The organism is Streptomyces sp. NPDC090994 (assembly GCF_044768905.1).
Classification (GTDB): Bacteria; Actinomycetota; Actinomycetes; order Streptomycetales; family Streptomycetaceae; genus Streptomyces.
Map to the genome: position 1 here is coordinate 1 of NZ_JBIVWS010000010.1, position 115,343 is coordinate 115,343.

Below are 115,343 nucleotides of genomic sequence, written 5' to 3' on the forward strand. Positions count from 1 at the left end.
ATCAGCAACCGGCAGGCGTGCGGACAGCGGTGTCGTCCCTCCCCGTCCCACCAGCGGCGCAGGGTGGCCACGGCGAAGGCGGCGGTGTCACCGTCAGCACCAGCCGTCGCTGCCGCTCGCCGCCGACGAGGAGGGGGATGTCGATGACCGACGCCCAGGAGTTGATACCCGCAGCCAGACCGGTGATCGGCGAGGAGGAGATCGACGCCGCCGTGCGCGTGCTGCGCGGCGGCCGGGTCGTCCAGGGTCCCGAAGTGGCGGCGTTCGAGGAGGAGTTCGGCGAGCTGGTCGACGGCCGGCACTGCGTCGCCGTCAACTCCGGTACCTCCGCGCTGCACCTGTCCCTGCTCGGCATGGGCATCGGCCCCGGCGACGAGGTCGTCGTGCCCTCGTTCTCCTTCGCGGCCTCCGCCAACGCCGTACGGCTGGTGGGGGCCGACGTGGTCTTCGCCGACATCGAGGCCGACAGCTTCTGCCTGGACCCGGCGGCCGTCGAGGCGGCCGTGACACCGCGCACCGCGGCCGTCATGCCGGTGCACCTGTACGGTCACCCCGCCGCGATGGACCGGATCACGGCGCTCGCCGAGCGGCACTCGCTCGCCGTCGTGGAGGACGCCTGCCAGGCGCACGCGGCGGCCCTGCACGGCACCCCGGTCGGCGCCTTCGGCACCGCCGGAACGTTCAGCTTCTACCCGACCAAGAACATGCACAGCCTCGAAGGCGGCATGGTCACCACCGCGGACGCCCAACTCGCCCGCGCCCTGCGGCTGTTGCGCAACCAGGGCATGGAGCAGCGCTACGCCAACGAGATCGTCGGCGCCAACCTGCGCATGACCGACGTGGCCGCGGCGATCGGCCGGGTCCAGCGCCGCAAGCTGGCCGGCTGGACCGAGCGGCGCATCGCCAACGCCGCGTACCTCACCGAGCACGTCAGCGCGCCGGAGGTGGTCGCGCCGACGACCGCCGAGGGCGCCCGGCACGTGTACCACCAGTACACCGTGCGGGTGCGGGGCGACCGGGACGCCGCCATGGCCCGGCTGACCGAGGCGGGGATCGGCAACGCCGTCTACTACCCGACGCCGATCCACCGGCTGAGGCCGTACTGGGAGCCGGACCAGAAGGCCGGGCGTCACTGGGACCTGCCGGAGACCGAGCGGGCCGCCGCCGAGGTCGTGTCGCTGCCGGTCCACCCCGGCCTGTCGCAGGCGGACCTGGACCGGATCGTGACCGCGGTGAACGGCCTGGGGGAGTGACCGTGAGCACCTCCCGGACCCTGCGCGCCGGTCTCGTCGGCCTCGGCTCCATGGGCCGGCACCACGCCCGCGTCCTGTCCGGTCTGGAGGGCGTCGACCTCGTCGCCGTCGTCGACCCGATGGGCGACAAGTACGGGGCCGCACCGGGCACCCCGGTCGTGGACACCGTCGAGGAACTGATCGGCCTGGGCGTCGACTACGCCGTGGTGGCCTGCCCGACGGGCCTGCACGAGGAGGTCGGCCTCCAGCTCGCCGAGGCCGGCGTGTGCGCGCTGGTCGAGAAGCCGGTCGCCGACACCGTCGAGGGCGCCCGCCGCCTCGTCGAGGCGTTCGAGTCACGCGGCCTGGTGGCCGGCGTCGGTCACATCGAGCGCTGCAACCCGGCCCTGCGGTCCCTGCGCAGCCGCCTGGAGGCCGGCGAACTCGGCGACGTCTACCAGGTCGTCACCCGCCGTCAGGGCCCCTTCCCGCACCGCATCGCGGACGTCGGCGTGGTCAAGGACCTCGCCACCCACGACATCGACCTCACCGGCTGGGTGACGGGACGCGAGTACGTCTCCATTGCCGCGCACACCGTCTCCAAGAGCGGCCGGCCGCACGAGGACATGGTCTCCGCGGTGGGCCGCCTCGACGACGGCACGATGGTCAACCACCTGGTCAACTGGCTGAGTCCGCTCAAGGAACGGTTCACCTCGGTCACCGGCGAGCGCGGCTGCTTCATCGCCGACACCCTCACCGCCGACCTCACCTTCCACTCCAACTCCGCGGTGGCGACCGAGTGGGAGGCCCTCCAGGCCTTCCGCGGCGTCTCCGAGGGGGACATGATCCGCTACGCCATCCAGAAGCGCGAGCCGCTCCTGGTCGAGCACGAACTGTTCCGGGACGCCGTCCTGGGCCTGCCCGCCGACATCTGCACCCTGCGCCAGGGCATGCGGACCGTCGAGGTCGCGGCGGCGGTGCTCGAGTCGGCGCTGGACAACCGCGCCGTTTCGCTTCAGTCGGAGGACCTGGCCACCCATGGCAGCTGACAACCACGCCGAGGCGGGCCCGCCCGCCCGCGGCCGGATCGTGATGCTCGTCGACAACGGGGTCAACGGCGACTCCCGTGTCCAGAAGGAGGCCCGCTCGGCCGCCGAGGCCGGCTGGGACGTCGTCCTGCTCGGCCGGGCCAAGGGCAAGAAGGAGCAGACCTGGCAGATCGGCGGCGCCCAGGTGAGGCTGCTGCCCGTGCCCGGCCCGCTGCAGCGCCGGCGGCACGAGTTCCGCCGCGCGGTGCTGCGCTCCCCGCTGGCCTACCGGCCCGGCCCGCTCGCCTCGTACCGGAAGCAGAAGGTGAGGGCCTGGCGCACCGATCTCAACGTGCGGCTGATCCTCGCCCGGCGGGAGGGCTCGGCCCTCGGCCGGCTGCGGCTGCTGGTGCCCCGGCTCGCCGCCCGGCTGCTGTCCTCCTGGGTGGAGCTGCGGGCCGGCCGGACCAAGGCGCTGGAGCGGCGGCGCAAGCGCATGGACGCGGCGCTGGACCGCTTCACCACCGCGTTCTGGCACCGGACCATGGGCCACCGCAGCTGGCGCCGGCTCGACCCGCACCTGTGGGACTTCGAGCTGGCGTACGGCAAGGTCGTCGACGAGCTGGCCCCCGACCTGATCCACGCCAACGACTTCCGGATGCTCGGCGTCGGCGCCCGTGCCACGCTGCGCGCCCGGGCCGCCGGCCGGGACGTCAAACTGGTCTGGGACGCCCACGAGTTCCTGCCGGGCATCAAACCCTGGGACTCGCACCCGCGCTGGCACCTCGCCCAGTGCGCCCACGAGCTGGAGTACTCCCGGCACGCGGACGCCGTGACGACCGTCTCGGACACCCTCGCCGGGATGCTCCAGGAGCGGCACAAGCTGGCCGAGCGCCCCGCCGTCGTGCTCAACGCGCCCGACGCCGAGATCTCCCCGGAACAGGCCGCCGAGCCCGTACCGGACCTCAGGGAGCTGTGCGGCATCGGGCACGACGTGCCGCTCACCGTGTACAGCGGTGCCGCCGCCCCGCAGCGCGGCCTGGACATCATGGTCGAGTCGCTGCCCCTGCTGCCGGACGCGCACACCGCGTTCGTGGTGCTCAACCCCAACTCCGAGTACATGCGCACCCTGCGGGCCCGCGCCGAGGAACTCGGGGCCGGCGACCGGCTGCACATCGTGCCGTACGTGCCGCACTACCAGGTGGTGCCGTTCCTGTCCGCGGCCGACGTCGGGGTCATCCCGATCCACCACTGGCCGAACCACGAGATCGCGCTGATCACCAAGTTCTTCGAGTACTCCCACGCCCGGCTGCCGCTGGTGGTCAGCGACGTGAAGACGATGGGCTCGATGGTCGAGCGGACCGGCCAGGGCGAGGTGTTCCGGGCCGAGGACCTGGAGGACTACGTACGCGCGGTGAAGTCGGTGCTCGGCGACACCGAGCGCTACCGGAGCGTGTACGAGACCTCCGGGCTCCTCGACGAGTGGACCTGGGAAGCACAGGCCGAACGGCTGGACTCCGTCTACAGCGCCCTGCTGCCCGGCAGCGGAGCCCGCCCGGCCGACCGACGCACCGCGGTGGAGGCCCCCGCATGAGCAGCACCCCCGACGTCAGTGTCGTCGTCGCCGTCTACAACACCATGCCGTACCTGACCGAGTGCCTGAACTCCCTGGTGGGGCAGAGCATCGGCCTGGACCGGCTGGAGATCGTCGCGGTGGACGACGGCTCCACCGACGACAGCGGCGCGGAACTCGACCGCTTCGCCGTGCGTTACCCCGGCACCGTCAAGGTGATCCACCAGGAGAACTCCGGTGGTCCGGCCGCCCCCAGCAACCGCGCGCTGGACGTCGCCACCGGCCGGTACGTCTACTTCGTCGGCTCCGACGACCACCTCGGCCAGGAGGCCCTGGAACGCATGGTGGCCTGCGCCGACGAGCACGGCTCGGACGTCGTCGTCGGCAAGATGGTCGGCACCAACGGCCGCTACGTCCACCAGGCGCTCTACAAGAAGAACGACCCGGACGTCACCCTCACCGACTCCGCCCTGCCGTGGACGCTGGCCAACACCAAGCTGTTCCGGCGCGAACTGGTCGAACAGCACAAGCTGCGCTTCCCCGAGCACCTGCCGGTCGGCAGCGACCAGCCGTTCACCATCGAGGCGTGCGTCCGCGCGAAGAAGATCTCCGTGGTCGCCGACTACACCTGCTACTACGCGGTCAAGCGCGGCGACGCGGGCAACATCACCTACCGCGCCGACCACCTGTCCCGGCTGCGCTGCACCGCCGAGATCATGGACGTGACGGCGAAACTGATCGCGCCCGGCCCGGAACGCGACGCCGTGCTGCGCCGGCACTTCACCTGGGAGCTGTCCAAGCTCATCCAGGACGACTTCCCCGCCCTCGACCGCGAGGTGCGGCGGGAGATCTGCGCGGGCATCGCCCGCCTCGCCGACGACTACCTCACCGACTCCCTCCGCGACGCCCTGGGCGTCAAGCGCCGGGCGAGGATCAGCCTGGCCCGGGCGGGCGCCGTCGACGAGCTGTGCGAGGCGATCACCTGGGAGAAGGAGCACGGCGCGCCCCCGTTCGTGCTGGAGGGCGGCCGGGCCTTCGCCCGCTACCCGGGTTTCCGGGACCCCCGGATCGGCCTGGCCGACCGCTGCTTCGAGGTCCTGAAGGAGACGGTCGTGGGCCGGCTCGTGCAGGGCACCGACCTGCTGGCCTCCGGCTGGGAGCAGGACGACGAGGAGATCGCGTACACGGCGTCCGTGCGGGTGCCCCTCCTCGGGGACGTCGGCACGGCGGCGCTGCGCCTGGTCAACGGCGCCATGCCCGAGACGGCGGACAAGACCGGCGGCCGGAAGCTGCCGGCCAAGCACTCCCCGCCGCCCCCGGTGGGCACCGTCACCGCCGAACCGCTGCCCGACGGCACGGTGCTGCACGCCCGGGTCCCGCTGGAGCGGCGCCCCGTCAAGCTGGGCGTCCGGGTCTACCTGGACGTCGCGGGATCGACGTACGAGATACCCGTGCGCGGCACGGGCAAGCCGATGCCGCTGACCCGCCGCTGGAGCGGCGACGACGTGGAGCCGTACCGGGTGGCGGCCCTGGTGAACGACAAGGGACGGGTGGTGGTCGCCACGGCGCCCCTCTTCCCGCCGAAGAAGACCCTGGGCTCCCGGCTCAGGGGCACCCTCGACCGCCGTTCCAAGAGGGACCCGAGGAACAAGAGGAAGAAGTAGCGACCGCCCATGAACATCTGTGTAGTAGCGCTCGGCAAGATCGGGCTTCCGCTGGCCGTGCAGTTCGCCGCCAAGGGCCACCGGGTCATCGGCGCGGACGTCGACAAGAAGGTCGTCGAGCTGGTCAACGCCGGCACCGAGCCGTTCCCCGGTGAGCACGACCTGGACGTCAAGCTGAAGGCGGCGGTCGAGGGCGGTCTGCTGAGCGCCACGACGGACACGGCGGCCGCGGTCGCCGCGTCCGAGGCCGTGGTCGTGGTGGTCCCGCTGTTCGTGGACGCCGAGGGCGTGCCGGACTTCGGCTGGATGGACGCCGCGACCAAGGCGATCGCCGAGGGTCTGAAGCCCGGCACGCTGGTCTCCTACGAGACCACCCTCCCGGTCGGCACCACCCGCACCCGCTGGGCGCCGATGCTGGCCGAGGGGTCGGGCCTGACCCCGGGGGAGGACTTCCACCTGGTGTTCTCGCCCGAGCGGGTCCTCACCGGCCGGGTCTTCGCGGACCTGCGCCGCTACCCCAAGCTGGTCGGCGGCGTCGACGAGGCGTCCACGGCCCGCGGCGTGGCCTTCTACGAGGCCGTCCTCGACTTCGACGTCCGGGACGACCTGGCGCGGCCCAACGGCGTCTGGGACCTGGGCACGGCCGAGGCGTCGGAGCTGGCCAAGCTCGCCGAGACGACGTACCGGGACGTGAACATCGGCCTGGCCAACCAGTTCGCCCGCTTCGCCGACGCCAACGGCATCGACGTCAAGAAGGTCATCGAGGCCTGCAACTCGCAGCCCTACAGCCACATCCACCAGCCGGGCATCGCCGTCGGCGGCCACTGCATCCCGGTCTACCCGCGGATGTACCTGTGGAACGACCCGTCCGCCACCGTCGTGCGCTCCGCCCGCGAGGCCAACGCCGCGATGCCCGAGTACGCCGTCGACCTGCTGGCCGCCGCGTACGGCGACCTGACCGGGGTGAACGTGCTGGTGCTGGGCGCGGCCTACCGCGGCGGCGTGAAGGAGACGGCCTTCTCGGGCGTCTTCCCGACCGTCGAGGCGCTGCGCGCCCGCGGGGCCGTCCCGTACGTCTCGGACCCCCTGTACACGGCCGGGGAGCTGTCCGCCCTGGGCCTGACCCCGCACGCCGGTGAGAAGGTCACCGCCGCGATCCTCCAGGCCGATCACGCCGAGTACCGCGAGCTGACCCCCGCCGACCTGCCGGACGTCACGGTCCTGGTCGACGGGCGCCGCACCACGGACCCGGAGGCCTGGCAGGGCGTCCGCCGGGTCGTCATCGGCGGCTGACGGGCCGCAGGAGCCGCGAAAGAAAGGGGGCCTCCCGGCGCCGGGAGGCCCCCTTCGGGCGTGCGCGCCGCGTCAGACCGACGCCGCGGGCTCGGGCCGGGCGGGTCCCGTCCCGGGCGTACGCGGCCCCGCCCGGCGCAGCACGCGTTCCAGCGGATGCTCCACCCAGTGGTAGGCGAGGCCCGCCAGGGCGAGGCTCACCGCCAGGACCAGCGCCCAGAAGGCGGCCGTGGCCGTCTGGGTGCGGGGGTGGCCGACGGCGACGAGCAGCACCCGCAGCACGATCTCGTGGATCAGGTACCAGGCGAACGACCAGTTGCCGAGCCGGATCATCCACGGCCCGGCGAGACCGGTGGTCCGCCGCCGCACGTCGCTGTACGCCGCCGCCGCGACCAGCGCCGCGAAGAGCGGCGCGGACAGCAGCTGGGAGGCGCTGTAGGCGCTGTACCAGGCGGAGTCCGGGACGGCGCGCGACCACGGGACCAGCGCGACCTGCCAGGCCAGCACCAGGGCGACGGCGGCCGGCAGGCCGACCGGGGGCCGCCAGCCCCGCTTGACGGCCAGGCCCGCCGCGACCCCGAGCACGAACTGCAGCATCCGCACCGGCGGGAAGTAGTCCAGGAACCAGCGGCGGACGAGCAGATCGGAGATCAGCGCCCCGCCCAGCCACAGGGCCGCGGACGCGGCGCACACGACGACCGCCGTCCACAGGCGGCGTCGTGCGGTCCGCAGGAACGGCACGACCAGCAGCAGCGGGAAGAGGGCGTAGAAGAACGCCTCGTCGCTGAGGGACCAGGCGGCGGGATTGCCGCCCATCATGAACTGCTTGTCGGGTATCCAGGCGTTGACGACCAGCAGGGCGGCCACGACGCCCTTGCGGGACACCTCGGTGCCGATCGCGAGATAGGCGGCGACGGAGGCGGCCACCGACACGGCGAGCATCGGCCAGATCCGCGCGAAGCGGCGCCACAGGAACACCTTGGCCGGCACGCGCTTGCCGTCGTAACTCCAGGCCAGCACGAACCCCGACAGGACGAAGAAGAAGGTCACGCCGCTGCGGCCGTACCAGACCAGGTCGCTCACCCCCGGCAGGCGCCCGGACTGGCGGGACAGGTGGTAGAGAACGACGACCAGAGCCGCCCAGAAGCGCAGCCCGGTCAGCGACGGCAGGCGGTCACGGCCGGGCGCGGCGGCCGGACGGCGGGATGTGTCCACGATGCGGGACTCCGATGCCGGGATCTTCTGCCGTGTCTCAGCGGTCCTGTTCCTGTTCCTGTTCCCGTTCCCGTTCCCCTTCCCTTTCCTGGAGGGTCCCGTCCTTCTCCTCGTACAGCGCCCCGCTGCGCGGGCACTCCCACACCCCCGGCTCCCCCTCCCGTTCGGCCAGCCGCACGCCGGCCCGGCCCACCCAGCCGATCCGCCGGGCCGGCACGCCCGCCACCAGGGCGAAGTCGGGAACGTCCTTCGTCACCACCGCGCCCGCGGCGACCATCGCCCAGCGGCCGATGGCGACCGGGGCCACACACACCGAGCGGGCACCGACCGACGCCCCGTCGGCGATCGTCACGCCGACGGCCTCCCAGTCGCCGCCGCGCTTCTGCCTGCCCTCCGGGTCCACCGAGCGCGGGTTGTGGTCATTGGTGAGGACCACGGCCGGGCCGATGAAGACGCCGTCGCCCAGCTCGGCCGGCTCGTAGACGAGCGCGTAGTTCTGCAGCTTGCAGTTGTCGCCCATGCGCACGCCCGAGCCGACGTACGCCCCCCGGCCGATCACACAGCCCTCGCCCAGCCGAGCGCCCTCCCGGATCTGCGCGAGCTCCCAGACGCTGCTGCCGTCGCCGACCTCGGCGCTCTCGTCGACCTGGGCGGTGGGCTGGATCCTCAGACTCACTGCGTTCGTCCCCTCTTGCCTTCACGGCTCCCCGTACGACACCTTCGTGTGTGTGTACGGGGCGTGAGCATACGGGCAAGCTGATCGACCGGACTCGGTTTGACCGGCGGATGCGGCCCCCGTAACCTTGACCGTCGGCGTGTCCACAGACCCGCCACATCCCCGTAAACCTCATCCTCCCGGGCGCCCGGCGTCCAGGGAGAGGCCGTCCGCTGGTCGGGCGGCTGGCCTGCGGGGGTGCCGTTCTCCGAGCGAAAGAGAGATCCGCGTGTACGCCATCGTGCGCAGCGGTGGCCGTCAGCACAAGGTTGCTGTCGGTGACATCGTCGAGGTTGACAAGATTTCCACCGCCAAGGTTGGCGACACGGTCGAGCTCTCGACCCTGCTCGTTGTCGACGGCGACGCTGTGACCAGCGACCCGTGGGTGCTGGCCGGCATCAAGGTCCAGGCCGAGGTCGTGGACCACCACAAGGGGCAGAAGATCGACATTCTGCGCTACAAGAACAAGACCGGCTACCGCCGTCGTCAGGGCCACCGCCAGCAGTACACGGCGATCAAGGTCACTGAGATCCCCGCGGCTGCGAAGTAAGGGACTGAGGAGAGATGGCACACAAGAAGGGCGCATCGTCCACCCGGAACGGTCGCGACTCCAACGCCCAGCGGCTCGGCGTGAAGCGCTTCGGCGGTCAGGTCGTCAACGCGGGTGAGATCATCGTCCGCCAGCGCGGCACCCACTTCCACCCGGGCGCCGGTGTCGGCCGCGGTGGCGACGACACGCTGTTCGCGCTGCAGGCCGGTTCGGTGCAGTTCGGCACCGCGCGTGGCCGCAAGGTCGTGAACATCGTCCCGGTCGCCTGACCGGAGACTTGCGCGAGGCGGACCTCACTTCCCTCCGGGGAAGCGGGTCCGCCTTTCGCGTGTTGGATCAGGAAACACCCGTACGTAACTGGAGGCACATCCCATGACCACCTTCGTGGACCGCGTCGAGCTGCATGTCGCCGCGGGTAACGGAGGCCACGGCTGTGCCTCCGTGCACCGGGAGAAGTTCAAGCCGCTCGGCGGCCCGGACGGCGGCAACGGCGGCCGGGGCGGCGACGTGATCCTCACCGTCGACCAGTCCGTGACCACCCTGCTCGACTACCACCACTCCCCGCACCGCAAGGCCACCAACGGCAAGCCCGGCGAGGGCGGCAACCGCTCCGGCAAGGACGGCCAGGACCTGGTGCTGCCGGTCCCGGACGGCACGGTGGTGCTGGACAAGGCGGGCAACGTCCTCGCCGACCTGGTCGGGCACGGCACCTCCTTCGTCGCCGCGCAGGGCGGCCGCGGCGGGCTCGGCAACGCCGCGCTGGCCTCCGCCCGCCGCAAGGCGCCCGGCTTCGCGCTGCTCGGTGAGCCCGGTGACCTCCAGGACGTCGTACTGGAGCTGAAGACCGTCGCGGACGTGGCGCTGGTCGGCTACCCGAGCGCGGGCAAGTCCTCGCTGATCTCGGTGCTGAGCGCGGCCAAGCCGAAGATCGCGGACTATCCGTTCACCACGCTGGTGCCGAACCTCGGTGTCGTCACCGCCGGGTCGACCGTCTACACGATCGCGGACGTGCCGGGGCTCATCCCGGGCGCCAGCCAGGGCCGCGGGCTCGGCCTGGAGTTCCTGCGGCACGTGGAGCGGTGCAGCGTGCTGGTGCACGTGCTGGACACGGCCACCCTGGAGTCCGACCGCGACCCGCTCTCCGACCTCGACATCATCGAGGAGGAGCTGCGGCAGTACGGCGGGCTCGGGGACCGGCCGCGGGTCGTCGTCCTCAACAAGATCGACGTCCCGGACGGCAAGGACCTCGCCGAGATGGTGCGGCCCGAGCTGGAGGAGCGCGGTTACCGCGTCTTCGAGGTGTCGGCCGTGGCCCACCTCGGGCTGCGCGAGCTGTCGTTCGCGCTCGCCGAGCTGGTGGCCGGGGCGCGTGCCGCCCGGCCCAAGGAGGAGGCGACGCGGATCGTCATCCGGCCCAAGGCCGTGGACGACACCGGCTTCACGGTGACCCGCGAGGAGGACGGGCTGTTCCGGGTGCGGGGCGAGAAGCCCGAGCGCTGGGTGCGGCAGACCGACTTCAACAACGACGAGGCCGTCGGCTACCTCGCCGACCGGCTGGGCCGGCTCGGTGTCGAGGAACAGCTGCTGAAGGCCGGGGCCCGGTCGGGCGACGGCGTCGCCATCGGCCCCGAGGACAACGCCGTCGTCTTCGACTGGGAGCCGTCGATGATGGCCGGGGCGGAGATGCTCGGCCGGCGCGGCGAGGACCACCGCTTCGAGGCGCCCCGGCCCGCGGCCCAGCGCCGCCGGGACCGGCAGGCCGAGCGGGACGAGGCGGACGAGGAGTTCGAGGGCTTCGACCCGTTCTAGAGGCGGACGCGAGGGGCGTGGTGAACGCGGCGGACGTGGTGAACCGCGGGTGAATTCGCGTCCCCCTCCAGGACAACCACCTCGCCGCCCGGTGAGTCGTACCGGGCAGCGTGGGACGGATCCCTGATCCGTCCCGCGGCCGACTGCCGTACGACTCACCGGAGATGACGTGTCCAGACGCCTCGATGCAGCACAGTCCGGCCGGGCCCTGACGATCGCCGTCGCGCTCGTAGCCGCGACCTCGGCCATGTCACCGCTCGCCCAGGCCCGGCCCGCCGGGGCGGTGGAGCTGCGGCAGGACTTCAACGGTGACGGGTACGAGGACCTGGCCGTCGGCGCCCCGTTCGGCGCCGTGAACGGCGCCGCCAGGGCCGGCTACGTCGCCGTCCTGTACGGATCGGCGTCGGGGACGTCGATCTCGACGAAGAAGGTCTACTCGCAGGCCACCGCCGGCATACCCGGATCCCCCGAGAAGGGCGACGAGTTCGGGTACGCCCTGGACACCGCCGACCTCGACGGCGACGGATACACCGATCTGCTGGTGCTGACGGCGGAGGAGCAGTGGACCTCCGGCGGCAGGGAGCGGCTGGCCAGCCGGACCGTGCTGTGGGGCGGCGCCGGGGGCCTCACCTCGGCGACCACCCTGCCGGCCGCCGGTGACGGCACCTACCAGGACGGTCCGTTCGCCACCGGTGACTTCGACGGTGACGGCCAGGACGACCTGATCCGTGAGGGAGTTCTGGAGACCGGCCCCTTCGGACGGGACGGCAGCCCCGCCGCCACCCGGCAGACCGCGCTCACCTCCGGCCCCGTCAACGAGATCGTGACCGACCTCGCCGCCGGTGACGCCGACGGCGACGGCCGCACCGATCTCGTCGCGCGCGTCACGGTGTACGAAGAGGGCGAGGAAGAGGGCAGCTACCAGGAACTGCGCTACCTGCGCGGGGGCGCCGACCCCCTCACGTCGGCCACCGTCCTCACCAACGGGGACGGCGACCCCGCCAACGCGACCGGCGTCACGCTCACCCTCGGCGACGTCGACGGCGACGGCCGGGCCGACCTCCTCCTGGGCTACCGGGACATCAGGATCTCCTACGGCACCGCGAACGGCCCGGACACCGCCCACATCCAGGTCATCGACCAGGACACCCCCGGCGTGCCCGGCACCCAGGAGCCCGAGGACATGTTCGGCAGCCACCTCACCGTGGGCGACGTGAACGGCGACGGCTACGGCGACATCCTGTCGGGCAACGCCTCCGAGGGCGTCGGCACCGTCCAGCCGTCCGGCTCCGTCGCCGTGATCCCCGGCGGACCGGACGGACCCACGGGCGCCGGCGGCCAGGTCTTCCACCAGGACACCGCGGGCGTGCCCGGCGCGGCCGAGAGGAGTGACGCCTTCGGCTCCGCCCTCGACCTGGTCGACGGCAACGGCGACGGCCGCGCGGAGCCGGTCGTGGGGGCGTACGGGGAGAACAGCGGGGCCGGCGCGGTGTGGGTCTTCCCGGCCACCGCCTCCGGCGCCACCGCCACCGGCTCCTTCGTCTTCGGCCCCGGCAGCCTCGGCATGCCGACGGACAAGGGCTGGCTCGGTCACGACTTCCCGAGCTGAGACGCCGTGCGGCCAGGCGTCCGGGCGGCCGGTCACGGCCGGGGCGCCGGGCCGCCGGTGACGGGCCGGGCCGCGGCGGGAGCGTGACGCCCCGTCGCGACCGGCTCCGTTCACCGTGAGGTTCCCGTGTCGCAACGGGGCCCCTGCCGTCCACGTATTTGTCATGCACGCGAACGACTTGGTTCAGCGGCCGGACCACCCCGGAGCGTGAGCTTCCTGGGTGTCCACGAGGCCTGCGACACCAGGGAGTTCACCCATGACCGGATCACCCTCCACCGACCGTCGCCGCTTCCTGGCCGGCGGCGCCGCCCTGCTCGGCGCCGCGGCCACCCACCAGCTGTGGCAGCCCGCCACCGCCCAGGCGGCCGAGACGCCGCTGTCCGGGGACGTGTTCAGCCTCGGCGTCGCCTCCGGCGACCCGCTCCCGGACGGCGTCGTGCTGTGGACCCGCCTCGCCCCCGACCCGCTGGCCGGCGGCGGCATGCCGGCCCGGAACGTGTCGGTGCAGTGGCAGGTGTCCTCGGACGCGAAGTTCCGCGAGGTGGTCCGCAGCGGCTTCACCGTGGCCCGGCCCGCCTTCGGACACAGCGTCCACGTGGACGTCCGCGGCCTGCGGCCGGGACGTACGTACTGGTTCCGCTTCCGGGCCGGCGGACAGCTCTCGCCCACCGGCCGCACCCGCACCGCCCCGGCAGCGGACTCCACCGGCGCCGGCGGCCTGCGCGTCGCCCTGGCCTCCTGCCAGAACTGGCAGCACGGCTGGTTCACCCCGTACGCCGACATGCTCGAACAGGACCCGGACGTCGTGCTGTTCGTCGGGGACTACATCTACGAGTCCTCGCCGTCCGCGACCGCCGTGCGCACGCACGAGGGCACCGGCGAGCCCTACTCCCTCACCCAGTACCGCAACCGCTACGCCCAGTACCGCAGCGACCCCGACCTCGCGGCGATGCACGCGAACGCCCCCTTCGTCGTCACCTTCGACGACCACGAGGTCGACAACGACTACGCCGGCCAGGTCCCGCAGGACCCCGCCAAGCAGACGCCCGACGACTTCGTGGACCGCATCACCGCCGCCTACCAGGCGTACTACGAGCACATGCCGGTCCGCGCCACCGCCGTCCCGAACGGCCCGCACATCCGGATGTACCGGCGCCTGGAGTTCGGCCGGCTGGCCCGGCTGAACGTGCTGGACACCCGGCAGTTCCGCAGCGACCAGGCCACCAGCCAGGCCGGCGCCCAGGACCCGGAGCTGACGATGCTCGGCGCCGCGCAGAAGAGGTGGCTGCTGAAGGGGCTGCACGGCTCACCCGCCCGCTGGAACCTGATCGCCTCCCAGATCATGATGGCCGAGACCGACCTCAAGGTCGGCGAGGGCAAGCTCTGGTACTACGACGCCTGGGACGGCTACCAGGTGGAACGCAACGCCCTGCTGAAGGAGTTCCGGAAGGTGAGCAACCCGGTCGTGCTCACCGGCGACCGCCACCTCACCATGGTGAGCGACCTGAGGACCGACTACGCCGACCCCGAGTCGCAGGTCGTCGGCGCCGAGTTCGTCGGCACCTCCATCTCCAGCAACGGCGACCAGGACCAGGCCGCCTTCCACGCCCAGTTCGACCCGCTCAAGGCCGACAACCCGCACTGGAAGCTGATCGACGCCCACCGCGGCTACCACCTCTTCGACATCCGCCCGGACGGCATCGACGCCCGGGTGCGGACGGTGGACACGGTGCTCAAGCCCACCGCGACGGCCTCCACCCTGGCCCGCCTGCGGGTCGAGGCGGGCGACCCGGGGGTCTCCCTGGTGTGACCGCGCGGTGTGAGCCGCGCCACCGTCGGCCGCACTTCTCGGCACTTCTCAGCCAACCCTCAGGAAGACCTCTTACCGTCTTCTGACCATGGAGACGGACTGTACGAGAGATGACGTCCCGGCCAACAGCGGGGTGTCCCCGTTCCCCGCCGGGACCCGATTGCTGCACATAGGCCCGCACAAGACCGGGACCACCTCGATCCAGGGCGCGCTGTTCGCCGCCAAGGACGCCATGGCGGCGCACGGCGTGGACTTCCCGGCCGACAGCCGGCATCCGATGTCGGCCGCCCTGGCGGTCTGCGCCCGCCCCGGGATGCTGGGCAACAGCAGACCCACCGAGCGGCACTGGGAGACGCTGGTCTCCCAGGTCGCCTCCACCGGCCGGCGGACCTCGGTGGTCAGCAGCGAGTTCTTCGCCGACGCGCCCGACGACGAGACCGTCGAGCGGATCGTCCGGGAACTGGGCGGCGACCGGGTGCACGTCATGGTCACCCTGCGCCCGCTGGCCAAGATCATGCCCTCGCAGTGGCAGCAGTACGTGCAGAACGGCCTGCGCATGGGCTACGAGAGCTGGCTGGAGCACATGCTCCGGAAGCCGCCGTACGAGAAGCCCAACCCCAGCTTCTGGCGCCGGCACCGGCACGACCGGCTCGTCGAGCGGTGGGTCCGGGCGGTCGGCCCCGAGCGGCTCACCGTCGTCGTGGTCGACGACCGCGACCGCGGCGGCCTGATGCGCACCTTCGAGTCGCTGCTCGGCCTGCCCGACGGCCTGCTCCAGCCCGTCCCGGACACGGCGAACCGGTCGCTGACCCTCGCCGAGACCGAAATGCTGCGCAAACTCAATGTGGAATTCCGCGGCAACGAACTCCCCGAGGAGCTGTATTCCTCGCTCATCCGCTACGGCGCCGTGATGCATATGAAGAACACGTGCGCCCCGGGCCCGGACGACGTGAAGATACACACGCCGCGGTGGGCCGCCGAGGCCGCCGCGGAGATCGGCGCCGAGATGGCGGACCGGATCGCCGCCATGGGCGTACGCGTGCTGGGCGACCCGGCGCTGCTGTCCGCCGTGCCCAGGCTCCCCGACGCGGCCGGGACCAAGCCGCGCATCGACCCGGAAGTGGCCGCTCAGGCGCTGTACGGGGCGCTCGCCGCGGCCGCCGCGGCACCCGTGCGCAACACCGCTCCGGTCAAGTCGCGTACGGTGCACCAGACCTCCTCCAAGGATCTCGTCAAGGTGCTCGGCCACCGCGCCCTGAAGAAGCTGCGTCGGCACTGAGGAAATCACGCAGTGCGACGCCGGGCTCCTGTGGAGTTACTCACAGCGATTCCACAGGAGTTCGCGCCGCCGCCGTGAACGCTTCGCCCGTCACCAGGAGCGCCAGGTGAATGACAGGTTGCGCGCACATATGCGGCAGAGGTCGCTCACCTTGCACTGCGGTAACCACAAGTGGGACCATTTCGAAGTTCCCTGTCGCCCCAAGGTAGGTCACCTGTGTCCCAGCACATAGCCAAGCCCCGTACCACCGCAGTGATCCTGGCCGGTGGCACCGGTCAGCGGGTGGGTCTGTCGATCCCCAAGCAGCTGCTGAAGATCGCCGGCAAGGCAGTCATCGAGCACACCCTGACCACCTTCGAGAACGCCGACTCCGTCGACGACATCATCGTGCTGATGGCGCCCGGCTACGTGCCCGACATCGAGAAGATCGTCGCCAAGGCCGGCTTCACCAAGGTGAAGAAGGTCATCGAGGGCGGCTCGACCCGGAACGAGACCACCGAGCGCGCCATCGCCGCCCTCGGCGAGGGGCTGGGCGAAGGGGAGGACCTCAACGTCCTCTTCCACGACGCGGTGCGCCCCCTGCTGTCGCAGCGGGTCATCGACGACTGCGTGACCGCGCTGGAGCGCTACGACGCCGTCGACGTGGCCATCCCGTCCGCGGACACCATCATCGTGACCCGCACCCACGGCTCGGACGGCGAGTTCATCACCGACGTCCCGGACCGCTCCCGGCTGCGCCGCGGCCAGACGCCCCAGGCGTTCAAGCTGTCCACGATCAAGCGGGCCTACGAGGTCGCGGCCGGCGACCCGAACTTCCAGGCCACCGACGACTGCTCGGTCGTGCTCAAGTACCTGCCCGACGTGCCGATCCACGTCGTGGCGGGCGACGAGTACAACATGAAGGTCACCCAGCCCGTCGACGTCTTCATCGCCGACAAGCTCTTCCAGCTCGCCTCCAGCGCCGCCCCCGAGCAGGTCGGCGAGGACGCCTACCGCGAACTGCTCACCGGCAAGACGATGGTCGTCTTCGGCGGCTCCTACGGCATCGGCAAGGACATCGCGGAACTCGCCGAGTCCTACGGCGCCACGGTCTACGCGCTCGGCCGCTCCACCACCGGCACCCACGTGGAGAACCCGGAGGAGGTCGACGACGCCCTGTCCAAGGCGTACGCCGAGACCGGCCGGATCGACTACGTCGTCAACACCGCCGGCGTGCTGCGCATAGGCAAGCTCGCCGAGACCGACAACGCCACCATCGAGGAGGCGCTGAAGGTCAACTACCTGGCCCCGGTGCAGATCGCCCGGTCCTCGTACAAGTACCTGGCCGAGACCAAGGGCCAGCTGCTGCTGTACACCTCCAGCAGCTACACGCGCGGCCGTGCCGAGTACAGCCTGTACTCCTCCACCAAGGCCGCGATGGTCAACCTCACCCAGGCGCTCTCCGACGAGTGGGCCGGCGACGGTGTCCGCGTCAACTGCGTCAACCCCGAGCGGACCGCGACGCCGATGCGCACCAAGGCGTTCGGCCAGGAGCCCGCGGGCAGCCTGCTCTCCTCCGACGCGGTGGCCCGTGCCTCGCTCGACGTGCTGCTCTCCGAGCTGACCGGCCACGTCATCGACGTACGCCAGCAGGACCCGACCGCGGGCGCGGCCAAGGCGTCCGGCTTCGAGCAGGCGCTGGCCGCGGTGCTGGACCGTCAGGACGGCGTGTAATAATCGTCGGCAAATAGACTTCTGCAATTCAGGCCTCTGCCACCGTCCGTCAATGTCGTGATTGCCATTGACGAGGCGAAGGCAGGGGCCTGAATCAGTACCTTCACCGATCGCTCACAATCCGCAGCAGAGCAGAGCAGGTTCTCCGTGATATCCACCGCTATTCGCGTCGCCCGGGTGGGCAGCGCGGCCGAGCTGGCCGCGGCGGTCCTCATGATGCTGGGCTACCCCGGCCTCATGGTGGCCGCGCTCGTCCCGAGCGTTCCCGCCTTCGCGGCCGCGGCCGCCGTGACGTACCTGGCGGACCACTTCCTGCACCGCAGGAACAGCTACCTGATCAACCGGCTCAGCAAGGTCCGGGCCGGCCTGTCGATCCGCTTCCTGATCCGGCAGCTGCTGCTGGTCCTCCTGCTGGCCCGGCTGTCCCTCGCGGACAACCTGATCTACTACGGCGCGATCGCCTGCTTCATCGCCTTCTTCGGCCTCCAGGCCCCGCACGGCGCCCTGGTCACCCTGATCCGCAACCGCCGCCGGCTGCCGGTCGCCACCCGCAACGTCGACCTGGTCTCGCGCGTCCGCATCCCCGACGCCCCGCCCCGCGGCCTGCTGCACCGCTCCGCCGAGAAGATCCTCCACCTCGACCTGTTCGCCGTCGTCGGCATACTGGCCGCCGCGCAGCTGGACGACTCCGCGGCCGGGTTCGCCGGCATCGGCCTCACGCTGCTCCTGGGCGTCCTGTACGTCCTGGCCCTGCTGCGCTACGTCCGCGGCCGGCGGGTCCCGCCGAACGCCGAGACGGTGCTGGCCGCGGTCGACGACTGGCTGGGCGAGTACCGGCCGGAGACGGTGCTGTACTTCTCCGGCTCCAAGGACTCCGCGTACCAGGTCAACATGTGGCTGGAGACCATGGAGCAGCTGGAGACCCGGCCGCTGGTCATCCTGCGCGAGCGGGTCATCCTGCAGAACCTGGCGCCCACCACCGTCCCGGTGATCTGCGTGCCCGGCGGCGTGCACCTGATGAACATGGACCTGTCCACGGTCCGCGTCGCGCTCTACGCCGCCAACGTCGGCAAGAACATCCACCTGCTGCGCGTCCCGACCATGAAGCACGTCTTCATCGGCCACGGCGACAGCGACAAGCTGGCCAGCGTCAACCCGTTCAGCAAGGTCTACGACGAGGTGTGGACCGCCGGGCGCGCGGGCCGCGACCGCTACGCCATCGCCGACGTCGGCGTCCGCGACGAGGACATCGTCGAGGTCGGCCGCCCCCAGCTCGCCCCGATCCGCACCTGGCAGGGCGTCCCCGAGGGCCGCATGCCGACCGTGCTGTACGCGCCCACCTGGGAGGGCTGGGACGGCAACCCCGGCAACACCTCGCTCGTGCTGGCCGGCGAGAACATCGTGCGGCGGCTGGTGACCGCCGACCCGCCGGTCCGCGTCCTGTACAAGCCGCACCCGTTCACCGGCACCGTCAGCAAGGAGGCCGGCGCCGCCCACCGGCGGATCACCGCCCTGGTGGAGCAGGCCGCGGCCGAGCGCGCCGCCGACGCCCGCTTCGCCGCCGACGCCTCCGCGCAGGCGAAGGCCAAGGCGGAACTCGCCCGCATCGAGGCCCGGCTCGCCGCGCTGTCCGGCGGCTCCGACAAGGGCGACGAGGCCGAGGCCAGCCGCGACGGCGTGGTCGACGTCCGCAGGCACGAGGAGATCGCCCGGCTGCGCGCCGAGTGGAACGACGCCTACTGGGCGGCCGTCCCGGCCTGGGAGCACCGGGTCGTCACGGGCGCCGAGCCGCGCCTGTACGACTGCTTCAACGTCTCCGACGCGATGGTCTCCGACATCTCCAGCGTGGTCTCCGACTTCATCGCCAGCGGCAAGCCGTACGCGGTCACCGACTCGGGGGAGCTGGGCGAGGAGGAGTTCAAGCGGCAGAACACGGCGGTGCGCGCCGCGGTGATCCTCGACAACACCGCCGCCGGGCTCACCGGACTGCTGGCCGCGGTCCGCGACCCGGCCCGGGACACGCTGGCCGAGGACCGCAAGGACCTCAAGCGCTATCTGCTCGGTCCCGACGAACCGACCTCCATCGAGCAGTTCAACGACGCCGTCGCGGACCTCGCGGTGAAGGCCGAGGCGCGCAACGTCGGCCAGGAGTCCCGGATCGTGGCCGGCGGCCCCGACGTGGAACTGGCGGACGCGCTGCCCGCGCAGCGCGCGAGCGGCGCCGGCGAGGCGGACGGCGCGGGCGCCGCCTGACCGCCCACACCCCGCGCACCGAACGGCTCGGCCCTTGCGGGCCGGGCCGTTTTCGCTGCGGAAACCGTGACGTCGATCACAGGTTCGAGGGGGTGGGGCAACCCCTTGCCGCGGTCACCCGTCTAACAGATAGCCAAAGAGGTAATACAGGGAAAATTTTCCCTGGCCTGGACCTGGCTGACTAGGGAGCAGAAGTGACCGATACGCAACCTGATGTCACCGTGATCATCGGGGCGTACGAAGCGATGCCGTATCTGGTCGAGTGCCTGGCCTCCGTCGAGGCACAGACCATCGACCCGACGCGCATCGAGGTCATCGCCGTGGACGACGGCTCCACCGACGGCACCGGAGACTGCCTGGAGCAGTTCGCCGCCCGCGCCCCCATGCCGGTCACGGTGATCCGGCAGGAGAACTCCGGCGGCCCCAGCGGCCCGCGCAACGTGGGCCTGGACAAGGCCACCGGACGCTACGTGTTCTTCCTCGACGCCGACGACCGGCTCGGCCCCGAGGCGCTGGAGCGGATGGTCGCGATGGCCGACCGGGCCGGCACCGACGTGGTCGTCGGCCGCATCGAGGGGATCAACCGCAAGGCCCCCAGGTCGGTGTGGCGCACGTCGCTGGAGCGCACGGACGTCTTCTCCTCCAACATCAAGTACACGCTCACCGCCCAGAAGCTGTTCCGCCGCGCGCTGCTGGAACGTCACGGCATGCGCTTCGACGAGTCCCTGTACAGCGGCGAGGACGCGCTGTTCACGATGGAGGCGTACCTGCGGGCCGACGGCGTCTCCGTGCTCGCCGACTACACCTGCTACTACCTGGTGGGCCGCGACGACGGCAAGCACGTGACGAAGACCTCCACCTACCCCGGGCGCTTCGGCCACGCGCGCGCCCTGATGGAGCTGATCGCCGAGCTGGTGCCCGCCGGCGACCGGCGCGACCAGCTCATGGTCCGTCCCTTCGGCGTCACGGTGCTGGCCCAGTTCGGCCCGCGCTGGCTGAAGGACAGCGAGGAGGTCCGGCGGCACAAGCTCGACCTGGCGAATCCCCTGCTGGACGCCTACTGGACCCCGGGCGTCGCCGATCTGCTGAAGGTCAACGAGCGGCTGCGCATGCACCTGGTGGCGACCCGGCAGACCGGACTCCTGGACGACGTCCTGGAATTCATCCGGGCCAAGAAGCAGGCGGCCGCCCTCCTGGAGAAGGGCGGCCGCCGGCTGTACCTCGTCTACCCGCACTTCCGGGACCGGAAGGCGGGCATACCCGACGAGATCTACCGCGCCCGGGGCCGCGAGGCGCGTCCTTTCCTGGGCTATGTGGAGCAGGCGCCGGTCTCCCTGCTGCGCCGTGCCGTCCGCCGCGCCCTGCCGTACTCCCGCCTCAGTGGCAGGGGCCGGACGGCGGCGTGACGGACACCCCGGCTCGCCGGCAGCGGCGGACGCTCACCCGCGGCCTCACCGGTGGCGTCCGGCCCGCGGTGGTGTGAGGGACGCCGACCCGGCCGTCCGCTCCTGCCGCTGACCGGGCAGTTCCGTGGTGCGGCGCCCGGCCGTCCGGGCCCGGTGGTCGCGGGCCGACGCGCACAGTGCCCGCACGGCCGCGGCGAACCGCTCCTGCGCGGGCGGCTCGGCCGGGCCGAGCAGCCGCAGCGCCAGCGCGGCCCGGGCCTCGGCGAACGTGTCCCTCTCCGGGCACCGCACCGCCTCCAGCAGCGCCGGCACCCCGGCGGCGTCCGGCGTCAGCACGGTCGCCGCCGCCACCGTCGGGAACGCCACCCGGAACGCCTCCTCCGCCAGCCCGCTGGTGTTGGCCACCGCGTACGGCTTCCCGCTGGCCAGGAAGTCACTGATCACACTCGACACATCGCTGATCAGCAGGTCGGCCCGGTCGAAGCAGGAGTACAGCGCGGGCCGCGCCTCGGTGATGACCAGGTGCCGTCCCTCCGGCACCGACGCCCAGTACGCCTCGTTCCACCCCGCCGCCGCCCGGGCCACCGCCGCGGCCCGCCCCGGCTCCGGCGCCGACTGCGCCAGCATCCGCTCCACCTGGTCCGCCCCGGCCCGCGGCGCGGACATGGTCAGCCGCTCCAACTCGGCCGCGTACCGTACGAGTTCGTTCCCGCCCGTCGGCCGCTGCGCCGGCCGCTCCTGGTTCGCCGCCCGGATCAGCTCCCGGATGCGCAGATCGGCGGCGCGGGCCCGCGGGTCCACCGTCCCGGTCAGCGGATGCGGCTTGTACAGCAGCCGTACGCCCGGGTCGGCGAGCAGCGCCCGGACCAGGTTCTCCCCGGCCGCGATCACCGAGGTGTTGCCGGGGTTGCCGTCCCAGCCCTCCCAGGTCGGCGCGTACAGCACAGTCGTGTACGGGCCGGCCGGCGGCCCCGCGTACGGGCGTACCGCGTCCAGTTGCGGGCGGCCGATCTCGACGACGTCCTTGTCCTCGACGCCGACCTCGGCCAGCGCGTACCGCTCGCGCGCCGCGGGGCCGGCCACCCACACCTCGTCGTACGCCTTGGCGTAGGGGTTGCAGGAGGACAGCTTGTCGCTCTCGCCGTGGTTGACGAAGGCGTGCTTGATGGTGGGGATGCGCAGCACCTGGGAGGTCTTGCCGGAGTTCGAGGGGTGGATGAGCACCTGGAGCGTGGAGTGCTCCAGCCGCATCAGCGTGGACACCTTCGGCAGGCACACCACCGGCAGGTCGGTCGCCGCGAGCTTCTGCACCATGAACCGCTCCCGCAGCACGACCACCGGCCGTTCACCGAGCCGGGCCAGCGGCTCCAGCCACATGTTCGCCTGGTACGCCGAGGAGGCGCCGCCGGAGAAGTACAGCCCGACCGTCGGCTCGTACTCCGCCAGCCACGCGTCGAACCACTCCAGCACCTCCTGCTCACCGGCGGGCCGGCGGCCCGGCAGCAGCCGCAGCAGCAGGGCGCCGAGCCCGGCGGCCGAGAGCACCAGGGACACGGCCAGGCCGACCGCCCCGTACAGCGGCGCGTCGGTGGCCACGGTGGCCAGCAGCCCGCCGGTCGCGGGCAGTCCGAGGACCAGCAGCCGGTGGCCGGGACGGCGCAGCAGCACCGGCGGCGCCGGGGTCAGCCGCAGCGCCGAGGCGTCGATGTTCCGGGTCACCACCGGCAGCGTGCGGCTGCGGCGGACCAGTACGGAGACCGCCTGGATCGCGCAGTGCAGCGCGTAACAGGCGAGCAGACCGGCGACGAGCGGGGCGTACACCGTCTCGCGGTGCTGTTCGCCGAGCCGCAGCAGGCCCACCACGAGCAGCAGGTCGCGCAGGACGTGCCGCACGGTGACGTCCGCGTGCGACTTGGTCAGCAGCGACAGCACGCCGCGCTGCCACCGGTACACCGCGCCCTCGGCGGCCAGCGAGGCGGCGGTGGCCGCCAGCAGCAGCGGCACGTTCGGCAGCAGCGCGCCGACGGCCTGCGCGGTGAAGGCCGTCGCCAAGGCGGCGAGTACGAGCAGCTTGGCGGTGATCCGGCGGTGGCGGGGCCGCGCCATCTGCCACCGGCGGGACGAGGGTTCGGGCACTGCGGTCACTCCAGGGTCGTCGCGAAGCGGACTCCCGGGTTAACGCGCGCCTACCTTCCGACGACACGCGCGTGTCCTGGAACCCGCTGTGCGACAACCGTGCTATGAGCTTCCGCCGGACCTCAGCGTCCCGGACGCAGCGCCCGTCCCACCACGCGCCGGGCGCGGCGGTAGACCGTCGTCCGTGACTGCGAAGGCTGGCCGGACTGGCCCGGCTGCTTGGTCGCGGCCTTCACCTTCGCCAGCTCCCGCTTCATCTTGGCGTTCTCGGCGGTCAGTTCACCGACCCGGCCGAAGAGGTAGCCCAGCCGCGCGGCGGTCGAGGCGGGGTCGTCACCGAGCCACGGGCGGATGCCCGCTGGGAAGGTCAGCGACCGCATCCGCTCGTCGAAGGCCGCGCCCTGGTCGCCGTGGGTGAAGGTGTTCTCCAGGCCGTTCTTGTCCAGGAAGCCGGTGAACCGGTCGAACCGCTCCCCGTGGTTGCGGGTCAGCGGGCCGAAGTCGGCCTCCTCGTACAGCCGGGCCGGGTCGAGGTCCTCGGGGAGCTGGTCGATCCGCTGGTGCGGTATCTCGAAGTAGCGGCACAGCTCCAGGGTCCGCGAGTCGCCGGTGAGCACGGTCGCGGGCGTCCCGGCCAGCAGGGCCGCGATGTTGCCGTGGATGCGGGAGCCGAAGGAGTAGTCGTACTCGCTCAGGTCGCTGATCCAGGTCACCGGGTCGATGTAGACCCGGGCCTTGTCCTCCCCGTACATCGGGTGGTCGGGGTGGGTGGGCATCTCGGTGACCTGGCCGTTGGGGTCCGACAGGTCCCGCCAGTGCAACTGCTTGGCGTCGCTGAGGTTCTGGCCGATGTAGCACAGGTTCGGGTAGCGCGCGTGGGTCTGCCGGATCACCCGGTCCAGGCCCTGCTTGCGCACCGCGTCGTGCGAGCCGTTGATCGCGATCCGGGAGTCGCGCGTCAGCTCGTCCACCCGCTTGCGTACGACGAGTTCCTTGCCGTGCATGAACATCGAGGGGCAGCCGATGACTTCGACGTCCTTGAAGCCCATGTCCCTCAGGTACTTCTCGGTGAACTCGCCCCGCACGCCGATGGAGGCGCTGCGGTCGAGCACCGCCGAGACGAACGCGCGCACCGACTGCTCCATCGGCTTCAGCCGCGCCGCGTTGTACCCGAGGCCGGTCTGGGCACCGACGCCGACCACGACGACCGGGATGCGGAGCTTGCTGATCAGCCGGGTGAGCCGGTCCAGCATGGGTTGGAAGGAGGGCCGGAAGGCGTTCGCGAGTGGAACGACGAAGGCGTCGAACTCCTCGTTGATCCGCCCCGCCGCGTTCACATCGGTCTTGATCCCGTTGGAGACGACCTCGGTGTGCGGAGTCGTGAGGATCTTGTGGGTGGCGTCGCTGAAGATCAGGTTGCCGGCATTGGTGGCGATGAGGTCGTGCTGAAGCGCTTGCTCCACGGACACGACATCAAAGGGGCTCTTCCCGGAACGGAGAAGGAGGCGCTTGGCGCGGCGGGCTGAAGAGTCTGAGGGTGACACGGAGTTCACGATATGTTTATGAGCCCTTTGATTTCTACATGAAGACAAGACAACCTTTTTATCATATGCGTTGCGTGAGTAATCGGTCACGAGATCGACTCGCGCCCGGCGACGCCCGGCCGCGACCGCCGTCCGCAAGGTGAAACGGTGCGCGGCGCCCGGCCCGGTTCACGTAGATTGCCCGGCGAGGCCGGACGCGAGGGAATGAGCACAGGTGACAGGGGCAAGGCAGGCCGTGGGCGAGGCCCGCAGGATCGTCGTCAAGGTCGGCTCCTCGTCCCTGACGACGGCGGCCGGCGGACTGGACGCCGACCGGGTCGACGCGCTGGTCGACGTACTCGCCAAGGTGCGCGGCGCGGCGGGGGAGCGGGAGATCGTGCTGGTCTCCTCCGGCGCCATCGCCGCCGGCCTCGCGCCGCTGGGCCTGAGCCGGCGCCCCAAGGACCTGGCCCGCCAGCAGGCCGCCGCCAGCGTCGGCCAGGGCCTGCTGGTCGCCCGCTACACCGCCTCCTTCGCCCGCTACGGCGTCCGCGTCGGACAGGTCCTGCTCACCTCGTACGACATGAGCCGCCGCTCCCACCACCGCAACGCCTCGCGGACCCTGGACAAGCTGCTCGCGATGGGCGCCTTCCCGGTCGTCAACGAGAACGACACCGTCGCCACCGACGAGATCCGCTTCGGCGACAACGACCGGCTCGCCGCCCTCGTCGCCCACCTCGTCCGCGCCGACCTGCTCGTCCTCCTCTCCGACGTCGACGGCGTCTACGACGGCGACCCGAGCCGCCCCGGCACCTCCCGCATCGCCGAGGTCCGCGGCCCCGCCGACCTCGCCGGCATCGAGATCGGCAGCGCGGGCAAGGCCGGGGTCGGCACCGGCGGCATGGTCACCAAGGTCGAGGCGGCCCGGATCGCCGCCGCCGCCGGCATCCCCGTGGTGCTCACCAGCGCGGTCCACGCCGCCGACGCCCTCACCGGCCAGGACACCGGCACCTACTTCCACCCCACCGGCAAGCGCTCCACCAACCGCCTGCTCTGGCTCCAGCACGCCTCCGCGCCGCAGGGCGCGCTCACCCTCGACGACGGGGCGGTGCGCGCCGTGGTCGAGGGCCGCAAGTCGCTGCTGCCCGCCGGGATCGCCGCCGTCGAGGGCGAGTTCGGCGCGGGCGACCCCGTCGAGCTGCGGGACGGCACGGGGCGCGCGATCGCCCGCGGCCTGGTCTCCTTCGACGCCAAGGAGATCCCCCGGCTGATCGGCCGCTCCACCCGGGAGCTGGCCCGCGACCTCGGACCCGCGTACGAACGTGAGGTCGTACACAGGGACGATCTGGTGATCCTGCACCCGTAATGGGTCGAAACGTCCCCGCACCGGTGGTGGACGTTCCGCGAAACCGCCTCCGTGAGCGCGCGGGGCCTGCTCCACTTTGTCGCAGGGACAACCGTCCGGGCCGACCGCGCCGGGACGACGCGCGAGCGAGAAGGAGGCCGTCGTGAGACGAGTGCGCCCGGGGGCGGCCGCGTCCCGCGGCGGTGCCGGCACCCGCGCGCCCGGCGAGGAACGTGCCCTGACCAGCGTCGCGGCCGGTGACCGCTTCCCGGACCAGGGGCCCGAGGAGGTCCCGCGCCTGTGGCACGTCACCCTCAGCGTCTCCGGTGAGCGCACCCCCCTCGCCGAGGTCCGCCGCGCCCTCGAACAGCTCGCCCACGACCACCCCTTCCTGCTGACCAGCCGCTACGCCGGCGACCACGCCGAGATCCGGTACTGGGAGGAGGCCCGCGACCTGCACGACGCCGCCGCCGTCGCCCTGCGCCTGTGGGGCGAGCACCGGCAGACCGCGGGCCTGCCGCCCTGGGAGATCGTCGGCCTGGAGGTCATCGACCGCGTCACCTACCACCAGCGCATCGCCGCGGGCTACGGCCCCGCCCCGGCGACGCCGGTCGGGGTGCACCCCTTCTGAACCCTTCTGGGCCGAACCGTCCACCTGCCGGAGACCCGTCTCGGGGTGTGGGACACGCACGGGACGACGTCGCCCGGCGCACTACCCTTCCCCCATGACCACGCTCTCGCCGTACGACTCGATGTCCCCGGTCACCCAGGCCGCCTACCGGGCCAAGGCCGCCGCCGCCGACCTCGCGCCGCTGCCGCGGGCCGTCAAGGACGACGCCCTGCTCGCCGTCGCCGACGCGCTGGAGGTCCGTACGAGCGAGATCGTCGAGGCCAACGCCCAGGACGTGGCCAAGGCCCGCGAGGCCGGGACCGCCGAGGCGATCATCGACCGGCTGACCCTCACCCCGGAGCGGGTGCGGGCCATCGCCTCCGACGTACGGGACGTCGCCGCGCTGCCCGACCCCGTCGGCGAGGTGGTCCGCGGCAACACCCTCCCCAACGGCATCGACCTGCGCCAGGTCCGCGTCCCGCTCGGCGTGGTCGGCATCATCTACGAGGGCCGGCCCAACGTCACCGTCGACGCCGCCGCCCTCTGCCTCAAGTCCGGCAACGCGGTCCTGCTGCGCGGCTCGTCGTCCGCCTACCGGTCGAACACCGCCCTGGTCCGGGTGATCCGCGACGCGGTCGGCGGCGCCGGGCTGCCCGCCGACGCCGTCCAGCTCGTCCCCGGCGAGAACCGCGACAGCGTCCGCGAGCTGATGCGCGCCCGCGGCCTGGTCGACGTCCTCATCCCGCGCGGCGGCGCCTCCCTGATCAACACGGTCGTCCAGGAGTCCACCGTCCCCGTCATCGAGACCGGCACCGGCAACTGCCACGTCTACGTCGACGCGCAGGCCGACCTCGACACGGCCGTCGACATCCTGATCAACTCCAAGGCCCAGCGGGTCGGCGTCTGCAACGCCGCCGAGACCCTCCTGGTCCACCAGGACATCGCCGCCGACTTCCTGCCCCGCGCCCTCGACGCCCTCGCCGACGCCGGCGTCACCGTGCACGCCGACGAACGGGTGATGGCGTACGCCAAGGACTCCCGCGCCACCGTCGTCGAGGCCACCCCGGAGGACTGGGAGACCGAGTACCTCTCCTACGACATCGCCGCCGCCGTCGTCGACTCCCTCGACCGCGCCGTCGAGCACATCCGGCTGTGGACCTCCGGCCACACCGAGGCGATCGTCACCACCTCGCAGCAGGCGGCCCGCCGCTTCACCCAGCTGGTCGACTCCACGACGGTCGCCGTGAACGCCTCCACCCGCTTCACCGACGGCGGCCAGTTCGGCTTCGGCGCCGAGATCGGCATCTCCACCCAGAAGCTGCACGCCCGCGGCCCGATGGGCCTGCCGGAGCTGACCAGCACCAAGTACATCGTCACCGGCGACGGACACGTACGGCGCTGAACCGGCCCCCGGCGCGCGGCCGGGCACACGCCCCCGCGCCGCGCCCCGCGCCCGCCGCACCCCGTCTCACCCACCGGATGAATTTCCATACCGTCTGCCCAAAATGACCCCCCAGGTCTACTCTGGATGCGTGCCGGAGGACGTGGGGGGCACGCCGTTCCCTGACGGCTGGGAGCCCGACGACGACCACGACCGCGGGGTGTCGGACGAAGAGTTCGCCTCCGTGGTCTTCGACGAGGACTTCGTACGGGCGGCCACGGTCCACGAGCCGACCGCCGTCGAACGGCTGCTGGCCGCCGCCGAGGCCAGAGCGGAGGCCTCCGAGGCCGAGGCCGCCCGCCGCGCCCGCACCAGGGGCGAGCGCTACGACGACGGGTACGGCGACCTGGGCCCCGACCCGGCCGACCCCGACTACGACGACCCGGACGACGACGCCGACCCCCTCGACCGCCCCTACGGCGCCCCCGCGAGCTACGGCAAGCAGGTCCGCTGGCACCGCCCGGTCGCCTGGATGCTCGCCCTCGTGATGGGCATCGGCATGGTGGCGCTGGCCTTCAGCGCCGTCTACCGGGGCGCGTCCTCGGACGGCGACCGCGACCAGGTGCCGCCGCCCGCCTCCACCGGCCCCGAGCAGGGCGGCTCCGCCACCCCCTCGGCCTCCGCCGACTACTCCCAGCCGGCCGTCCCGGTGATCCCGCGCAGCCCCTGAGCGACGCCCGCGAACCCGCTGCGAAACGGCCCGAACTTGTCGTGTACCTGGGCGTTTATCCGGGGGCCCGGCGACCTACTCTGAAGATATGGGAGGGCCTTCAGACCCGCCTGACGGGACACCCGAGGGCGCCCCCGGAGGCGGCGACGACGAGTACCGGTCCGTCGTCTTCGACGAATCGTTCGTCCGGGCTGCCCACCTCCAGGAGTTCTCCGCCCAGGAGCGCATCGCCGACCACGCGCCCGCCGTGCGCCGCCGCCCGCCGCTGCGCCGCGGGGGACTGTCCCGGCAGGCCCTGATCCTGGTCGTGCTGATCGCCGTGGCCTTCGGCACCGCCGTGTACATGGGCGTGCGCCACCCCTACCAGAGCCCCGCGGCGCGGCAGGCCGCCGAGCAGGTGCGGATGACCGTCGTCCCGCTCGCCCCGCGCGGCGAGGTGCCCGGCGCCGCCGACGCCGAGCGGCTGTACGCGCGCAGCCCCGCCGCGCAGTTCCGGTCCGGCGCCGCGGGCGTCACGCTGCCGCCCTACCGCAGCACCGCCCACTTCGCCGACGAGCAGGTCAGGAACGCCCTGCTCACCGCCAAGGAGTACGTGGTGCGCTCGTCGCTCGACCGGGAGGTGCTGGTCGGCGGGGAGACCCGCTCGGTGCGGGTGCTGCTCGACCCCGACCAGACCGGCCAGTTCGACGAGAGCTTCGCCGAGCCCGCCGCCGACGGCCGGCACGCGGCCACCGGATGGCTGGTCCGCTTCGACCCGGCCCGCGTCGAGCTGGCCGGCTCCGAGATCCGCGTCCAGGGCTCCCTGCGGGCCCTGGAGAGCGACTCCTCCACCCTGGAGGTCGTCGCCGCCCACACCGTCGTCTATCCGCTGCGGCCCACCGGCGACGCCCGCGCCGAGGTGTCGCTGTTCACCGTCCGCCGCGAGCTGCACTTCCGCTTCGACCGGGACGACCTGCGGCTGCACCAGGCCCGGCTCACCCTCGCCTCGCTCCAGGCGGGCCCGCTGTCCTGCGCCGAGGACGCGGCCGGGTACCTGCGCCCGCTGCTCGCCGGGCAGAGCGCCAAGCAGGGCGGCCCGGCCGGCACCGACCCGTACGCCACGGGCGAGGCCACGGCCCTGTGCGGCACCCTGGCCGAGAGCGCCCAGCCGAAGGTGTGACCGGCCCCCGGTCAGTCGCGGTTCCCGGGACCGTCCGGCCCGCCGTCCGAGGCGTCCCCAGGGCTTCCGGAGCGCCCGGGGCCCCCGGAGCGCCCGGGGCCCTCGGAGCCCTCCGAGCCGTCCCGCCCGCCCTTCGGCCCCGGCTGCGAGGCGCCGAACCCGCCGAAGCCCCGCCGCACCCGCCCGCCGAGGTCCCCGGCCCCGCCGGCGAGGTCGTTGACCAGCTTCATCAGCGGGTCCTTGGACGTGCGCACATGCGTGGCGTAGCTGGAGGCCGACTCCCGCCAGGAGTCGCGCACCGAGGTGTCCTTGTCCTCGTCGCGCCGCGGGTAGTGGCCGTCCATGATCCGCTGGTAGTCGCGGGAGGCCGCCCACTTCTTCAGCTCGGCGGCCCGCACGGTGGTGAAGGGGTGGGAGCGCGGCAGCACGTTCATGATCTTCAGTACGGAGTCGCGCAGGTCGCCGCCGGCCTCGTACTCGTCGGCCTGCTCCAGGAACGCGTCCACGTTCATCTCGTGCAGGTGGTTGCCGCCCGCGATCTTCATCAGGCCGCGCATGGACGCCGTCAGGTCCTGGCCGACCAGCAGCCCCGCGCGGTCGGCGGACAGCTCCGACTTGCGGAACCACTCGCGCAGCGCGGTCACGATCGCCATGATCGCCAGGTTGCCCAGCGGGATCCAGGCGACCCGGACGGCCAGCGAGGTCAGGAAGAGCAGGACGGTCCGGTAGACCGAGTGCCCGGACAGCGCGTGCCCGACCTCGTGCCCGACGACCGCCCGCATCTCCTCCTCGTCGAGCAGCTCGACCAGCCCCGTGGTGACCACGATGATCGGCTCGTCCAGGCCGATGCACATCGCGTTCGGGTTCGGGTCCTGGTTGACGTACATCGGGGGGACCTTCTCCAGGTCCAGGATGTAGCAGGCGTCCCGCAGCATGTCGTTGAGGTGGGCGAACTGCCGGTCCGAGACGCGCACCGAGTCGGAGAGGAACAGCAGCCTCAGGCTCCGCTCCGGCAGCAGCCCGCTGAGCGCCTTGAACACCGTGTCGAAGCCGCTCAGCTTGCGCAGCGCCACCAGGGCGCTGCGGTCGGCCGGGTGCTCGTACGCGCGCGAGGAGATCCCCGGGAAGCGCCTGCGTGACCTGCTGGGCACCTGCTCGTGCCCGTTGCTCTGATGGCCGTCGGCCATGTCTTCCCCCAGGTGCGTCCTAGTGGCCCTTTGCGAACCCTTGTGCGGTCCTTTGTGCCCCCGAAGCAGAGCCCAGCCTAGGCGGAGTTACCGTGGACGGGCAGTACAGCTAAGGAGTCCGTGTCATGGAGCATGTCCCCCACCCCGCCCGGCTCGCCGGGGCCGCGAACGCCGCCGAGCAGCCCGGAACGGGGCACCTGCTCCAGATCGTGCTGATCGTGATGGTGCTGGGCTGTGTGCTCACCGCGTGGTTCCTGTTGCGGGGCTACAGCTCGAAGGACGACTGAGGCGGCCGTAAGGTTCCCCGGGCGGCCCGGACCCGTCCCGTCGGCTCCCCGGCGGCTGCCGGCGGTTCCCGAGGGCTTCCCAACGGCGGAGTCGGCGTGATCGCGTGCGGGGGGCCCGCATACGATGAGCCCACGTCTTTATCCCGCCCACACGCGATAGGTCCTGCCGAAGATGAGCTTCCACAGCACCGCTGCCCAGTTGGTCACCCTTGCCGCCGAGGGCGAGGAGCACGGCGGCAACCACGAGAGCCTCAGCCCCTACGTCACCGGCATCGGCGCGTTCGTCATCCTGATGCTGCTGCTGTGGATCACCACCCGCTTCAACCGGGACCGCTGAGCGCGTCCTCCGCGTCCTCCAGGGGAACAGGCGGCCGAGACGTTCAGCCGGGGCCGGTAGGGTCTGCACGCATGGGAGAGCAGGACATGCCTACCGGCCCGGTGAACGGCCCGGCAAGCGGCACACGGCACCGCCCGGGCCCCGGCACCGCCCCGTCACGACCGGGCAAGCGCCGGCTCGGCGTCATGGGCGGCACCTTCGACCCGATCCACCACGGGCACCTCGTCGCGGCCAGTGAGGTCGCCACACAGTTCCACCTCGACGAGGTGGTGTTCGTGCCCACCGGGCAGCCCTGGCAGAAGAGCCACCGCGCGGTCTCCGCGGCCGAGGACCGGTATCTGATGACGGTCATCGCCACCGTCGAGAACCCGCAGTTCTCGGTGAGCCGCATCGACATCGACCGCGGCGGCCCCACCTACACCGTGGACACCCTGCGCGACCTGCGCTCGCTCAACCCGGACACGGACCTGTTCTTCATCACCGGCGCCGACGCCCTCGCCCAGATCCTCACCTGGCGCGACAGCGAGGAACTCTTCTCCCTGGCACACTTCATCGGCGTCACCCGCCCCGGCCACCACCTGACGGACGCGGGACTGCCCGAGGGGGGCGTCTCCCTCATCGAGGTCCCCGCCCTCGCCATCTCCTCCACGGACTGCCGGGCGAGAGTCGCCAAGGGCGACCCCGTCTGGTACCTGGTGCCCGACGGCGTCGTGCGTTACATCGACAAGCGTCAGCTGTACCGCGGCGAGTGAGCCGAGAGGGGCACCGGTGAACGACCGATACGACGCGGGACACGGCGGCGGCCAGGAGGGCCCGTACGAGATCGTCGGCTACGACGAGTACGGCCGGCCGGTCTACCGCCAGGCCCCGGCACAGCAGCAGACGTACGACCCGTACGCGCAGCCGGGCCAGCAGACGCAGTACGCACAGCAGGAGTACGGCTACGACCCGTACGGCACCGGCGGACAGCAGCCCTCCGCCCCGTACGACCCCTACGCGAACTACGACACCGGCGGGCAGGCGCCCGTTCCCCCGCAGGGCGCCTACGACACCGCCCAGCAGGCGCCCGTCCCCCCGCAGAGCCCGCAGAGCCCGCAGAGTCCCTACGACCCCTACGCCACCGCCGCCGGCGGCGGGCAGCCGCAGGCCCCGGTCGCCGAGCAGCCGGCCCGCATCCCGCAGCAGGCGGGCCCGCGCGAGGAGCCGGAGGGGGCCGGGGCGGCGGGCCCGGCGGAACTCGGGGATGAGTCCGGGACGGCGGGGCCGGAGTACCACACCGAGCAGTTCGCCTTCGTCGAGGAGCCGGACGGCGACTCCGAGGACGTCATCGACTGGATGAAGTTCACGGAGAACCGCACCGAGCGCCGCGAGGAGGCCCGGCGCCGGGCACGCACGCGTGCCATCGCCCTGGTGGTCGTCCTCGCCCTCGTCGCCGTCGGCGGTATCGGCTACCTCTGGTACGCCGGAAAGCTCCCCGGCATGTCCTCGTCGGACTCCACGGCCGGCGGCACGACGGCGGCGGGCGCCCAGAAGCGCGACGTGATCGCCGTCCACCTGCACGACACCGACGGCGGCTCCACCTCGACGGCACTGCTGGTGAACAACACCACCACCCAGCAGGCCACCACCGTGCTGCTGCCCAACTCGCTGGCGCTGACCGGCGACGACGGCAGCGTCACCACGCTGGCCAAGTCGGTCGACGACGACGGACCCGACACCACCCAGGAGGCGCTCGACTCCGTGCTCGGCACCGCCATCGAGGGCACCTGGCGCCTGGACACGCCCTACCTGCAGAACCTCGTCGACCTGGTCGGCACCATCGAGGTCGACACGGACGCGGACGTGCCCGACCCGGACGCCGACGGCGACAAGGACGCCGCCGTCCTCGTCCACAAGGGCGAGAAGCAGACCCTCAGCGGCAAGATGGCCGTGGCGTACGCCACCTACCAGGCCTCCGGAGAGGCGCAGGTCGCCCAGCTGGAGCGGTTCGGGCAGGTCCTGCACGGGGTGCTGCGCAAGCTGTCCTCCGACGCGCAGGCGGCGACGACCACCGTCCAGACGCTGGGCATGATCCTCGACCCGCCGCTGACCGACAAGGATCTCGGCTCCTTCCTCGCCGCCCTCGCCGACCTCACCAAGGGCGGCGACCACAAGACGGCCCTGCTGCCCGTCCAGGACGACGGCACGCTCAGCACCGAGGACAGCTCGGGCGTCGTCAAGGACGTCCTCGGCGGCACCGCCAAGAGCCCCGACGAGGACGCCGCGGTCAGCGTCTCCGTGCAGAACGCCAGCGGGGACAAGAACAACACCGCCAAGGTCCGGATCACCCTGGTCAACGGCGGCTTCACCTTCGTGGAGGGCGGCACCGCCGCCGCCGCGCAGGCCACCTCCGAGGTGCTCTACGCGGACGCCGCCGACAAGGAGAACGCCACCGAGGTCGCCAAGACGCTCGGCCTGCCGACCAGCACGGTCGCCAAGGGCGACGTCTCCGCCAACGCGCGCGTGTCGGTGGTCCTCGGTCAGGACTACGAGCCCGCGTCGTGACCGGACGGTGACCGCATGGGCAGAGGTCGGCGGTCGTGAGACCCTTGGTGTCAAACGACCGTCGACCGAAAGCCTGGTAGTGACCGCGACCGACCGCTCCCTGGAGCTCATCAACACCGCCGCTCAGGCGGCCGCCGACAAGCTCGCCCACGACGTCATCGCCTACGACGTCAGCGACGTGCTGTCGATCACGGACGCCTTCCTGCTGGCCTCCGCACCCAACGACCGACAGGTCAAGTCGATCGTCGACGAGATCGAGGAACGGCTCAGCAAGGAGCTCGGCGCCAAGCCGGTGCGCCGCGAGGGCGACCGCGAGGCCCGCTGGGTCCTGCTCGACTACGTCGACATCGTCGTCCACGTCCAGCACAGCGAGGAGCGCGTCTTCTACGCCCTGGAGCGGCTCTGGAAGGACTGCCCCGAGCTGGAGCTGCCCGCCGACGCCAAGGCGACCCGAGGCAAGGGCGAGGAGCACGCCCGGACGCAGGCCGCCGAGTCCCCGGCCCCGGACGGGGACGGGTGGTGAGCGCCACCGGTGAGGTGACGGACCGGGGGGCCGGCCGGGGCCGCCGCGTCATCCTGTGGCGCCACGGCCAGACCTCGTGGAACGTGGAGCGCCGCTTCCAGGGCACCACCGACGTCGAGCTGACCGGGACCGGCGTCGCCCAGGCCCGCCGGGCCGCCCGGCTGCTGGCCGGTCTGCGGCCCGACGCGATCGTGGCCTCCGACCTGAAGCGGGCCGCCGACACGGCAGCCGAGCTGGCCGCGCTGACCGGCCTGGAGGTCGCCCACGACGAGGGCCTGCGGGAGACCTACGCGGGCGTCTGGCAGGGGCTGACGCACAACGAGATCATCGCCCGGTACGGCGAGGAGTACGCGGCGTGGAAGCGCGGCGAGCCGGTCCGCCGCGGCGGCGGCGAACTGGAGACCGAGGTCGCCGACCGCGCCGCCCCCGTGGTGCTGCGGTACGTGGACAAGCTGCCGCAGGACGGCACCCTCGTCGTGGTCAGCCACGGCGGCACCATCCGCACCACCATCGGCCGTCTCCTCGGCCTGGACGCGCACAGCTGGGAGGCCCTGGGCGGCCTGACCAACTGCTGCTGGTCCGTCCTCGGCGAGGGCGTCCGTGGCTGGCGGCTGCTCGAGCACAACGCCGGCAGTCTGCCGGAGCCGGTGCTCGGCGACGACGACTGAGCCGTGTGCGGGACCCGGATTTCACTTTCCGGCAGGTCGCAGGCTAAAGTTCTTCTTGTTCGCCCCGCCGAGCGGGAAGAACACAGGCCCGGGGCTATAGCTCAGTTGGTAGAGCGCCTGCATGGCATGCAGGAGGTCAGGAGTTCAATTCTCCTTAGCTCCACAGAAGGACCAGAAGGTCCAGAAGCAACACGGTGAATCCCGTCCCCTCGAGGGGCGGGATTTTTCGTTGCCTCACTTGAGCACCAGGGGCCCGCCGGACGTATGGCTCCATGGAGATCCGCGCCGGTCACCGTGTCCGTACTGGTACTGAGGCGTCGCTGACCGTGTCGGTCCGGGCGTGGCAGAATCAAACGGCCGGAAGGGGGCGCGGCCCGACGGGAGGGAGTACCGATGCCTGCGAGCATCCTCGGGGACAACGGCGGCGTCCCGTACGTGTGCACGGCCTGCGGCGACAGCTGGAGCTGATCGATGGGGGCACACAGGCGGAAGTGCGACTGGTGCGGCAGCGGCACTCCGATCGTCCGCGACATGGAACCGGTCAACCCCGAGTACCAGTACTGGTGCGAGGAGTGCGCGCGGGCGCTGATCATAAAAGGCGACCCCATCGAGACGTACCGGGAACTCGAGGGCGAGCCGATCTACGGCCGCCTTCTGGAGGAGCACTGCACGCTCAAGCGGTTCTACTCCTTCGTGGCCGCCTGACGGCCGACCACCCAGTGGGCAAAGTGGTCAAATCGGGCAGACCGGAAACGATTTGGTGTTGGACCCGGTCGACCGTGTAATGTTGGCGTCGCCGCCGGGGAAACCGGGCGGAGCGAAGCGGTAAAACGCGGGGCTATAGCTCAGTTGGTAGAGCGCCTGCATGGCATGCAGGAGGTCAGGAGTTCAATTCTCCTTAGCTCCACAGGGAAACCCCCCGGATCATCGATCCGGGGGGTTTTGTTCTGCTCAGCGGCCGAGCGCGCGCCGGCCGCGTCCCGGGGCGAGCACCGGCAGATTGGCCCGGGCGGGCGCCTGGGCGCGGGTGTCCTCCTCGATGCGCAGGGCGAGCGCCGGGCAGCGGCGCACCGCGCGCAGCGCCTTGGCCTCCGCGTAGCGCGGCACCTGCGCCTGCGCCACGGTCGGGAAACCGTCGGCGCCGAGCTGGAAGACCTCCGGGAGGATGTCCGCGCAGAGCCCGTGACCGCGGCACAGCGTCCAGTCGACGTAGATCTTCTGGCGGCTGGGGCCGTTCTCCGCGGCTGCGCCGCCGCCCGGCACGCCCGTCGGGGCCCTGCCCCCCTCGAAGAGCGGCAGCACGCCCTGCACGGGCCGTCCGCAGCCGTTGCCCAGGACATGGGCGGCCAGGTCGTCCGTGAACGCCTTGACGGTCGACTCCAGGAACATCGCCGAGCCGTCCGGGTGTGAACACGCGCCGCGCCGCTTGACGTTCTTCGCGACCTGCTTGAGCGCCTCCAGGGCGGCGGGACCGCCGCCGTTCAGGATGTCCTCCAGGCCGCGCGCGGCGGCCGGCAGACCGAGGTAGCAGGGGCCGCACTGGCCCGCGCTCTCCTCCGCCAGCCACTGCGCCACCCTCAGCGACTCGCCCAGCGGGCACGTCTCCTGACCGATCGGCAGGATGGCGCCCGCGCCCAGCGAACCGCCCACCGCGTCCAGCGAGTCGCGGGAGACGATCGCCTCGTCGACGGTGGCCGAGTCGATCCACTTGCCGTGGTAGCCGCCGGTCAGCACGCCCTGGGGCACCGGCGGGGCACCGGCCAGCTGGAGGACGTAGCGCAGCGGTACGCCCGTGGGGACCTCGATGACCATGGGGCGGGCGACCGCGCCGGAGACGGTCAGCATGACGGTGCCCGGCTCGTCGTACAGGCCGGTGTTGCCGTAGCGCTCGGGGCCGATGCGGGCGGCGATGGCGAGCTGGGCGAAGGTCTCGGCGTTCGACAGCAGCGTCGGCGCGCCGCCCACGCCGCTCCTGGAGGCGCTGACCTTGCGGCCGGGCGGGATCGCCGGGCCGCCGTCGATGGAGCGGATCAGCGAGGCGGCGGCGCCCGTGACCATCCGTACGGGATTGCGCTGCACGCGCGCGCGGAGCGCCGAACGGCGGCCGTTGCTCAGGCCGCGTTCGGCGAGCGCGGCCTCCATGGAGCGCTGGGTGGACTCCCGGGTGACCCCGACGACGAGGGTGCGCGCGCCCATCGCCTCGGCGCACAGCAGCGCGCCGTCCAGGATCAGGTGCGGCGCGCGGTTGATGAGGACGGTGTCCTTGCGGCAGGCCGGTTCGTCCTCGCTGCCGTTGACGACGACGACCGGGCGGACGCCGCGCTTGATCGCCGCTTCGGCGACCGAGCGCAGCTTCTTGTGGAAGGGGAAGCCCGCGCCGCCGCGGCCCCTGAGATTGATCGCCTCGGCGAGTTTGGCGAGCTGTTCGCCGCCAAGGGGTTCGAGCGGGCCGTGCACCTTGAGGTGCATCGGGAGATCCAGCCGCTCGACAAGGTCGAAGCCCGACGTGAGCTGGGGAAGGCCGACGACGCGGACCTCGGGGACGTCGGGCAGGGCCTCGTTCACTTCATGCCTCCGGAAGGCGTGTTCCAGGGTTCACCCGGCCCCGGCGCGTCGAAGTCGTAGGACGTGCCGGGGGCCGGTTCGGGGGCGGGACCGCTCGTACAGGTGTCGTCCGGGTAGTACGCGCCGGGGACGGTGTTCTGCTCACCGGTGTCGTACACATCACTCGGCCGGTAGCCGTAGCCGTCCGGATTGCCATAGGCCGGGATGGTGTGTCCGGTGTCGGTGAGGGGGTCGTACGCCGACGGCGGGGCCTCGCCGACCGGCGGCGGGGACGGGACCGGCCAGCCGCCGGGGGGCATCGCGGAGCCGGGTGCCGTGGTGGGTGCCGTGGTGGGTGTCGTGCCGGGTGCCGGGGCGGGGCGGATGTCCGGCGGCAGGTCCATGGGGGCGGTCCGGTCGGGGGCGGCGGGCTGCTGCCAGGGGCGCTGCGGGGCGGAGACGGCGCGGTAGGCGGCGGCGAACCCGTTCGCGGGCTCCCTGGGCGCGGCGGTCGCGGGCTCGTACGGCGGCGGGGCGGTCGCGGGCTCGTACCGCGGCGGGGCGGCGGCGGTGCGCTGCCGGGGGACCCCCGCGGTCTCGTAGCCCGGCAGTGCGGAGCCCTGCGAGGTGGCGCCGGGCGCCGTGCGGGCGCCGTCCCGGACCGGCTCCTCGCGGTCCGGCCGGCCCGCCTGGTCGAGGAGGGCGGCCACGCGGTCGGCGATCCGGCGCTTGACGGGCCCCGGCGCCGCGCGCAGCGCCAGGGCCGCCATCACGCCGGCCACCGACAGGCCGTACAGGACCAGGAAGACCGGCTTGGCCGCGCGGCCCGCGTAGAGGCCGTGCAGCAGGGCCGCGCACCAGGCCGGGTAGGCCAGCATGTGCATGGCCCGCCAGCGGGCCGCGACGGGGGCAGGGGAGGCGAAGCGGTTGCGCAGGGCGCCGGTGACGCCGACGAAGACCATGAGCAGGCCGGCCAGGGTGCCGAGGCCGATGAGGAAGGCCCGGCCGCCGAACTGCTCGTCGTCCGTGAGGAGCAGGCCGAACGGGATCACCGCGGCGACCCAGGTGGTGTGCGCCAGCGCCAGCTTGACCCCGACGTGCACCAGCAGGAAGACGATCGAGGCGACGGCGGTGGTGCGGTGCACCGCCTGGGCGAGGATGCGCTGGCGGGCCACGAGCAGGATCCGGTCCTGGGCGACCAGTCCCCAGATCACCGAGCAGCTGAGGCAGACCAGCGCCAGGACGCCGGCGCCGAAATCGAGGAACTCCGCGAACGAGTCGTCCGCCGTGGCGGCGAGGGATGGGTTCATGGGGGCACTCCGAGCGGTTCGGGGAAGCGGTCCCGGTGCCGCACTCTAGGTGGCGCCATACCCGTGGGTACGAGGTTTGAGTTATTGCGCTGTTATCAAATGACTATGCGGTCGTTGTGATGCCCTTTAGTGGCTGTTACGCGAAGTAAACCTTGACCGCGGTTCAGGCGACGGAACCCCGTCGCGGCCCGCTCGGCGGCTGCGGTACCCTGACCCCATGCGTGCCGTACGCCTTCTGCTTAGCGGGCCGCGCTGATCAGTACCGACCGCCGGTGCTCCGGACGGTCGGCATCGGCGCGGCGTCCCCTCCTGTGCGAGGGGATTTTTCATTTCTGTCATGAGTGAGAGTCGCAGCCGCAGGCGAAGACGATCGATGGAGCTTTGAGGATCATGAGCGAGACGAACCCCGCCACCGCCGCCGAGGCGGTGGCGCCGCACCGCTACACGGCCGCCCTGGCGGCCGAGATCGAGGCACGCTGGCAGGACTTCTGGGACGCCGAGGACACCTACGCGGCGCCGAACCCGACCGGTGACCTGGCGGGCGACCCGGAGACGGTCGCCCGGCCCAAGAAGTTCATCATGGACATGTTCCCGTACCCGTCCGGTGCGGGCCTGCACGTCGGCCACCCCCTGGGGTACATCGCCACCGACGTCTTCGCCCGCTTCCAGCGGATGACCGGCCACAACGTCCTGCACACCCTGGGCTTCGACGCCTTCGGCCTGCCCGCCGAGCAGTACGCCGTGCAGACCGGCACGCACCCGCGCGTGTCCACCGAAGCCAACATGGAGAACATGAAGGCCCAGCTGCGCCGGCTGGGCCTGGGCCACGACAAGCGCCGGTCGTTCGCCACGATCGACCCGGAGTACTACAAGTGGACCCAGTGGATCTTCCTGCAGATCTTCAACTCCTGGTACGACGAGGAGGCGAGGAAGGCCCGGCCGATCGCCGAGCTGGTCGCCGCCTTCGAGTCCGGCGCGCGTGAGGTCCCCGGGGGACGGGCCTGGAGCGAGCTGACCGCCGCCGAGCGCGCCGACGTCCTGGGCGAGTACCGGCTGGCCTACGCCTCCGACGCGCCGGTCAACTGGTGCCCCGGGCTGGGCACCGTGCTGGCCAACGAGGAGGTCACCGCCGACGGCCGCTCCGAGCGCGGCAACTTCCCCGTCTTCAAGGCCAAGCTGCGCCAGTGGAACATGCGGATCACCGCCTACGCGGACCGGCTGCTGGAGGACCTGGACGAGTTGGACTGGCCCGAGGCCATCAAGCTGCAGCAGCGCAACTGGATCGGCCGCTCCGAGGGCGCCCGCGTCGACTTCCCCATCGACGGCGAGCACATCACCGTCTTCACCACCCGCCAGGACACCCTGTTCGGCGCCACCTACATGGTGCTGGCCCCCGAACACCCCCTGGTGGAGAAGTTCACGCCCGCCGCCTGGCCCGAGGGCACGCGCCAGGTGTGGACCGGCGGTCACGCCACCCCCGCCGAGGCCGTCGCCGCCTACCGCGCGCAGGCCGCCGCCAAGTCCGACGTCGAGCGCCAGGCCGAGGCCAAGGACAAGACCGGTGTCTTCACCGGCGCGTACGCCACCAACCCGGTCAACGGCGAGAAGGTCCCCGTCTTCATCGCCGACTACGTCCTGATGGGCTACGGCACCGGCGCCATCATGGCCGTACCGGCGCACGACAGCCGCGACTTCGCCTTCGCGCGCGCCTTCGAGCTGCCGATGCGGTGTGTCGTCGAGCCGTCCGACGGCCGCTCCACCGACCCCGCGACCTGGGACGACGCCTTCGCCTCGTACGACGCGAAGATCGTCAACTCGTCCGGTGCGGACATCTCGCTGGACGGCCTGGGCGTGGTGGAGGCCAAGGCCCGCATCACCGAGTGGCTGACCGAGCGCGGCATCGGCGAGGGCACCGTCAACTTCCGCCTGCGCGACTGGCTGTTCAGCCGCCAGCGCTACTGGGGCGAGCCCTTCCCGATCGTCTACGACGAGGACGGCATCGCCCACCCGCTGCCCGAGTCGATGCTGCCGCTGGAGCTGCCCGAGGTCGAGGACTACTCGCCGCGCACCTTCGACCCGGACGACGCCGACACCCAGCCCGAGACGCCGCTGTCCCGCAACGAGGACTGGGTCAATGTCACCCTGGACCTGGGCGACGGACGCGGACCGCGGAAGTACCGGCGCGAGACCAACACCATGCCCAACTGGGCCGGCTCCTGCTGGTACGAGCTGCGCTACCTGGACCCGCACAACTCCGAGAAGCTGGTCGACCCCGAGATCGAGCAGTACTGGATGGGCCCGCGCGAGGGCCAGCCGCACGGCGGCGTCGACCTGTACGTCGGCGGCGCCGAGCACGCCGTGCTGCACCTGCTGTACGCGCGCTTCTGGTCCAAGGTGCTGTTCGACCTGGGGCACATCTCCTCGGCCGAGCCGTTCCACAAGCTGTTCAACCAGGGCATGATCCAGGCGTACGTCTACCGGGACGCGCGCGGGATCGCCGTACCGGCCGCCGAGGTGGAGGAGCGCGACGGCGCGTACTTCTACCAGGGCGAGAAGGTCTCGCGACTGCTGGGCAAGATGGGCAAGTCGCTGAAGAACGCGGTCACTCCGGACGAGATCTGCGCGGAGTACGGCGCGGACACGCTGCGCCTGTACGAGATGGCCATGGGCCCGCTGGACGTCTCCCGGCCGTGGGACACCCGCGCGGTGGTCGGCCAGTTCCGGCTGCTGCAGCGGCTGTGGCGCAACGTCGTCGACGAGACGACCGGTGAGGTGACGGTGGTGGACACCGACCCCGCCGACGCCGACGCCGGGATCGACGTGGAGACGCTGCGGGCGCTGCACAAGGCGATCGACGGGGTGCGCGGCGACCTGGAGGGCATGCGGTTCAACACCGCCATCGCCAAGGTCACCGAGCTGAACAACCACCTGACCAAGGTGGGCGGCCCCCTCGCGCGGCCGGTCGCCGAGGCGCTGGTGCTGCTGGTCGCGCCGCTGGCCCCGCACGTCGCCGAGGAACTGTGGCGCAGGCTGGGCCACACCGACTCCGTCGTCCACCAGGACTTCCCGGTCGCCGACCCGGCCTACGTGGTGGACGAGACCGTCACCTGCGTGGTCCAGATCAAGGGCAAGGTCAAGGCGCGGCTGGAGGTCGCCCCGGACATCTCCGAGGCGGACCTGGAGAAGGTGGCGCTGGCCGACGAGAAGGTCGTGGCCGCGCTGGCCGGTGCTGGGATCCGCAAGGTCATCGTGCGGGCGCCGAAGCTGGTCAACATCGTGCCGGCGTGAGTTCGGCATGGGTTCGGTGTGAGTTCGGCACGGGTTCGGCACGGGTTCGGTGTGAGCGCGGCATGAGTCCGGCGTGAGCGCGGCATGAGCTCGGTATGGGTTCGGCATGAGCTTGGTGTGACCGGCTGAGGGGCTCAGGGCGGTCCCCTACGGGCAGGTTCGGGGTTTTTCTGGAACTCCGGGCCTGCCCGTTGCGTTTACGGTGGAAGAGAGTGGCGCGGTGGGCGCCGCGAGTGCCCGCGGGGCGGGCCGGAGGAGGAGCACCGTGGAAGCAGTGATCGCAGTCGTCGCCCTGCTCTTCGTGCTCATGATCGCCCTTGGCGCCTATGCCACGGTGAAGGCCGTCGGCGCCGCCAAGCGGGGCGTGGACCGCGGCATCACCCAGGCCCGCCGCACGGTGGAGGAGCACACGCTGCGCGCCAAGTCCCTGGTCCAGCCGGGCTCGGCCGGTGAGGTCGCGCGGCTGCGGCTGTCGCTGCGCACGTCCATGCGGGCCACGCAGGACGCGCTGGAGGCGGGTGCGGCCGAGGACGAGTCCCTCAAGGAGTCCCTGGGCCTGTTCGCCCGGCTCAGTGCGCACGGACACGAACTCGACGCCGAGCTGCGGCGACTGGAGACCGAGCCGGACCGCGCCACCCTCGCGGAGCGCCTGCCCGGGCTGCGCGAGCGCACCGAGCGCATCACCCAGGCGGCCGACTCCCTGCGCTGGGCTGCCCGCGACAGGGCCCGCCGCTTCGCGGACGATGACCTGGACTCGCTGAGCGCGCAGATCGACGTGGAGGCGGGCGCCCTGCGGCACTGGACCAGGACGGAGCCCGCCTCCCCGCCGCCCCCGTGGCCCGAGGCCCCGGCCGCCGCCGACACGCGCGCCGCCGACGTGAGCGCCGGGCCGGGGCGGCCGGCTCCCGCCGGGGAACCGGCGCGACCGGCGATCGACCCGGCCGGGACGCGCCCGACGTACCCCTGGCAGAAGAAGGCCCGGCCGGAGAGCACGACCTGACGGCACGACCTGACGGCACGACGTGACGGCACGACGTGACGGACGACGTACAGGCCGGCCCGGCAGCCTGGCCGGGCGGCGCGGCTTGTTCTGTGCCGGTGCCGGTGCCGGTGCCGGTGCCGGTGCCGGTGCCGGTGACCGGGGCCGGACTGCCGTATGGGCGCTACGGCAGGTAACCTCCAGCTCATGTCCCGCCATGTCGCGATCGTCACCGATTCAACGGCCTACCTGCCGCCCCGGACGATGGAGCGCCACGGCATCACCGCGGTGCCCCTGACCGTGGTCCTGGGCGACCGGGCGCTGGAGGAGGGCACCGAGATCTCGACCCGCTCGCTGGCCCAGGCGTTGCAGAAGCGACGACCGGTCACGACCTCCCGACCCAGCCCGGAGACGTTCGCCGAGACCTACCGGAAGGCCGCCGGCTCAGGCGCCACCGGCATCGTCTCCCTGCACCTCTCCGCCGAGCTGTCGGGCACCTACGACGCGGCGGTGGTCGCGGCACGCGAGGCGCCCGTCCCGGTACGGGTCGTGGACACCGGCATGATCGCGATGGCGCTGGGTTTCTGCGCGGTCGCCGCGGCCGAGGCGGCCCAGAACGGCGGCACGGTGGACGAGGCCGTCACGGCGGCGGAGAAGCGAGCGGCGGGCACGTCCGCCTACTTCTACGTCGACACCCTCGACTATCTGCGCCGCGGCGGCCGGATCGGGGCCGCGCAGGCCCTGTTCGGGTCCGCGCTGGCGGTGAAACCGCTGCTGCGGCTCGACGGCGGCCGGATCGAGCCGCTGGAGAAGGTGCGCACGGCATCCAAGGCCATCGCCCGCCTGGAGGAGATCGCCGCCGACCGGGCGGGCGGCGCCGAGGTCGACATCGCCGTCCATCATCTCGCCGCCCACGACCGGGCAGCGGCCCTGGCGGACCGGCTGCGGACCAGGGTGCCGCGCCTGGCCGACCTGCACGTCAGTGAGGTGGGCGCGGTGATCGGGGCGCACACGGGACCCGGATTGCTGGGGGTCGTCGTCTCGTCCCGGTGAAGCCCGTCACCCGTGCGGGTGGCGGAGATATCCACAAGCGGGCGTCGGTCCCCAGAAACCGACCATGATCATCGCGAGTGTGCCGGGTCGTCCGATCCTCGGCGCATGGCACTTCGATCACGTTCTCGCGCAACGGCACCCACCAGCGGCCCGGGCCGCCGCCCCGCCTCCGACGGCCGGTTCCGCCACCGACGCCTGCCGCAGGCGCACGGCCGGGTACGGCATCCGGGCCGGGCACGGCACCACGGACGCCGGGGTTCGGCTTCTGCTTCTGCTTCTGCTTCGGCGGAGGTACTTCGTGGGCGGGCGGAGGCGCTGTTCGGCGAACGGCCGGGACGGGCCGGCTTCGAAGAAGGAGGCGCTCAGCGGCGGGAGCCGGGGAAGGCACTGCCCGGGCGGCGGGCCGGGGGACCGGACGCCGACGCCCCGCGGGCGGAGACCTGTGCGGACACCGGGGAGGCCGGGGCCGCCCGTGACGTCGGGTCCCGTTGGGGGCGGGCCCGGCTGGCGCTGCGGGAGCGGATGCCGCTGTGGCTCCAGACCAGGTGCGGGCTGGAACGGCGCGGTGTGCTGGCGCTGACCGTGGTGCTCGTCGCCGCGGCGGGTCTGGCGGTGCAGCACTTCTGGACCGGCCGGACCCAGTCCGTGTCCGCACCCGACCTGGTACGGGCGGCGGGGACGCCGTACGGCGGGCGGAGCGAGGCCGTGGGCGAGGACGGGGGCGAGGCCGTGGGCGAGGGCGGGGGCGAGGCTGAGGGCACGGGCACGCAGGGCGGGACGGGCCCGGTGACGGCCGGCGCTCCGGGGGCCACTCCGGGCGCCGAGATCGTGGTGGACGTCAGCGGCAAGGTCCGCGAACCCGGCGTCCACCGGCTGCCGCCGGGTTCGCGGGTGGCGGACGCCCTGCGCGCGGCCGGTGGCGTACGCCCCGGCACCGACACCGGCGGGCTCAACCGCGCGAGGTTCCTGGTGGACGGCGAACAGGTCATCGTCGGCCCGCCCCCGGAGGGCACCGGCGCGGGAGCCGGCCCCGTCGGCGTGCCCGTTGGCGGTACCGCCGGGGCTCCCGGGGCGGGGCCCGCCGCCCCCGTCTCCCTCAACACGGCCACCGTCGACCAACTCGACACCCTGCCGGGCGTCGGCCCCGTGCTCGCCGGGCACATCGTCGAGTACCGCACCCGGCACGGCGGTTTCCGCTCCGTCGACGAACTGCGCGAGGTCAACGGCATCGGTGAGCGTCGCTTCGCCGACCTGCGCGACCTCGTACGGCCATGACGCGACGCACCGATCCGGCCCGCGCGCCGGACGACCGGCACGGCGCACACCCGTCGGCCGGGCCTGGTCCGGCGCCCGCCGCGGCGACCCGGGCGGCCGTCCACGCCGCCTCCGGGAAGCGGCTCGGCGCCGCCCGTCCCCGGCAGGAGGGGCCGGTGGACCTGCGCCTGGTGCCGCCCGCCCTCGGCGCCTGGGCCGCGGCGGCCCTGTACCTGGACAGGTCCGCCGGGTGGACCGTCTGCGCGGTGGTCGGCTGCGCCGTCACCGCCGGGCTCCTGCTGGCGTGCCGGGGTGGACGCTGGACGCGAACTCAGGGGGAACACCGGGGAGCACGCCCGAGACGAAGCCAGGGTGAACGCTGGGGCCGGCACCGGCCCGCCGTCGCCGCCCTGCTGCTCTGTGTCGCCGCGTCCGCCGCCTCGGCCGGACTGCACGGCGCCGACCTGCGCCGGGGCCCGGTACCGGAACTGGCCCGGCGGTACGCCACCGTGACCGCCGAGGTGGAACTGACCTCCGGCCCGCGTCTCACCCGCCCCCGCGTCCAGGGCAACCACGAGGCACCGCCCGCCGTGCTGGTCGACGCCGACGTACGCCGCGTCGAGCAGACGGACGGTACGGCGGTGACGACCCGGACACCGGTACGGATGATCGTCGACCTGGACGCGGGGACGCCGGAACGGAACCCGGGACGTCCGGTCGCGGGGGCGCCGGAACGGAACTCGGGGGGCCCGGTCGCGGGGGCGCCGGAACGTGGCCCCCGCGACGGCGCGGCCCCGGGCACGGCCGCCGACCGGGCCCGTGCCTCGCCCTGGCTCGGGCTGCTGCCGACCACGCGGGTGCGGATCACCGCCCGCTCGGCGCCCCCGGCGGTGGGCGGGGACCGTATCGCCGCCCTGTGGCGGGTACGGGGCGGGGCTGCGCCGGACGTGGTGGCCGGACCGTCGGGGGCACAGCGGGTCGCGGGACGCCTGCGGGCCGGTCTGCGGGCGGCCACCGACGACCTCCCGGCGGACGCCCGGGCGTTGCTGCCGGGGCTGGTCGTCGGCGACACCTCGCGGATCACCCCGGACCTGGAGGAGGCCTTCAAGGAGACCGACCTCGCGCACACACTCGCCGTCAGCGGAGCCAACTTCACGATCCTGCTCGCCCTGCTGCTGGGCCCGCCCGGCCTGGCCCAGCGAAGCGAGCGCCGGGGACTGGCACCCCGCCTCGGCGTGCCGCTGAGGGCGACGGCACTGCTCGGGGCGGCGCTGGCCCTCGGGTTCGCCGTCGTGTGCGGCCCCGATCCGAGCGTGCTGCGGGCCGCGGCCTGCGGAGGCGTCGCGCTGCTCGCCCTGGCCACCGGCCGCCGCAGATCCCTCGTCCCGGCGCTGGCGACGGCGGTCCTGCTGCTGGTGCTCTACGACCCGTGGCTCGCCCGGAGTTACGGCTTCCTGCTCTCGGTGCTGGCCACCGGTGCCCTGCTCACGCTGGCGCCGCGCTGGAGCACCGCCCTGCGCGGCCGAGGGGTGCCGCCCCGGCTGGCCGAGGCGCTGGCCGCCGCTGCCGCCGCCCAGGCGGTGTGCGCGCCCGTCGTCACCGTGCTGTCGGCCCGGGTGAGTCTGGTGGGAGTGCCGTGCAATCTGCTGGCCGAGTTCGCCGTCGCGCCCGCCACGGTCCTGGGCTTCGGCGCGCTGGCCACCGCCCCGGTGGCGATGCCCGTGGCCGAGGTACTGGCGTGGTGCGCGAGCTGGCCGGCCGGTTGGCTCGCGCGGGTGGCCCGGACCGGGGCGGCGCTGCCCGGCGCGGGGGTGGACTGGCCCGCGACCTGGACCGGAGCGGCAGCGCTCGCGCTGGTGACGGTCGGTGTACTGCTCGCGGGGCGGCGGCTGACACGGCATCCCTGGTGGTGCGGTGTCTGTGTGCTGGCGCTGGTGGTCGCGGTGCTGCGGCCGGCTCCGCTGACCCGGGTGATCACGGGCTGGCCGCCTCCGGACTGGCGGCTGGTGATGTGCGACGTCGGACAGGGGGACGCGCTGGTGCTCGCGGCGGGCGAGGGCACGGGCGTGGTGGTGGACGCCGGACCCGATCCGGTCCTCGTCGACCGCTGTCTGCGCTCGCTCGGGATCACCCGGGTCCCGCTCGTCGTGCTGACCCACTTCCACGCCGACCACGTGGCCGGGCTGCCCGGCGTGCTCCGGGGGCGTTCGGTGGGCGCCATCGAGACGACCGGCTTCGAGGAACCGGCGGACCAGGTGGACTTCGTCCGCGGACAGGCGGCGGCACGGAAGGTCCCGTTGCGGCACGCGGTCGCCGGGGAGCGCCGGCGGACGGGGGCGCTGTCCTGGCAGGTGGTGTGGCCTCCGCCGCCCGGATCGCGTCAGCGGCTCGGCGTGGAGGGCCCGAACGACGCCAGCGTCAGCCTGCTGGTCAGGACGGCCGGTCTCAGGCTGCTCCTGCTCGGGGACCTGGAACCGCCGGCCCAGCGGGCACTGGCCGGATCGCCGGTGGCCTCCGCGCTGGAAGGGGTGGACGTGCTCAAGGTGGCCCACCACGGCTCGGCCCACCAGGACCCGGGGCTGCTGCGCAGGGCGGCCCCACGGGTGGCGTTGATCTCCTGCGGGGCGCACAACATGTACGGCCACCCCGCCCCCGGCACGCTCGCGGCGCTGCGTGCCCAGGGCGCCGCTGTCCTGCGGACCGACCGGGACGGCGCGCTGGCGGTCGCGGGTACGGAGGGGGAGGGGCTGCGGGTGACAGGAAGGTGAGAGCTGGGCGGGCAACAGGTGCCGGCTGTGCGGCAGTTGTGCAAACCGACACCGGAGCCGCCAATTCGGGCCACAGCGGGGCCACTCGTACGCAGTGCCGTCACATGCGCCGCTTTGCAGTGATGTGCTTCCGTGTTGCCTGGAAAGCCTCAACGGTGATCGAATGCGTCTTCGGTAGGGATGATCCAGCGTCGTGCAGAGGGTGTCGTAGATGATCGGCCGCTTGTTGGGAAGCCGCGCGAAGCGGGTACGACGGACGGGGCCCCTGGCGGCGGTACGGGTTCCGCCGAACGCGGGAGTGCTGAGCTGCAGGGTGCTGGACCCGGTGAACGAACCGGTGGCGCACGCCGAGTTGACGGTGAGCGACGGCATGGGGCGCAAGGTCGTCCGCGGTGGGACGGACCCCTACGGGTCGTTCGTCACGGCGGTGCCGGCGGGGGAGTACCGGCTCGCGGTCTCCGCCGAGGGGTTCACCCCGTACCGGGCGTCCGCGACCGTGGCCGAGGACTCGCTCTCCTCGCTCGGCGATGTGACCTTGCAGGTCGCGGCGGTGCCGGAGCTGCCGAAGGCGGGGGACTGGGAGATCGAGCCGGCGCACTCCTCGATCGGTTTCACCGCGCGGCACATCGGACTGGCCCGGATCCACGGACGGTTCAACTCCTTCGCCGGGGCGGTGCGGATCGCCGACGAGATGGACCGGTCGGCGATGCACGTGGTGATCGACGCGGCGTCCATCGACACCAACGTACGGATGCGCGACGACCATCTGCGGTCGGCGGACTTCCTGGACGTGGAGAGGTATCCGACGCTGGAGTTCTACAGCGACCGGTTCGCGCACCGGGGCGGCAACCGGTGGGCGGTCACCGGCGGACTGTCGCTGCACGGCGTGACGCGGACGGTGACGCTGGACGCCGAGTACCTCGGGCTCGGCAACGGCATGGAGGGCGAGGTGCGGGCGGCCTGCCGGGCCACCACGGAACTGCACCGCGACGACTTCACGGTCAGCTGGCAGACGATGCTGGCGCGCGGCATCGCCGTGGTCGGGCCGAGCATCACCATCGACCTCGACATACAGATCGTCCCCAAGGGCCGACCGGCCTGACCCGTCGGCCGGTGACGGACAATGTCCTGCGTGAGTGACGTGAGACATGTGCTGGTGCTGCCCGACCGCGACGCGGCGGAGGAGGTGGCCGAGGCACTGGGGGAGCGGTTCGGCGTCACCGAGGAGCCGCAGCTCCTCCGGGACGCGCTGGCCGGGGAGGACGACGCCGAGGACGCCCAGTGGCTCGTCGTCCTGCGGGACGAGGAGCGGCGGCTGGACGCCGGGGAGCTGGACGAGTTCGCCGCGGAGTGGGACGGCTGGCGGGAGGAGCCCTAGCCTCACCGGTCCGGCCCCGACCTGGCTCCGGCCCGGCCGCGGCTCGGAGTCCGCTGTCAGTGCCGCGTGCGATGCTTGTCGCGATGGCCAGGAAGACTGCGAATGACGACCCTCTCGCCCCGGTGACCCTTGCCGTGGGCCAGGAGGACCTCCTGCTCGACCGTGCCGTGCGGGAGGTGGTGGTCGCCGCGCGGGCCGCCGACGCCGACACGGACGTACGTGACCTCACCCCGGACCAGTTGCAGCCCGGCACGCTCGCCGAGCTGACCAGCCCCTCGCTCTTCGCCGAGCGCAAAGTCGTGGTCGTACGCAACGCGCAGGACCTGTCCGCCGACACGGTCAAGGACGTCAAGGCCTACCTCGGCGCACCCGCCGAGGAGATCACCCTGGTCCTGCTGCACGCAGGCGGCGCCAAGGGCAAGGGGCTGCTGGACGCGGCGCGCAAGGCGGGGGCGCGGGAGGTGGCGTGCCCGAAGATGACCAAACCGGCGGACCGGCTGGCCTTCGTGCGCGGCGAGTTCCGTACCACCGGGCGGTCGGCCACGCCCGAGGCGTGCCAGGCGCTGGTGGACGCCATCGGAAGCGACCTGCGGGAGCTGGCGTCGGCGGTGTCCCAGCTGGTCGCGGACGTCGAGGGGACCATCGACGAGGCGGTCGTCGGGCGGTACTACACCGGGCGGGCCGAGGCATCCAGCTTCACGGTCGCCGACCGGGCGGTCGAGGGCCGGACCGCGGAGGCGCTGGAGGCGCTGCGGTGGTCGCTGGCGACGGGGGTAGCGCCGGTGCTGATCACGAGCGCGCTGGCGCAGGGAGTGCGGGCGATCGGCAAGCTGTCCTCCGCGCGCGGGGGGCGTCCCGCCGATCTCGCCCGGGAGCTGGGCATGCCGCCGTGGAAGATCGACCGGGTGCGGCAGCAGATGCGCGGCTGGACGCCGGACGGCGTGGCCGTCGCGTTGCGGGCGGTGGCCGAGGCGGACGCGGGGGTCAAGGGCGGGGGAGACGATCCCGGGTACGCGCTGGAGAAGGCGGTCGTCACGATCGCGCGGGCGGCGCGGTCGCGGGGGCGGTAGGCACGAGCCTGGGTGGGTTCCGGGCGCGAGTGCTCCGTGGTGCCGGCCCCGTGGGCGCCCCTCCGCCCCCTGCCCTCCCCGCCCCTGCGGGCTGCGCACCCAGACCCCCATCGGCCTGAACGGCCGCGTCCTCGAACACCGGACGGGCTGAATGAAGACCCGACCCGCCGGACAGGTCCGCAGCACCACTGGTCGGCCCTGGACACACCAAAGCCCCGCCCAAAAAGGCGGGGCCTCGGGTCACGCTTCAGGTGAGCCCACACCCGCGTGGCGAACGCAGGCCGCGTGCGGGCTCGGGGTGCCGGTCGGGAGCGGATGAGAGAGGGCCCGCTCTGGGTCCTTCCGGCGGTCAGACAGACCAGATGAGGGTTCAGCCCTTGATGGCGGCGACCTTCTGCGCCAGCGCCGACTTCTTGTTGGCGGCCTGGTTCTTGTGGATGACGCCCTTGGAGACGGCCTTGTCGAGCTGACGCGCGGCGGCGCGCTGGTACTCGGTGGCCTTCTCGACGTCACCCGCGGCAGCGGCCTCGCGGGCCTTGCGGATCGCGGTCTTCAGGGAGGACTTGACGGCCTTGTTGCGCAGCCGCGCCTTCTCGTTGGTCTTGATCCGCTTGATCTGGGACTTGATGTTCGCCACGAATGAGCCTCTACAGGTTCAGGCACGGGGCCCACTGGTCCCGTACCGGTGATTTTCCAGAAGTCGTGCCTCGCGCTGAGAGGGCAAGAGACACAGCCCCCCACACTACCAGCGGCCCGTCGAGGCGCCCAAACCGGCCACCGGCCGGCCCGCGACCACCCCTCCCAGACCGCCCCGCGGTCGCCGCCCGTGGGACGATGGAAGCTACGTATCGATCCGACCCGAGACCGCAGACACTGCGGACGCCTCAAGAATCAGGACCCTGCGTGCCCGCGATCCCTAGCCATGTGCCCGAGCCGAGCCGTACCGACCCGGCTCTGATCCGCAACTTCTGCATCATCGCGCACATCGACCACGGCAAGTCCACGCTCGCCGACCGGATGCTCCAGCTGACCGGTGTGGTCGAGCAGCGGCAGATGCGCGCCCAGTACCTCGACCGCATGGACATCGAGCGCGAGCGCGGCATCACGATCAAGTCTCAGGCGGTGCGTCTGCCGTGGGCCCCCACCCACGCCAAGAACGACACGCACATCCTCAACATGATCGACACCCCGGGGCACGTCGACTTCACCTACGAGGTCTCGCGGTCGCTCGCCGCGTGCGAGGGGACGATCCTCCTGGTCGACGCCGCCCAGGGCATCGAGGCCCAGACCCTCGCCAACCTGTACCTGGCGATGGAGAACGACCTCACGATCATCCCCGTACTGAACAAGATCGACCTGCCGGCCGCGCAGCCCGAGAAGTTCGCCGAGGAACTCGCCAACCTGGTCGGCTGCGACCCCGACGACGTGCTGAAGGTCTCCGCCAAGACCGGTCTCGGCGTGGAGGCGCTGCTGGACCGGGTCGTCGCCGACGTCCCGGCCCCGGTCGGCGTCGCCGACGCCCCCGCCCGCGCGATGATCTTCGACTCGGTCTACGACTCCTACCGCGGTGTCGTGACCTACGTCCGTGTCATCGACGGCCAGCTCAACAAGCGCGAGCGCATCAAGATGATGTCGACCGGCGCCACCCACGAGCTGCTGGAGATCGGGACCAACTCGCCGGAGATGCTCCCCGCCGACGGCCTCGGCGTCGGCGAGGTGGGCTACCTCATCACCGGCGTGAAGGACGTCCGCCAGTCCAAGGTCGGCGACACCGTCACCAGCCAGCAGAAGGGCGCCACGGAGGCGCTCGGCGGCTACAAGGACCCGAAGCCGATGGTCTTCTCGGGGCTGTATCCGCTGGACGGGTCGGACTACCCCGAGCTGCGCGAGGCCCTCGACAAGCTCCAGCTCAACGACGCCGCCCTCGTCTACGAGCCGGAGACCTCCGCCGCCCTCGGCTTCGGCTTCCGCGTCGGCTTCCTCGGTCTGCTGCACCTGGACGTGATCCGGGAGCGGCTGGAGCGCGAGTTCGGCCTCGACCTGATCGCCACCGCGCCCAACGTGGTCTACCGGGTGGTGATGGAGGACGGCAGCGAGCACACCGTCACCAACCCGAGCGAGTTCCCCGAGGGCAAGATCACCGAGGTGTACGAGCCGGTCGTGCGCGCCACGATCCTGGCGCCGACCGAGTTCATCGGCTCGATCATGGAGCTGTGCCAGACCCGGCGCGGCACCCTGCTCGGCATGGACTACCTCTCCGAGGACCGCGTCGAGATCCGCTACACCCTGCCGCTGGCGGAGATCGTCTTCGACTTCTTCGACCAGCTGAAGTCGAAGACCCGCGGCTACGCCTCGCTGGACTACGAGCCCACCGGCGAGCAGACCTCCAGCCTGGTCAAGGTCGACATCCTGCTGCACGGCGACAAGGTGGACGCCTTCTCCGCGATCACCCACAGGGACCAGGCGTACGCCTACGGCGTGCGGCTCGTCGCCAAGCTCAAGGAGCTGATCCCCCGGCAGGCCTTCGAGGTGCCGGTGCAGGCCGCCATCGGCTCCCGCGTCATCGCCCGCGAGACCATCCGCGCCATCCGCAAGGACGTCCTCGCCAAGTGCTACGGCGGTGACATCTCCCGTAAGCGGAAGCTGCTGGAGAAGCAGAAGGAAGGCAAGAAGCGGATGAAGATGGTGGGGTCCGTGGAGGTTCCCCAGGAGGCCTTCATCGCCGTCCTCTCCAGCGACGACAGCGCGGGATCGGGCAAGGGCAAGAAGTAGCCGCGGCATCGGACACCAGGGGCCCGTCGCACGGGAGTGCGGCGGGCCCCTGTCCGTCCGCGTGACGGCCGTCCGGAGGAAACAGCGGGGAAGAGACCGGGCGCGGGCCCTTACATACCGGCCGGTCGGGCCTTACTCTGATCCCCTGCTCGATAGTTACTCGCGAGTTAAACAAGAGAGCCAAGAGAGCCAGAGCCAGCCGCAACAGAGCCAGCCGCACCGTCGCGGGCCCGGAGGATGTCGTGAGCGACACACAGACCCTGATCGAGAACCGTCCGCCGTCCGTGGCGGGCCTCTTCCTGGAGCGCGTGGCGGCCACGCCGGACGCCGAGGCCTACCGCTATCCCGTACCGCCGGCCTCGGGCGAGGGGCCGGACGACTGGAGGTCGCTGACCTGGGCGCAGGCCGCCGAGCGGGTCCACGCCATCGCGGCCGGTCTGATCGAGCTGGGGGTCGAGCCCGAGCAGCGGGTGGCGCTGGCGTCGTCGACCCGGATCGAGTGGATCCTCGCCGACCTCGGCATCATGTGCGCGGGCGCGGCGACGACCACCGTCTACCCGCAGACCAACGCCGACGAATCGGCCTACATCGTCTCCGACTCCGGGAGCCGGGTGCTGATCGCGGAGGACGCCGCCCAGCTCGCCAAGGCGCAGGAGAAGCGCGGCGAACTGCCCGACCTGACCCACGTCGTGGTGATCGACCCGGCCGGCGCCGACACCGGCGCGGACTGGGTCCTCACCCTCGACGAGCTGGAGCGCCGGGGTGCGGCCCGGCTGGAGAAGGACCCGGACCTGATCGGGAACCGGGTCGGCGCGCTCACCAAGGACCAGCTCGCCACCCTCATCTACACCTCCGGCACCACCGGCCGCCCCAAGGGCGTGCGGCTCCCGCACGACTGCTGGTCGTACATGGCGAAGGCGACCACCGCGACCGGGCTGATCAGCGCGGACGACGTGCAGTACCTGTGGCTGCCGCTCGCGCACGTCTTTGGCAAGGTGCTGACCTCCGGGCAGATCGAGGCCGGTCACGTCACCGCCGTCGACGGCCGCGTCGACAAGATCATCGAGAATCTGCCGGTCGTGCGGCCGACGTACATGGCGGCCGTCCCGCGCATCTTCGAGAAGGTCTACAACGGGGTCGCGGCGAAGGCGAAGGCCGGCGGCGCCGCCAAGTACAAGATCTTCCAGTGGGCCGCCGAGGTCGCCCGCGAGTACGCCAAGGTCACCCAGGACAACTTCCGCCGCACCGGCACCGCGAGCGCCCCCTTCGGCCTGTCCGCCAAGCACAAGGCCGCCGACGCCCTCGTCTACGCCAAGATCCGCGAGGCGTTCGGCGGCAACCTGCGCGCCTGCGTCTCCGGCAGCGCCGCCCTCGCCCCCGACATCGGCTACTTCTTCTCCGGCGCCGGCATCCACATCCTGGAGGGCTACGGCCTCACCGAGTCCTCCGCCGCCTCCTTCGTCAACCCCGGTGAGGCGTACCGCACCGGCACGGTCGGCAAGCCGCTGCCCGGCACCGAGGTGCGCATCGCCGACGACGGGGAGATCCTGCTGCGCGGCCCCGGCATCATGCAGGGCTACCACAAGCTGCCCGAGAAGACCGCCGAGGTCCTGGAGCCGGACGGCTGGTTCCACACCGGCGACATCGGCGAGCTGTCGCCCGACGGCTACTTGCGCATCACCGACCGCAAGAAGGACCTGATCAAGACGTCCGGGGGCAAGTACATCGCGCCCGCCGAGGTCGAGGGCCGGTTCAAGGCGGTGTGCCCGTACGTCTCCAACATCCTGGTGCACGGCGCCGACCGGAACTTCTGCACCGCCCTGATCGCCCTCGACGAGGCCGCGATCATGCCGTGGGCGCAGGAGAACGGGCTGGCCGGGAAGACGTACGCCGAGGTCGTCGCGGCCCCGGCGACGGTCGGGATGGTCCAGGGGTACGTGGATCAGCTCAACGCCGGGCTCCAGCGCTGGCAGACGGTCAAGAAGTTCCGGCTGCTGCCCCGCGACCTCGACATCGAGCACGGCGAGGTCACCCCGAGCCTGAAGGTGAAGCGGCCGGTGGTGGAGCGGACGTACCAGCACCTGATCGACGAGATGTACGCGGGGGCGCGCGAGGCGTAGTCCCGGCGCGCGGGGCACGGTTGACGTCGAGGCGCCTGCCCCGCGCCGTCCGTCACGGCATGCGCCTCCCGCGTTCCCCGCCGCGCGCGATCAAGTGCCGCAGCTCCCGCAGCCGCCGGCGCAGTTCCGGTACGTCCGGTGGCGCGTCCGCGTCCAGGTGGGCCTCCAGCGCGGCCAGCCGGGCCTCGATCGCCTCCTGCCCGGCCCGCTCGCCCGCCCGCAGCCGCTCCAGCTCGCGGTCCTTGCGGTGCAGGTCCAGGAAGACCCTGACCTTCGCACGCAGCACCCAGGGGTCGAAGGGCTTGGTGACATAGTCGGCGGCCCCGGTGGCGTAGCCCCGGAACGCGTAGCCGGAGGCGTCCTCCGTGCCGGTCAGGAAGATGATCGGGATGTCCTTGGCCCGGTCGAGCCGCTTGATGGTGGCGGCCGTCTCGAAACCGTCCATGCCGGGCATCCGCACGTCCAGCAGGATCAGGGCGAACCGGCGGCTGAGCAGCGCCTGGATCGCCTCCTCGCCGGAACGGGCCCGGACCAGGGGCTCGTCGAGGGGCCCCAGGACGGCCTCCAGCGCGATCAGGTTGTCCTCCAGGTCGTCGACCAGGAGGATCGCGGCGCGCTCGGCTGTCGTGGGCTCGGCGGTCATGGTGACGTGGCCTCACGGGGTTCCGTGACGCGGAGCCGGTCGTCAGCCGGTCCCTGGGGCCGTCGGGGCCCTTCGGGGTGCACAGATGTAGCACGGTTCTCACTCATCGCGGCCCACTTCGGTGACTCGACGCTTATGGGCGGGGCCAGTCTGTCACTCTGTCGCCATCGACTGCGGCGTATTCGTACGAACTGCCCGGGGAGCCGTTCATGGGGGCCATTTCGACGCAACGGGAGATCGTCTCCCTTGCCGGGGCGTCCGCGCACCCGCCGGAGACATCCGCGCGGGTGCGTGCCGACCTGCCCGGTACCTCCCTCGCGCCGGGCGCGGCCCGCGCGCTGGTCCGGGTGGCGCTCGCCGACTGGACGCAACAGGCCCTGCCCGGCACCGAGTACCTGACCGACCGGCACGCCGACGACGCGCTGCTGGTCGTCAGCGAACTGGTCACCAACGCCGTCGTCCACGCCGGTACCGATGTCGGGGTGGCCTTCCGGCTGGAGCCCACGGGCACGCTCGTCGTCGAGGTCTCCGACCGCCACCCCGCGCGCGCTCCCCGCAGCACCGACGCCGAGTCCTCGGCCGGGACGCCCGAGTACGGCCGCGGTCTGCGGCTCGTCGCCACGGTCTGCGACGCCTGGGGGATCACGTACCGCACGGGCGTCAAGACCGTCTGGGCCGGCCTCCCGCCGGACCGTGCCGCGGCCGCCCTCGCCGCCGCCGAGGGCGTCGAGGCGTACGCCGGGGAACGGGGCCCGGGGCTCCACGCCGTGGACGGGGACCGGGCACCGCGGGGCCCGTGGGACTCGGTGGAACAGCGGGTCCGGCGGGGAACGGGTGGCACGACCACGCCGGCGGGGCCTCACGTCACAGGGGAGGCGAGCGGGTCAGGAGCGAGCCCGGAAACCGACGGTACCGGAGAGAACGAAGCGAACCCCGGGACCCTGGACCCGGACGGCGGCGGGCAACGGGACGTCCGCGACCGGCAGTGGCTGGGCCGCGGCGCGCTGTCCTTCCTCGCCGAGGCGTCCGACCTGCTGGCCGGGCAGCTCGACGAGGACAGGATCGCCTCCCTCGCCGCACAGCTGGTGGTGCCCAGGCTCGCCGACTGGTGCGCGGTCTGGCTGGAGGACGAGTCCCTGGGCCGCGCCGACTGGGGAGACGGCAGCGCTTCGGTGGGCGTCCGCCTGGCCCGTGTCTGGCACGGCAGCGAGAAACGCATCGAGGAGCTGCGCCGAGCGCTGGAGAAGGATCCGCCGCGCCCGCCCGCCCCGTGGCGCTCCGGGCCGGTCGCCCACCCCTGGCCGGGCCACGCGCTCGGCCCGCGCGGCGCGTGGGGCGCGGCACTCGCGTACCGGCTGGTCGCGGGCGGCCGGCCGCTGGGCACGCTGGTCATCGGCCGGGCCGCCACCGTGCGCTTCCCCGACGAGATCACCGGCCTGGTCGAGGACCTCGGCCGGCGGGTGGCGCTCGCCATCGGCACCGCCCGCCAGTACGCCCGCCAGGCCACCATCAGCGCCGTCCTCCAGCGCGGCCTGCTGCCCGGCGCCGTCGCCGAGATCCCCGGCATGCGCAGCGCCCTCGTCTACGAACCCCGTGATCAGGGCGGACCCAGCGGCGACTTCTACGACCTCTTCCCGGCCGGCGACGGCCGCTGGTGCTTTGCCGTCGGCGACGTCCAGGGCAAGGGCCCGGAGGCCGCCGTGGTCATCGGGCTGGCCCGGCCCTGGCTGCGGCTGCTGGCCCGCGAGGGCTACGGCGTCGCCGACGTCCTGGACCGCCTCAACCAGCTCCTGCTCGACGACGCCACCGAGGCCGCCGACGCCGCCGCCCGGGCCCTGGTCGCCGGCGAGGGCCGTCCGGTTGCCCCGGGCGACGGTCCGCAGACCCGTTTCCTGTCCCTGCTCTACGGCACACTGGTCCCGTTCGACGGAGGGGTGCGCTGCACCCTCGCCTCCGCCGGACATCCGCTGCCGCTGCTGCTCACGCCCGGCGGCGACGTCCGCACCGTCGCGCGGCCCCAGACGCTGCTGGGGGTCGTGGAGGACGAGACGTACGCCGGCGAGACCTTCGACCTGCGGCCCGGCGACAGTCTGCTGTGCGTCACCGACGGCGTCACCGAGCGGCGCAACGGCTCCCGCCAGTTCGACGACGACGAGGGCCTCGCCGCCGCGCTCGCCGGGTGCGCGGGCCTGGACGCGCAGCTGATCGCCGCACGCGTCAGAGGGCTGGTGCACGCGTTCGGCGACGGCCCGCCGGAGGACGACCTGGCCCTGCTGGTGCTCCAGGCCGAGTAGCGGCCGGTAGGCGGGACACGGACGCGGGACACGGATGCGGGACAATGGAGCCCATGCCCTCCGCACTCCCCGACGGCGAGCCCGTCCCCGCCGACGGCGCCCTGCCCGCCTCCGCGCTCACCGGGGCCGCGAGCCGCCCCCTCGGCTTCTACCTGCACGTCCCGTACTGCGCGACCCGCTGCGGCTACTGCGACTTCAACACCTACACCGCCACCGAGCTGCGCTCCACCGGCGGCGTCCTCGCCTCCCGCGACAACTACGCCGACACCCTCACCGACGAGGTCCGCCTCGCCCGCAAGGTGCTCGGCGACGACCCGCGCGAGGTCCGCACGGTCTTCGTCGGCGGCGGCACGCCCACCCTGCTGGCCGCCGCCGACCTGGTACGGATGCTGAGCGCGATCCGCGACGAGTTCGGCCTCGCGCCCGACGCGGAGATCACGACGGAGGCCAACCCGGAGTCCGTCGACCCGGCGTACCTGGAGACCCTCCGCGAGGGCGGTTTCAACCGGATCTCCTTCGGCATGCAGAGCGCCCGGCAGCACGTCCTGAAGATCCTCGACCGCACCCACACCCCCGGCCGCCCCGAGGCCTGCGTCGCCGAGGCCCGCGCGGCCGGCTTCGACCACGTCAACCTCGACCTGATCTACGGCACCCCCGGCGAGACGGACGACGACTGGCGGGCCTCCCTGGACGCGGCCCTCGGCGCCGGACCCGACCACGTCTCGGCGTACGCGCTCATCGTCGAGGAGGGCACCCGGCTCGCCCGCCGCATCCGCCGCGGCGAGGTCCCGATGACCGACGACGACGTGCACGCCGACCGGTACCTCATCGCCGAGGAGACCCTCGCCGCCGCGGGCTTCGACTGGTACGAGGTGTCCAACTGGGCCACCTCCGAGGCGGGCCGCTGCCTGCACAACGAGCTGTACTGGCGGGGCGCCGACTGGTGGGGCGCGGGACCGGGCGCCCACTCCCACGTGGGCGGCGTGCGCTGGTGGAACGTCAAGCACCCCGGCGCGTACGCGGCGGCGCTGGCGCAGGGCCGCTCCCCGGGCGCCGGGCGCGAACTCCTCACCGACGAGGACCGCCGCGTCGAGCGCATCCTCCTGGAACTCCGCCTGCGCGAGGGCGTCCCGCTCTCCCTCCTCCGCGAAGAGGGCCTCGCCGCGTCACGCCGGGCGCTGTCGGACGGGCTGCTCCAGGAGGGGCCGTACGGGGAGGGGCGCGCGGTGCTGACGCTGCGGGGGCGGCTGCTGGCGGACGGGGTGGTCAGGGACCTGGTGGACTGATCGCTCGGGTGGGTGAAGCGCTGCCGAGGGGCGGTGCGGTCCCTGATCCCGGTTCGCCGGTGTCGAACCGGACACCGGCGAGTCCGCCGTCCACGAGAACGTCAGGCCCCACCGCTCCCCGTGACGAAGTCGATCAGCTCCTCCACCCGCCCCAGCAGCTCCGGCTCCAGGTCCTTGTAGGACCGCACCCGCCCCAGGATGTGCTGCCAGGCGGCCCCCGTGTTCTCCGGCCACCCCAGCGCCCGGCACACCCCCGTCTTCCAGTCCTGCCCGCGCGGCACCCGCGGCCACGCCTCGATCCCCAGCGCGGCCGGTTTCACGGCCTCCCAGATGTCGATGTACGGATGACCGACCACCAGCGCGTGCTCACTGGTCACCGACTCCGCGATCCGCCACTCCTTCGAGCCCGGCACCAGATGGTCCACCAGGACCCCCAGCCGCGCGTCCGGACCCGGTGCGAAACCGTCGACGACCGACGGCAGGTCGTCGACGCCCTCCAGGTACTCGACCACCACGCCCTCGACGCGCAGGTCGTCGCCCCACACCTTCTCGACCAGCTCGGCGTCGTGCCGGCCCTCCACGTAGATGCGCCCGGCGCGGGCCACCCGGGCCCGCGCGCCGGGGACGGCGACCGAACCGGACGCCGTACGGGACGGACGTACCGGACCCGACGACGGCTTGACCAGCGTCACCACCCGGCCCTCCAGCAGGAACCCGCGCGGCTCCAGCGGGAACACCCGGTGCTTGCCGAAGCGGTCCTCCAGCGTCACCGTGCCCGCCTCGCAGCCGATCACCGCCCCGCAGAACCCGGTGCCGGGCTCCTCCACGACGAGCCCGGGATCGGCCGGGACCTCGGGCACCGGCTGCGGCTTCTTCCACGGGGGCGTGAGATCGGCGGAGTACTGGCGCATTCCGCTGACGATACGAGGAACGCCACGGACGTGATCAGAGCGACACGCCGAACCGCGCCGCCAGCGCGTCCCGCTGCGCCCGGACGAACGCCGCGTCCACCACCGCGCCGTGACCGGGCACGTACAGCGCGTCCTCGCCGCCCAGGCCGAGCAGCCGGTCCAGCGAGGCCGGCCACTGCCCGGGAAGGGCGTCGGGCCCCGCCTGCGGTTCCCCCGACTCCTCCACCAGGTCCCCGCAGAAGACGACCGCCGGGCTGCCCGGCACCACGACCGCCAGGTCGTGCGCCGTGTGCCCCGGGCCCACGGCGGCCAGCAGCACCCGCCGGCCGCCCCCCAGGTCGAGGGTCCGCTCGCCGCCCACCTCGTGCCGTACGGACACCAGCGCGTCCACCGCCTCCGCCGCGCGGCGCCGGTCCAGGCCGTTGGCCAGCGCGTCCGCCCGCAGCGCCGCCCGCCCCGCGCCGAGGACCGCGTCCACCCCCGCCGCGCCGTACACCTCCGCCCCCGCGAACGCCGCCGCCCCGAAGACGTGGTCGAAGTGGGCGTGGGTCAGCGCGAGATGCGTCACACGCCGGCCGGCCAGCCGCTGCGCCTCGGTGCGCAGCCGCGCGCCCTCGCCCAGGCTCGACCCCGCGTCGACCACCAGCGCCGCGTCCCCGCCGACCACGAGCCCCGCCGTGCAGTCCCACACCGGCAGCCGGCGCCGCCCCACCCCGGCCGCCACCCGCTCCCAGCCCAGCTCTTCCCAAGTCACCGTCATGGCGGCGACGCTAACGGTGCGAGCCCGCCGGGGACGGCAGCACGGGGCGGCCCTTGCCGGGGGTGTACCCCACGGCCGTACACTGGGCCGGGGAAGTCTGGCACTCGCACGCGGTGAGTGCCAGGGCGGAAGTGGTCGGACGTGACCGGGAGGTGTGCGCGATGCTCAGTGAACGAAGGCTGCAAGTGCTGCGCGCCATCGTCCAGGACTACGTCGGCACCGAGGAGCCCGTCGGCTCCAAGGCCCTCACCGAGCGGCACAGCCTCGGCGTCTCCCCGGCGACCGTGCGCAACGACATGGCGGCGCTGGAGGAGGAGGGGTTCATCGCCCAGCCGCACACCAGCGCCGGGCGCATCCCCACCGACAAGGGCTACCGGCTCTTCGTCGACAAGCTCGCCGGGGTCAAGCCGATGACGGCCCCGGAGCGGCGCGCGATCCAGAACTTCCTGGAGGGCGCCGTCGACCTCGACGACGTGGTGGCCCGCACGGTGCGGCTGCTGGCGCAGCTGACCCGGCAGGTCGCCGTGGTGCAGTACCCGTCGCTGACCCGCTCGACCGTGCGGCACGTGGAGCTGCTCTCGCTGGCGCCCGCGCGCCTGATGCTGGTGCTGATCACGGACACCGGGCGGGTCGAGCAGCGCATGGTCGACTGCCCGTCGCCGTTCGGCGAGACCTCGGTGGCGGACCTGCGGGCGCGGCTCAACAGCCGGGTCGCGGGGCGCCGGTTCACGGACGTGCCGACGCTGGTCGAGGACCTCCCCGACGCCTTCGAGGCGGAGGAGCGCGGTACGGTCGCCACAGTGCTCTCCACGCTGCTGGAGACGCTGGTCGAGGAGAACGAGGAGCGGCTGATGATCGGCGGCACCGCCAACCTCACCCGCTTCGGCCATGACTTCCCCCTCACGATCCGGCCGGTGCTGGAGGCGCTGGAGGAGCAGGTCGTGCTCCTCAAGCTGCTCGGCGAGGCGAAGGATCCGGGCGTGACCGTACGGATCGGTCATGAGAACGCCCATGAAGGACTCAACTCCACGTCCGTCGTGTCGGTGGGCTACGGTTCGGGCGGCGAGGCGGTTGCCAAGCTCGGCGTGGTCGGACCGACCCGCATGGACTACCCGGGAACGATGGGAGCGGTACGCGCAGTGGCACGGTACGTCGGACAGATCCTGGCGGAGTCATAAGTGGCCACGGACTACTACGCCGTACTCGGCGTGCGCCGCGACGCGTCCCAGGACGAGATCAAGAAGGCGTTCCGGAGGCTCGCCCGCGAGCTGCACCCGGACGTCAACCCCGATCCGAAGACCCAGGAGCGGTTCAAGGAGATCAACGCCGCCTACGAGGTGCTGTCGGACCCGCAGAAGAAGCAGGTCTACGACCTCGGCGGCGACCCCCTGTCGCAGAGCGGCGGCGCCGGCGCCGGCGGTTTCGGCGCGGGCGGCTTCGGGAACTTCTCGGACATCATGGACGCGTTCTTCGGCACGGCGTCGCAGCGGGGACCCCGTTCGCGCACCCGCCGCGGCCAGGACGCGATGATCCGAATCGAGGTGGAGCTGGACGAGGCCGCCTTCGGTACGACCAAGGACATCCAGGTCGACACGGCCGTCGTCTGCAACACCTGCAACGGCGAGGGCGCGGCCCCCGGCACCTCGGCGCAGACCTGTGACATGTGCCGCGGACGCGGTGAGGTCTCGCAGGTCACCCGGTCCTTCCTGGGCCAGGTCATGACCTCCCGGCCCTGCCCCCAGTGCCAGGGCTTCGGCACGGTCGTGCCGACGCCGTGCCCCGAGTGCGCGGGCGACGGCCGCATCCGCTCCCGCCGCACGCTGACGGTGAAGATCCCGGCCGGTGTCGACAACGGCACCCGGATCCAGCTCGCGGGCGAGGGCGAGGTCGGCCCCGGTGGCGGCCCGGCCGGCGACCTGTACGTCGAGATCCACGAGCTGCCGCACTCCCAGTTCCAGCGCCGGGGCGACGACCTGCACTGCACGGTCACCCTCCCGATGACGGCGGCGGCGCTCGGCACCAAGGTGCCGCTGGAGACGCTGGACGGCCTGGAGGAGGTCGACATCCGGCCCGGTACCCAGTCCGGCCAGTCGATCCCGCTGCACGGCCGGGGCGTCACGCATCTGCGCGGCGGCGGCCGGGGCGACCTCATCGTGCACGTCGAGGTCCAGACCCCGACCAAGCTCGACCCCGACCAGGAGCGCCTGCTGCGCGAACTGGCCAAGCTGCGTGGCGAGGAGCGGCCCCAGGGGCAGTTCCAGCCGGGTCAGCAGGGGCTGTTCTCCCGGCTGAAGGACGCCTTCAACGGGCGTTGAGCGGACGGGTCGTTCTCGCGGCCGGAGGAGGCGTTCGACGGGCGCCGGCGCAGGTCCGTACGGCGGTGCGCGGAGCCCGGCCGGGGGGCGGACGGCCGGATTCGGTCCTGCCCGGAGGACATGGCACGATGCGGTCATGTCCTCCGCGCTGACCGATCTCTTCCCGTACCCGATCGTGCAGGCTCCCATGGCGGGCGGCGTCTCCGTGCCCCGGCTGGCCGCCGCCGTCTGCGAGGCGGGCGGGCTCGGCTTCCTGGCCGCCGGGTACAAGACGCCCGACGGGATGTACCAGGAGATCAAGCAGCTGCGGAGCCTGACGGGCCGCCCGTTCGGCGTGAACCTCTTCCTGCCGCAGCCGGAGACGGCCGACCCCGCGGCCATCGGCGTCTACGCCCACCAGCTGGCCGGCGAGGCCGCCTGGTACGGGACGGAACTCGGCGACCCGGACAGCGGCCGGGACGACGGCTACGAGACCAAGCTCGCCGTGCTGCTCGACAACCCCGTGCCGGTGGTGTCGTTCCACTTCGGCGTCCCCGGCCGCGAGGTGATCGACGCACTGCACCGCGTCGGCACCTTCGCCGTGGTCACCGCCACCACCGCCGACGAGGCCCGGGCCGTCGAGGAGGCCGGCGCCGACGCGGTGATCGCGCAGGGCGTCGAGGCCGGCGGCCACCAGGGCACCCACCGGGACGCCCCGGAGACGGACGGCTCCGGGATCGGGGTGCTGTCGCTGGTCGCCCAGGTGCGCGAGACGGTGAACCTGCCGGTCATAGCCGCCGGCGGCCTGATGCGCGGCGGCCAGATCGCCGCCGTCCTGGCGGCCGGCGCGAGCGCGGCCCAGCTCGGCACCGCCTTCCTCGCCACCGCCGAGTCCGGCGCGCACGCCCTGCACAAGGCCGCGCTGACCAACCCCCTGTTCGTCCGCACCCAGCTCACCCGCGCCTTCTCCGGACGCCCCGCCCGCGGCCTGGTCAACCGCTTCCTGCGCGAGCACGGCCCCTACGCCCCCGCCGCCTACCCGGACGTCCACCACCTCACCGCGCCGCTGCGCAAGGCGGCCGCGCAGGCGGGCGACCCGCAGGGCCTGGCCCTGTGGGCGGGGCAGGGCCACCGGATGGCCCGCGACCTGCCCGCCGGACAGCTCATGGAGGTGCTCGTGTCCGAACTCACCGCCGCCGGGGCGGCATTGTCGCACTACACCACCGGAGGAGCGGACCGATGACGGCACCGGTGTTCGTGGCCGACTCCCTCGACGGCCTGTCCGGCGGGGAGTACGTCCTCGACGGCCCCGAGGGACGGCACGCCGTCTCCGTGAAGCGGCTGCGGCCCGGCGAGGACGTCGTCCTCACCGACGGGCGCGGCCACTGGGCCGAGGGCGTCGTCAAGGCCGCCGAGGGCAAGGACCGCCTGGTCGTCATGGACCTGGAGTCCGTCGTCGAGGAGCCCGCGCCCCAGCCCCGTATCACCGTCGTCCAGGCCCTGCCCAAGGGCGACCGGGGGGAGCTGGCCGTCGAGACGATGACCGAGGTCGGCGTCGACGCGATCGTGCCCTGGACGGCGTCCCGGTGCGTCTCGCAGTGGAAGGGCGACCGGGGCCTCAAGGCGCTCGCCAAGTGGCGGGCCACCGCCCGGGAGGCCGGCAAGCAGTCCCGCCGGGTCCGCTTCCCCGAGGTCGCGGACGCGGCGACGACCAAGCGGGTTGCCTCCCTTCTGACCGACGCCGACTTCGCCGCCGTACTCCACGAGACCGGCGAGATCCCCCTGGCCACCGCCGAACTCCCGGCAACCGGCGACATCGTGCTCGTTGTCGGCCCCGAAGGCGGCGTCTCCCCGGAGGAGTTGGCGCTCTTCCAGGAGGCGGGCGCCCGGCCGTACGTGCTCGGCCCCACTGTCCTGCGCACCTCGACCGCGGGAACCGCCGCCGCCGCCCTGCTCCTGGGGCGCACGGGTCGCTGGGGCTGACCGCGCCGGGGTGGTGCGGAGTGGCCGTATGCGCCCTACCGCCCCGCCCCCGTCGGTGGCAGTCTGCCCGCATGGGGGTTTTGAGGCGTCTTCGGCTCGGGCGGCGCGGGGTGCCGGCCGCCGTACTGGCCGTGGTGGCCGTCGGCTCCGTGGTGGCCTGCGATCCCGCCGGCGTGAGTTCCGCGTCGGTGGCGTACACCACCGACGAGACGGTCACCCGCGAACTGGAGCGACGGGACACGGGCGTGCGGTGGATCACCTGCAACGCGTCCTACGACGGCGGCGCGAGCCCCTCCGCGGGGGAGCGGACCGTGGCGGAGGTCGACTGCGAGGGGCAGACCGACGACGGCAAGGACATCGCCGTCGACGGCCACGTCACCCGCGTCGTCGAGGGCTCCTGCGTGCGCGGCGAACTCACCGCCAAGGTCGACGGCAAGGAACGGTTCCGGGTCAGCGGGCTGGGCGACTGCGACGCCACCCCCACCCCGCCGGTGAACAGCGACCCGACGCGGAACGGACCGGGGCCCACCGTCACCGTGACCGTCACCAAGACCGTCTACTGCCAGACCCGCCCCGAGTGCTGGCCCGAGGGCAAGTGATCCAAACCCCTGTCCCGCGCCGCCGCCGCTGCTTAGGGTGAGGGGGTGACTCAGTCCGCAGCTGCTGCCTACCTCCGGTTCCCGCATCCACACGGTGAGTTGACCGCCTTCACCGCCGAGGACGACGTGTGGCTCGCGCCCCTCGACGGGGGACGCGCCTGGCGGGTCAGCGCCGACAACACCCCCGTCACCCAGCCGCGCATCTCGCCCGACGGCACCACGGTCGCCTGGACCTCCACCCGGGACGGCGCCCCCGAGGTGCACGTCGCGCCGGTCGAGGGCGGCCCGTCCCGGCGGCTGACGTACTGGGGCAGCAGGACCCAGGTCCGCGGCTGGCTGCCGGACGGCCGGGTGCTGGCCATCAGCACCTACGGCCAGGCCAGCCTGCGCCGCACCTGGGCCCGCGCGGTCCCGCTGGACGGCGGCCCCGCCGAGACCCTGCCCTACGGCCCCGTCGGCGACGTCGCGTTCGGCCCGCACACCGTGCTGCTGTCCGCCCCGATGGGCCGCGAGGCCGCCTGGTGGAAGCGGTACCGGGGCGGCACGGCGGGCAAGCTGTGGATCGACGCCGAGGACGACGGCGAGTTCGTACGGCTGCACCAGGACCTCGACGGCAACATCGAGTACCCCTTCTGGGTCGGGATGGGGGTCCCCCCGGTCGAGCGCAGCCGAGACTGGGGGAGGCTCGCGTTCCTCTCCGACCACGAGGGCACCGGCGCGGTGTACTCCTCCCTCGCCGACGGCACCGACCTGCGCCGCCACACCCCCCTCGACGGCTTCTACGCCCGGCACGCGGCCACCGACGGCACCCGGGTCGTCTACTCCAGCGCCGGTGAGCTGTGGACGCTGGACGACCTGGACGGCGCCGAGCCCCGCCGCCTCGACGTACGGCTCGGCGGCCCGCGCGTCGACCTCCAGCCCTACCCGGTCGACGCCGCCCGCTGGTTCGGCTCCGCCTCCCCCGACCACACCGGGCGCGGCAGCGCCGTCGCCGTCCGTGGCGGCGTGCACTGGGTCACCCACCGCTCCGGACCCGCCCGCGCGCTGGCCGCCACCCCCGGCGTCCGGGCCCGGCTGCCGCGCGCCTTCCGCGCCGACGGCGAGCAGTGGGCGGTGTGGGTGACCGACGCCGAGGGCGAGGACGCCCTGGAGTTCGCGCCCGCCACCGGCCTGCTGCCCGGCGCCACCCCGCGCCGCCTCGCCGCCGGACAGCTCGGCCGCGTCCTCGGCCTCGCGATGGCCCCCGACGGCAGCAAGGCCGCCGTCGCCTCCCACGACGGCCGGGTGCTGCTCGTCGAGCGGGCCACCGGCGAGGTCCGCGAGGTCGACCGCAGCGAGGACGGCGACGCCCGGGGCCTGGTCTTCTCGCCCGACTCCGCCTGGCTGGCCTGGTCCCACCCGGGGCCCCGCCCCCTGTCCCAGCTCAAGCTCGCCAACACCACCGACCTCACGGTCACCGAGGCGACCCCGCTGCGCTTCCAGGACTACGCCCCCGCCTTCACCCTCGACGGCAAGCACCTGGCGTTCCTGTCCACCCGCTCCTTCGACCCGGTCTACGACGAGCACGTCTTCGACCTGGGCTTCGTCGAGGGCACCCGCCCGCACCTGATCACGCTGGCCGCGACGACACCGTCGCCGTTCGGCCCGCAGCGCCACGGCCGCCCCTTCGAGGCCGCCGACAAGGAGGGCACCCCCGACAGCGAGGGCGCCCCCACCACCCGCGTCGACCTCGAAGGACTCGCCGACCGGATCGTGCCCTTCCCGGTCGAGGCCGCCCGCTACTCCGGCCTGCGCGCCGCCAAGGACGGCGTGCTGTGGCTGCGCCACCCGGTCACCGGCGTCCTCGGCGCCTCCCGGGCCACCCCCGAGGACCCCGACCCGGGCCCGGAGCTGGAGCGCTACGACCTCGCCCAGCAGCGCGTCGAGCACCTGGCCTCGGACGCCGACCGCTTCACCGTCAGCGGCGACGGCAAACGCGTCCTGCTGTGGACCGACGGCCGCCTCAAGGTCGTCCCCAGCGACCGCCGCGCCTCGAACGACGACGACAGCGACACCAACATCACCGTCGACCTCTCCCGCGTCCTGGGGACCGTCGACCCGGCCGCCGAGTGGCGGCAGATGTACGAGGAGACCGGCCGCGTCATGCGGGACCACTTCTGGCGGCCCGACATGAGCGGCGTCGACTGGGACGGCGTACTGGACCGCTACCGCCCCGTCCTCGACCGCGTCGCCACCCACGACGACCTGGTCGACCTCCTCTGGGAGGTGCAGGGCGAACTGGGCACCTCGCACGCCTACGTCGTCCCGCGCGGCGGCCACGGCCACGGCGCCCGGCAGGGCCTGCTCGGCGCCGACCTCTCCCGCCACGAGGACGGCACCTGGCGCGTCGACCACGTGCTGCCCTCGGAGACCTCCGACCCGCACGCCCGCTCCCCGCTCGCCGCACCCGGCGTCGCGGTACGCGCCGGGGACGCGATCGTCGCCGTCTCCGGCCGCCCCGTCGACCCGGTCACCGGCCCCGGTCCGCTCCTCGTCGGCACGGCGGGCACCGCGGTCGAGCTGACCGTCCTGCCCGCCGGCGGCGGCGAGGCCCGGCACGTCGTGGTCGTCCCCGTCGCCGACGAGGAACCCCTGCGCTACCACGCCTGGGTCGCCGGCCGCCGGGCCCGCGTCCACGAACTGTCCGGCGGCCGGCTCGGCTACCTCCACGTCCCCGACATGCAGGCCCCCGGCTGGGCCCAGATCCACCGCGACCTGGCCGTCGAGGTCGCCCGCGAGGGCCTGGTCGTCGACGTCCGGGAGAACCGCGGCGGCCACACCTCCCAGCTGGTCGTCGAGAAACTGGCCCGCCGCATCGTCGGCTGGGGCGTGCCGCGCGGCATGCGGCCCTACAGCTATCCGCAGGACGCCCCGCGCGGCCCGGTCGTCGCCGTCGCCAACGAGTTCTCCGGCTCCGACGGCGACATCGTCAACGCCGCGATCAAGGCCCTCGGCCTCGGCCCCGTCGTCGGCACCCGCACCTGGGGCGGCGTCATCGGCATCGACAGCCGCTACCAGCTGGTCGACGGCACGCTGGTCACCCAGCCGAAGTACGCCTTCTGGCTGGAGGGCTACGAGTGGGGCGTGGAGAACCACGGCGTCGACCCGGACGTGGAGGTGGAGCACCGCCCGCAGGACCACGCGGCGGGCAGGGACCCCCAGTTGGACGAGGCGGTGCGGCTGGCACTCGAGGCTCTGGAGACGGCACCGGCGAAGACACCCCCGGGCCTGCCCTCCTAGGGGCACCCAGGGGGCGTCCGCACCCGGCGACGATACGCTTACGATCACCACCTGACCCGCCCGAAGGAGACCCGCACATGCCAGGGGACCCCCAGGAAGACTGCCTCTTCTGCAAGATCGTCGCCGGCCAGATCCCGGCGACCGTCGTCCGCGAGACGGAGACGACCGTCGCCTTCCGCGACATCAACCCCCAGGCGCCCACCCACGTCCTGGTGATCCCCAAGGCCCACTACAAGGACGCCGCCGCCCTCGCCGCCGGCGCCCCGGAACTCGCCGCCGACGTGCTGCGCGAGACCCAGGCCGTCGCCGACGACGAGAAGCTGGACAGCTACCGCATCGTCTTCAACACCGGCGCCGGCGCCGGCCAGACCGTCTGGCACACGCACGCCCACGTCCTCGGCGGCCGCGGCCTCCAGTGGCCCCCCGGATAAGCCTTGTCCGTACGCGAACTCGTCGTCCTCGGCACCGCCAGCCAGGTCCCGACCCGCCACCGCAACCACAACGGCTACCTGCTCCGCTGGGACAGCGAGGGCATCCTGTTCGACCCCGGCGAGGGCACCCAGCGCCAGATGCTGCGCGCCGGGGTCGCCGCCCACGACCTGAACCGGATCTGCGTCACCCACTTCCACGGCGACCACAGCCTGGGCCTGGCCGGTGTGATCCAGCGCATCAACCTCGACCGCGTCCCGCACGAGGTCACCGCCCACTACCCCCGCTCCGGGCAGCGCTTCTTCGACCGCCTCCGGTACGCCACCGCCTACCGCGAGACGGTCGCCCTCACCGAGGCCCCGGTGGACACGGACGGGGTCCTGGCCCGCACCCCCGCCTACACCCTCGACGCCCACCGCCTCTCGCATCCCGTGGAGTCCTACGGCTACCGCCTCACCGAGCCCGACGGCCGCCGCATGCTGCCCGACCGGCTCGCCGCGCACGGCATCCAGGGCCCGGACGTCGGCCGCCTCCAGCGCGAGGGTGCGCTGAACGGGGTCTCCCTGGACGAGGTCAGCGAGGTCCGCCGGGGCCAGCGGTTCGCGTTCGTCATGGACACCCGCCTCTGCGACGGCGTGTACGCGCTCGCCGACGGCTGCGACCTGCTGGTCATCGAGTCGACCTTCCTCGACGAGGACGAGACCCTCGCCGTCGAGCACGGCCACCTCACCGCGGGGCAGGCGGCCCGCGTGGCCCGCGACGCCGGGGTGCGCCACCTCGTCCTCACCCACTTCAGCCAGCGCTACTCCGAACCGGAGGAGTTCGAGCGGCAGGCGCGGGCCGCCGGGTACGAGGGCGAGCTGACCGTGGCCCGTGACCTGCTGCGGGTGCCGGTTCCGAAACGTCGGTAAAGTCCCCGTACCATTCTGTGATGCCCCTGCCCAAAGCTGAACTGCACCTGCACATCGAAGGCACCCTGGAGCCGGAGCTGGCCTTCGAGCTGGCCGCCCGCAACGGTGTCGCCCTGCGTTACCCGGACACCGAGGCCCTGCGCGAGGCGTACCGTTTCGCCGACCTCCAGTCCTTCCTGAACCTGTACTACGAGCTGATGGCGGTGCTGCGCACCGAGCGGGACTTCGAGGACCTCGCCGACGCCTACCTGGCCCGCGCCGCCGCGCAGGGCGTGCGGCACGCGGAGATCTTCTTCGACCCGCAGGCGCACACCGCCCGGGGCGTCCCGCTGGGCACGGTCGTCGAGGGGCTGTGGCGGGCGCTCGGCCGCAGCCGGGAGAACCACGGCGTCTCCACCCGGCTGATCCTGTGCTTCCTGCGCGACCAGCCCGCCGACGCGGCCCTGGAGACGCTGACCGCCGCCCGCCCCTACCTGGACCGCATCACCGGCATCGGTCTGGACTCCGCCGAGGTCGGCCACCCGCCGGCCAAGTTCCGCGAGGTCTACGCCGAGGCCGCGGCCCTCGGTCTGCGCCGGGTCGCGCACGCCGGCGAGGAGGGCCCGCCGGCCTACATCACCGAGGCCCTGGACGTGCTCGGCGTCGAACGCATCGACCACGGCCTGCGCTGCGCCGAGGACCCGGCCCTGGTGGAGCGCCTGGTACGGGACCGCGTCCCGCTCACCCTCTGCCCCCTGTCCAACGTCCGGCTGCGCACCGTCGACACCCTCGCCGACCACCCGCTGCCCGCCCTGCTCGACGCCGGGCTGCTGTGCACGGTCAACTCCGACGACCCGGCCTACTTCGGCGGCTACGCGGGCGACAACTTCGACGCCGTACGGGACACCCTGGGCCTCACCGAGGACCGCCTGCGCGAACTGGCCCGCAACTCCTTCCTCGCCTCCTTCCTGGAGGACGACGAGGAGCTGCGGGCCACGTACCTCGCCGAGGTGGAGGCGTACGTCTTCTCCTAGCTCACCCGGCCGAGGGGCCCTGCTGGTGGGGTCCCGCCGTGCCGTAGGCCCGCCGGACGGGAACGGCCGCGCCGTCCACCGGGATCTCCACGACCGGCTGCTCCGGCGCCCCGACCTCCGGCACCGCCCCGCTCGGCGTGCCGGTGGTCGCGGCGACCACGGCGGCCGCGTGACCGCCGCGCCGGCGGACCGCGCCGGGCAGCAGCGGACGCCCGCCGGTGTGCAGGGCCACGGCCGTCATCGGCACGGCGATCAGCAGCAGCCCGGCGCCGAGGACCACGCCCATGCCGGCGAACCCGGCCTGCGCGGCCAGCACACTGCCGGTCAGCGGCCCGGCCGAGGTGCCCAGCGAGGACGCCGACCCGATGAGCACCGCCCACCGGCCGCGCGGGTCGAGCGAGGCGGCGAGGCCGATCAGGTAGGACAGCACCACCGGGTAGAGGGTGTTCCAGACGATCTCCCCGGCAGTGAAGGAGACGGGCCCGGTCGCGGACGCGGTCAGCGCGATGCACCCGGCGATCAGCACCGTCCCGGCGCCCACCGGCACCGCGCGCCCCAGCCGGGCGCCGAGCGCCCCGGCGGTCAGCACCCCGACCAGTCCCGCGCCCAGCGCCGCCGCGAGGACCGCGCCGAGCGCGGCCTCGCCGAGGTGCGCCTGTTCCAGGCCGATCCGGCTGCTCACGCCCCACAGGGAGTTCTGCGCGAGCGACCAGCACACCATCGCGCCGGCGAGGACCAGTCCGGAGCGGCGGCGGGGGAGCGGGGCCCGCTCGTGACCGGCCGTCACGTCCCGGGTCGGGCCGGGCAGTCGGCCGGTCAGCGGCCACACGGCCAGCGCGGTCAGCGCTATGGCGGCCAGCGGCAGCCCGTGCCCGGACCCGAGGTGCGGGACGGTCAGGTAGACGGCGGCGGCCAGCGCGGAGACGGACAACAGGCCGAGCGTGGACGCCCGGTGGGGGTCCTTCTCCGCGGCGATCCGGGTGGCGGCGACCGTCGTCGCCGTACCCGACCCGAACCCGCCCACGACCGCGCCGGCCACGACGGCCGGTACGGAGGCGGTGAGCGCGGCGGCGCCGTAGCCGAGGGCGGCCAGGGCGAGGCCCAGCCGGGCCAGGGTCCGGGCGCCGGCCCGCTCCACGCGGGAGGCGAGCAGGAATCCGGCCGACGCCGAGCTGAGCAGCAGCGCGCTGCCGACGGCACCGGCCTGGGTGGCGGTCAGGGGGAGCCCGGCGTCCAGTCTGCCGACGGTGGTGGGCAGCAGGTACGGGGCGAGGTACCCGGCCGTGAAAAGGGCGACGAGGGGCCAGGGGGTGGTGCGGGCGAACACGGGCGTTCCCAAGGCATGCGAAAGGAAGCGGTCAGGGAAGTGCAAAGAAAGGAGAGACTGCGACCTTTGATTGACAGGCGCGCGGGCAATTTGTATCAAGCGCGGGCAGGCGCGAGCGAAACCAGATGATGTGATCTAGGTCACTGTATGGTTTGCATACCGGGAAGCCGGGTAGCAGTGGGCGCTGCCACCGGTCGACCGACCCGTTCCCGCCCGGAACGGATGCCTCCACTTTCGCCCGGATCTCCCGCGTCACCGCGACGATCCGCCGCTCGTGCGCGGGCGTCAGCCGGGCCACCGGTGCCGGGCAACTGATCGCGTCCTGGACGGGGTTGTCGTAGCGCGGCGCAACGCCGACGATGCCGGGGACGCCGGCGCGGCCTCGGCGGTCACCGCGCCCGCGTCACAGGAGAGGAAGCCAGGTCCCGGCCGACGCACCCGGCATCCAGCGGTCGACGGAACCCCGGACACCACCAGGGGTCGACCGGCGCCCGCCCTGCACCTCGCGCGGTACGCGCACCGATCCGCCCCGGACCGCCCCGGCGCCCGGCGCGACGGCCGACGCACTGTCGGTGCCGTGGTGCACACTGGCCTGCATCCGCACCACGTCAGGGAGCGCTCACGTGACCGCGTCCATCGCGCCCTTCGGAGAGGGGCATCACCGGCACCCGGGTGCCGGCCCGTCGGCCGACCCGCTGGCCGCCCTGCGCGCCCCCGGCGACCCGCCCGTCGACGTCTACCTCACCGGCACCGTCTTCCTCGACATCATCTTCACCGGCCTCGACTCCGCCCCGGTGCGCGGCACCGAGTCCTGGGCCCGCGGGATGGGTTCGAGTCCCGGCGGCGTCGCCAACATGGCCACCGCCCTGGCCCGCCTCGGCCTGCGCACCTCGCTCGCCGCGGCCTTCGGCGACGACCACTACGGCGACTACTGCTGGGACGCCCTCGAACAGGGCGAGGGCATCGACCTGACCCCCTCCCGCACCGTCCCCGGCTGGCACTCCCCGGTCACGGTCTCCATGGCGTACGAGGGCGAACGCACGATGGTCTCCCACGGCCACGAGGCCCCCGCCGAGGAACAGCCCGCCCCCGGCTGCCCCCCACGCGCGCGCGGCGCCGTCGCCTCCCTCGCCCCCGGCGTCCGCGCCCCCTGGATCGCCCGGGCCGCCGCGCACGGCACCCGCGTCTTCGCCGACGTCGGCTGGGACGACACCGGCGCCTGGGACCTGGCCGCCCTGCCCGACCTGGCGCACTGCGAGGCGTTCCTGCCCAATGCCGAGGAGGCGATGCGCTACACCGGCACCGACTGCCCGCGCGCCGCCGCCCACGCCCTCACCGAGCACGTACCGCTGGCCGTCGTCACCCTCGGCGCAGAGGGCGCCTACGCGGTGGACCGGCGCACGGGGGAGACCGCCGAGGTCCCCGCCATCGCCGTGGAGGCCCTCGACCCGACCGGCGCCGGGGACGTCTTCGTCGCCGGGTTCGTCACCGGCACCCTGGCCGGCTGGCCGCTCGCCGACCGCCTCGCCTTCGCCGGGCTGACCGCCGCCCTCTCCGTCCAGGAGTTCGGCGGCTCCCTGTCCGCGCCCGGCTGGTCCGAGGTCGGCGCCTGGTGGCGCGAGGTCCAGTCCGTCGACGACCAGGACCCGGCGGCCCTGTCCCGGTACGCCTTCCTGGCCGACCTCGTGCCCGACGGCGGCCCCTGCCACGCGGCCCGCCCGTGGCCGCTGCGCCGCGCGGTCCCCACGATCGGCTTCCGCCGACCGCAGTGAGCGACTGCGCTGAGCGGCCCGGAGCGAGCGAACCGTAGCGGCCCGGAGCGGGCGGACCGCGGTGATACGAAAACTCCTACGGTGTTGTCAGTCCACCGTCGTACCCTGGAACACGCGAGGCCGCCCTCAGCGTGCGGCCATGACGAGGAGGAACCGCAGGCCTTGAGCGCCGGCCCATGACTCAGACACCCACAGCTCACACCCCCGCGCAGCGGCAGGCGAGTGCACGGTTCACCGTCCCCGCCCAGCACCCCATGGTGACCGTCCTGGGGTCCGGAGACTCCCTGCTGCGCGTGATCGAGAAGGCATTCCCGGCGGCCGACATCCACGTCCGGGGCAACGAGATCAGCGCGACCGGCGACGTTGCGGACGTCGCCCTCATTCAGCGCGTGTTCGACGAGATGATGCTGGTGCTCCGCACCGGGCAGCCGATGACGGAGGACGCAGTGGAACGCTCGATCGCCATGCTCAAGGCGAGCGAGAACGGGGAGAGCGACGGCCAGGAGACCCCGGCCGAGGTGCTCACGCAGAACATCCTGTCCTCGCGAGGCCGCACCATCCGCCCCAAGACGCTCAACCAGAAGCGGTACGTCGACGCCATCGACAAGCACACCATCGTCTTCGGCATCGGCCCCGCCGGCACCGGCAAGACCTACCTGGCCATGGCCAAGGCCGTCCAGGCCCTCCAGTCCAAGCAGGTCAACCGCATCATCCTGACCCGCCCCGCGGTCGAGGCCGGCGAGCGCCTGGGCTTCCTGCCCGGCACCCTCTACGAGAAGATCGACCCCTACCTGCGCCCGCTCTACGACGCCCTGCACGACATGATCGACCCGGACTCGATCCCCCGGCTGATGGCGGCCGGCACGATCGAGGTGGCGCCGCTGGCATACATGCGCGGTCGTGCACAGCCGACCTTCACAAAGGTTCTGACACCGGATGGCTGGCGCCCCATCGGCGACCTCCAGGTGGGTGACCTGGTCGTCGGCTCCGACGGCAAGCCCACTCCGGTCCTTGGTGTCTATCCGCAGGGCGAGAAGGACATCTACCGAGTCAGTGCCCAGGACGGCTCCTGGACCTTGTGCTGCGGCGAACACTTGTGGACGGTCCGCACGGCGGCCGACAAGCGCCGCGACAAGCCCTGGCACGTCCTGGAGACGCAAGAGATGATCGGCAACCTGCGCGCGGCACACGCACGCCGGTACGAGCTGCCCCTCCTCACAGCACCGGTCCAGCTTCCCGAACGTGATGTTCCCATGGACCCGTACGCCCTGGGACTGCTGCTGGGTGACGGCTGTCTGACCGGATCCACCACCCCGTCGTTCGCGACAGAAGACCCTGAGCTGGCGCAGGCTCTCGAAGCGGCGATCCCTGGTATCAGGGCACGCCACCGAGGCGGACCCGACTACGCCCTCAACCGGATCAAGTCGCCGGGTGACGTGGTCACCCTGGAGAACCCGGTCACGCGGCTTCTTCGTGACCTGGAGCTCCTGCGCCTCCGCTCCCACACCAAGTACGTGCCGGACGACTATCTCGAGAACTCCGCCGAAGTCCGACTGGCCGTGCTCCAGGGCCTGCTCGACTCCGATGGAGGACCGGTCACTCAGACGGACCGCACCTGCCGCATCCAATACACGACGACCTCGGTTCTCCTGCGCGACGACGTGATCGCGCTGGTGAGGTCACTGGGCGGGGTCGCGTACACCCGCCGCAGGGCTGCCGAGGGCCGTAAGCCCGGTCTCGCGAGGGGCCGGGAGGTCGCCTACCGGCACGACGCCCACATCATCGACATCCGTCTCCCCGAGGGCATCGAGCCCTTCCGCCTCGCCCGCAAGCGCGACAAGTACCACGCGGCGGGAGGCGGCGGACGCCCGATGCGCTTCATCGACAGCATCGAGCCCGCGGGCCGGGAGGAGACCGTCTGCATCCAGGTCGCGGCCGAGGACTCGCTGTACGTCACCCAGGACTACCTGCTGACGCACAACACCCTCAACGACGCCTTCATCATCCTGGACGAGGCCCAGAACACCAGCCCCGAGCAGATGAAGATGTTCCTCACCCGCCTCGGCTTCGACTCGAAGATCGTGATCACGGGTGACGTGACCCAGGTCGACCTGCCGGGCGGCACCAAGTCCGGGCTGCGCCAGGTCCAGGACATCCTGGACGGGGTGGACGACGTCCACTTCTCCCGGCTCTCCTCCCAGGACGTCGTCCGGCACAAGCTGGTGGGCCGTATCGTCGACGCCTACGAGAAGTACGACAGCGACCACGGCACCGAGAACGGCGCGCACAAGCCGCGCGCCAAGTCCTCCGGCGCCAAGGGCACCCAGGGGAAGTAGACCAGCACGACCATGTCGATCGACGTCAACAACGAGTCCGGAACCGAGGTCGACGAGCAGGCGATCCTCGACATCGCCCGCTACGCGCTCGCGCGGATGCGCATCCACCCGCTCTCCGAGCTCTCGGTGATCGTCGTGGACGCCGACGCCATGGAGCAGCTCCACATCCAGTGGATGGACCTCCCCGGCCCCACCGATGTCATGTCCTTCCCGATGGACGAGCTGCGTCCGCCGTCCAAGGACGACGACGAGCCGCCGCAGGGCCTGCTCGGCGACATCGTGCTCTGCCCCGAGGTCGCCGAGAAGCAGGGCAAGGAGGCCGAGACGCGGCACACCATGGACGAGGAGCTGCAACTGCTCACCGTCCACGGTGTGCTGCACCTGCTCGGCTACGACCACGAGGAACCGGACGAGAAGGCCGAGATGTTCGGCCTCCAGGCGGCCATCGTGGACGGCTGGCGCGCGGAGAAGGGCCTGACCGGCCCGTCCCCGGCCCCGACCGTCTCATGAGCCTGCCGCTCATCGCCGGCGCCGTCGCCCTGATCGTCGTCGCCTGGCTCGCCGCGAGCGCGGAGGCCGGGCTCGCCCGCGTCTCCAGCTTCCGCGCCGAGGAGGCCGTACGGTCCGGGCGGCGCGGCAGCGCCAAGCTCGCCAAGGTCGCCGCCGACCCCACCCGCTACCTCAACGTGGCGCTGCTGGTCCGCGTCGCCTGCGAGATGGCCGCCGCCGCGCTCGTCACCTACGGCTGCCTCAACGAGTTCAGCAACACCACCGAGGCCCTGCTGATCGCCATCGCCGTGATGGTGCTGGTGTCGTACGTCGCCGTCGGCGTCTCGCCGCGCACCATCGGCCGCCAGCACCCGCTGAACACGGCCACCGCGGCGGCGTACGTCCTGGTCCCGCTGGCCAGGATCATGGGCCCGATCCCGCCCCTGCTCATCCTCATCGGCAACGCCCTCACCCCCGGCAAGGGCTTCCGCCGGGGCCCCTTCGCCTCCGAGGCGGAGCTGCGCGCGCTGGTCGACCTCGCCGAGAAGGAGTCGCTCATCGAGGCCGAGGAGCGCCGCATGGTGCACTCCGTCTTCGAGCTGGGCGACACCCTGGTACGGGAGGTCATGGTCCCGCGCACCGACCTCGTCGTCATCGAGCGCTACAAGACCATCCGCCAGGCCCTCACCCTCGCCCTGCGCTCCGGTTTCTCCCGGATACCGGTCACCGGCGACAGCGAGGACGACATCGTCGGCATCGTGTACCTGAAGGACCTGGCCCGCAAGACGCACATCAGCCGGGACGCCGAGAGCGAGCTGGTGTCGACGGCGATGCGCCCCGCGTACTTCGTGCCCGACACCAAGAACGCCGGCGACCTGCTGCGCGACATGCAGAAGGACCGCAACCACGTCGCCGTCGTCATCGACGAGTACGGCGGCACCGCCGGCATCGTCACCATCGAGGACATCCTGGAGGAGATCGTCGGCGAGATCACCGACGAGTACGACCGCGAACTCCCGCCGGTCCAGGACCTCGGCGAGGACCGCTACCGGGTCACCGCCCGCCTCGACATCGGCGACCTGGGCGAGCTGTACGGCCTGGAGGCGTTCGACGACGAGGACGTGGAGACCGTCGGCGGCCTGCTCGCCAAGTCCCTGGGCCGGGTGCCGATCGCCGGGGCGTCGGCCCCGGTCGACCTGCCCGACGGCCGGACCCTGCGCCTGACGGCGGAGGCCGCCGCAGGCCGCCGCAACAAGATCGTGACGGTCCTGGCGGAGCCGGAATGAACCCACGGGACCTGCGCGCGTTCTGCCTCTCCTTCGGCGCGGCCGTGGAGGACTTCCCCTTCGGCCCCGAGTTCTCCGTCTTCAAGGTGCTGGGCAAGATGTTCGCCCTGACGGCCCTGGACGCGCGCCCGCTCACCGTCAACCTCAAGTGCGACCCGGACGACGCGGTCCGCCTGCGCCGCGAGCACCCGGACCTGATCGTCCCCGGCTGGCACATGAACAAACGGCACTGGAACACGGTCACGGCCGACGGCGACCTCCCGGACCGCCTGGTCCGGGAGCTGGTCGAGGACTCCTACGACCTGGTCGTCGCCGGCCTGCCGCGCGCCGACCGCCTCCGCCTCGACCGCCCCTGAGCCCGCACACCGTCTCTCCGGAAGGACTGGTCATGACGCTCGGCATGGTGCTCGGCGACTCCCCCTCCCGCGCTTCGACGCAGGAGCGGTAGCCCGGCCCGCCCCGACCGACCCGCCCGTGCCGCGCACGGGCCGGCTGCCCCTGCCCCTGCTCCTCGTCGAAGTGCTCTTCGCGCCCCCGCACGTCCACTCACGAGGAGTACGTGGTGAACACCATCCACTGGACCGAGACGAACACCCCCCGCTCCGCCCGCTGGCACTCCGAGAGCGCCGCACCGCCTCCGGCCCGCGTCATCGGCGCCGACGACCGCCTGAACGCCGCCACGGCCCACCGGCTGGCCTGTGAAGGCACCGCCCTGCTGTGGCGGGGCGACTTCCCCGGCGCACGGCAACTGCTGCGGGCGATGGGCCGCCGCGTCGACCGGAAACCTCCCCGGCCGGGGGAGAACCCCGCCGACTCCTTCCACCAGTACCGCAGGGCCCGCGGCCACCGCGCCCGCGTGCTGGGCAGGCTCCTCGTCCTGCTGGGGGACGACTACCGCCTGGACCTGCGCCGGGCCCCCGACGTACGCCGGGCCTGCGCCGAGGCGTACGGCCCGCCGTCCGGGCCGATGGCCGTCTCCCTCACCGAACTGCTCGGCGTCATCGGAGCCCACCAGTGGCGCACGAAGGGCGTGGAGGTACCGGCCCTCGGCGCCCGCGTCCATCCGCACTACGGCGTCTTCTCCCCGGTCAGGGGCGAGTACGTCGACCTCGTCGCCCAGGCACCCCTGCCCGCGCCGGCACCGGGCCGTCGCGCGGGCCGCCGTACCGCGTTCGACCTCGGTACGGGGACGGGAGTGCTCGCCGCCGTCCTGGCCCGCCGGGGCATCGACCGGGTCGTCGCCACCGACAGCAGCCCGCGCGCCCTGGCCTGCGCCCGCGACAACGTCCGCCGGCTGGGCCTCACCGGGCGCGTCGACGTCGTGGGTCCCGCCCTGTTCCCCGACGGACGCGCCGACCTCGTCGTCTGCAACCCGCCCTGGCTCCCCGCCCGGCCCACCTCCGCCCTGGAGCAGGGCGTCTACGACCCCGGCGGCGGCATGCTCCGCGACGTCCTGGACGGCCTCGCCGGCCACCTCGCACCGGGCGGCGAGGGCTGGCTGATCCTGTCGGACCTCGCCGAGCGCCTCGGGCTCCGTACCCGCGCCGAACTCCTGGCCCGCATCGAGGCGGCGGGCCTGCGCGTGCTGGACCGGACCGACATCCGGCCCCGGCACCCACGGGCGAGGGACACCGCCGATCCCCTCCACGCGGCCAGGGCCGGAGAGGTCACCTCCCTGTGGCGTCTCACCGGCGACGGACGCTTTCGTATGCTCACCCCATGACCGACAGCAGCGCGCTCGCCCCCCTCGCCCCCGAGGACCAGAAGATCGTCACCCTGGCCCGTTCCGCCCGGGCCCGCAACCAGGTGCCCGAGGGCGCCGCCGTGCGCGACGAGACCGGCCGTACGTACGTGGCCGGCACCGTCGCCCTGGACTCCCTGAACCTCAGCGCGCTGCGCACGGCGGTGGCGATGGCGGTGGCCTCCGGCGCGACCTCGCTGGAGGCGGCGGCCGTGGTGACCGGCGCCGGCGCTGTCTCCGACGAGGACCGGGCGGCCGTACGGGACCTGGGCGGCCCCGGGACGCCGGTACTGGTGGCCGGACCCGACGGCGAGGTCCGGGAGACGCTCACCGCGGGCTGAGCCCCGCGGGCGCCGGGCCCCGGACGCCCGCGTTCCGCGCGGGTGCCGGGGCACTGGTGCGGCGGGGCCCTGTGGATCAGGGACAATGGGCGCCATGAGCGTTCGCAGTCAGTCATCCGAGCCGTCGGAAACGTCCGAGGCCGCACACCGGGCGGGCTTCGCCTGTTTCGTGGGCCGCCCCAACGCGGGCAAGTCCACCCTCACGAACGCTCTGGTCGGGCAGAAGGTGGCGATCACCTCCAACCGCCCGCAGACGACCCGGCACACCGTGCGGGGCATCGTGCACCGGCCGGACGCCCAGCTGATCCTGGTCGACACCCCGGGCCTGCACAAGCCGCGCACCCTCCTCGGCGAGCGGCTCAACGACGTGGTGCGCACCACGTGGGCCGAGGTCGACGTGATCGGCTTCTGTCTGCCCGCCAACGAGAAGCTCGGCCCCGGCGACCGCTTCATCGCCAAGGAACTCGCCGGGATCAAGAAGACCCCGAAGGTCGCCGTCGTCACCAAGACCGACCTGGTGGACGGCAAGACCCTCGCCGAGCAGCTCATCGCCGTCGACCAGCTCGGCCAGGAGCTGGGCATCACCTGGGCCGAGATCGTCCCGGTGTCGGCCACCGGCGACAAGCAGGTCGACCTGCTCGCCGACCTCCTCGTCCCGCTCCTGCCCGAGGGCCCCGCGCTCTACCCCGAGGGCGACCTCACCGACGAGCCCGAGCAGGTCATGGTCGCCGAGCTGATCCGGGAGGCCGCGCTGGAGGGCGTACGCGACGAGCTGCCGCACTCCATCGCCGTGGTGGTGGAGGAGATGCTGCCCCGCGAGGACCGCCCCGCCGACAAACCGCTCCTCGACATCCACGCCAACGTGTTCATCGAGCGGCCCAGCCAGAAGGGCATCATCATCGGCCCCAAGGGCAAACGCCTGAAGGACGTCGGCATCAAGTCCCGCAAGCAGATCGAGGCGCTGCTCGGCACCCCCGTCTTCCTCGACCTGCACGTGAAGGTGGCCAAGGACTGGCAGCGCGACCCCAAGCAGCTGCGCCGGCTGGGCTTCTGACTCACGCCTGGGCTTCTGACTCACCCTGGGCTCTCAGCACGTCCCGGAACCAGCCGTACGACGCCTTCGGCGTGCGCCGCTGCGTGGTGAAGTCCACGTGGACCAGCCCGAACCGCCGGGTGTACCCCTCCGCCCACTCGAAGTTGTCCAGCAGCGACCACACGAAGTAGCCGCGTACGTCCACCCCGGCCGCCAGCGCCTCGTGCAGGGCGCGCAGGTGGCCGTCCAGGTAGGCGATGCGGGCCTGGTCGTCGAGGCCGTCGTAGGCGCAGCCGTTCTCGGTGATCAGGACCGGCGGGAGCCGGTCGCCGTAGCGGGCGCGGAACCCGGTGAGCAGTTCCGTCAGGGCCTCGGGGACGACGGGCCAGCCGGAGTCGGTCACCGGGCGGCCCTCGATCCGGCGGACGGAGAAGGGGAGTTCGGCGCCGAACTGGTGCTCCCCGGCGGGGGCGCCCACCCGGGTCGGCGCGTAGTAGTTCACGCCGTAGAAGTCGAGGGGCTCGGCGATCACGGCCAGGTCGGCCGCCACGTCCCCGGGCATCAGCTCGCCGATGCCGTCCGGGTAGCGGCCGAGGAGCAGCGGGTCGGCGAACATCCGGTTGAGCAGGACGTCGTAGAAGCCGGCGGCCTCCCGGTCGGCGGGGTCGTCGGAGGCCGGCCAGGTCGGGCCGTGCGAGTTGGCGATGCCGATGCCGGTGGCGCCCGCCGCGCGCAGCGCCCGTACCGCCAGGCCGTGCGCGAGGAGCTGGTGGTGGACCACCGGCAGCGCGTCGAACAGCAGCCGCTCGCCCGGCGCGTGCACGCCCAGGGCGTGGCCGAGGAGGGTGTGCTCGGCGGGCTCGTTGAGGGTGATCCACGTGCTGATCCGGTCACCGAGCCGGTCCGCGACCCGCGCCGCGTACGCCGCGAACCGGGCCGCCGTGTCCCGCTCCCGCCAGTCGAGGCCGAGCGGCAGGTCCCAGTGGAAGAGGGTCGGCACCGGACGGACGCCCGCCGCGCACAGCTCGTCGGTCAGCCGGTCGTAGAAGTCCAGCCCGCCGGGGGAGTTCACCCGCGGCCAGGACACCGAGAAGCGGTACGCGTCCACGCCCAGGCCGGCCAGGAGCGCCACGTCCTCGCGGTAACGGCGGCAGTGGTCGCAGGCCACCGCCGCCGTCGAGCCGTCCCGTACCCGGCCGGGCCGGTCCGTGAAGACGTCCCACACGGACGGCTCGCGCGCCTCGGCGGACCCCTCGATCTGGTGGGCGGAGGTCGACACTCCCCACAGGAAGCCGGCCGGGAACCTGGGCACCGGGTTCGTCGTCACCATGCGCGGATCATCCGCACGGCCCGCGACTCACGTCAACCGCTACGCACCCTCTTTCAACACCCGCCGGACCAGCTCCCGTTGGGCCTCCGTCAGCCGGGGGTCCGCGGCGTGGACCGTCCGGCCGTCCACGGTGATCCGGTAGCCGAACCCGTCCGGGACCCCGGCGGGCGGGGTGGCCCGGGCGCCCTCCAGGGCCCGCGCGGCCAGCGCGTGCCACTCCTGCGCGTCCGGGCGGCCCCGGGTGTCCACCTCCGCGTGGCGTTCGACGCCCGCGAAGCCTCCTGTGCGCGTCACCTGAATCCGCATGGTCCGTGTCTAGTACGCCGGCGCCCGGTACGGAACTACCCGGCCCGTGTCCCGGCCTGGGCGCCCGCCTGGACCCCGACCCGCTCCCAGGCCTTGCCCACCGCGTCCAGCTCCTCCGCGTCGCCGTAGCGTTCGCGGGCCGCCGCCAGGGTCAGCCCGGCGAACTCCTCGAACGTCGCGTCCTGGCCCAGCTCGCCGCCGGTCAGCACGTCGTACCAGACCTGCCCGGCGCGCTCCCACGCCTTGCCGCCGAGCGCCGTGGCGAAGAGGTAGAAGGCGTGGTTGGGGATGCCGGAGTTGATGTGCACGCCGCCGTTGTCCGAGCCGGTGTTGATGTAGCCGTCCATCGTCGCGGGCTGCGGGTCCTTGCCGAGGACGTCGTCGTCGTAGGCCGTGCCCGGCGCCTTCATCGAGCGCAGCGCCACCCCGGTGACGCGCGGGGCGAGCAGGCCGGCGCCGATCAGCCAGTCCGCCTGGTCGGCGGTCTGCCCGAGCGAGTACTGCTTGATGAGGGAGCCGAACACGTCCGACACCGACTCGTTGAGGGCGCCGCTCTGGCCGAAGTAGGTCAGGTTGGCCGTGTACTGGGTGACGCCGTGGACCAGTTCGTGGCCGATGACGTCGAGGGGGATGGTGAAGTCGAGGAAGATCTCGCCGTCGCCGTCGCCGAACACCATCTGCTCGCCGTTCCAGAAGGCGTTGCCGTACTCGCGGTCGTAGTGCACGGTCGCGTCCAGCGGCAGGCCGTTGCCGTCGATGGAGTCGCGGCCGTACGCCTTCAGCAGCACCTCGAAGGTGGCGCCGAGGCCCGCGTAGGCGCGGTTGACGGTGGCGTCCTTGCCGGGGTCGTCGCCCTCGCCGCGCACCTTGGTGCCGGGCAGGTCGGTGCCGTTGCGGGCGTCGTAGATCGTGCGGTGCGGGGTGCCGGCCTCGGCGGTGGCGGGCGCGGCCAGCGCGCGGGCGCCGACCACCGTGGTCAGGCGGCGCTGGGTGCGCTCGTAGGCGTCGCGCTGGAGGGTGCGGCGGGCCGGTCCGGCGAGCACGGGGTCGTCGGCCTGGGCGAGCTTGTCCAGGACGTGCGGTGGGACGATGGTGCAGAAGACGGGCTCGAAGCCCCCGTTGGTGTTCATGCCCAGAACCATCGCACTGCGTAGCGCACCTGTCACTAGCGGCAACCATGATTGGTGAAATGGGCCGTCGCCGGGCGACCCTGACGCCCCTGAAGTGGTATGCGGCACTTTTTGTCCCGGTTCTCCCACGGGTCCCGCATACTGATACGGACCCGCGTATCCGGCACGGCTGGGCTAGGCTGCACAGCACCATGCGTTTCGGGCTGCTTCTCCTTAGCTGCCGCGGCGAGGGCCTGTAGTCGAGGCCGACTCCCTCCCCGCGGAGCTTCTGCGTTGCCGTCGGCCGTCCTTCCGGACTCGCGGACACCGCGGACACATCGAGGAGCCCACGCCACCATGGTCAACCGCCAGCAGCCCAGTTCCATGCCGATCCAGAAGTACCGCGGCTACGAGCAGGTCGACATCGCCGACCGCACCTGGCCGAACCAGCGGATCACCACCGCCCCCCGCTGGCTCTCCACCGACCTGCGCGACGGCAACCAGGCCCTGATCGACCCCATGTCGCCCGCCCGCAAGCGCGCGATGTTCGACCTGCTGGTCACGATGGGCTACAAGGAGATCGAGGTCGGCTTCCCGGCCTCCGGCCAGACCGACTACGACTTCGTCCGCTCCATCATCGAGGACCCGGACGCCATCCCCGACGACGTCACCATCTCCGTACTGACCCAGGCCCGCGAGGACCTGATCGAGCGGACCGTGGAGTCGCTGAAGGGCGCCAAGCGGGCCACCGTCCACCTGTACAACGCCACCGCGCCGGTCTTCCGCCGGGTCGTCTTCCGCGGCTCCAGGGACGACATCAAGCAGATCGCCGTCGACGGCACGCGGCTGGTCATGGAGTACGCGGAGAAGCTGCTGGGCCCGGAGACGGTCTTCGGCTACCAGTACAGCCCGGAGATCTTCACCGACACCGAGCTGGACTTCGCCCTGGAGGTCTGCGAGGCGGTGATGGACGTCTACCAGCCCGGCCCGGACCGCGAGATCATCCTCAACCTGCCCGCGACCGTGGAGCGTTCGACGCCGTCCACGCACGCGGACCGCTTCGAGTGGATGCACCGCAACCTGTCCCGCCGCGAGCACGTGGTGCTCTCCGTCCACCCGCACAACGACCGCGGTACGGCGGTGGCGGCGGCCGAGCTGGCCCTGATGGCCGGCGCCGACCGCGTCGAGGGCTGCCTGTTCGGCCAGGGCGAGCGCACCGGCAACGTCGACCTGGTCACCCTGGGCATGAACCTGTTCTCCCAGGGCGTCGACCCGCAGATCGACTTCTCCGACATCGACGAGATCCGTCGTACGTGGGAGTACTGCAACCAGATGGAGGTCCACCCGCGCCACCCGTATGTGGGCGACCTGGTCTACACGTCCTTCTCCGGCTCCCACCAGGACGCCATCAAGAAGGGCTTCGACGCGATGGAGGCCGACGCGGCGGCTCGCGGGGTCACGGTCGACGACCTCGAATGGGCCGTGCCCTACCTGCCGATCGACCCCAAGGACGTCGGCCGGTCCTACGAGGCGGTCATCCGGGTCAACTCGCAGTCCGGCAAGGGCGGGATCGCCTACGTCCTGAAGAACGACCACAAGCTGGACCTGCCGCGCCGGATGCAGATCGAGTTCTCGAAGATCATCCAGGCGAAGACGGACGCCGAGGGCGGCGAGATCACCCCGGCGGCGATCTGGGAGGTCTTCCAGGACGAGTACCTGCCCAACCCGGACAACGCCTGGGGGCGCATCCAGGTCCGCACCGGCCAGACGACCACCGACCGGGACGGCGTGGACACCCTCACCGTGGAGGCCACGGTCGACGGCGCCGACACCGTGCTGACCGGCTCGGGCAACGGTCCGATCTCGGCCTTCTTCGACGCCCTCCAGGCCGTCGGCATCGACGTACGCCTGCTGGACTACCAGGAGCACACGATGAGCGAGGGCGCCTCCGCGCAGGCCGCCTCGTACATCGAGTGCGCCATCGACGGCAAGGTCCTGTGGGGGATCGGAATCGACGCGAACACGACGCGCGCCTCGCTGAAGGCGGTCGTCTCCGCCGTCAACCGGGCGGCCCGCTGACCAGCCGAACCAGTGGTCCGCCGCCCCGTCTCCCCGCCGCGCGGGAGGCGGGGCGGCGTCGGGTACCGGCCATCTACGTGTGCAGGTCACGGAAAGGTCTCGTACGGGGTACTGACTCCGCGTCGGCGATGTGGCTAACATCACGCCAGTACGGCGATGTTGCCGTGCGGTTACGGAGGTGCGACGTGCTGCCTGGACGGGGACGGAACGGCCGAGCTGCCCGGCCGCCGCGCATCCTGGGGACCCGCACCGCGTGGACAGCCGTCGGCGACGGCGAGTTCTTCTGCCCCGCCTGCGGAGGGGACCGCAACTACCGGCGCCTCACCGGCCGCCGCCGGCTCGCCCTGCTCGGGGTGCCGGTGCTGCCCCGCGGGGACACCGGCCCGGTCGTCGAGTGCGCCGCCTGCCGGCGCCACTTCGGCACCGACGTCCTCGACCACCCCACCACCACCCGCTTCTCCGCGATGCTCCGCGACGCCGTGCACACCGTCGCCCTCGCGGTGCTGGCCGCGGGCGGCACCTGCTCCCGTACGGCGCTGGCGGCGGCGGCCGGGGCGGTGCGCGCGGCGGGCTTCGAGGACTGCACCGAGGAGCGGCTGGAGGCGCTGGTCGAGGCGCTCGCGGCGGACACCGGGCGGATCCGGGGCGGACCCTGCGGGCCCGGCCTCGCCATAGAGCTGCACGAGGCGCTGGACCCGCTGGCCCCGCACCTCGCCGCCGGCGGCCGTGAGTCGGTCCTCCTCCAGGGCGCCCGCATCGCCCTCGCCGACGGCCCCTACACGCCCGCCGAACGCGACACCCTCGCCACCGTGGGCGCGGCCCTGACCATCTGCGCGGACGACGTGACCCGCCTGCTGGCGGCGGCGGCGCGGACGCCTTCCTGACCACACGCCTCCCGGGCGGCGCGGCTCACTCCCGCGGGACCAGGTCGAGCCGCATCACCCGCCGGTGCATCCCGGGGCCGAAGTAGTCGCGCCGCAGGCCCCTGTCGGGGGGTTCGGGGCGGAAGTCCAGGGAGCGGTAGAGGCGGATCGCGGCGCGGTTGGAGGGCTCCACGGTGAGGCGGACCCGTTCGACGCCGGCGCCGCGCAGCCGTACCAGGATCTCCCGCATCAGCTCCCGGCCCAGCCCGTGCCGCCGCCGGTCCGGGGTCACGCACAGGCCCAGGATCCAGCTGTCCCGGTCCAGCGCCGTCGTGCCGGCCAGGACGTAGCCCCGCAGCCGGCCCCGGCCGTCGTCCAGGACCAGGAAGTGCTCGGCGTACATGTCGTACAGCTGGCGCAGCAGGAAACCGGGGTAGGCGACCTCTTGGAAGACCTCCTCGTCCAGCCGCCGCAATTCGGGCAGGTCGGACTCCCGCGCCGTCCGCAGCGCCAGCGTCCCCGAGCCCGGCGCGGCCCGTGGGTCCGGTACGCGGACGGGTGCCCTGAGCTGCCCGTGGCGATTGAGGAAACGTTCCAGCGGTTCGGCGGTCATGCCACCCCCCGGTCGGGATTCTGCGGACGGAAGTCAACTCGACGGCTGCGCGATTCACCCCTTGAGGGAATGCGGACCCGTGTGGCGGCCCGTGTCGGCTTCTGGCTAGAGTGTGCTGTCAACTGCCGCTGTGCAAGGGCGAGTTCGGGTGTGCGACGGTGCGCCCGACATGCGCCCGGCCGAAGAGGACTGGCGTATTCCGAGCTGGCCGCGCCCTAATGGGTGGCTTACCGTGCGGAAAAAGATGTGCCGTTTTCGTCTGTCGATGTCCCGGGGAGATCACGCGCACGGCACATGGTCGGTCGTAAGACGAATGGAAAGCGGCAGGGTGACTATGGATCGAAACGCCGACGCGCCTTGGTCGAAGTTCGATCCGGAGGCATATGTCGACGTCAATTATCGAACTCCGCTCGACGTCGATCTGCTGATCCTGCGGGCGATGCGCGACCATTTCAGCCGCTGTTTCGGGGGAAACGTCCCGCAATCGGTACAGGGCGTCGACGTCGGCGCCGGTGCGAACATGTATCCGGCGCTGGCCATGCTTCCGTGGTGCGAGAAGATCGTACTGCTCGAATACGCGCAGCCGAACGTGGAGTATCTGGAACGGCAGACCACCGGGGGTGGTCTCGACGCGACGTGGAGCGCGTTCTGGGACGTACTCCTGGAAAATCCGGCCTACCGCGGTGTCGACCCGGCCGGCCGGGTCGCCGAGATCGTGCGCGTCGAGCGCGCGAACCTCTTCGACCTGGGTGGCCGGCAGCGCTACGACCTGGGGACGATGTTCTTCGTCGCCGACTCGATGTCCGAGTGCCCGCAGGAGTTCCGGCGGGGCGTGCGGTGTTTCATGAACACCTTGTCGCCGGGCGCTCCGTTCGCCGCCGCGTTCATGAAGGAATCGGTCGGCTATCAGGTCGGGGACCAGCACTTCCCGGCCTATCGGGTGAACGAGGAGAGGGCCAGGAAGAGCCTCGCTCCGTTCGCCGCGGAACTGGAGATCCACGATCTCCACCAGGTGGTGCGAAAGGGGCACGAGGGAATGCTGCTCGTGCTCGGCCGGCGCAATTCCGTGGTGGCCGTTCCCTAGAACCCCGGGAACGGGGACCATGGCTGCACAACAGGACAAGGCAATGAGATCTGTGCGAGGGGTGCGGGGATGCAGATCAAGCCACGCCAGCATCTGCTGGACGTCTGGCGGGCGGTGGCCCGTTACTCGTTCGACAACGGGAAATACCTCATGGGGGACACCGGCGGACTGAGCAGCGTCGCGGACGCGGAACGCCTGCTCTGCCTGCTGTACCCGGCCACCGAGGTCCCCGCCTTCCGGCTGGACCAGCCGGACACCACCGACCGGGACGTCCTGCGCGTCCTGGAGGACGTCGGCGGCCGGCTGGAGATCCCCGCCAACCTGATCACCGCCCTGACCCAGTACATGCGGACCCACACCGGACCGGACGACAGTCCCGCCTTCTCCGGCGGCCACTACTTCAAACCGGCCGAACCCGGAGTCGAACTCACCCACCAGCAGGCCCAGTTGGGCGTGGTCGACTCCTACTCCATGTCCGTCACCCTCTGCCTGGCCACACTCGGGTTCCTCAAGGTCTACGAGGCCACCACCACCCGGCCCGAGATCCACGCCGCCATCGGCGAGCTGAGAGAGGCCACCAACACCCGGCTCACCGCCGCGATGATCAGCCTGCTGCGCTCCTTCACGGTGAACGTCTTCGACTCCGAGTCCGAACAGGGCAAGCGGCTGATCGAGGTCATCGGCCAGAACAGACAGTCCGACCGGGTCGTGCTCCAGCAGTTCGCCCGCCGGCTGCGCCCGCTGCGCGCCACGATCATCGAGAGCCTCACCCGCGGCATCCAGGTCGACGAGTCCATCCGCGACGAGAGCCAGCTCTTCGAGTGCGGCTGGGCCTGGGGCGTGGTGCGGGGCGCCCCCGAGGTCACCGGCCTCGACCTCCCGGTCCCCGGCCAGCCCGAGGGCATCGCCGACCGGCTGCCCTACGTGTACTTCACCGTCGTCGCCCTGGACGGCATCCAGGACCTCTTCTCCCACCGCACCCTCACCCTGGGCCTGCTCGACGAGGACCAGCAGAAGCTCGCCGAGATGCTGCGGCTGCGCTGGGAGCTGAGCCAGCAGTACTGGTCCGCCATCGCCCGCTTCGGCGCCGACCGGTGGCCCCTGGAGGACCTGCCCTGGCAGACCACCGGCCTGCGCCTGGAGTCCGAGTACTTCTCGCTGACCGTCGCGGCCATCCTCGTGCACGACCTGGTCCGCCGGAACGCCACCGACGACGACCTCACCCGCACCGTCACCATCATGGAGCGCCTCGCCGACCGCGGCCGGGTCAACAGCCGGATGACCAAGGACGACCCCACGATCCGGCTCCACCACCCGGGCGTCACCATGCCGCTCGCCGGGTCCGAACGCTCCGGCGGGCTCCTGCTGTGGCGGATGACGGACTACTCGGCGCAGCTCCTCAAGCGCACCGTCCAGCTCGCCATCCTCTCCCAGAACATCAACTCCCAGCGCCGCCTGCTGCGCCTGGCCGAGCAGACCTTCGAGCACCTGTGGCACCGGCGGATCAGGTCCGACGAGGGCGCCGACCTCTGGGACGACGTACGCGCCGTCTACCCGGACGCCCGCGGCGTCGACCGGCGGCTGTCCTGGAGCGTCACCGAGCGCGTCACCGAGTGCCTGGTCGCCGCCCGCAACCTGTACGAACAGCAGCCCATCCCCAGCGACGACCTGGCCCAGCTCGCCCGGGAACTGCTCAGCGAGGCCACCCACCTGTTCGGCAAGGAGCAGCTCCAGGCCGCCGCCGGCATCGGCGGCAACCGGGGCCGCGCGATGCGCAGCCTCGAGAGCCGCCTCGACCGGGCCCGCATCCTGGTCGACACCCAGCCCGGCACCGCCTTCGCCCTGGTCCTGCCGGTGCTCCAGGAACTCGACACCCTGGCCCAGGCCAGGGACGCCGGCGTGAAGGAGGGCTGAGCCGGTGCTCGTCTTCGCCGCCTCCGACAAGGGAGGCACCGGGCGCTCGGTGACCAGCGCCAACCTGGCCTACCAGCGTGCCCTGAACGGGGACCACGTCGCCTACGTGGACTTCGACTTCGGCTCGCCCACCGCCGCCGCCGTCTTCGACGTGCCCAGCGCCCTGCGCGGCACCGAGGCGCGCGGACTCCACTCCTACCTGGAGGGCGGCACCCCGGAGCCCGCCATGATCGACGTATGGCGGCAGACCGAGCACCCGCACCTGCACGCCTGGCCCAACCAGTCAGGGCGCCTGGTGCTGTTCCCCGGCGACCTCGGCGGCGGCGAGTTCGCCACCGACGACGACGCCCTGGAGCGCTGCGTCGACCTGCTGCTGCGGCTGAACGGCGAGTTCGACGTGATCATGGTCGACCTCAGTGCCGGCCGCAGCTACGCCGTCGACATGGCGCTGGCCGCCACCGCCCACCCCCGGATGCGCAACGTCCCCTTCCGCTGGCTGGTCTTCCACCGCTGGACCCGGCAGCACGTGATCGCCGCCTCCGGCCTGGTCCACCGCGAGCACGGCATCATCAAGGGCGGCGTCGAACGCGGCCACGACGAGAACGCGCTGCGGGCCGCCGTCCGGTTCGTCCGGGCCGCCGTACCCGACCCGGAGTCGGCCGTCTGGTCGCAGGGCTCGCCCGCGCAGGCCGCCTGGATGCAGTCCTGCGACGAGGCGCTGCGCCGGCTCGCCGCCGAGCACGCCATCGGCGACAGCGTCGTCCTCGGCGTCGTACCGCTGGAGCCCATCCTGCAGTGGCGCGAGCAGCTCATCACCGAGGAGGACGTCCTCGCCACCCAGATAGCCAACAAGGAGACGCTGGAGGCGCTGGAGGAGATCGCCCGGCGGCTGACGGACGACGCGTACTGGGGGCTGCCGTGACCGAGCACGCCGCGGAGTCCCGGCGCACGTCCGAGTCCGTGTTCCGGGAGACCGCCGCCGACCCGCGGACCCAGTCGGTCGGGCTGTCCCACCTCTCGCTGGAGCTGGGGCACCTGTACATGGAGGACTTCGAGGCCGGACCCGGGCGGCTGCGGGACCACTTCGCCCGGGTGGCCCCCTGGGCCGGGGCCGCCCGCGCCGCCGCCGCGGCGGCCACCGGCGGCAGACGCGCCCGGATCAGCACCTGCTTCCTGATCGACGACTACTTCGCCCGGTTCTCCAGCCCCGCCGAGATCGTCCCGCTCATCGTCGACGAGGCCGCGCGGGCCGGGCTGACCGTCGACTACCTGGCCCGCGAGTCCGGCTGCGCCGTCACCGGCAAGGTGCCGGTCGCCGAGGCGGTGGCCGGGCGCATCGTCGAGTCCCCGCCGCCCGGCAGCTACGGACTGCGCCCGCCCGCCGCGCAGACCGGCTGGCTGGCCAACGGCGAGCGCAGCCCGGTCGCCCGCGCCCCCCAGGCGATGAAGCGGGCCGCCCCCTGGGAGCCGCCCAGGGAGACCGCGGCCCGCCGCCACTCCGTCTTCCTGGACGTCGAGCTGTGGAGCGACGACGCCGACGGCCACCGCCTGTGGTCCTGCCCCTTCCTCGCCGCCGTCTGGCAGCTCGCCCGCCTCGGCCTGCTGCGCAACGAGGGCGAGGCCGTCTTCGTCCCCCAGCGGCCGCCCGCCGCCGGCTTCCCCGACGACTGGGACGAACTGCCCTCCCTGCTCCGGCTCAACCCGCGCGCCGACCCCTTCGCCGCCTACCGGACCGCCTCCGTCCTGCCCAGCCGGTTCCTGCCCGTCGAGCACGCCGTCCGCGTCGTCCTCGACCAGCTCGACGTGGACCACGGCGCGCTGCGCCAGGTCGCCGAACGCTCCGCCCGCGAGCACGCCGCCGTCCCCGACTCGGTCGCCGACCGCGTCTCCTACGTCTTCTACCCGGGACCCTGACATGGCGCGGCCCGAGGCAACCGCACCGGACGCCGTCCTCGCCTGCGGCGAGGTCCGCACCCGCCTGCTCCCCACCCGGCAGGCGCTCGACATCCGCACCGCCGCCCAGTTCCTCGCCCTGCGCGCCGACGAACGCGTGCTCGTCTCCGAACGGCCGGGCCTCTACGCGCGTTCCCCCGAGACCCTCACCGGCGTCGACTGCCCGCTGCCCAGCGCCAACGGCTCCCGCGTCCGCGCCGTCGGCACCGTCGCCGCGCGGGCCGCGCTCACCGAGGGCCGCGTCCTGCAGACCTCCGCCTGGTTCCGGCTGCCGCCCGCCGGACCCGACCGGCGCCGGCCCTGGGGCCAGTACCTGGTACGGCCCGGCACGGTCGAGCCGTTCGGCAAGGCCCAGCCCGAGGCCGTCGCCGACGGCGTCCTGGCCGGCGGGCGCCCCGGCGACCTCGACGTCGGACTGATCGCCGACGGCCTGCTCACCCGGCTGCTGCGCCACCCCCTGCTCGACCAGCGCCCGCCCCTGCGGTCCCGGCCCACCCGGCTGCGCTGGGCGGCCCTGCCCGCCGCCCCCGGTCAGGGCCCCGCCCTGGAGCGGTTCACCCTGGCCGAGGACGAGCTGCGCACCGTACGCCTCAGGGTGCCCCCGGGCACCCCGCCCGACCGGATCGCCGGGCTCTGCGACGACCTCGCCCTGCACGACTGGCTGCTGACCACCGTGGTCCACCTGCTCGACGGCGTACGGCTCGGCGCTCCGGAGCCGTCCGGCCGGCCCGCCGTCGTCCTGGCGCTGCGCCCCGCCGTCGACCACCTGCTGCACCTGTGGATGCCACGGGCCCGGGTGGCACCCGAACTGGCCCCGCTGTGGGAGACGCTCGAAGAACGGCCGGGCTTCACCCGGCAGTGGCAGGCGCTCGTGCAGCGCATCCGCGACCAGCTCACCCTGCACGCGGTCCCCGCGCTGTACCGGGAGGTGGAGCCCGCCCCCTGACCGCCCGCCGACCAGCCGCCCAGCCGCCCAGCCGCCTCCAGCACATCACCGCACCTCGATCCGAGCCATCCCGACGGGGGGAGAAGCGAGATGAGCACGGCACAGTCACCTCGATCCGAGGAGTCCGGACCGCCGTCCGGACCCCTGACCGCCCGGATACGGGCCCTCGGCCACCGGCGTCCCGGCGCCGACCTGTGGCCCCGCCGGCTGGCGGCCGGCCTGGTCGTCGGCGCCCTCGCCGGGGGCGTCGCCGCGCTGCTCGGCCCCGAGGTCGCGGTGGCGCGGCAGGTCACGGCCGCGCTGCTGTGCGCCGCCGCCGCGGTCGCCGTCCAGTACGTCCTCGGCCTGGACCGGCGGGTACGGGACCAGGAGCGCCGGACCCGCGGCGCGCTGGCCGAGACCGCCGCCGCACTGCACGAAGGGCTGCGGCGCCGCGACGACGAACTGGGCGCCGCCCTCGCCCGGACCACCGAGGACCTGCGGCACCTGGTCGACACCCGGCTGCCCCCGGCCGACCCGGAGGAGGACGCCGCCCACCAGCTCCAGGTCCGTACCGACGCCGACGGCGTGCCCGACCTGGCCCGCAGCTTCGCCGAGGTGCTCGCACCCGGCCCGGCGATCCTCGGCACGTTCGTCCGCATGGAGATGAAACGGGTGGTCTCCCACCTGTCGGACCTCACCAACCTGACCGCTCAGTGCCCCGGCGAGAACCACGACTGGATGCTCACCCTCACCCGCGCCGCCCAGCACTCCATCTGCGCCATCAGCACCTCCGTCGACCGCGAGTTCTGGAACAGCGAGCCCGCCAGCCGCTACCTCCAGGCCCAGAAGGAGGTCATCGAGGAGCGCGGCGTCCCGGTGAGCCGCCTCTTCCTGCTGCAGAGCGCCCGCGAACTCGACGACCGGCTGCTGCGCCTGTGCGACGAGCAGGAACTGCTGCGCATCGAGGTCCGCGTCGCCGTCCTGCCCGAACTCCCGCCGCACCTCCAGCGCGGCACCACCGACGACTTCATCGTCTACGACGAGGAGGTCACCTTCGAGATCGAGCAGGACCTGCGCGAGGTCAACGTCCGCACCCGGCTCAACGCCCGCCAGGACCACGTGCAGGACCGGATGAAACGGTTCCGGGAGCTGTGGGAGGCGGGCATGAACCTCCGCGAGCTGGAGGTGCGGGTCGACGACGAGGAGGACGGCACCTGGATGGTCGACCGGGGCTGACCGGGGCTGACCGGGGTGAACGGGCGGCGGCTCAGCGGCAGTACGTGTCGCCGTCCGGCCGCTCGCCGGTCGCCGGGGCGCACCGCTGCCGGGGGTCGGGGTCGGCCGCCCCGGGGCACGCGGCCCGGACGAGCGGGCGGCGGCGGGGCGGCGGCGGACGGCACCGGCACGGTCGGGCCCAGCAGGACGGCGGCGGCGCCCACGAGGGCGGCGGCACGCCGGGCCCGTGGGGCGGCCGGGGCCCGCCCCGCGCGGAGGGTCCGCGTCGGGTGTGTGGTCCGCGTCATACGGGCAGAGTCGCCGAGACGGGCCGCGGTCCCCGTCCGGGCAGCACCCGGTTCTCCTGGGGCAAACCCCCGCAGCCGCACCCGATCGGGTCCGGCGCTCGAACACCGTCGGGTCTGGGCATCACATGCTCGAACGGTACGTTTCTGCATTCCCCGGCGGCCCTTCCGAACTCCCCTTCGCCCCACCGCACTTGCGGCGCGCGGCGGCCCCCCGGGGCCGGTGCTGAAACGTCACCTTGGGGAGACGGGGCCCGGAACCGAAAAACAGAGGGGGACCCGGTCGGACAACGATCGGCCCGGAGCGAAGGGGCCGAGGGAGCGGAGGACGCGGTGCAAGAGCCCGTCGGTTCGTACGTCGTGGACACCCGGAACGGAAGGGTGGGGATCGTCATGGGGCACGAGGGACCGTACGTCCAGCTCCGGCCGTGCGGCGGCGGGCGGGAGTGGGACGCCGAACCGGGCGCGGTGCGCCGGGCGACGCCCGCCGAGCGGATCGGCGCGGGGACGGCGTACGTCAACGCCCGCAGCCGGGGCGAGGTGCCCTGAGACGTGGGTGACAATGGGTGCCATGAGTCTGTTCCGCGACGACGGCATCGTGCTGCGCACCCAGAAGCTGGGTGAGGCGGACCGGATCATCACCCTGCTCACCCGCGGTCACGGCCGGGTACGTGCTGTGGCCCGCGGCGTACGGCGCACGAAGAGCAAGTTCGGCGCCCGGCTCGAACCCTTCTCCCACGTCGACGTGCAGTTCTTCGCGCGCGGCAGCGAGCTGGTCGGCCGCGGACTGCCGCTGTGCACGCAGAGCGAGACCATCGCGCCGTACGGCGGCGGCATCGTCACCGACTACGCCCGGTACACCGCCGGGACGGTCATGCTGGAGACCGCCGAGCGGTTCACCGACCACGAGGGCGAGCCGGCCGTGCAGCAGTACCTGCTGCTGGTCGGCGCGCTGCGCACCCTCGCCCGCGGCGAGCACGCGCCCGGCCTGGTGCTGGACGCGTTCCTGCTGCGCTCCCTCGCGGTCAACGGGTACGCCCCGACCTTCGGGGACTGCGCGAAGTGCGGGATGCCGGGGCCGAACCGGTTCTTCTCGGTCGGATCGGGCGGTTCCGTCTGCGCCGACTGCCGGGTGCCCGGCAGCGTCGTACCCTCGCCCCAGGCCCTGGACCTGCTCGGCGCGCTGCTTGCGGGAGACTGGGCCACGGCGGACGCGGCCGAGCCGCGGCACGTCCGGGAGGGCAGCGGACTGGTCTCCGCCTACCTGCACTGGCATCTGGAGCGGGGACTGCGCTCCCTGCGGTACGTCGAGAAGTAGGAGAACCTGACATGGCCGTACGCGGGATTCTGGGGCGTCAGCGCCGGGAGTACCGGACACCCGAGCCGCACCCGTCCGGCGCCCGGCCGCCGAAGCTCCCCGGGGAACTGGTCCCGGAGCACGTGGCCATCGTCATGGACGGCAACGGCCGCTGGGCCAAGCAGCGCGGGCTGCCCCGCACCGAGGGCCACAAGGTGGGCGCCGAGCAGGTCATGGACGTGCTCCAGGGGGCCATCGAGATGGGCGTCGGGAGCATCTCCCTGTACGCCTTCTCCACCGAGAACTGGAAGCGCTCGCCCGACGAGGTGCGCTTCCTGATGAACTTCAACCGCGACTTCATCCGCAAGTCCCGCGACACCCTCGACGGGCTGGGCGTGCGGGTGCGCTGGGTGGGCCGGATGCCCAAGCTGTGGAAGTCGGTCGCCAAGGAACTCCAGGTCGCCCAGGAGCAGACCAAGGACAACGACCGGCTCACCCTCTACTTCTGCATGAACTACGGCGGCCGGGCCGAGATCGCCGACGCGGCGCAGGCCATCGCCGAGGAGGTGCGGGCCGGGCGGCTCGACCCGTCCAAGGTCACCGAGAAGACGGTCGCGAAGTACCTGTACTACCCGGACATGCCGGACGTCGACCTGTTCCTGCGGCCCAGCGGCGAGCAGCGCACCTCCAACTACCTGCTGTGGCAGAGCGCGTATGCGGAGATGGTCTTCCAGGACGTGCTGTGGCCGGACTTCGACCGCCGTGACCTGTGGCGCGCGTGCCTGGAGTTCGCCTCCCGGGACCGGCGCTTCGGCGGGGCGATCCCCAACGAGGAACTGCTCGCCATGGAGGGCCGTCAGCAGAGCTGATCTTCTTCGCCTACGCTTCCGCTCATGGTCATGGACATGGGGCGGGAAACGGGCGCGGACGCCGTGGAGCTGGCGTACCGGCCGGAGTACGGGGACTTCACGGCGGCGCTGCGGGCGCGAAGACGGATCCGCAAGGGCGCGCGGCTGCAGCGGGTGCTGCTCGTCGTCGTCGCCGTCTGCGCGGTCGTGGGGACCGTCGCCGGCGCGGCGACGGGGGAGCTGCCCCTGTTCCCCATGATCTGGATCGTCCTGGTCGTCGTGATGATGTCTCTGCTGCCGTGGCTCCAGGCCCGCCAGCTCCTCGCCCTGGCGACGCGGTTCGGCGGCCACCGGGCGACGGTGACGGAGTCCGGGCTGACGGTGACGAACGACGGCAGTTCGACGACGGTCACCTGGGCGGCGCAGCCGCGCTACCGCGAGACCCCCGAGCTGTTCGTCCTGTTCAGCGACGACAAGAACGTCTCGTGCTTCACCGTGCTGCCCAAGCGGGGCCTGCGGGACGGCGCCGACGCCGACCGGCTGCGCGCGGTCCTGGACCGGCACCTGACCCGCGTGTGACGGACGGGGCGGAGGTCAGCCCGCGCAGTCCGCGCACGTACCGAAGATCTCCACGGTGTGCGCCACGTTGACGTAGCCGTGCTCGGCGGCGATGGCCTCCGCCCACTTCTCCACGGCGGGTCCCTCCACCTCGACGGCCTTGCCGCAGGTGCGGCAGACCAGGTGGTGATGGTGGTCGTCGCTGGAGCAGCGGCGGTAGACGGACTCGCCGTCGGCGGTGCGCAGCACGTCGACCTCGCCGGCGTCGGCGAGGGACTGCAGGGTGCGGTAGACGGTGGTGAGGCCGACCGAGTCGCCCTTGTGCTTGAGCATGTCGTGCAGTTCCTGGGCGCTGCGGAACTCCTCGACCTCCTGCAGGGCCGCCGACACGGCGGCGCGCTGCCGGGTGGCACGGCCCTTCACGGGTGGTCCTGCGGTGGTCACCGGTTGCCTCCTCACGTCTGCGCTGCCGGGGCCATTGTGCCAGCCCCGGCTGCCGTCGGTCGGACGCCGATCGGATGCCGGGCAGTCGCCGGTCATATGCTCACCTCGTCGCCCGCCTCCCGCCCGGCCGGGATCCGGCACTCGGCGGGGTCGGCGGCGGCCCGCGCGGCGGCGGAGGCCCGCGCGCGCCGCCGGGCCAGCGGGGCGGCCAGCACGGTCAGCACGAGGAACGCACCGAGGGCGAGCAGCACGATCGTCGCGCCGGGCGGCACGTCCTGGTAGTACGAGGTGACCGTGCCGCCGAGGGTCGCCGCGACGCCGATCGCCACGGAGATCGCGAAGGTGGCGGCGAAGCTGCGGCTGAGCTGCTGGGCGGCGGCCACCGGGACCACCATCAGCGCGGAGACCAGCAGCAGGCCGACCACGCGCATGGCGACGGTCACGGTGACGGCGGCGGTGACGGCGGTCAGCAGGTTCAGCGCGCGCACCGGCAGCCCGGTGACCCGCGCGAACTCCTCGTCCTGGCTGACCGCGAAGAGCTGTCGGCGCAGGCCCAGGGTGACCAGCACCACGAAGGCCGCCAGCAGGCAGATCGCGGTGACGTCCGACTCGCTCACCGTGGACAGCGAGCCGAAGAGGTACGAGGTGAGGTTGGCGTTGGAGCCGCCCGGGGCGAGGTTGATGAACATCACGCCGCCGGCCATGCCGCCGTAGAAGAGCATGGCGAGGGCGATGTCGCCGCGGGTGCGGCCGTACCAGCGGATCAGCTCCATCAGGACGGCGCCCAGCACGGAGACCAGGGTGGCCATCCACACCGGGGACCAGGAGAGCAGGAAGCCGAGGCCGACGCCGGTCATCGCGACGTGGCCGATGCCGTCGCCCATCAGGGCCTGGCGGCGCTGGGCGAGGTAGATGCCGATCGCGGGGGCGGTGACGCCGACCAGGACGGCGGCGAGCAGGGCCCGCTGCATGAAGGCGTAGTTCAGGATTTCCATGGCGGTCAGCTCAGCAGTCCGGTGCGGATCGGTTCGGTGCCCGAGGTGTCGTGCGGGTGGACGTGGTCGTGGCCGGGCAGGGCATGCTGGCCGACCGCCTTGGGGGGCGGGCCGTCGTGCAGGACGCAGCCGTCGCGCAGGACGACGGCCCGGTCGATCAAGGGCTCCAGGGGGCCCAGCTCGTGCAGGACCAGCAGGACGGTCGTACCGGCGGCGGTCTGCTCGCGCAGGGTCTCGGCGAGCACCTCCTGGCTGGCCAGGTCGACGCCGGCCATCGGCTCGTCCATGATCAGCAGCTCGGGGTCGGAGGCGAGCGCGCGGGCGATCAGGACGCGCTGGTGCTGGCCGCCGGAGAGGGCGTTCACCGAGTCCTTGGCGCGGTCGGCCATGCCGACCAGCTCCAGGGCGCGGCGTACGGCCCGGTGGTCGGCCTTGCGCAGGATGCCGAAGCGGGCCCGGGACAGGCGCCCGGAGGAGACGACCTCGGTCACCGTGGCGGGCACGCCGCCGGCGGCCGTGGTGCGCTGCGGGACGTAGCCCACCCGCGCCCAGTCGCGGAACCGGCGCAGCGGGGTGCCGAACAGCTCGACCTCCCCGGCCGTCGCCGGCACCTGGCCGATGGCGGTGCGCACGGCGGTGGACTTGCCGGAGCCGTTGGCGCCGAGCAGCGCGACGACCTCACCGTGGCGGACGGTGAGGTCGATGCCCCGCAGGACGAGGCGCGAGCCCAGTTCGGCGCGGACGCCGCGCAGGGATATGACGGGCTCGTCGCTCACGAGGTCCTCCGAACGGTCAAAAACGGTCACTTGGCGCCGAGGGCGGTCTTCAGCGCTTCGAGGTTGGACTGCATGACCTCGATGTAGTCCTCGCCCTCGGACTTGTCGGTGATGCCTTCGAGCGGGTCGAGGACATCGGTCTTCAGGTTCGCGTCCTTGGCGAGCGTCTTCGCGGTCTTGTCCGACACCAGTGTCTCGTAGAACACGGTGGTCACGCCGTCGGCCTTGGCCTCCTGCTGGAGCTCCTTGATCCGGGCGGGGCTGGGCTCGCTCTCCGGGTCGAGGCCGGTGATGGCCTCCTGGGTCAGGCCGTAGCGCTCGGCGAGGTAGCCGAAGGCGGCGTGGTTGGTGAAGAAGACCTTGGTGTCGGTGTTCTTCAGACCGTTCTCGTACGCCGTGTTCAGACCGTCGAGCTTGGTCGTCAGCGTTTCGGCGTTCTTCTTGTAGTCGGCGGCGTGGTCCGGGTCGGCCTTCTCCAGGGCCGTGGCGACGCCCTCGGCGATCTCGGCGTACTTGACCGGGTCCAGCCAGACGTGCGGGTCGAGGGTGGACTCCGACCCCTCTTCCTCGGACTCGGCGTGCTCCTCCTCGCCGCCGTGGTCGTGCTCGACGTCGCCGTGGTTCTCCAGCTCGGTCAGCGTGGCCGCGTCGATCTTGGTCTTGACGCCGGACTGGGCGACCGCCTCGTCCACGGCGGGCTGCAGCGACTTCAGGTAGAGCACCGCGTCCGCCTTGCCCAGCTCGGCGGTCTGCTTGGTGCTCAGCTCCAGGTCGTGCGGCTCCTGGCCGGGCTCGGTGAGGGTGGTGACGTTCACGTGGTCCCCGCCGATCTGCTCGGCGAGGTACTGCATCGGGTAGAACGACGCGACGACGTCGAGCTTGCCGTCGCCCCCGCCGCTCGCCTCCGCGCTGTCGCCGGAGCAGGCGGAGAGGGTGCCGAGGCCGAGAGCGGTGACTGCTGCGACCGCTATGCCGGATATGGGGCGTCGTCGTACGTTCATGACACTCATTTTCAACAAATCTGGAAACGATTGTCAACAAAGGGCGGACCCGGGGCCGATTTGGTCGAGGGCCGGGCAACGCCGGTAACCTGAATCATTCGCTGGAAGCATCTCGCTTCGTCGCCCGTCGTCGTAATGAAGAGAGCACCGTGGCCGCCGACAAGATCGACACCATCGTCAGCCTGAGCAAGCGCCGTGGCTTCGTTTTCCCCTGTAGTGAGATCTACGGCGGCCAGCGTGCCGCCTGGGACTACGGCCCGCTCGGTGTCGAGCTCAAGGAGAACCTCAAGCGCCAGTGGTGGCGCTACATGGTCACGTCGCGCGAGGACGTCGTCGGCATCGACTCGTCCGTGATCCTCGCCCCCGAGGTCTGGGTCGCCTCCGGCCACGTCGCGACCTTCACCGACCCGCTGACCGAGTGCACCGCGTGCCACAAGCGGTTCCGCGCGGACCACCTGGAGGAGGCGTACGAGGAGAAGAAGGGCCGCGCCCCGGAGAACGGCCTCGCCGACGTCAACTGCCCCAACTGCGGCAACAAGGGCCAGTTCACCGAGCCCAAGCAGTTCTCCGGCCTGCTCTCCACCCACCTCGGCCCCACCCAGGACAGCGGCTCCGTCGCCTACCTGCGCCCCGAGACCGCGCAGGGCATCTTCACCAACTTCGGCCAGGTGCAGACCACCTCGCGCCGCAAGCCGCCGTTCGGCATCGCCCAGATGGGCAAGTCCTTCCGCAACGAGATCACGCCCGGCAACTTCATCTTCCGCACCCGCGAGTTCGAGCAGATGGAGATGGAGTTCTTCGTCAAGCCGGGCGAGGACGAGAAGTGGCAGGAGTACTGGATGGAGCAGCGCTGGAACTGGTACACCGGCCTCGGCATGCGCGAGGAGAACATGCGGTGGTACGAGCACCCCAAGGAGAAGCTCTCCCACTACTCCAAGCGCACCGCCGACATCGAGTACCGCTTCCAGTTCGGCGGCAGCGAGTGGGGTGAGCTGGAGGGCGTCGCCAACCGCACCGACTACGACCTCGGCGCCCACTCCAAGGCCTCCGGCCAGGACCTCTCCTACTTCGACCAGGAGGCCGGCGAGCGCTGGACCCCGTACGTCATCGAGCCGGCGGCCGGTGTCGGCCGCGCGATGCTCGCCTTCCTGCTGGACGCCTACATCGAGGACGAGGCGCCCAACGCCAAGGGCAAGCTGGAGAAGCGCACCGTGCTGCGCCTGGACCACCGCCTCGCCCCGGTGAAGGTCGCGGTGCTGCCGCTGTCGCGCAACGCCGACCTGTCCCCGAAGGCCAAGGGCCTCGCCCAGGCGCTGCGCCAGAACTGGAACATCGACTTCGACGACGCCGGTGCCATCGGCCGCCGCTACCGCCGCCAGGACGAGATCGGCACGCCGTACTGCGTGACGGTCGACTTCGACACGCTGGAGGACAACGCGGTGACGGTCCGCGAGCGTGACTCCATGAAGCAGGAGCGGGTGTCGCTGGACCAGATCGAGGGGTACCTGGCGAGCCGCCTGGTCGGCTGCTGAGGGTCTCTGTCTCTTACGAACGCCGGATGAGCTGGAAGGTTCAGCTCATCCGGCGTTCGGCTTTCGTGGTCCACGGGCGCTCAAGGACCTGGCTCAGCCGATGACGCGCACGGACAGCGGGTTGTTGAAAGCCACTGCGTGGCCGGGAGGCAGATTGCCCGTGAAGTTGGCGCAGTTCGCGTCGAAGAAGTAACTCACCGTCTTGTTCGTGTTGTTCGCGAGCAACTGGGCCCGGACCTGAAGGTTGAGGCAGACGTTGTCCGGCGGGTTGACGATCTGGAACGCCTGTCCCGAAGCGCTGAAGTACCGGATCGTTCCCGTGGCGGCCTGTGCGCTGGAGGTCAGGCCGACGGCCAGTGCGGCCGCGGTGCCGACCGCCAGGCCGAGCCTGCCCAGACGTGCGATGCGGAGCATGAGAGGGGACTCCTTCCCGCGTGGCTCGGATCCTTCGTGGCCGAGCTGTCGGGAGAGGTGTTCCGCCGATTGGGGGGTATCGCCGAGGTGAGCCCAAGAGGGGCCGTGGGATGATCTTGAAGCTGTGAGGGCCCGGCCCGTCACCCGTTCGGCTGATCACCGCGCATGAGCTGCATCTGTTCTTCTCGCCGACTCGCGATGAGCTTCAGTGGGCCGCTGGCCGTACGGACAGCGATGAGCATCTGCTGGCCCTGCTGCTGACGCTGAAGTCGTATCAGCGCATGGGGTGTTTCCCGAAGGTGGAGGACGTCCCGGAGGCGGTGGCGGAGTTCGTGCGGCGGGTGGTGGAGCTGCCGGAGGGCACGCTGCCGTGTACCGGGCGGCGAAGACCATGAAGAACCACCGGGGGCTGGTACGGCAGCGGGTCGGCGTGGTCTACGACCAGGTGCGAGCCCGGCGGATCGCCGAGGAGTCGATCCGCAGGGAGGCGGCGTCGAAGAACCGGCCTGCGGACCTGATCAACATCGCGCTGGAGAAGGTGGTGGAGGCAGGGCTGGAGCTGCCGGCGTTCTCAACCTTCGACGCGATGGCCTCGACGCTGCGCAAGGAGGTGAACGCCTCGATCTGCGGCGGTATCCATGACCGGATGAGTGCGTTCGAGCGGGCGGGGTCGCTGCGGCTGCTGGAGGAGCGCGAGAGCGACGGCACGACGCTGTACAACCGGCTGAAGAAGCCTGCCCAGGGCCCGACCTGGTCGCACTTCAAGAGCCTGGCCAAGCGGCTGGGCAGCCTGACCCGACCGGACGAGTTGGCCTGCTTCCTCGCTTACGCACCGAACGGCACCAGCGTCGAGGACCTGGTCCGCATCGCCGGATCGCGCTGGGCGATCGAGGAGGCCTTCCAGGCCGCGAAGAACGAATGCGGCCTCGATCAGTACGAAGTTCGCCGCTATCCGGGCTGGTACCGGCACATCACCCTGGCCATGCTCGCCCATGCCTTCCTGGCCGCCGTCGCAGTCCAAGTCACCGAAAGGGGGGGGCAGCAGAAACGACACCAGCACCGTCCGCTTCACCGTGGCAGAAGTCCGCCGGCTCCTGGAAGCTCTGCTGCCCCGCCCTACCCCACGCCCCGGAGCGGTTGTCCATGCCCTGAACTGGTCCCTCTGGCGCAGACGGCACCAAGCCACGGCCCGACGCTGCCACTACCGACGAAGGACCAGCTCAGGCAACGATTTCTCACTGGAGTACTAGTGGACATTTTCTGCTCCCCGTCGGGCCAGGGGATCCACGGACAACTGCTGCTCCGTAACCGGGGGCCCGGCCCGATGCGGCGTCGGTACCCCGGCGTGGCAGGCCACCCGCCGCACGCAAGACGACGTGGTACCAGGCGCGGCAACGGCGGACGTAGCACCGACGGGGCGGGGAATGTGCCCCTGGCTCTGCCCCTTCAGACCTGTCGGTGCACCGGGGTGTAGCGGTGATCCTGAAGGATCAGATGGAGTATTCCTCCTGTTGTCTCAAAGGAGCCTCATCATTCATACGCACGCACGGCGGGAGCGCCGGTTAAACGAGTCGGAAGCAGACCGCGCCGCGAGTCCGCTGCTCAATATGACCGCCCAGCGGATGCTGAACCTCCAGCGCCTGGCCGGGAACGCCGCAGTGGCGCGTGCCGTCGGGACAGCCGACCACGCACACGAACCCACGTACGGGCACACCGGCGTGGAGGAGGGCGGTCCCGCCGACCAGCGCCAACTGCTGGAGGCGGCCATGGCGGGTCCGAGCCGTGAGCTGCCGGGGTCCCTCCTGGATGAGGCGTCGGCGTTCTACGACAACAACGCGCTGTCCGCAACCCGCCTTCACGACGATCCGACGGCTCAGCGCGCGGTCGCGGCGATGGGTGCCCACGCCATGACGGTCGGCACGCACGTCTTCATGGGCCCGACGGCCCGGGGGCGCAAGGACATCATCGGCCACGAACTCGGCCATGTCGACAAGAACCTCCGGGGAGACCGTGAGACGGGTCAGAACAACGGTGCCGGAGTGACCGTGACCTCCCCGGGGCAGGATTCCGAGCGGACTGCCGAGGCCGACGGAGCGGCCTTCGCGGCAGGCGCGGCGCAAGCCCCGTCCGTCCTCGCGCAGCGGGCGGCCGTACCGGGCGCAGGCCCCGCAGCCCCCGCCGTGCAGCGCAGTGCCCGCGCGAGCGGCGCCCTGAGGGCGGATCCGCTGTCCGTCGTCCAGCGGTACGGCTCCTCCCGGCCCGTACGACGGCGCCGGGTGAACGTCGACAACCTGCCGAGTTATATCGTGCGCCCCAGCTACACCATGACCAAAGCCAAGAGGGGCGGCGAATGGTCCACGGCGACGCTCGGCCCGAACGGGTACTTCGGCATGGGAACCGACGCGAACTCCAACCTCCCCTCCTCGATCAACAAAGCCAGGAGAACCTACTCAATCGCCTTCAAGGCGGGTCATCTGCTGAACGCCGATTTCGGTGGGACCGGCAGGGATGCCGCAAACCTTACGATCCTCACTCCGACCGCTAATAGACTGCATCAGTCGTTTGACAATCCAGTGAAGAATGCCGTCTACATGCTGCGGCGGGTGTACGAACTCATGGCGGACATGTATCTCCCCGTCGACCGGCTCGACTACGGCGTCAGCGTCAGCGTCAGAGTTTCGGACACGAAATGGGACGCCCACAGTCCCGGTAAATACATCACGACCCAGCTGTACTGCGACGCCGGGGTCACCGGAGTGAACAGCGTGTATGACATGCTTCTGGACGCCCACGATGACGGAATGGACGCCACAGCGGTCTACGCCGCGATCGATGAAGTTCAAAACTATGTCGACCTCGCCAATAGTAGCAACATCATCCCCAACACCCACTGAGCTTGGCGTTTAGGCTCGAAGCTTCATGACGGTCCGCCGACGGAGTCGGTGGACCGTTTTCGTGCCCACTGCACCCAGGGTCATTGCATGATCGAGATCTGTCTTGGTTTGTCATGTGAGACCGAGGGTTCGTAGGGGCCGGTGGCTCGGCGGCGCCAGGCATGACAGCTGACAGTTATTGAAATCTGTCAGCTGTCATGTCATGGTGGACGCATGACGATGTCAACGCGCTCTCTCGGAACCACCGGCCCCCAGGTCTCCGCCCTCGGTCTCGGCTGCATGGGCATGTCCGCGCTCTACGGTGACGCGGACCGGGGCGAATCGACGGCCACCATCCATGCCGCCCTCGACGCCGGGGTCACGCTGCTCGACACCGGTGACTTCTACGGCATGGGGCACAACGAGATGCTGATCGGCGAGGCGCTGCGGACCGCGCCGGCCGGCCTGCGGGAGCGGGCGCTGGTCAGTGTGAAGTTCGGGGCGCTGCGCGACCCGGACGGCGGCTGGGCGGGGTACGACGGGCGGCCCGCCGCCGTGAAGAACTTCGCCGCCTACTCGCTCCAGCGCCTCGGCGTCGACCACATCGACGTCTACCGCATCGCCCGTCTCGACTCCGACGTGCCGATCGAGGAGACGGTCGGCGCCATCGCGGAACTGGTCGAGAAGGGGTACGTGCGGCACATCGGCCTCAGCGAGGTCGGGGCCGGGACCGTCCGGCGGGCCGCCGCCACCGCGCCCATCAGCGACCTGCAGATCGAGTACTCGCTCATCTCGCGCGGCATCGAGGAGGAGATCCTCCCCGCCGTGCGGGAGCTGGGGATCGGGATCACCGCGTACGGCGTGCTCTCGCGCGGGCTGATCTCCGGGCACTTCACCCCCGACCGGCAGCTCGCGGCCACCGACTTCCGCGCCCACTCCCCGCGCTTCCAGGGCAACAACCTCAAGCACAACCTGGACCTCGTCGAGGCCCTGCGGAAGATCGCCGAGGGCAAGGGTGTGAGCGTCGCGCAGGTCGCCATCGCGTGGGTGCTGTCGCGCGGTACGGACATCGTGCCGCTGGTCGGCGCCCGTACCCGGGAGCGGCTCGGGGAGGCGCTGGGCGCGCTGGACGTGACGCTGGACGCCGCCGACCTCGCCGCGATCGAGGAGGCCGTGCCGCCCGGTGCCGCCGCCGGCGAGCGCTACCCGGCGGCCCAGATGGCCCACGTCGAGCGCTGATCCGGGCCGGGTACGGTCTAGGGCATGGCACCGACCTCCGAGACCCTGACCGCCGAGCGCATCCTCGAAGCCACCGAGGAGGTGCTGCGCCGCCACGGCCCGGCCAAGGCCACCGTGGTGGACGTGGCCCGCGCGCTCGGCGTCAGCCACGGCAGCGTCTACCGGCACTTCCGGACCAAGGCGGCGCTGCGCGAGGCGGTCACCAAGCGGTGGCTGGACCGTACCTCCGAGGCGCTGGCCGGGATCGCCGCCGCCGCCGACCGCGACCCGGAGGCCCGGCTGCGGGACTGGACACGGGCCCTGTTCGAGGCCAAGCGGCGCAAGGCGGGCGACGATCCCGAGCTGTTCGCCACGTACTCGGTCCTGGTCGGGGAGAACGGCACGGTGGTCGGGGAGCACCTCGACGACCTGACCGCCCAGTTGACCCGGATCGTGCGGCTCGGCACGGAGGCGGGCGCCTTCGCCGCCGGTGATCCGGAGACCGCCGCCCGGGCGTTCTTCCAGGCCACCGCCCGCTTCCACGACCCCTGCCACGCGGACCAGTGGGGGCGGCCGGAGATCGACGGGGAGTTCGAGGCCGTGGTGGGGCTGCTGGTGCGGGGGCTGCGGGCCTGAACCGGGGGCCGGGTGGGTTCGGTTCACTGTCCGGGGCGGGTGGGTTCGGCTCATCGTCTGGGGCGGGTGGGTGTGGCTCGCTGTCCGGGTCGGGTGGGTTCGGCCCACCGCCCGGGTCGGATGGGCGGGCCGGATGGGCGGATCGGGTGGGCGGACCGGGTGGCGGGTTCGGCCCACCGCCCGGGCCGAAGGGCTCAGCCCACCGTCCGGGGCAGTCGCAGGCTCAGGAGGCCCGTCAGGACCACGCCCGCCAGCTGCACCAGGAGCGTGATCAGCAGGGCGTCCCGCATGCCCGCGCCCGGGGTCAGCGTCAGGAACAGGGTGCCGAGCGTGGCCACGCCCAGGGCCAGCGCCGACTGCTGGGTGGTGACCATGACACCGCCGCCGACGCCCGCCTTGGCCGCCGGCACCTCCGACAGCACGACGCGGAAGACGACGGGCAGTTGGAGCCCCTGCCCGGCCCCCGCCACGGCCGCGCCCGGCAGCAGCGCGGCGAAGCCCAGGTGCGGCCAGTACCGCCAGGCGGCCAGGATCAGCAGCGTCACCCCGACGGCCTGGACGACGGCGCCCGCCGGCACCACGCGCGTGCCGTAGCGGACCACCAGCCGGGGACCGGCCAGCGAGGCCAGGAAGAACGTCACCGCGAGCGGCGCCAGCGTCAGGCCCGCGGCCACCGGGGTCAGCCCCGCGCCCTGTTGCAGGGCCACCGCGATCACGAACATGAAACCGCTGAACCCGATCGAGAACGGCAGCACGAGCAGCAGCCCGCGCCGCAGCGACACCAGCGCGAACAGGCTCGGCGGCACCAGCGGCGTACGGCCCCTCCGGTCCGCCCCGCGCTCCACCGCCCAGAACGCCGCCGCCGCGCACGGGAACGCCGCCAGCGACAGCCACGTCCACAGCGGCCAGCCCGCCGCCCGGCCCTCGGTGAGCGGGAGCAGCAGCGCGATCAGGGCAGCCGCCAGCAGCAGGGTGCCGGGGACGTCCACGGGTTCCGGGCGGGCGGACCGCGTCTCCGGTACGGCGCGGGCGGCCAGTGGCAGACCGGCCAGCACCACGGGGACGTTGATCAGGAACACCGACCGCCAGCCCGTACCGGCGACGTCGGCGGTGACCAGGACACCGCCCAGGATCTGCCCGGCCACCATCGCCAGCCCGGCCGTCGCCCCGTACAGGCTCATCGCCTTCGCGCGCCGGGGGCCGGACGTGGTCGCCTGGACGGTGGCCAGCACCTGCGGCAGCATCGCGGCGGCCGACGCGCCCTGCGCCACCCGCGCCGCCACCAGCCACCACGCGCCGGGCGCCAGCCCGCACGCCAGTGAGGTCAGCCCGAAGGCCGCCATGCCGACGAGGAACAGCCGCCGCCGGCCGAACAGGTCGCCCAGCCGTCCGCCGAGGACCAGCAGGACGGCGTACGCCACCCCGTAGCCGGCGACGACGAGTTCCAGCACCGCCTCGCCCGCCGATAGGCCGGTGGCGATGGCGGGCAGGGCGACGTTGACGACGAAGAAGTCGACGAGGGGAAGTGCCGCGCCCAGCAGCACGGTGAACAGGCCCGCGCCGCCGAGCACCGGTGACGGTGGGACGGCCGGCCGGGCGGGAGGGGGAGTAGTCAGGGTCTCGGTCACCTCACCGAGGCTGCGGCCCCGCGCAGCCGGGTACCAGAGTGTCCTTGTCCTGGTAGCAGGAGTACCCGGCAACAGGGTGCGGCGGTGGCGGGGACGCGGTCATGCTGGACGCATGACGACGACGGACCAGAGCAGCGCGTCCGTGACGCGGCCCCGGCAGGCGGTGTCCGCCGTCCGGCGGCGCGAACTCGCCGCGTTCCTGCGCAGCCGCCGGGAGCGGATCAGTCCCGAGCAGGTCGGCCTCGTACGCGGCCGGCGGCGCCGTACGCCGGGCCTGCGGCGCGAGGAGGTCGCCCAGCTCTCGGCGGTGGGCGTGACCTGGTACACCTGGCTGGAGCAGGCCCGAGACATCCAGGTCTCCGTCCAGGTCCTCGACGCCCTCGCCCGCGCCCTGCTGCTCGACCCGACCGAGCGCGCCCACCTCTTCCGGCTCGCCGGGGCGACCGACCCGACGCCGGCGACCGTGTGCCCGTCCGTCACCCCGGCGCTGCGGGCCCTGCTGGAGCGGATCGAGCCCTTCCCGGCCTGCCTCCAGAACAGCCGGTACGACATCCTCGCCCACAACCGCACCTACGGGCTGCTGCTGTGCGACCTGGAGGCGGTGCCGCCCGAGGACCGGAACTGCATGATCCTCTCCTACACCCACGCGGAGTGGCAGTCCTCGATCGTGCACCTGGAGGAGGCCCAGCGGCTGATGGCCGCCCGGTTCCGTACCGCCATGGCCGGGCATCTCGCCGAGCCCGCCTGGAAGATGCTGCTGAAGCGGCTGCGCGACCAGTCGCCCGCGTTCCGCGAGGCGTGGGAGCGGCACGAGGTCGTCGCCCACCGCGGCAAGCGCAAGGAGTTCCACAACCGGCACGTCGGCCGCCTCTTCCTCGACCACACCGACCTGTGGCTCGGCCCGGAGAACGGCCCCCGCCTGGTGACGTACGCACCGGCCGACGACGACACCCGGCGGCGGCTGGACGCGCTGCACGCGCTCGCGCTGGAAAGGCGCCCCGTGGCACAGGAGTGACCCGGTATCACGTGGATGACCCTCCGAAGTGCGGGAACCCGGCGCGTACCGGAAGGTGATGTTGCCAGGGCGAGCACGCGCGTGGAGGACGGTCATGGCTGAGCAGAAGTCGGCGACACACGGGCTCCCGGGGCCGCTCGGTGCCGCCGTCACGGTGCTGGAGCGGGTGCCGGGTGCCGGGACGGTCGGCAAGGTGGCCGGCGGGGTGCTGGAGCGGGTGCCGGGTGCCGGAACCGTCGGCAAGGTGGCGGGCGGGGTGCTGGACCGGATCGGCGCGGTGTCGCCCCGCGGGCGGCGGCTGGCGGTGTACACCGGTGCCGGGGTGGCGGGCGTCGCCGGTCTCGTGGAGTGGCCCGTCGCGGTCGCCGGAGCGGCGGTCGCCTGGCTGACGCAGCCTCGGCGGCGGGAGTCGGAGGAGGCGGAGGCGGATGCGGGCACGGGCACGGGCACGGGCGTGAAGAAGGGCACCGGCGCGAAGAAGGGTGCCGGTGCGGGCAAGGGCGCGGCTGGGGCTGTTGCTACGGCTGTGAGTGCCGGGGGTGGTGAGGCGGTCTGGGGCGGTGCGTCGAGGACCGCCGCCGCGGCCGGGACGCCGGCCGGAGCCCGTAAGGCGGCGGCCGGGGTCCGCAAGACGGCGGCCCGGTCCGCCACGACGGCGGCGGGAGCAGGGAAGACGGGGGCCGGGGCGCGCAAGACCACTGGCACGGCGGTGAAGACGGGGGCCGGGGCGCGCAAGACCACCGGCGCGGCGGTGAAGACGGCGGGCGCGCGCCCGGCACCGGCGTCCGGTGCCGCCAGGACAGCGGGCCGGGGGACGGCTGCCACGGCGAAGAGGACGGCGACCGCCCGCACCAGGCCGGCCACCGCCCCCACCGCGACCACCGACACCGGAATGACCAGCGGCGTCCGCGCCAAGAACACGGCCGTGGCCAAGGGCGCCGGTGCCGTGGCCCGCAGCGGGGCCGCGACGAAGAGCGGCTCGGCGGCGCCGCCACGCGCTGCCACCGCCACCACCCGGAAATCGGCCAGGAAGACCGCTGAGTCCGCTGAGTCCGCCGGGTCCGCCAAGGGCAGCAAGACCGCCAAGGGCGCCAAGTCGGGCAAGGCGGCCGGAACGAGCCGGAAGGCAGGCTGAGGGGGCGTTGGTGATGGGGGTTGGACTGCTGACACGTACGTCCGGGGCCGCCGCCGGGTTCGTCCTGGCCGGACCCCGGCTGCTGGCGCGCGGCGCCGCGCCCGCGGCCGGTCTCGCGGCCGGTGCCGTGGCGGGCGGCGCGCGGGCCGGCGTACGGACCGCGGACTTCGCGGCGCGGGCGGCCAGGGTCGCCCGCGCCGCGCTGCCGGGCGGCACCGGCGACTGGCGGGCCGGCACCCGCGCCCACCTCGCGCTGCGGCCTGCCGAAGAGGGGAAGGTGCGACGGGCGGGCGGCGTCGCGGGAGCGGCCCGGCGGGTGGCGGCGGCGCTGGCCGACCACCCGGACGTGGCGCTCGCCTACTGGGACGAGGGGCTGGCCCGCCTGGTGGTGACCGCCACCGAGGAGGCGCTGACCGACCGGGTGGTGGACCGGGCCACCGACCTCGCCGAGCGGCACGGGCTGACCCGCGCCGAAGCCGCCGAACCCGTCGAGGAACTGTCCCACCCCGGCGACCCCACCTCCGTGCGGGTCGCCGCGGCGGCCCTCGGCGCCGACGCGCTCGGCGTCGCCGCCGGGCTGACCGCCTCCGCGCTGCGGCTGCCGCCCTCGCCCCGGCTGGTGACGGCCGTGGCCACCCTGCTGCGCGAGAACCCCGCCTTCCGGTCCTGGCTGCGCGGCCGGCTCGGCACCGCTCGGATGGACGTGGCGCTGGCCGCCGCCAACGCCGCCGTGCACGGCGCGGGCCAGAGCCCGACCTCACTGATCCTCGACGGGGCGCTGCGCGCCTGCCAGTTGGCGGAGGCGGTGGCCCGGACGGCCACGTTCGAGGTCGTGCACGACCGGCTGTGCGTCCCGGAGCGGGGCGGTCTGCCCGGCGACCCGGCGCTGCGCCCGCCGCTGCGTTCCTCGCCCGCCCTCACCTACGCCGCCCACGCCTCCACCGGCAGTGTGGCGGGCGCGCTGGCCACCCTGCTGGTCAAGCACGACCTCAACGAGGCGGCCGAGGCGGTGCTGGCGGGGTCGCCGAAGGCCGCCCGGTACGGGCCCGCCGCCTTCCACGCCGTGCTCAGCGGCGCGCTGTCCCGGGCCGGCGTGCTGGTCCGCGACCCCGAGCGGCTGCGGCAGCTGGAGACGGCCGGCACGGTCGTGCTGCACCCGAGCGCGCTGCGGCGGCCGGGCGAGGGCGCGGACCCCTGGACCGAGGAGGTCCTGGACGCGGCCCGCCGCGCCGGACTGCGCGTGGTGATGGTGGAGGACCCGGCGCTGGCCGACTTCACCGGCCTCGCCGACCAGGTCGTCGGCGCCGGCCGGCCGCTGCGGGAGGTGGTGGACGCCCTGCGCGAGGAGGACGGCGGCGTCATCACCGTCGTACGGCCCGGCCCCGACGCCGGTGACCCGCTGCTCGCCGGGCTGCTCGGCGGCGACGTGGCCGTGGCCCTCGCCGACGGGGACGGTCCGGTCGTCTGGGGCGCGGACGTACTGGCCCCGCACGGCCTCGCCGACGTGTGGCGGCTGCTGCGGGCGGTGCCGGCGGCCCGCGGGGTCGGCCGGCGGTCGCAGGTGCTGGCCCGGTCCGGGGCCGCGCTGTCGGGGCTGCTGGTGGCGGTCGGCGAGGCCCGCAAGGAACGCGGTTCGCCGCTGCTGCCGGGGCTGCGGCACGCCCCCGTCGACGCGAGCGCGCTGGCCGCCCTGGTGTCCGGGGCGCGCGCCGCGCTCACCGTGGCGGCGGCCCGCGCGCCCCGCCCCCGGCCCCGGGTGGCCTGGCACGAACTGGACCCCGACGACGTACGGGAGAGGCTGGCCGGGCAGCGGGAGCCGGAGCCGTCGGCCGCCGAGCAGCTGACCGCCCGGCTGCGGGCGGTGACCCGGAAGGCGGCCCGGACGCCCGTGCTCAAGCCGGTCGTCTGGACGGCGCAGCTCGCCGGTGCCGTACGGGGCGAGCTGGACGATCCGCTCACCCCGGTCCTCGCGGTCGGCTCGGCCGCCGAGGCGATCCTCGGCTCCGTGATGGACGCCGCGCTGGTCGTCGGCGCCCTAGATCTCAACGCGCTGGTCGGCGGGTTGCAGCGGCTGCGCGCCGAACGGGCGCTGGCCGGGCTGCTGGCCCAGCAGAAGCAGAAGGCCCGGGTGAGCACGCAGGACGACGGCGCCGAGGAGCGGCCGGACCGGGTCGTGGACGCCGCCAAGCTCCGCCCGGGGGACGTCATCGCCCTGAACACCGACGACGTGGTGCCCGCCGACGCCCGGCTGCTGTGGGAGGACGGTCTGGAGGTCGACGAGTCGGCGCTGACCGGGGAGTCGCTGCCGGTGGACAAGTGCCTGGACCCGACACCGCACGCGCCCGTCGCCGAGCGGCACTGCATGGTCTTCGAGGGCACCACTGTGGTCGCCGGGCGGGCCCGTGCCGTCGTCGTCGACACGGGGGAGCGTA

General features: G+C 72.6%; 96 protein-coding genes, 2 tRNA genes and 4 pseudogenes (1 of these 102 running past the window's edge). 78 read left to right on the forward strand and 24 right to left on the reverse strand.

Annotation, left to right across the window (positions count from 1 at the left end):
* Positions 1-107 (reverse strand): annotated as a pseudogene (locus tag ACIQR3_RS21225) (hypothetical protein); the annotation flags it as partial.
* A gap of 36 nt (positions 108-143) precedes the next feature.
* Between ACIQR3_RS21225 and ACIQR3_RS21230 the strand changes: the two are divergent.
* Genes ACIQR3_RS21230 through ACIQR3_RS21250 form a run of 5 tightly spaced genes read left to right on the forward strand, consistent with a single transcriptional unit; the run spans position 144 to position 6,790 of the window.
* Positions 144-1,253, forward strand: coding sequence for a DegT/DnrJ/EryC1/StrS family aminotransferase (locus tag ACIQR3_RS21230; RefSeq protein WP_403541072.1), 1,110 nt, complete (start codon positions 144-146; stop codon positions 1,251-1,253).
* A gap of 2 nt (positions 1,254-1,255) precedes the next feature.
* A complete protein-coding gene (locus ACIQR3_RS21235) occupies positions 1,256-2,281 on the forward strand; it encodes a Gfo/Idh/MocA family protein (protein WP_403541073.1) in 1,026 nt (341 codons plus the stop codon).
* Positions 2,271-3,854, forward strand: a complete 1,584-nt coding sequence (locus tag ACIQR3_RS21240) for a glycosyltransferase family 4 protein (protein ID WP_403541076.1) — start codon at positions 2,271-2,273, stop codon at positions 3,852-3,854. Before ACIQR3_RS21235 ends, ACIQR3_RS21240 begins: the two co-directional genes overlap by 11 nt.
* Positions 3,851-5,497, forward strand: a complete 1,647-nt coding sequence (locus ACIQR3_RS21245) for a glycosyltransferase family 2 protein (protein ID WP_403541079.1) — start codon at positions 3,851-3,853, stop codon at positions 5,495-5,497. Before ACIQR3_RS21240 ends, ACIQR3_RS21245 begins: the two co-directional genes overlap by 4 nt.
* Positions 5,498-5,506: 9 nt before the next feature.
* Complete coding sequence (locus tag ACIQR3_RS21250; RefSeq protein WP_403541081.1) at positions 5,507-6,790, forward strand: nucleotide sugar dehydrogenase; 1,284 nt, start codon at positions 5,507-5,509, stop codon at positions 6,788-6,790.
* A gap of 72 nt (positions 6,791-6,862) precedes the next feature.
* Here the strand turns inward: ACIQR3_RS21250 and ACIQR3_RS21255 are convergent, their stop codons facing one another.
* Both ACIQR3_RS21255 and ACIQR3_RS21260 read right to left on the reverse strand, forming a co-directional pair.
* Complete coding sequence (locus ACIQR3_RS21255) at positions 6,863-8,005, reverse strand: acyltransferase family protein (protein WP_403541084.1); 1,143 nt, start codon at positions 8,003-8,005, stop codon at positions 6,863-6,865.
* Between the two features lie 37 nt (positions 8,006-8,042).
* Positions 8,043-8,681, reverse strand: coding sequence for an acyltransferase (locus ACIQR3_RS21260; RefSeq protein ID WP_403541086.1), 639 nt, complete (start codon positions 8,679-8,681; stop codon positions 8,043-8,045).
* Between the two features lie 268 nt (positions 8,682-8,949).
* On the opposite strand from ACIQR3_RS21260, the gene rplU reads away from it, so the two are divergent.
* From rplU to ACIQR3_RS21305, 9 genes are all read left to right on the forward strand, one after another.
* The gene (gene rplU / locus ACIQR3_RS21265; protein WP_004931419.1) at positions 8,950-9,270 is read left to right on the forward strand and encodes a 50S ribosomal protein L21; all 321 of its coding nucleotides are present in this window, start codon (positions 8,950-8,952) and stop codon (positions 9,268-9,270) included.
* 14 nt (positions 9,271-9,284) lie between these two features.
* Positions 9,285-9,539 (forward strand): 50S ribosomal protein L27, encoded by a 255-nt coding sequence (rpmA, locus tag ACIQR3_RS21270; protein ID WP_215169040.1) that lies wholly within the window; start codon positions 9,285-9,287, stop codon positions 9,537-9,539.
* A gap of 103 nt (positions 9,540-9,642) precedes the next feature.
* Positions 9,643-11,079, forward strand: a complete 1,437-nt coding sequence (gene obgE / locus ACIQR3_RS21275) for a GTPase ObgE (RefSeq protein WP_403541089.1) — start codon at positions 9,643-9,645, stop codon at positions 11,077-11,079.
* A gap of 169 nt (positions 11,080-11,248) precedes the next feature.
* Complete coding sequence (locus tag ACIQR3_RS21280; RefSeq protein ID WP_403541092.1) at positions 11,249-12,688, forward strand: FG-GAP-like repeat-containing protein; 1,440 nt, start codon at positions 11,249-11,251, stop codon at positions 12,686-12,688.
* A gap of 256 nt (positions 12,689-12,944) precedes the next feature.
* Complete coding sequence (locus ACIQR3_RS21285) at positions 12,945-14,498, forward strand: alkaline phosphatase D family protein (RefSeq protein ID WP_403541093.1); 1,554 nt, start codon at positions 12,945-12,947, stop codon at positions 14,496-14,498.
* Between the two features lie 88 nt (positions 14,499-14,586).
* Positions 14,587-15,777 carry a hypothetical protein gene (locus ACIQR3_RS21290; protein WP_403541096.1) on the forward strand — a complete coding sequence of 397 codons (1,191 nt, stop codon included), beginning with the start codon at positions 14,587-14,589 and terminating at the stop codon, positions 15,775-15,777.
* Between the two features lie 216 nt (positions 15,778-15,993).
* Entirely contained in the window at positions 15,994-17,490 is a 1,497-nt protein-coding gene (locus tag ACIQR3_RS21295) for a D-ribitol-5-phosphate cytidylyltransferase (RefSeq protein WP_403541098.1), read from the forward strand.
* A 177-nt stretch (positions 17,491-17,667) separates the two neighbouring features.
* Entirely contained in the window at positions 17,668-19,743 is a 2,076-nt protein-coding gene (locus ACIQR3_RS21300; protein WP_403541536.1) for a hypothetical protein, read from the forward strand.
* 194 nt (positions 19,744-19,937) lie between these two features.
* Positions 19,938-21,149: a glycosyltransferase family 2 protein gene (locus ACIQR3_RS21305; protein ID WP_403541101.1), complete on the forward strand. Its 1,212-nt coding sequence runs from the start codon at positions 19,938-19,940 to the stop codon at positions 21,147-21,149.
* Positions 21,150-21,194: 45 nt separating this feature from the next.
* On the opposite strand, the gene ACIQR3_RS21310 is transcribed toward ACIQR3_RS21305, so the two are convergent.
* Together ACIQR3_RS21310 and ACIQR3_RS21315 are read right to left on the reverse strand one after the other, a co-directional pair.
* Positions 21,195-23,255 (reverse strand): hypothetical protein, encoded by a 2,061-nt coding sequence (locus ACIQR3_RS21310; RefSeq protein WP_403541538.1) that lies wholly within the window; start codon positions 23,253-23,255, stop codon positions 21,195-21,197.
* Positions 23,256-23,407: 152 nt separating this feature from the next.
* Positions 23,408-24,748: a polysaccharide pyruvyl transferase family protein gene (locus tag ACIQR3_RS21315; RefSeq protein ID WP_403541104.1), complete on the reverse strand. Its 1,341-nt coding sequence runs from the start codon at positions 24,746-24,748 to the stop codon at positions 23,408-23,410.
* A 295-nt stretch (positions 24,749-25,043) separates the two neighbouring features.
* Between ACIQR3_RS21315 and proB the strand changes: the two genes are divergently transcribed.
* From proB to ACIQR3_RS21340, 5 genes are all read left to right on the forward strand, one after another.
* Entirely contained in the window at positions 25,044-26,174 is a 1,131-nt protein-coding gene (gene proB, locus ACIQR3_RS21320; protein WP_403541107.1) for a glutamate 5-kinase, read from the forward strand.
* A gap of 151 nt (positions 26,175-26,325) precedes the next feature.
* On the forward strand, positions 26,326-26,784 hold the full coding sequence (locus tag ACIQR3_RS21325; protein WP_403541540.1) for a hypothetical protein: 459 nt from the start codon (positions 26,326-26,328) through the stop codon (positions 26,782-26,784).
* A 94-nt stretch (positions 26,785-26,878) separates the two neighbouring features.
* Positions 26,879-28,165: a glutamate-5-semialdehyde dehydrogenase gene (locus ACIQR3_RS21330; protein ID WP_403541110.1), complete on the forward strand. Its 1,287-nt coding sequence runs from the start codon at positions 26,879-26,881 to the stop codon at positions 28,163-28,165.
* Positions 28,166-28,268: 103 nt separating this feature from the next.
* Positions 28,269-28,874 carry a hypothetical protein gene (locus ACIQR3_RS21335; RefSeq protein ID WP_403541113.1) on the forward strand — a complete coding sequence of 202 codons (606 nt, stop codon included), beginning with the start codon at positions 28,269-28,271 and terminating at the stop codon, positions 28,872-28,874.
* 88 nt (positions 28,875-28,962) lie between these two features.
* Positions 28,963-30,033 carry a hypothetical protein gene (locus tag ACIQR3_RS21340; protein ID WP_403541116.1) on the forward strand — a complete coding sequence of 357 codons (1,071 nt, stop codon included), beginning with the start codon at positions 28,963-28,965 and terminating at the stop codon, positions 30,031-30,033.
* Between the two features lie 11 nt (positions 30,034-30,044).
* On the opposite strand, the gene ACIQR3_RS21345 is transcribed toward ACIQR3_RS21340, so the two are convergent.
* Entirely contained in the window at positions 30,045-31,220 is a 1,176-nt protein-coding gene (locus tag ACIQR3_RS21345; RefSeq protein ID WP_403541118.1) for a M48 family metallopeptidase, read from the reverse strand.
* A gap of 125 nt (positions 31,221-31,345) precedes the next feature.
* On the opposite strand from ACIQR3_RS21345, the gene ACIQR3_RS21350 reads away from it, so the two are divergent.
* The 9 genes from ACIQR3_RS21350 (at position 31,346) to ACIQR3_RS21390 (ending at position 36,486) form a co-directional block, all read left to right on the forward strand.
* Positions 31,346-31,507, forward strand: coding sequence for a hypothetical protein (locus tag ACIQR3_RS21350; RefSeq protein ID WP_403541121.1), 162 nt, complete (start codon positions 31,346-31,348; stop codon positions 31,505-31,507).
* Positions 31,508-31,679: 172 nt separating this feature from the next.
* Complete coding sequence (locus tag ACIQR3_RS21355; RefSeq protein ID WP_215169062.1) at positions 31,680-31,844, forward strand: hypothetical protein; 165 nt, start codon at positions 31,680-31,682, stop codon at positions 31,842-31,844.
* A 71-nt stretch (positions 31,845-31,915) separates the two neighbouring features.
* Positions 31,916-32,596 carry a nicotinate-nucleotide adenylyltransferase gene (nadD, locus tag ACIQR3_RS21360; protein WP_215169064.1) on the forward strand — a complete coding sequence of 227 codons (681 nt, stop codon included), beginning with the start codon at positions 31,916-31,918 and terminating at the stop codon, positions 32,594-32,596.
* A gap of 16 nt (positions 32,597-32,612) precedes the next feature.
* Positions 32,613-34,388, forward strand: coding sequence for a LytR C-terminal domain-containing protein (locus ACIQR3_RS21365; protein ID WP_403541124.1), 1,776 nt, complete (start codon positions 32,613-32,615; stop codon positions 34,386-34,388).
* A 79-nt stretch (positions 34,389-34,467) separates the two neighbouring features.
* Positions 34,468-34,911: a ribosome silencing factor gene (gene rsfS / locus ACIQR3_RS21370; protein ID WP_403541127.1), complete on the forward strand. Its 444-nt coding sequence runs from the start codon at positions 34,468-34,470 to the stop codon at positions 34,909-34,911.
* On the forward strand, positions 34,908-35,579 hold the full coding sequence (locus ACIQR3_RS21375; RefSeq protein ID WP_403541130.1) for a histidine phosphatase family protein: 672 nt from the start codon (positions 34,908-34,910) through the stop codon (positions 35,577-35,579). Before rsfS ends, ACIQR3_RS21375 begins: the two co-directional genes overlap by 4 nt.
* 90 nt (positions 35,580-35,669) lie before the next feature.
* Positions 35,670-35,742: transfer RNA gene (locus ACIQR3_RS21380), tRNA-Ala, on the forward strand.
* Positions 35,743-36,050: 308 nt separating this feature from the next.
* The gene (locus ACIQR3_RS21385) at positions 36,051-36,284 is read left to right on the forward strand and encodes a hypothetical protein (RefSeq protein WP_215169073.1); all 234 of its coding nucleotides are present in this window, start codon (positions 36,051-36,053) and stop codon (positions 36,282-36,284) included.
* 129 nt (positions 36,285-36,413) lie between these two features.
* Positions 36,414-36,486 (forward strand) — tRNA-Ala (locus ACIQR3_RS21390).
* A 44-nt stretch (positions 36,487-36,530) separates the two neighbouring features.
* Here ACIQR3_RS21390 and ACIQR3_RS21395 read toward each other — a convergent pair.
* Both ACIQR3_RS21395 and ACIQR3_RS21400 read right to left on the reverse strand, forming a co-directional pair.
* On the reverse strand, positions 36,531-38,144 hold the full coding sequence (locus tag ACIQR3_RS21395; protein ID WP_403541132.1) for an NADH-ubiquinone oxidoreductase-F iron-sulfur binding region domain-containing protein: 1,614 nt from the start codon (positions 38,142-38,144) through the stop codon (positions 36,531-36,533).
* A complete protein-coding gene (locus tag ACIQR3_RS21400; RefSeq protein ID WP_403541134.1) occupies positions 38,141-39,433 on the reverse strand; it encodes a cytochrome b/b6 domain-containing protein in 1,293 nt (430 codons plus the stop codon). The genes ACIQR3_RS21395 and ACIQR3_RS21400 overlap by 4 nt, the downstream gene beginning before the upstream one ends.
* A 390-nt stretch (positions 39,434-39,823) precedes the next feature.
* Here ACIQR3_RS21400 and leuS point away from each other — a divergent pair, with 390 nt between their 5' ends.
* The 8 genes from leuS to holA all read left to right on the forward strand — a co-directional run bounded on the left by leuS (position 39,824) and on the right by holA (position 51,223).
* Positions 39,824-42,721 carry a leucine--tRNA ligase gene (gene leuS, locus ACIQR3_RS21405; RefSeq protein WP_403541137.1) on the forward strand — a complete coding sequence of 966 codons (2,898 nt, stop codon included), beginning with the start codon at positions 39,824-39,826 and terminating at the stop codon, positions 42,719-42,721.
* A 265-nt stretch (positions 42,722-42,986) separates the two neighbouring features.
* Positions 42,987-43,721 (forward strand): hypothetical protein, encoded by a 735-nt coding sequence (locus ACIQR3_RS21410; RefSeq protein ID WP_403541139.1) that lies wholly within the window; start codon positions 42,987-42,989, stop codon positions 43,719-43,721.
* A 186-nt stretch (positions 43,722-43,907) separates the two neighbouring features.
* Positions 43,908-44,753: a DegV family protein gene (locus ACIQR3_RS21415; RefSeq protein ID WP_403541142.1), complete on the forward strand. Its 846-nt coding sequence runs from the start codon at positions 43,908-43,910 to the stop codon at positions 44,751-44,753.
* A 105-nt stretch (positions 44,754-44,858) separates the two neighbouring features.
* Positions 44,859-46,028 (forward strand): helix-hairpin-helix domain-containing protein, encoded by a 1,170-nt coding sequence (locus ACIQR3_RS21420; protein ID WP_403541145.1) that lies wholly within the window; start codon positions 44,859-44,861, stop codon positions 46,026-46,028.
* Complete coding sequence (locus tag ACIQR3_RS21425; protein ID WP_403541147.1) at positions 46,025-48,775, forward strand: ComEC/Rec2 family competence protein; 2,751 nt, start codon at positions 46,025-46,027, stop codon at positions 48,773-48,775. Before ACIQR3_RS21420 ends, ACIQR3_RS21425 begins: the two co-directional genes overlap by 4 nt.
* A gap of 211 nt (positions 48,776-48,986) precedes the next feature.
* A complete protein-coding gene (locus ACIQR3_RS21430) occupies positions 48,987-49,877 on the forward strand; it encodes a YceI family protein (RefSeq protein ID WP_403541150.1) in 891 nt (296 codons plus the stop codon).
* A gap of 30 nt (positions 49,878-49,907) precedes the next feature.
* The gene (locus tag ACIQR3_RS21435) at positions 49,908-50,153 is read left to right on the forward strand and encodes a hypothetical protein (protein WP_403541152.1); all 246 of its coding nucleotides are present in this window, start codon (positions 49,908-49,910) and stop codon (positions 50,151-50,153) included.
* Positions 50,154-50,236: 83 nt separating this feature from the next.
* A complete protein-coding gene (holA, locus tag ACIQR3_RS21440) occupies positions 50,237-51,223 on the forward strand; it encodes a DNA polymerase III subunit delta (RefSeq protein WP_403541155.1) in 987 nt (328 codons plus the stop codon).
* A 370-nt stretch (positions 51,224-51,593) separates the two neighbouring features.
* On the opposite strand, the gene rpsT is transcribed toward holA, so the two are convergent.
* Positions 51,594-51,860 (reverse strand): 30S ribosomal protein S20, encoded by a 267-nt coding sequence (gene rpsT, locus ACIQR3_RS21445; RefSeq protein WP_365824265.1) that lies wholly within the window; start codon positions 51,858-51,860, stop codon positions 51,594-51,596.
* Positions 51,861-52,126: 266 nt separating this feature from the next.
* On the opposite strand from rpsT, the gene lepA reads away from it, so the two are divergent.
* On the forward strand, positions 52,127-53,995 hold the full coding sequence (lepA, locus tag ACIQR3_RS21450; protein ID WP_403541158.1) for a translation elongation factor 4: 1,869 nt from the start codon (positions 52,127-52,129) through the stop codon (positions 53,993-53,995).
* Positions 53,996-54,237: 242 nt separating this feature from the next.
* Positions 54,238-56,115 (forward strand): AMP-dependent synthetase/ligase, encoded by a 1,878-nt coding sequence (locus tag ACIQR3_RS21455; protein ID WP_403541159.1) that lies wholly within the window; start codon positions 54,238-54,240, stop codon positions 56,113-56,115.
* 52 nt (positions 56,116-56,167) lie between these two features.
* Here ACIQR3_RS21455 and ACIQR3_RS21460 read toward each other — a convergent pair whose 3' ends face one another.
* Positions 56,168-56,758, reverse strand: a complete 591-nt coding sequence (locus tag ACIQR3_RS21460; protein WP_403541162.1) for a two-component system response regulator — start codon at positions 56,756-56,758, stop codon at positions 56,168-56,170.
* A 209-nt stretch (positions 56,759-56,967) separates the two neighbouring features.
* Here ACIQR3_RS21460 and ACIQR3_RS21465 point away from each other — a divergent pair, with 209 nt between their 5' ends.
* Positions 56,968-59,052: a SpoIIE family protein phosphatase gene (locus ACIQR3_RS21465; protein ID WP_403541165.1), complete on the forward strand. Its 2,085-nt coding sequence runs from the start codon at positions 56,968-56,970 to the stop codon at positions 59,050-59,052.
* Between the two features lie 53 nt (positions 59,053-59,105).
* Positions 59,106-60,338, forward strand: coding sequence for a radical SAM family heme chaperone HemW (hemW, locus tag ACIQR3_RS21470; RefSeq protein WP_403541167.1), 1,233 nt, complete (start codon positions 59,106-59,108; stop codon positions 60,336-60,338).
* Between the two features lie 101 nt (positions 60,339-60,439).
* On the opposite strand, the gene ACIQR3_RS21475 is transcribed toward hemW, so the two are convergent.
* Together ACIQR3_RS21475 and ACIQR3_RS21480 are read right to left on the reverse strand one after the other, a co-directional pair.
* Positions 60,440-61,249 carry a DUF3097 domain-containing protein gene (locus ACIQR3_RS21475; RefSeq protein ID WP_403541169.1) on the reverse strand — a complete coding sequence of 270 codons (810 nt, stop codon included), beginning with the start codon at positions 61,247-61,249 and terminating at the stop codon, positions 60,440-60,442.
* A 34-nt stretch (positions 61,250-61,283) separates the two neighbouring features.
* Positions 61,284-62,009 (reverse strand): MBL fold metallo-hydrolase, encoded by a 726-nt coding sequence (locus ACIQR3_RS21480; protein WP_403541172.1) that lies wholly within the window; start codon positions 62,007-62,009, stop codon positions 61,284-61,286.
* Between the two features lie 161 nt (positions 62,010-62,170).
* On the opposite strand from ACIQR3_RS21480, the gene hrcA reads away from it, so the two are divergent.
* The 9 genes from hrcA (at position 62,171) to ACIQR3_RS21525 (ending at position 72,517) form a co-directional block, all read left to right on the forward strand.
* Entirely contained in the window at positions 62,171-63,187 is a 1,017-nt protein-coding gene (gene hrcA / locus ACIQR3_RS21485; RefSeq protein ID WP_215169109.1) for a heat-inducible transcriptional repressor HrcA, read from the forward strand.
* Positions 63,188-64,324: a molecular chaperone DnaJ gene (gene dnaJ, locus ACIQR3_RS21490; RefSeq protein ID WP_215169111.1), complete on the forward strand. Its 1,137-nt coding sequence runs from the start codon at positions 63,188-63,190 to the stop codon at positions 64,322-64,324. It abuts the gene before it with no gap.
* Positions 64,325-64,460: 136 nt separating this feature from the next.
* Positions 64,461-65,546 carry a nitronate monooxygenase gene (locus ACIQR3_RS21495; RefSeq protein ID WP_403541175.1) on the forward strand — a complete coding sequence of 362 codons (1,086 nt, stop codon included), beginning with the start codon at positions 64,461-64,463 and terminating at the stop codon, positions 65,544-65,546.
* The gene (locus ACIQR3_RS21500) at positions 65,543-66,286 is read left to right on the forward strand and encodes a 16S rRNA (uracil(1498)-N(3))-methyltransferase (RefSeq protein WP_403541177.1); all 744 of its coding nucleotides are present in this window, start codon (positions 65,543-65,545) and stop codon (positions 66,284-66,286) included. The genes ACIQR3_RS21495 and ACIQR3_RS21500 overlap by 4 nt, the downstream gene beginning before the upstream one ends.
* Before the next feature lie 71 nt (positions 66,287-66,357).
* On the forward strand, positions 66,358-66,885 hold the full coding sequence (locus ACIQR3_RS21505; RefSeq protein ID WP_403541180.1) for a hypothetical protein: 528 nt from the start codon (positions 66,358-66,360) through the stop codon (positions 66,883-66,885).
* 99 nt (positions 66,886-66,984) lie between these two features.
* Positions 66,985-70,164 (forward strand): S41 family peptidase, encoded by a 3,180-nt coding sequence (locus ACIQR3_RS21510; protein ID WP_403541182.1) that lies wholly within the window; start codon positions 66,985-66,987, stop codon positions 70,162-70,164.
* Between the two features lie 77 nt (positions 70,165-70,241).
* Complete coding sequence (locus tag ACIQR3_RS21515) at positions 70,242-70,595, forward strand: histidine triad nucleotide-binding protein (protein ID WP_403541184.1); 354 nt, start codon at positions 70,242-70,244, stop codon at positions 70,593-70,595.
* A gap of 3 nt (positions 70,596-70,598) precedes the next feature.
* Positions 70,599-71,504 (forward strand): ribonuclease Z, encoded by a 906-nt coding sequence (locus ACIQR3_RS21520; protein ID WP_403541185.1) that lies wholly within the window; start codon positions 70,599-70,601, stop codon positions 71,502-71,504.
* 20 nt (positions 71,505-71,524) lie between these two features.
* Positions 71,525-72,517, forward strand: a complete 993-nt coding sequence (locus tag ACIQR3_RS21525) for an adenosine deaminase (RefSeq protein WP_403541187.1) — start codon at positions 71,525-71,527, stop codon at positions 72,515-72,517.
* Between the two features lies 1 nt (position 72,518).
* On the opposite strand, the gene ACIQR3_RS21530 is transcribed toward ACIQR3_RS21525, so the two are convergent.
* Both ACIQR3_RS21530 and ACIQR3_RS21535 read right to left on the reverse strand, forming a co-directional pair.
* Positions 72,519-73,844, reverse strand: a complete 1,326-nt coding sequence (locus ACIQR3_RS21530) for an MFS transporter (RefSeq protein ID WP_403541190.1) — start codon at positions 73,842-73,844, stop codon at positions 72,519-72,521.
* 196 nt (positions 73,845-74,040) lie between these two features.
* A pseudogene (locus tag ACIQR3_RS21535) lies at positions 74,041-74,217 on the reverse strand (IclR family transcriptional regulator); the annotation flags it as partial.
* Positions 74,218-74,467: 250 nt separating this feature from the next.
* Here ACIQR3_RS21535 and ACIQR3_RS21540 point away from each other — a divergent pair.
* The 8 genes from ACIQR3_RS21540 to era all read left to right on the forward strand — a co-directional run bounded on the left by ACIQR3_RS21540 (position 74,468) and on the right by era (position 82,863).
* Complete coding sequence (locus tag ACIQR3_RS21540) at positions 74,468-75,616, forward strand: carbohydrate kinase family protein (RefSeq protein ID WP_403541192.1); 1,149 nt, start codon at positions 74,468-74,470, stop codon at positions 75,614-75,616.
* A gap of 176 nt (positions 75,617-75,792) precedes the next feature.
* Positions 75,793-77,952 carry a PhoH family protein gene (locus ACIQR3_RS21545; protein WP_403541195.1) on the forward strand — a complete coding sequence of 720 codons (2,160 nt, stop codon included), beginning with the start codon at positions 75,793-75,795 and terminating at the stop codon, positions 77,950-77,952.
* Between the two features lie 12 nt (positions 77,953-77,964).
* Positions 77,965-78,462, forward strand: a complete 498-nt coding sequence (ybeY, locus tag ACIQR3_RS21550) for an rRNA maturation RNase YbeY (RefSeq protein ID WP_215169129.1) — start codon at positions 77,965-77,967, stop codon at positions 78,460-78,462.
* Complete coding sequence (locus ACIQR3_RS21555; protein WP_403541198.1) at positions 78,459-79,727, forward strand: hemolysin family protein; 1,269 nt, start codon at positions 78,459-78,461, stop codon at positions 79,725-79,727. Before ybeY ends, ACIQR3_RS21555 begins: the two co-directional genes overlap by 4 nt.
* Positions 79,724-80,083, forward strand: coding sequence for an MmcQ/YjbR family DNA-binding protein (locus tag ACIQR3_RS21560; RefSeq protein ID WP_403541200.1), 360 nt, complete (start codon positions 79,724-79,726; stop codon positions 80,081-80,083). Before ACIQR3_RS21555 ends, ACIQR3_RS21560 begins: the two co-directional genes overlap by 4 nt.
* Positions 80,084-80,289: 206 nt before the next feature.
* Positions 80,290-81,450 carry a methyltransferase gene (locus ACIQR3_RS21565; protein ID WP_403541202.1) on the forward strand — a complete coding sequence of 387 codons (1,161 nt, stop codon included), beginning with the start codon at positions 80,290-80,292 and terminating at the stop codon, positions 81,448-81,450.
* Positions 81,447-81,809, forward strand: a complete 363-nt coding sequence (locus ACIQR3_RS21570; RefSeq protein WP_403541203.1) for a cytidine deaminase — start codon at positions 81,447-81,449, stop codon at positions 81,807-81,809. Before ACIQR3_RS21565 ends, ACIQR3_RS21570 begins: the two co-directional genes overlap by 4 nt.
* Positions 81,810-81,903: 94 nt before the next feature.
* Positions 81,904-82,863: a GTPase Era gene (gene era / locus ACIQR3_RS21575; protein ID WP_403541205.1), complete on the forward strand. Its 960-nt coding sequence runs from the start codon at positions 81,904-81,906 to the stop codon at positions 82,861-82,863.
* Position 82,864: 1 nt separating this feature from the next.
* On the opposite strand, the gene ACIQR3_RS21580 is transcribed toward era, so the two are convergent.
* The 3 genes from ACIQR3_RS21580 to ACIQR3_RS21590 are packed head-to-tail and all read right to left on the reverse strand — an operon-like array spanning position 82,865 to position 85,608.
* Positions 82,865-84,172, reverse strand: a complete 1,308-nt coding sequence (locus tag ACIQR3_RS21580) for a GH1 family beta-glucosidase (RefSeq protein WP_403541206.1) — start codon at positions 84,170-84,172, stop codon at positions 82,865-82,867.
* Between the two features lie 39 nt (positions 84,173-84,211).
* Entirely contained in the window at positions 84,212-84,478 is a 267-nt protein-coding gene (locus ACIQR3_RS21585; RefSeq protein WP_403541208.1) for a protealysin inhibitor emfourin, read from the reverse strand.
* Positions 84,479-84,513: 35 nt separating this feature from the next.
* Complete coding sequence (locus ACIQR3_RS21590; RefSeq protein WP_403541209.1) at positions 84,514-85,608, reverse strand: M4 family metallopeptidase; 1,095 nt, start codon at positions 85,606-85,608, stop codon at positions 84,514-84,516.
* Positions 85,609-85,944: 336 nt separating this feature from the next.
* Here ACIQR3_RS21590 and leuA point away from each other — a divergent pair, with 336 nt between their 5' ends.
* Both leuA and ACIQR3_RS21600 read left to right on the forward strand, forming a co-directional pair.
* Positions 85,945-87,666, forward strand: a complete 1,722-nt coding sequence (leuA, locus tag ACIQR3_RS21595; protein WP_403541212.1) for a 2-isopropylmalate synthase — start codon at positions 85,945-85,947, stop codon at positions 87,664-87,666.
* 185 nt (positions 87,667-87,851) lie between these two features.
* Positions 87,852-88,550, forward strand: a complete 699-nt coding sequence (locus ACIQR3_RS21600; protein WP_403541213.1) for a TerB family tellurite resistance protein — start codon at positions 87,852-87,854, stop codon at positions 88,548-88,550.
* 25 nt (positions 88,551-88,575) lie between these two features.
* On the opposite strand, the gene ACIQR3_RS21605 is transcribed toward ACIQR3_RS21600, so the two are convergent.
* Complete coding sequence (locus tag ACIQR3_RS21605) at positions 88,576-89,142, reverse strand: GNAT family N-acetyltransferase (protein ID WP_403541216.1); 567 nt, start codon at positions 89,140-89,142, stop codon at positions 88,576-88,578.
* Between the two features lie 334 nt (positions 89,143-89,476).
* On the opposite strand from ACIQR3_RS21605, the gene ACIQR3_RS21610 reads away from it, so the two are divergent.
* The 10 genes from ACIQR3_RS21610 (at position 89,477) to ACIQR3_RS21655 (ending at position 99,265) form a co-directional block, all read left to right on the forward strand.
* A complete protein-coding gene (locus ACIQR3_RS21610) occupies positions 89,477-90,226 on the forward strand; it encodes an SCO2525 family SAM-dependent methyltransferase (protein WP_403541542.1) in 750 nt (249 codons plus the stop codon).
* Positions 90,227-90,295: 69 nt separating this feature from the next.
* Complete coding sequence (locus ACIQR3_RS21615; protein ID WP_403541219.1) at positions 90,296-92,140, forward strand: SCO2524 family protein; 1,845 nt, start codon at positions 90,296-90,298, stop codon at positions 92,138-92,140.
* Between the two features lie 4 nt (positions 92,141-92,144).
* Positions 92,145-93,062, forward strand: a complete 918-nt coding sequence (locus ACIQR3_RS21620; RefSeq protein ID WP_403541221.1) for an SCO2523 family variant P-loop protein — start codon at positions 92,145-92,147, stop codon at positions 93,060-93,062.
* The gene (locus tag ACIQR3_RS21625) at positions 93,059-94,054 is read left to right on the forward strand and encodes an SCO2522 family protein (protein WP_403541223.1); all 996 of its coding nucleotides are present in this window, start codon (positions 93,059-93,061) and stop codon (positions 94,052-94,054) included. The genes ACIQR3_RS21620 and ACIQR3_RS21625 overlap by 4 nt, the downstream gene beginning before the upstream one ends.
* Position 94,055: 1 nt before the next feature.
* Positions 94,056-95,039, forward strand: a complete 984-nt coding sequence (locus tag ACIQR3_RS21630) for an SCO2521 family protein (protein ID WP_403541224.1) — start codon at positions 94,056-94,058, stop codon at positions 95,037-95,039.
* Positions 95,040-95,129: 90 nt separating this feature from the next.
* On the forward strand, positions 95,130-96,257 hold the full coding sequence (locus tag ACIQR3_RS21635) for a hypothetical protein (RefSeq protein ID WP_403541226.1): 1,128 nt from the start codon (positions 95,130-95,132) through the stop codon (positions 96,255-96,257).
* Between the two features lie 617 nt (positions 96,258-96,874).
* Positions 96,875-97,090, forward strand: a complete 216-nt coding sequence (locus ACIQR3_RS21640; RefSeq protein ID WP_215169162.1) for a hypothetical protein — start codon at positions 96,875-96,877, stop codon at positions 97,088-97,090.
* A 22-nt stretch (positions 97,091-97,112) separates the two neighbouring features.
* Positions 97,113-97,859 carry a DNA repair protein RecO gene (gene recO / locus ACIQR3_RS21645; RefSeq protein ID WP_403541229.1) on the forward strand — a complete coding sequence of 249 codons (747 nt, stop codon included), beginning with the start codon at positions 97,113-97,115 and terminating at the stop codon, positions 97,857-97,859.
* 11 nt (positions 97,860-97,870) lie between these two features.
* Positions 97,871-98,707 (forward strand): isoprenyl transferase, encoded by an 837-nt coding sequence (locus tag ACIQR3_RS21650; RefSeq protein WP_403541231.1) that lies wholly within the window; start codon positions 97,871-97,873, stop codon positions 98,705-98,707.
* A 24-nt stretch (positions 98,708-98,731) separates the two neighbouring features.
* A complete protein-coding gene (locus tag ACIQR3_RS21655; protein WP_403541233.1) occupies positions 98,732-99,265 on the forward strand; it encodes a YcxB family protein in 534 nt (177 codons plus the stop codon).
* 15 nt (positions 99,266-99,280) lie between these two features.
* Here ACIQR3_RS21655 and ACIQR3_RS21660 read toward each other — a convergent pair whose 3' ends face one another.
* From ACIQR3_RS21660 to ACIQR3_RS21675, 4 genes are all read right to left on the reverse strand, one after another.
* On the reverse strand, positions 99,281-99,688 hold the full coding sequence (locus ACIQR3_RS21660; RefSeq protein ID WP_215169170.1) for a Fur family transcriptional regulator: 408 nt from the start codon (positions 99,686-99,688) through the stop codon (positions 99,281-99,283).
* 92 nt (positions 99,689-99,780) lie between these two features.
* Positions 99,781-100,683 (reverse strand): metal ABC transporter permease, encoded by a 903-nt coding sequence (locus ACIQR3_RS21665; RefSeq protein ID WP_403541235.1) that lies wholly within the window; start codon positions 100,681-100,683, stop codon positions 99,781-99,783.
* Positions 100,684-100,688: 5 nt separating this feature from the next.
* A complete protein-coding gene (locus tag ACIQR3_RS21670; RefSeq protein ID WP_403541238.1) occupies positions 100,689-101,459 on the reverse strand; it encodes a metal ABC transporter ATP-binding protein in 771 nt (256 codons plus the stop codon).
* A 26-nt stretch (positions 101,460-101,485) separates the two neighbouring features.
* A complete protein-coding gene (locus tag ACIQR3_RS21675; RefSeq protein WP_403541240.1) occupies positions 101,486-102,460 on the reverse strand; it encodes a zinc ABC transporter substrate-binding protein in 975 nt (324 codons plus the stop codon).
* A 149-nt stretch (positions 102,461-102,609) separates the two neighbouring features.
* On the opposite strand from ACIQR3_RS21675, the gene ACIQR3_RS21680 reads away from it, so the two are divergent.
* Positions 102,610-103,992: a glycine--tRNA ligase gene (locus ACIQR3_RS21680; RefSeq protein WP_215169177.1), complete on the forward strand. Its 1,383-nt coding sequence runs from the start codon at positions 102,610-102,612 to the stop codon at positions 103,990-103,992.
* Positions 103,993-104,085: 93 nt separating this feature from the next.
* Here ACIQR3_RS21680 and ACIQR3_RS21685 read toward each other — a convergent pair whose 3' ends face one another.
* A complete protein-coding gene (locus tag ACIQR3_RS21685; RefSeq protein WP_403541242.1) occupies positions 104,086-104,406 on the reverse strand; it encodes a hypothetical protein in 321 nt (106 codons plus the stop codon).
* 176 nt (positions 104,407-104,582) lie between these two features.
* Here ACIQR3_RS21685 and ACIQR3_RS21690 point away from each other — a divergent pair.
* From ACIQR3_RS21690 to ACIQR3_RS21710, 5 genes and pseudogenes are all read left to right on the forward strand, one after another.
* A pseudogene (locus ACIQR3_RS21690) lies at positions 104,583-104,944 on the forward strand (DUF4158 domain-containing protein); the annotation flags it as partial.
* 231 nt (positions 104,945-105,175) lie between these two features.
* A pseudogene (locus tag ACIQR3_RS21695) lies at positions 105,176-105,558 on the forward strand (IS701 family transposase); the annotation flags it as partial.
* A 455-nt stretch (positions 105,559-106,013) separates the two neighbouring features.
* Positions 106,014-107,300, forward strand: coding sequence for a DUF4157 domain-containing protein (locus ACIQR3_RS21700; protein ID WP_403541245.1), 1,287 nt, complete (start codon positions 106,014-106,016; stop codon positions 107,298-107,300).
* A gap of 213 nt (positions 107,301-107,513) precedes the next feature.
* On the forward strand, positions 107,514-108,518 hold the full coding sequence (locus ACIQR3_RS21705) for an aldo/keto reductase (protein ID WP_403541248.1): 1,005 nt from the start codon (positions 107,514-107,516) through the stop codon (positions 108,516-108,518).
* A 24-nt stretch (positions 108,519-108,542) separates the two neighbouring features.
* Positions 108,543-109,133, forward strand: a complete 591-nt coding sequence (locus tag ACIQR3_RS21710; RefSeq protein WP_403541250.1) for a TetR family transcriptional regulator — start codon at positions 108,543-108,545, stop codon at positions 109,131-109,133.
* Positions 109,134-109,327: 194 nt separating this feature from the next.
* Here ACIQR3_RS21710 and ACIQR3_RS21715 read toward each other — a convergent pair whose 3' ends face one another.
* Positions 109,328-110,761: an MFS transporter gene (locus ACIQR3_RS21715; protein WP_403541252.1), complete on the reverse strand. Its 1,434-nt coding sequence runs from the start codon at positions 110,759-110,761 to the stop codon at positions 109,328-109,330.
* Positions 110,762-110,873: 112 nt separating this feature from the next.
* Between ACIQR3_RS21715 and ACIQR3_RS21720 the strand changes: the two genes are divergently transcribed.
* From ACIQR3_RS21720 to ACIQR3_RS21730, 3 genes are all read left to right on the forward strand, one after another.
* A complete protein-coding gene (locus ACIQR3_RS21720) occupies positions 110,874-111,776 on the forward strand; it encodes a helix-turn-helix domain-containing protein (protein WP_403541255.1) in 903 nt (300 codons plus the stop codon).
* 94 nt (positions 111,777-111,870) lie between these two features.
* On the forward strand, positions 111,871-112,911 hold the full coding sequence (locus ACIQR3_RS21725) for a hypothetical protein (RefSeq protein WP_403541257.1): 1,041 nt from the start codon (positions 111,871-111,873) through the stop codon (positions 112,909-112,911).
* Positions 112,912-112,924: 13 nt separating this feature from the next.
* Positions 112,925-115,343, forward strand: the 5' portion of a protein-coding gene (locus tag ACIQR3_RS21730) for an HAD-IC family P-type ATPase (RefSeq protein ID WP_403541260.1). 1,928 nt of this gene lie beyond the right edge of the window; only the first 2,419 of its 4,347 coding nucleotides appear in the window; it begins with the start codon at positions 112,925-112,927; its stop codon lies off the right edge, out of view.

Excerpts from the sequence above, each read along its gene's own strand:
- obgE (WP_403541089.1), top strand. The coding sequence starts at position 9,643 with ATGACCACCTTCGTGGACCGCGTCGAGCTGCATGTCGCCGCGGGTAAC.
- ACIQR3_RS21385 (WP_215169073.1), top strand. The coding sequence starts at position 36,051 with ATGGGGGCACACAGGCGGAAGTGCGACTGGTGCGGCAGCGGCACTCCG.
- ACIQR3_RS21480 (WP_403541172.1), bottom strand. The coding sequence starts at position 62,009 with ATGACGGTGACTTGGGAAGAGCTGGGCTGGGAGCGGGTGGCGGCCGGG.
- ACIQR3_RS21610 (WP_403541542.1), top strand. The coding sequence starts at position 89,477 with ATGGATCGAAACGCCGACGCGCCTTGGTCGAAGTTCGATCCGGAGGCA.
- ACIQR3_RS21545 (WP_403541195.1), top strand. The coding sequence starts at position 75,793 with ATGACTCAGACACCCACAGCTCACACCCCCGCGCAGCGGCAGGCGAGT.
- ACIQR3_RS21345 (WP_403541118.1), bottom strand. The coding sequence starts at position 31,220 with ATGGCCGACGGCCATCAGAGCAACGGGCACGAGCAGGTGCCCAGCAGG.
- ACIQR3_RS21290 (WP_403541096.1), top strand. The coding sequence starts at position 14,587 with ATGGAGACGGACTGTACGAGAGATGACGTCCCGGCCAACAGCGGGGTG.
- ACIQR3_RS21500 (WP_403541177.1), top strand. The coding sequence starts at position 65,543 with ATGACGGCACCGGTGTTCGTGGCCGACTCCCTCGACGGCCTGTCCGGC.
- ACIQR3_RS21605 (WP_403541216.1), bottom strand. The coding sequence starts at position 89,142 with ATGACCGCCGAACCGCTGGAACGTTTCCTCAATCGCCACGGGCAGCTC.
- ACIQR3_RS21355 (WP_215169062.1), top strand. The coding sequence starts at position 31,680 with ATGAGCTTCCACAGCACCGCTGCCCAGTTGGTCACCCTTGCCGCCGAG.
- ACIQR3_RS21555 (WP_403541198.1), top strand. The coding sequence starts at position 78,459 with ATGAGCCTGCCGCTCATCGCCGGCGCCGTCGCCCTGATCGTCGTCGCC.
- ACIQR3_RS21630 (WP_403541224.1), top strand. The coding sequence starts at position 94,056 with ATGGCGCGGCCCGAGGCAACCGCACCGGACGCCGTCCTCGCCTGCGGC.
- leuA (WP_403541212.1), top strand. The coding sequence starts at position 85,945 with ATGGTCAACCGCCAGCAGCCCAGTTCCATGCCGATCCAGAAGTACCGC.
- ACIQR3_RS21700 (WP_403541245.1), top strand. The coding sequence starts at position 106,014 with ATGACCGCCCAGCGGATGCTGAACCTCCAGCGCCTGGCCGGGAACGCC.
- ACIQR3_RS21655 (WP_403541233.1), top strand. The coding sequence starts at position 98,732 with ATGGTCATGGACATGGGGCGGGAAACGGGCGCGGACGCCGTGGAGCTG.
- ACIQR3_RS21720 (WP_403541255.1), top strand. The coding sequence starts at position 110,874 with ATGACGACGACGGACCAGAGCAGCGCGTCCGTGACGCGGCCCCGGCAG.
- ACIQR3_RS21240 (WP_403541076.1), top strand. The coding sequence starts at position 2,271 with ATGGCAGCTGACAACCACGCCGAGGCGGGCCCGCCCGCCCGCGGCCGG.
- rpmA (WP_215169040.1), top strand. The coding sequence starts at position 9,285 with ATGGCACACAAGAAGGGCGCATCGTCCACCCGGAACGGTCGCGACTCC.
- ACIQR3_RS21665 (WP_403541235.1), bottom strand. The coding sequence starts at position 100,683 with ATGGAAATCCTGAACTACGCCTTCATGCAGCGGGCCCTGCTCGCCGCC.
- ACIQR3_RS21460 (WP_403541162.1), bottom strand. The coding sequence starts at position 56,758 with ATGACCGCCGAGCCCACGACAGCCGAGCGCGCCGCGATCCTCCTGGTC.
- ACIQR3_RS21340 (WP_403541116.1), top strand. The coding sequence starts at position 28,963 with ATGGGAGGGCCTTCAGACCCGCCTGACGGGACACCCGAGGGCGCCCCC.
- ybeY (WP_215169129.1), top strand. The coding sequence starts at position 77,965 with ATGTCGATCGACGTCAACAACGAGTCCGGAACCGAGGTCGACGAGCAG.
- ACIQR3_RS21585 (WP_403541208.1), bottom strand. The coding sequence starts at position 84,478 with ATGCGGATTCAGGTGACGCGCACAGGAGGCTTCGCGGGCGTCGAACGC.
- ACIQR3_RS21560 (WP_403541200.1), top strand. The coding sequence starts at position 79,724 with ATGAACCCACGGGACCTGCGCGCGTTCTGCCTCTCCTTCGGCGCGGCC.
- ACIQR3_RS21250 (WP_403541081.1), top strand. The coding sequence starts at position 5,507 with ATGAACATCTGTGTAGTAGCGCTCGGCAAGATCGGGCTTCCGCTGGCC.
- holA (WP_403541155.1), top strand. The coding sequence starts at position 50,237 with ATGGCCAGGAAGACTGCGAATGACGACCCTCTCGCCCCGGTGACCCTT.
- ACIQR3_RS21495 (WP_403541175.1), top strand. The coding sequence starts at position 64,461 with ATGTCCTCCGCGCTGACCGATCTCTTCCCGTACCCGATCGTGCAGGCT.
- ACIQR3_RS21710 (WP_403541250.1), top strand. The coding sequence starts at position 108,543 with ATGGCACCGACCTCCGAGACCCTGACCGCCGAGCGCATCCTCGAAGCC.
- ACIQR3_RS21425 (WP_403541147.1), top strand. The coding sequence starts at position 46,025 with ATGACGCGACGCACCGATCCGGCCCGCGCGCCGGACGACCGGCACGGC.
- ACIQR3_RS21615 (WP_403541219.1), top strand. The coding sequence starts at position 90,296 with ATGCAGATCAAGCCACGCCAGCATCTGCTGGACGTCTGGCGGGCGGTG.
- ACIQR3_RS21650 (WP_403541231.1), top strand. The coding sequence starts at position 97,871 with ATGGCCGTACGCGGGATTCTGGGGCGTCAGCGCCGGGAGTACCGGACA.
- ACIQR3_RS21475 (WP_403541169.1), bottom strand. The coding sequence starts at position 61,249 with ATGCGCCAGTACTCCGCCGATCTCACGCCCCCGTGGAAGAAGCCGCAG.
- ACIQR3_RS21415 (WP_403541142.1), top strand. The coding sequence starts at position 43,908 with ATGTCCCGCCATGTCGCGATCGTCACCGATTCAACGGCCTACCTGCCG.
- ACIQR3_RS21525 (WP_403541187.1), top strand. The coding sequence starts at position 71,525 with ATGCCCCTGCCCAAAGCTGAACTGCACCTGCACATCGAAGGCACCCTG.
- ACIQR3_RS21400 (WP_403541134.1), bottom strand. The coding sequence starts at position 39,433 with ATGAACCCATCCCTCGCCGCCACGGCGGACGACTCGTTCGCGGAGTTC.
- nadD (WP_215169064.1), top strand. The coding sequence starts at position 31,916 with ATGGGAGAGCAGGACATGCCTACCGGCCCGGTGAACGGCCCGGCAAGC.
- ACIQR3_RS21725 (WP_403541257.1), top strand. The coding sequence starts at position 111,871 with ATGGCTGAGCAGAAGTCGGCGACACACGGGCTCCCGGGGCCGCTCGGT.
- ACIQR3_RS21570 (WP_403541203.1), top strand. The coding sequence starts at position 81,447 with ATGACCGACAGCAGCGCGCTCGCCCCCCTCGCCCCCGAGGACCAGAAG.
- ACIQR3_RS21580 (WP_403541206.1), bottom strand. The coding sequence starts at position 84,172 with ATGGTGACGACGAACCCGGTGCCCAGGTTCCCGGCCGGCTTCCTGTGG.
- ACIQR3_RS21245 (WP_403541079.1), top strand. The coding sequence starts at position 3,851 with ATGAGCAGCACCCCCGACGTCAGTGTCGTCGTCGCCGTCTACAACACC.
- recO (WP_403541229.1), top strand. The coding sequence starts at position 97,113 with ATGAGTCTGTTCCGCGACGACGGCATCGTGCTGCGCACCCAGAAGCTG.
- ACIQR3_RS21420 (WP_403541145.1), top strand. The coding sequence starts at position 44,859 with ATGGCACTTCGATCACGTTCTCGCGCAACGGCACCCACCAGCGGCCCG.
- ACIQR3_RS21310 (WP_403541538.1), bottom strand. The coding sequence starts at position 23,255 with ATGGCGCGGCCCCGCCACCGCCGGATCACCGCCAAGCTGCTCGTACTC.
- ACIQR3_RS21685 (WP_403541242.1), bottom strand. The coding sequence starts at position 104,406 with ATGCTCCGCATCGCACGTCTGGGCAGGCTCGGCCTGGCGGTCGGCACC.
- era (WP_403541205.1), top strand. The coding sequence starts at position 81,904 with ATGAGCGTTCGCAGTCAGTCATCCGAGCCGTCGGAAACGTCCGAGGCC.
- ACIQR3_RS21330 (WP_403541110.1), top strand. The coding sequence starts at position 26,879 with ATGACCACGCTCTCGCCGTACGACTCGATGTCCCCGGTCACCCAGGCC.
- ACIQR3_RS21675 (WP_403541240.1), bottom strand. The coding sequence starts at position 102,460 with ATGAACGTACGACGACGCCCCATATCCGGCATAGCGGTCGCAGCAGTC.
- ACIQR3_RS21590 (WP_403541209.1), bottom strand. The coding sequence starts at position 85,608 with ATGAACACCAACGGGGGCTTCGAGCCCGTCTTCTGCACCATCGTCCCA.
- hemW (WP_403541167.1), top strand. The coding sequence starts at position 59,106 with ATGCCCTCCGCACTCCCCGACGGCGAGCCCGTCCCCGCCGACGGCGCC.
- ACIQR3_RS21230 (WP_403541072.1), top strand. The coding sequence starts at position 144 with ATGACCGACGCCCAGGAGTTGATACCCGCAGCCAGACCGGTGATCGGC.
- leuS (WP_403541137.1), top strand. The coding sequence starts at position 39,824 with ATGAGCGAGACGAACCCCGCCACCGCCGCCGAGGCGGTGGCGCCGCAC.
- ACIQR3_RS21335 (WP_403541113.1), top strand. The coding sequence starts at position 28,269 with ATGACCCCCCAGGTCTACTCTGGATGCGTGCCGGAGGACGTGGGGGGC.
- ACIQR3_RS21705 (WP_403541248.1), top strand. The coding sequence starts at position 107,514 with ATGACGATGTCAACGCGCTCTCTCGGAACCACCGGCCCCCAGGTCTCC.
- ACIQR3_RS21635 (WP_403541226.1), top strand. The coding sequence starts at position 95,130 with ATGAGCACGGCACAGTCACCTCGATCCGAGGAGTCCGGACCGCCGTCC.
- ACIQR3_RS21285 (WP_403541093.1), top strand. The coding sequence starts at position 12,945 with ATGACCGGATCACCCTCCACCGACCGTCGCCGCTTCCTGGCCGGCGGC.
- hrcA (WP_215169109.1), top strand. The coding sequence starts at position 62,171 with ATGCTCAGTGAACGAAGGCTGCAAGTGCTGCGCGCCATCGTCCAGGAC.
- ACIQR3_RS21515 (WP_403541184.1), top strand. The coding sequence starts at position 70,242 with ATGCCAGGGGACCCCCAGGAAGACTGCCTCTTCTGCAAGATCGTCGCC.
- ACIQR3_RS21505 (WP_403541180.1), top strand. The coding sequence starts at position 66,358 with ATGGGGGTTTTGAGGCGTCTTCGGCTCGGGCGGCGCGGGGTGCCGGCC.
- ACIQR3_RS21465 (WP_403541165.1), top strand. The coding sequence starts at position 56,968 with ATGGGGGCCATTTCGACGCAACGGGAGATCGTCTCCCTTGCCGGGGCG.
- ACIQR3_RS21350 (WP_403541121.1), top strand. The coding sequence starts at position 31,346 with ATGGAGCATGTCCCCCACCCCGCCCGGCTCGCCGGGGCCGCGAACGCC.
- ACIQR3_RS21430 (WP_403541150.1), top strand. The coding sequence starts at position 48,987 with ATGATCGGCCGCTTGTTGGGAAGCCGCGCGAAGCGGGTACGACGGACG.